This window comes from Streptomyces sp. B21-105 (assembly GCF_036898465.1).
Lineage (GTDB): Bacteria > Actinomycetota > Actinomycetes > Streptomycetales > Streptomycetaceae > Streptomyces.
In genome coordinates, this window is the sequence record NZ_JARUMJ010000001.1 from 2,071,868 (window position 1) to 2,186,306 (window position 114,439).

A 114,439-nucleotide genomic window follows, 5' to 3' on the forward strand; every position below is an offset into this window, starting at 1 on the left:
CGGCAGCCGTGTCGGCGGCGGCCCGCTCGTCGGTGGGCGGGGGCGCCGGCCTCGCGGGGCGCGGGGCGCGGCGGAAGTCATGGGGCGGGGCAGGACGCGGGACGGCGGGCGGGCGCTCGTCGGGCGGCGTGGGCCTCACGGTGTCGTCCTGCCGCGGGAGCTGCGCGGGGCCGCTCGGAGGGGGCGGGGTGTCGGGGAAGCGGGCCGACGCGGGCGGCGGGGGCGGGGTCATGGCGTCCGTGTACCGGGCCCGCAGCGTGGTGAAGCGGGGGGCGGTGCGAGGGCTGGGGGGAGCGGTGTCCGCGGCGGCGGGCATGCCGCCGTCCTCGGCCGTGCCGGTGTCCCGGGTGTGCGGCGCCGATGCCCCGGGGCCGGGTGTCGCGCGGGGCGCGGGCTGCCGTCCCGCCGGGTCGGACGCCCCACGAGGTGCGGGCCGGCGTCCCGCCGGGGTGGGTGTGGTGTGAGGGGCGGCTTCGCGTTCCGCACGGGCGGGTGCCGGGCGGTGCGGGGGCTCCTGCGGCAGCCGGCCGGGGCCGGTCGGGCGGGTGGTGCTCGCGCGGGCGGGCGCCCCGTCCGCCGCGTCGGTGGCGGGGGCGGGCGGCTGGGCCGGGCGGGGCGGGGTGCTCGGGCGCGGAGGTACGCCGGGGTGGGGAGGCACGTCCGGGTGCGGGGGAACCGAGGCGCGGCGTGCTTCCGTACTCATGCACCCCCCGTTTCCTCGTCCCCGGGCCCGTCGTTCTCGTACGCGGGCCGTCGGTCCGCGCCCGGGCGACCCGGCGCGACGACCCGGTCGTCCGCTGCGGGCAGGTATACCCGCGCGTGCGGACCGGCATCCCGACACGGCTGTCCGGCCGGAGCCGTTCCTCCGTACGTGCGCGTCACTCTACGGCTTGTCGCCGGTCGAACGGGAACCAGTCCGCGCCCCCCGGGGGCATTAGCCCGGAACGTCCCCCTACCCTGCGGTAATCCTGTCTGGCAGGCTTCCTTCATGACTGCGCGCGCCGCCGACCGGGCCCGTTACGACCGGGCCACCGCCCATCTCGACGCCCCGCTCGCCCTTGTGGACCTGGACGCCTTCGACGCGAACGCCGAGGATTTGGTCCGCCGGGCCGGCGGCAAGCCGATCCGGGTCGCGAGCAAGTCCGTGCGCTGCCGGACGCTGCTGGAACGCGTCCTGGCGAAGGACGGCTTCGCCGGGATCATGTCGTTCACCCTCGCCGAGTCGCTGTGGCTGGCCCGCTCCGGCTTCGAGGACATCCTCCTCGCCTACCCGTCGGCCGACCGCGGCGCCTACGCCGAGCTGGCCGCCGATCCCAAGCTCGCCGCCACCGTCACCGTCATGGTCGACGACGTCGCGCAGCTCGACCTCATCGACGCGGCGCGGGCCGGCGGCACCGAAGTCATCCGTGTCTGCCTGGAGTTGGACACCTCGCTGAAGCTGCTCGGCGGCCGGGTCCGGGTCGGCGCGCTGCGCTCGCCGCTGCACTCCCCCGGCCAGGTCGCCGACGTGGCACGGGCGGTGGCCCGGCGGCCCGGCTTCCGGCTGGTGGGGATCATGGCGTACGAGGGGCACATCGCCGGCGTCGGCGACGCCGTCGCCGGGCGGCCCCTGCGGTCCCGGGCGATCCGGCTGATGCAGGCCACCGCCCGCCGGGAGCTCGCCGAGCGGCGCGCGGCCGTGGTACGCGCGGTGCGGGCCGTCGTACCGGACCTGGAGTACGTCAACGGCGGCGGCACCGGCAGTGTGCAGCACACCGCCGCGGAGGACGCGGTGACGGAGATCGCGGCAGGGTCGGGGCTGTACGTGCCGCGGCTCTTCGACAACTACACGTCGTTCAGCGGGCGTCCGGCCGCGCTGTTCGCCCTGCCCGTCGTGCGCAGGCCCGGCGTCGGGGTGGTGACCGTCCTCGGCGGCGGCTACCCGGCATCCGGTGCGGCGGGGCCCGACCGGCTCCCGGTGCCCCACCTCCCCGAGGGTCTGCGTTACGACCCCCAGGAGGGTCCCGGCGAGGTGCAGACGCCGCTGCTCGGCTCCCCGGCCGACGATCTGCTGATCGGCGACAAGGTGTGGTTCCGGCACGCGAAGGCCGGCGAGCTGTGCGAGCGGTTCGAGGTGCTGCACCTCGTCGAGGGCGACGCCGTGACGGCGACCGTGCCGACGTACCGGGGCGAGGGTCACACCTTCCTCTGACCGCCGCCCCGGCCCGCCGTGTTCTACAGCGGGGTGACGTACGCCCCGGAGATCCCGCCGTCCACGAGGAAGTCGGTGGCGTTGACGAACGAGGAGTCGTCGCTGGCCAGGAAGGCGACGGCGGCGGCGATCTCCTCGGCCTCGGCGAACCGGCCGACGGGGATGTGGACGAGGCGGCGGGCGGCCCGCTCGGGGTCCTTGGCGAACAGCTCCTGCAGCAGCGGGGTGTTGACCGGCCCGGGGCACAGGGCGTTCACGCGGATGCCCTCGCGGGCGAACTGCACGCCGAGTTCGCGGGACATGGCGAGGACGCCGCCCTTGGACGCCGTGTACGAGATCTGGGAGGTCGCCGCGCCCATCCGGGCCACGAAGGACGCGGTGTTGATGATGGAACCGCGGCCCTGTCGGCGCATGTAGGGGATGGCGGCCTTGCAGCACAGGTAGACGGAGGTCAGGTTGACCTCCTGGACGCGCCTCCAGGCCTCCAGGCCGGTCTCCAGGATGGAGTCGTCGTCGGGCGGGGAGATGCCCGCGTTGTTGAAGGCGACGTCCACGCTGCCGTAGGTGTCGTAGGCGGCCTGGAACAGCGCCTCGACCTGCTCGGGGTCGGTGACGTCGACCTTCACGAAGATCCCGCCGACCTCCTCGGCGGCCGCCTTGCCGCGGGTCTCGTCGACGTCGCCGCAGACGACGTGCGCGCCCTCCAAGGCGAGCCGGCGTGCGGCGGCGAGGCCGATGCCGCTGCCGGCGCCGGTGACGACGGCCGTGCGGCCGACCAGGCGGCGGCAGATGTTCTCGTCGGGCAGGGGGGTGGATGACGTCACTGTGCGGGGCCCTCCGTGCTGATGAAGACGTTCTTGGTCTCGGTGAAGGCGGTCAGGGCGTCCGGACCCAGCTCACGGCCGACGCCGGACTGCTTGTAGCCCCCGAACGGGGTCCAGTAGCGGACGCTGGAGTGGGAGTTGACGGACAGGTTCCCGGCGCGCACGGCCCGTGAGACGCGCAGCGCGCGGCCGACGTCCCGGGTCCAGACGGAGCCGGAGAGGCCGTAGGGGGTGTCGTTGGCGAGCCGGACCGCGTCTGCCTCGTCGGTGAAGGGGAGCAGCACGGCGACGGGTCCGAAGATCTCCTCGCGGGCGGCCGCGGAGTCGGGCCGTTCGCCGGTGAGCACGGTCGGCGGGAACCAGAACCCGGGGCCTTCGGGGGCGCTGCCGCGCAGTGCCTGCGCGTCGTCCGGCACGAACGACCGTACGCGGTCCACCTGCTGACGGGAGATCAGCGGCCCCATCCGGGTCGCCTCGTCGGCCGGGTCCCCGACCACCACCGCGGCCAGCTCGCGTGCCAGGTGGTCGGCGACCTCGTCGTACACCGACTCCTGGACGAGGATCCGGGTGCGGGCGCAGCAGTCCTGGCCGGAGTTGTCGAGGAAGGAGTACGGATCGACGGCGGTCTTCAGGTCGGCGTCGGCGAACACGATGTTCGGGCTCTTGCCGCCGAGTTCCAGGGTGACCGGCTTGACTTGACGGGCGCAGCGCTCCATGACCTCGCGGCCGGTGCGGGTGGAGCCGGTGAACACGATCTTCGCGGCGTCCGGGTGGTCGACGAGGGCCCGGCCGGCGATCGCGCCGTACCCCGGCAGCACCTGGAAGAGATGCTCGGGCAGGCCTGCCTCCAGGGCGAGTTCGGCCAGCCGCAGGGCGGTGAGCGGGGTGGTCTCGGCGGGCTTGAGGACGACCGCGTTGCCCGCGGCGAGGGCGGGGAAGGCGCCCCAGGCGGCGATCGGCATGGGGAAGTTCCACGGGGCGATCACGCCGACCACGCCGAGCGGCTCGTGGAAGGTGACGTTCCAGCCGCCGGGCACGGGGATCTGGCTGCCCAGGAGGCGCTCGACGCCGCCGGCCGCGTAGAACAGCAGGTCGCGGGCGTTGCCGGCCTCCCAGCGGGCGTTGCCGAGGAGGTGGCCGGCCTCGCGGACCTCGAGCAGGGCCAGGTCCTCGACGTGCGCGTCGACCACGTCGGCGAAGCGGCGCAGCAGGCGTGCGCGGTCGGCGGGGGCGGCCGCGGCCCAGGCGGTCTGCGCGGCGTCCGCCCGGGCGACCGCACGGTCCACGTCAGCCGCGTCGGCGGCCGGGACGACGGCGACGACCTCCTCGGTGGCCGGGTTGAGTACGGTCAGCTCGTGCGGGGTCTGCTGGTGTGGAGACTGCTCGTGCGGAGACTGCTCGGGGGAACGGTCGTGCGGGGACCGCTCGTGCGGGTGGGACAAGGCGGGACCTTTCACAGACGTTCGAAGGAGCGGCGCAGCTCCCAGTCGGTGACCGCGGCGTCGAAGGCCTCGAGCTCGACGCGTGCCATGTTGCGGTAGTGGGCGACGACCTCCTCGCCGAAGGCGGCCAGTGCGATGGGGCTGGCCGACCAGAGCTCGGCGGCCTCGCGGAGCGTCGTGGGGACGTGCGCGTAGTCGCCGGCGTAGGCGTTGCCGGCGCAGACCTCTGGCAGCTCCAGCTTGTGCTCGATGCCGTACAGCCCGGCCGCGACCAGACCGGCGACGGCGAGGTGCGGGTTGACGTCGCCGCCGGGGAGGCGGTTCTCGAAGCGCGTCGAGCGGCCGTGGCCGACGACCCGCAGCGCGCAGGTGCGGTTGTCGTGCCCCCATGCGACGGCGGTCGGGGCGAAGGAGCCGGGCTGGAACCGCTTGTAGGAGTTGATGTTGGGGGCGTAGAGGAGAGAGAAGTCGCGCAGGGCGGCCAGCTGTCCGGCGAGGAAGTGCCGCATGACCTCGGACATGCCTTCCGGGTCGTCGGCCGTGCCGGCCATCACGTTCGCGCCGTCCGCGTCGGTGAGCGAGAGGTGGATGTGGCAGGAGTTGCCCTCGCGCTCGTTGTACTTGGCCATGAAGGTGAGGGAGACGCCCTCCTGGGCGGCGATCTCCTTGGCGCCGGTCTTGTAGACGGCGTGCTGGTCGCAGGTGATCAGGGCCTCGTCGTAGCGGAACGCGATCTCGTGCTGGCCGGGGTTGCACTCCCCCTTGGCGGACTCGACGGTGAGGCCGGCGCCGGCCATCTCGTTGCGGATGCGGCGCAGCAGCGGCTCGATGCGGCCGGTGCCGAGGACCGAGTAGTCGATGTTGTACTGGTTGGCCGGGGTGAGCCCGCGGTAGTTCGCGTCCCAGGCGGCCTCGTAGCTGTTCTTGAAGACGATGAACTCCAGCTCGGTGCCTACCTGGGCGGTGAAACCGTGCTCGGCGAGGCGCTCCAGCTGGCGGCGCAGGATCTGGCGCGGGGCGGCGACCACCGGCGAGCCGTCGTTCCAGGCGAGGTCGGCGATCAGCATCGCGGTGCCGGCGTTCCAGGGCACGCGGCGCAGGGTGGCCAGGTCGGGGTGCATCGCGAAGTCGCCGTAGCCGCGCTCCCAGGACGACATGGCGTACCCGTCGACGGTGTTCATCTCCGTGTCGACGGCGAGGAGGTAGTTGCAGCCCTCGGTGCCGTGCCGGAGCACCTCGTCGAGGAAGAATCCGGCGGCGAACCGTTTGCCCTGGAGCCGCCCCTGCATGTCGGGGAAGGCGAGGACGACGGTGTCGATCTCACCGCTCGCCACGAGGGCGCGCAGCTCCTCGACGCCGAGCGGGGGTGTGCGGTCTGCCACGGGAAGGGCCTCCTTCGGCTGCCCGGCTCCCTCGTCTTCTTCGGGCGGGCCGGGAGCCATAAGGTATTGCGGAGAACCATTGCTTGGGAAGGGGGCGCGGCACGATGTCGGTGGACGCTGACGGCGGACAGGACGACCGGCTGACAGCGGTGCTGCGGCCGGTGCGGGCCGGAAACGGCTTCGAGGAGGCGCTGGAGCAGATCCTCCAGGTCGTCCGGCTGGGTCTGGTGCCGGGCGGCGGACGGCTGCCGGCCGAGCGGGAGCTCGCGGAGCGGCTCGGGATCAGCCGGGTGACGCTGCGCGAGGTGCTGAAGGTGCTGCAGGACCAGGGGCTCGTCGAGTCCCGTCGGGGCCGGTACGGCGGAACGTTCGTGCTGCCGCGCACGGACGCCGGCGGCGAGGACGAGCTGCGCAGGCGGATCGCGGAGACCGACGTCGAGGACGTGCTGCGGTTCCGCGAGGTGCTGGAGTCGGGCGCGGCGGGCCTGTGCGCGTCGCACGGTCTGACGGAAGAGCAGGGGCGTCGGCTGCGCGAGGCCCTCGCCGCCACCGGGAACGCGCCGCCGGCCGACTATCGTCGACTCGACACGATGTTCCATCTGACCCTCGCCGAGCTGTGCGGCTCCCCCTCGCTGACGGCGCGGTACGCGGCCGTGCGGGCCACCGTGAACGACCTGCTCGACTGCATCCCGTTGCTGGTGCGCAACCTGGAACACTCGCAGCGGCAGCACACCGCGGTGGTGGAGGCGGTGCTGGACGGGGACGCGGACGGCGCGCGGGAGATCATGCGGGAGCACTGCGCGGGCACAGCGGCCCTGCTCAGGGGCTTCCTGACCTGAAGTGTGCCGGACAGCGAGCAAAGGTTCGAACGATGTCCATTGAAGGTCGACCGGGAGAACGTATGACGGTGACGGGTCACGGCGCGAAGCCCCCGAACAGGCCGGGCGGGCCGGTCGGGTCGGGCGGGTCCGTCGGGTCGGGCGGGTCGGTCGGCAGGCCGCTGATCGGCGTGAGCACGTATCTGGAGCCCGGTACGCGCTGGCGGGTGTGGGAGTTGGAGGCGGCGCTGCTGCCCGCGGCGTATCCGAGGCTCGTCCAGCGGGCCGGCGGGCTGGCCGTGATGCTCCCGCCGGACGCGCCCGACCACGCGGCGGCGGCCGTGGCCCGCCTCGACGGTCTGGTCGTCGCGGGCGGCCCGGACGTCGATCCGGCCCGTTACGGCGCCGAACGCGATCCGCGCACCGGCCCGCCGGCTCCCGAGCGGGACGCGTGGGAGCTGGCCCTGATCGAGGCGGCGCTGGCGGCGGACGTCCCGCTGCTGGGCGTCTGCCGAGGCATGCAACTGCTGAACGTCGCCCTCGGCGGCACCCTGATCCAGCACCTCGACGGGCACGTCGAGGCCGAGGGCGTCTTCGGCGGCCACCCGGTCAAGCCGGTGCCGGGCACCCTGTACGGCGGGATCGTCGACGCGGAGGACGTGGTGCCGACCTATCACCATCAGGCGGTGGACCGCCTCGGCGCGGGCCTCGTGCCGTCGGCGCACGCGGCGGACGGCACCGTGGAGGCCGTCGAACTGCCCTGTGCCGGGTGGGTCCTCGGGGTGCAGTGGCATCCGGAGATGGGCGACGACCTGCGGGTCGTGCGCGCCCTCGTGACGGCCGCGTCCCACCCCGCCGCCTGACGCCGCCCGCCACCTCAGCCCGCCGCCTGAGCCCGCAGCCCCGCGCCGCCTTGTCTTGTCTTGTCTCGCGTCCGGCGCACGCCCGCGCCTCGCGCCCCGGACGTTTCGCCGGCGGACGCCTCGCCGCGCCCGCCCGTCAGCCTCGTGTCAGGGACAGCAGTTCGCGGGCCGGGCCGGTGGGGCGGTGGCCCGTCGGCCAGACGGCCCTGAGGTCCCGGGCCAGGGAGACTCCCTCGACCGGGATGCCGACGAGCCTGCGCAGCGCCAGTTCCTCGCCGACCGCCAGTTCGGAGAGGACGGCCGGCCCCGCCCCGCTCACCACGGCCGCCTTCACCGCCGTCGTCGAGGAGAGCTCGATCAGCGGGCGGGCCAGGCCGCCGAGGGCCGTGTCGAGGACCTGCCGGGTCCCGGAGCCCTTCTCCCGCAGGATCAGCGGCGTCGACGCCAGTTCGGCGGCGGGCAGCGGGCGCCGGCGGCGGGCCCACGGGTGCGCGGGCGCCGCGACCACGATGAGGCGGTCGTGGGCTATCACCGCGGAGTCCAGACCGGGCGGGACCGTGAGGCCCTCCACGAAGCCCAGGTCCGCCTCCCCGGCCAGCAGCCGCTCGGCGACGGCCGCCGAGTTGCCCGCGTGCAGGGACACCGCGGTGTCCGGCCGGCCGGCGCGCAGGGCGAGCAGCCAGCCGGGCAGCAGATACTCGGCGATGGTCATGCTGGCCGCCACCCGCAGCCGGGAGTCGCGGCGGTCGCGCAGCGCCTGCGCGCCCGCGTCGAAGGCCTCCGCCGCATCGACGATCCGCCGCGCCCAGTCCGTCACCAGCGCGCCCGCGTCCGTCAGGCGGGAGCCGCGGGGCGACCGGTCCACCAGTGCCACGCCCAACTGGCGTTCCATGGACCGGATCCGGCTGCTCGCGGCCGGCTGGGTGATGCCGAGTTCGCGCGCGGCCGCGCCGAGGCTGCCCAGCCGGGCCACGGCCAGCAGCAGTTCCAACGCGCCCAGGTCCGGAACGCGGTGGGCGATCGAACCCCCGCCGCCGGGCCCTTGTTCCTGCGCGTCCCGCGCACCCACCGCACTCCCCATAAGCCTAGTTTATGTCCCCATAGAGTCATCGTCCCTGGTGGCGGCTGCCCGGCCCGGCGACCGTGAAGTCATGGTCACCGCCGCCCAGCCCCTGTTCGCCTGGGGCGTGGCCGCCGCGCACACCGTCCGCGGGCTGCTCAGCGGAGAACTGCTCGCAGCGCCCCGCCCAGCACCCGCGGCGCCTCGGCCAGTGACGGCCCGTACCACGTCAGGTGCCGTCCGCTGACCAGCGCGCAGGGCAGGCCGGGAAAGGCCTCCGGGCCGTCGTCGGCGGTGAAGCGATAGGGCTCGTCCGGCAGGACGACCAGGTCCGGGCGGGCGGCGAGCAGGTCCTCGACCGCGATCCGCGGGTAGCGCTCGCCGTGCCCGGAGTACACCTGGTGGACGCCCAGGCGGGCCAGCACGTCCCCGGCGAAGGTGTCGCGGCCCAGCACCGTCCAGGGCCGGCGCCAGACCGGGACGACGGCCGTCCGGCGGGCGAGCGGCCCGGGCGCCGCCCACGCCTCCTCCGCCTCGGCGAGCCATCGCGGTCGCGCGGGTCCGCCGCATGCCCGGAGCACCCGAGAGAGCTCCCGGAAGGCCTGCGCGACGCTGCGGACGTCCGTGACCAGCACGTCGAGACCGGCCGCGCGCAGTGCCGCGAGGTCCGGCCGGCGGTTCTCCTCCTCGTTGGCGATCACCAGGTCGGGGGCGAGCGCGACGACGCGGCGCACGTCGGGATTCTTGGTGCCGCCGATCCGGGTGACGTCCAGGTCGGCCGGGTGGGTGCACCAGTCGGTGGCGCCGACCAGGGCGCCGGGCACGGTCACGGCCACCGCCTCGGTGAGCGACGGCACCAGCGAGACGACCCGCACTACCGTTTGCGGCCGCGGTCGCGGTCGCGTACCGCCTCGATGTGCTCGGCCACGGCGACGACGATCACTCGGGTGTCCGGCTCGGTCGCCCGCCAGCGGTGCCGGACCCCGCCGGTGAGGTACAGGGTGTCGCCGCGGCCCAGCCGGTAGGCGCGCCCCTCCGCCTCGATCTCCACGGCGCCGTCGGCGACGTACATCAGCTGGTCGTTGCGGTACTGGAACTCGCGGCCCGCGTCATGGTCGCCGGTGAACTCGGAGGCGTGCATCTGGTGGTGCCCGCGGACCAGGGATCGCGAGCGCGGCTCCGGCTCCGGGACCAGACCGGCGCCGGTGCCCGGCTCGGTGACGTCGGCGCGGACGACGTCGACGCTGCACGCCGGGTCGGCGGCGGCGAGGAGTTCCACGGCGGTGGTGCGCAGCGCGTCGGCGACCTTCTCCAGGGAGCTGGTGCTGGGCCGCGCCCGGTCGTTCTCGATCTGGCTCAGGAACGGGACGGAGAGGCCGCTGCGCTCGGCCACGACGGCGAGGGTGAGCTCCAGGGAGCGGCGTCGGCGCCGCACGGCCGCGCCCACCCGCAGGGGCTGTTCTTTGTGGTCGCCCATCGCTCCGGCTCCCTCCTTCGCTCGTCGGCGCGGTTTGTCCTCGGACACGTTCTCCGATGGTGCCTTAAAGAGTTCTCTGGTGAGTTCTCTGCACCCTACGCATGTTCGGCAAACCGTTTCACGGGCCTGCCACATCGACGGCGCCCGGCGTGACGGCCGACCTCACAGTTCACGCCAGCCGACATGACCCCAGGGGCCCCGGCGGGGAGGCCCGCCCGGCGGTCTACCGGTTCAATGCGCGGGCGGCCGCCCGTGTTCCCGCCCGTCCCCGGTCCGGGGAGAGCCGGTCCTGGTCTGAGCGTAGCGCTCCGTGGTTGGCCGGATCCATGCCGTGGACGAACCCGGACCACGTGGTCGTGCCGGCACGACCACGCCTCCACCACGACACGACCACGGCACGACCGCGCCTGCACCACGACACGAGGGACGGGCCGGGCCGACGCGCTGCCGCATGCCTTCGCCTGCGGGAACGGGCCGGGCTTCCACGCACCATCGGCAGCGCATGCCCGCCGGTCGGCGGGGCCTTCGTGCGGCATGATGCGTGGCGTGACCGGACGACTGATGCTTCTCGACACCGCCTCGCTGTACTTCCGCGCCTACTTCGGCGTCCCGGACTCCGTGCGGGCGCCCGACGGCACCCCGGTGAACGCGGTGCGCGGGCTGCTGGAGTTCATCGACCGGCTGGTGAAGGACCACCGGCCGGACGAGCTGGTCGCCTGCATGGACGCCGACTGGCGCCCCCAGTGGCGGGTCGACCTCATCCCGTCCTACAAGGCGCACCGCGTCGCCGAGGAGCGCGAGAGCGGGCCGGACGAGGAGGAGGTGCCGGACACCCTCTCGCCCCAGGTGCCGATCATCGAGGCGGTCCTGGACGCGCTGGGCATCGCGCGCGTGGGCGTCGCCGGGTACGAGGCGGACGACGTGATCGGCACGTTCACCGGGCGGGCGAAGGGCCCGGTCGACATCGTCACCGGCGACCGCGACCTGTACCAACTCGTGGACGACGCACGCGGGGTGCGGGTCCTGTATCCACTGAAGGGCGTCGGCTCCCTGCAACTCACGGACGAGGCCTGGCTGCGCGAGAAGTATGGGGTCGACGGGCGCGGGTACGCGGACCTGGCCCTGCTGCGCGGCGACCCGAGCGACGGCCTGCCGGGCGTGCCGGGCATCGGGGAGAAGACCGCGGCCAAGCTGCTGGCGGAGTTCGGCGATCTGGCCGGGATCATGGCGGCGGTCGACGACCCGAAGACGAAGCTGACGCCGTCGCAGCGCAGGCGGCTGGACGAGTCGCGGCCGTACGTCGCCGTCGCGCCCAAGGTGGTCAGGGTCGCCGACGACGTGCCGCTCCCCGAGGTGACCACCGCCCTCCCCAGCGCGCCGCGGGACGGCGGGACACTGGAGGCGTTGGCGGCGCGCTGGGGTCTCGGCGGGTCGCTGCAGCGGCTGCTGACGACGCTCGCCGCACGGCGCGCGTAGGCGTCGCCTCGAGGGAAGGGCGTCGCCAGGGGAAGAGATGCTAACTTAGGCATACCTAACAAAGGATGACTGGGAGGCCGTCATGGCAGAACGTCCGGCACGGAAGCCGCGGAAGGCCCACTCCGCGCAGGTCGTCCGCACCGAACGGCTCACCCCGCACATGCAGCGCGTCGTGCTCGGCGGCGAGGGCCTCGCGGAGTTCGGCGCGGGCGCCTGCACCGACCACTACGTCAAACTCCTCTTCGGCCCCGACGGCGTCACGTACCCCGAGCCCTTCGACCTGGAGCGCGTCCGGGCCGAGTTCCCCCGCGAGCAGTGGCCCGTGACCCGGACGTACACCGTGCGCCACTGGGACGCCGAACACCGCGAGCTGACCCTCGACTTCGTCATCCACGGCGACGAGGGCCTCGCCGGGCCGTGGGCCACGCGCGTCCAGCCGGGCGAGACCGTCCGATTCCTGGGCCCCGGCGGCGCGTACGCCCCCGACACCTCGGCCGACTGGCATCTGCTGGCCGGCGACGAGAGCGCCCTGCCGGCCATCGCGGCCGCCCTGGAGTCGCTGCCCGCCGGCGCGGTCGCCCACGCCTTCATCGAGGTGGCCGGCCCCGAGGAGGAGCAGAAGATCGACTCCGACGTGGAGGTCGTCTGGCTGCACCGCGGTGAGCGGCCGGTCGGCGAGAAACTCGTCGAGGCCGTGCGGGCGTTGGAGTTCCCCGAGGGCCGCCCGCACGCCTTCGTGCACGGCGAGGCGGCCGGCGTGAAGGAGCTGCGCAGGCTCCTGCGCGTCGAGTTGCAGATCCCGCGTGAGGACCTGTCGATCTCCGGCTACTGGCGGCTCGGCCACAACGAGGACGGCTGGCAGGCCGCGAAGCGTGAGTGGAACGCGCGCGTGGAGGCGGAGCAGGAGGGCGCGGTCCCGGCCGCGTGAACCGCCGGCAGCGGCCCGGCCGCATGCAGCCGGCGGAAGACGGCCCGCCCTCGTGGAGCGGGTCGCCGGACACCTCGCCGGCCGCCGTCGGGCGCCTCCCGGCCGCGGCAGGCAGGCTCGCGCCGCCGCCCGACGGCCTGTGGCTGGTGCTGGTGCCGCTCGGACAGGCCTTCCGGGGTCTGCTCTTTCACGGTCTGAAGTCGGCCGGCTCCCCCGTTCCGTGGAACCGTCGCCACCCGTCGACGCCGGGCAGCGAGCCCTTTCTGAGCTCCTCGAGGAAGCCGCCGACCCATTCCGCCTGCGCCTGGACCATGTGCAGCTGGTACTCGACCTCCACGAGGAAGAGCCGCGGCACCGTCTCCGACGCCTTCGCCAGTGCGCCGCGCCCGCTCGCCAGCTGCACCTCGAGCGAGCTCAGCCGGGTCTCCAGCAACCTCTCCACCTCGTCCGGCGGCAGGGCCGCCATCAGCGACAGGGCTGTCTCGAAGACCGGGTACTCCTTGGCCGGGATGGCGAGCAGGTCGGACAGCCACTCGGCCATCTCCTCCCGCCCGGCCCCGGTGAGTCCGTAGACCGTGCGCTCGGGACGGTTGCCCTGGCGCTCGACGCCGGTCACCTCGACGAGGCCGTGCTTCTCGAGGTTCTGCACGACGGTGTAGAGCGAGCCGTAGTTGGTCTTGGTGCTGGTGTCCTTGCCCTGACTGCGCAGGGTCTGGGCGATCTCGTATGGGTGCATCGGCTTCTGCAGAAGCGTCGTCAGCACGGCGAGCGCCAACGGGTTGCCGGGCTTGCGGCGTTTGCCCGCCACGACGATCACCTCACTCTCCGCCGGTCGGCGGTCGGTCGACTCCGCGCCTTCACACCTTCGTCCACACCTGGTCACGGCTTCAGCCAGGCGCGTTCGACCACGAATATCCGTAGCCGAACATATCGCGACTGCCCGCCAATCCCCAGAGACGCGATGTAACGCGATCGGAGAAAACCGGAGGGACGTGAGGACTTGGGCCCGCTCCCGACACGCCCGCGTGACGCGGATGAAACAGCCGGTCCCTAATTTCTGTCGCCCGACAGGAATTCCGTTCCCTGGGCCCAAGGCAGGTTCCGCCGTGACGACGACCACGACTCCCACCGACGTACGTCCCGACCCGCCGCACCACTCCGACGTGGGCGACGGCTCTCTCGCCGAGTTCGGCTACCGCCAGGAACTGCATCGCAGCCTGGGCCGGTACGCCTCGTTCGCCGCCGGGTTCTCCTTCATCTCCGTCCTGACGACCGTCTTCCAGTTCTTCGCCTTCGGGTACTCCTTCGGCGGCCCGGTCTTCTTCTGGGCCTGGCCCCTCGTGCTGGCCGGACAGTTGCTGGTCGCCGCGTGCTTCGCGGAACTGGCGGCGCGCTACCCGATCTCCGGCGCGATCTACCAGTGGTCCTCGCGGCTGTCGACGCCGTCGTTCGGCTGGTTCGCGGGCTGGATCATGGTGATCGGCCAGATCGTGGTGGTCGCGGCGGCGGCCCTCGCACTGCAGATGGTGCTGCCGGCGATCTGGCCCGGCTTCCAGTTGATCGGCGACGACCCGGCGCCCACCTCACCCGACGGCGCGGCCAACGCGGCCCTGCTCGGCGTGGTCCTGCTGGTGCTGACCACCCTCGTCAACGTCCTGGACAACCGGGTGATGTCCTTGGTCAACCGGGTGGGCGTGACCGCCGAGATCATCGGCGCCGTCCTCATCGCCGTCCTGCTGCTGACCCACTCCGAGCGGACCCCCGGCATCACCTTCCACACCACGGGCGCGGCCCAGTCCGGGCTGTTCGGGGCGCTCGCGGTGGGCTCGTTCACTGCCGCCTACGTGATGATCGGCTTCGACAGCGCGGGCGAGATGAGCGAGGAGACCCACCACCCCCGCCGTACCGCGCCCCGCACGATCCTCACCGCGCTCGGCGCGGCCGGACTGCTCGGCGGGCTGATCGTGCTCGGCGGACTGCTGGCCGCGCCCAGCCTCAGCGACGGCCGCCTCGGCGTCGACGGTCTCAGCTACGTCCTCACCAGCAGCCTCGGCGACGGCGTCGGCAAACTGCTGCTGGCCGACGTGGTGGTGGCGATCACGGTGGCGACGCTCGCCATCCAGACCGCGGCCTGCCGGATGCTGTTCTCCATGGCCCGCGACGGCCAGCTGCCCTTCTCCGCCCGCCTCGCGCGCGTGAACCCCCGCACCGGCATGCCGAGCGCCCCCGCGCTGGTGGTCGGCGTCCTCGCGGCGGCCCTGCTGTTGCTCAACTTCGCGTCCCCGGACGCCTTCCTGGCCATCGGCACCACCTGCATCGTGATGCTGTACCTGGCATACGCGATGGTCACCGGCCCGCTGCTGGTGCGCAGGCTGCGCGGCGGATTCTCCTCGGCCGGCACGGACGAGACGGGCGCCCCGCTGTTCTCCCTGGGCCGCTGGGGCGTCCCGGTGAACGCCCTGGCGCTCCTCTACGGCCTGCTGATGACGGTCAACCTGGCCTGGCCGCGGGCCGCGGTGTACGACCCGGCGGGCGGCCACTGGTACTTCCAGTGGTTCACCCTCATATTCCTACTGTTCACAGTGGGAGCGGGTGCCCTGTACCGGGCTGTGAGGGCACAACGAGGGCACACTGCTTCGGAAGGGTCACCCGCGGCAGTGCCCGCAGAATCCGCCTGATCTCCCCCGCAGTCACGTCCTCCACGGGCGCCGCCGTCACTCCGAGTACGGATTCGATGGCGGCGGCCGTGGTGTCCTCAGCAGTCGGCCAGAGACCGGTGTACTTGTCGAGCGTGATCGACGGCTTCGAGTGGCCGAGGCGCACCTGCACGGTCTTCACGTTCTCCCGCTGCGTGATCAGGCACGAGGCGTAAAAGTCGCGCAACCCGTGCAGCGTCAGCTTGTCCGACACCCGCACGGCCGAACCCGCCTCGGTCAGAGCCTTGTTCGCGTCCTCCCGCATCCGCTTCCATACGCGCGTCCAAGTCGACCGGCGGATCGGTCGGCCGCTGTCGTCGGTGAACAGCAGCCGGACCGTTCGCACAACCGGCTTGAGCGGGTCGGTCCGGTCCTCCAGCTGCCGACCGACCGCAGGGAAGTCGCGTAGGTGGTCCCGCACGGCCGCCAGAGCCGACGGGGCCAACGGCACCTCCCGATACGACTCCGGCGTCTTCAGCGGGCCGATGTACTGCGCTCCGCTGTCGGGCGTCACCAGCTGCTGACTCGCCTCGACGACGGCGCGCTCGGCGTCGACGTGGGCCTCGAGGCCGAACAGCTCCCCCTGCCTCAGGCCGCTGGACGCGGCGAGCCGCACCAGGGCCCTGTACCGGGCCGGCGCCGCCTTGATGAGGGCGAGGACGGCGTCCGGGTGCGGGATGAGGACGCCCCGCCGCACCTCGGGGAGCTTCACGCCCTCGCACGGGTTGACCCGGATCGCCCCGTCGAGGACGGCCATGCGCAGCACGGTGTTCAGCACCTCGAAATGGCTTCCGACCGTGGATGCCTCGTACCGGTCGGCCTGCGACTTCACCCACGCCTGCACGTCGGCGCGCTTGATGCTGGCCACGCCGCGGTTCCCGAACGCCGGGTAGAGGTGCAGCCGTAGCGTCCGCTCGACGCGTCCCCCGGTGCGTTCACGGTGGATCGCCGACGTGCGCCAGGCCTCCCCCAGCGTGCGGAACGTCTCGCGGCCGGCGGCGCGGTCGATGAACTGGCCCTTGTTGAGGTCGGTCTCGACCTCGGCGGCCCGGGCCACGGCCGGCGGCTTGTTGGCGAAGTTCTCTTTGCGCTGCGCCCCGTCGGCGTCGCGATAGCGGACCTGCCAGCGCTTCCCCTTGCCGTGGTCGGCTCCCGGGTACACGGTCTTGGTCTTCGTGCTGCACGTGGCGCACGGCACGGCACCCGCGGGCGGACGGGACAGATGCCACCGGTCGTACACCTCAGCCATCGAACGTCTCCCCTCGCGGTCCTGGTCGTCATCGTCCCACCAGGCACCGACAGGGCGCGGCCCCCGCCCCGACACTCCGGGCGGGGGCGTTGGGCATAGCCGGCCCCTTACGCGGTCAGGTCGATCTCGACGATCGAAGACGGGCGCATGATCTCCAGACCGAAGCGGCCCTCAAACCTGAAGCGGAGCATGTTCCTTTCCCAGTCGGAGGCGCCCGTACCGACGCCCAGGGCGTTCGGGTCGTAGACGTTCTCCGACCAGTCCAGGACGCCGTCCTGACGCACCTGCAGCGTCATCTGACGCCAGTCCGCCAGGTACGCCGTGCCGGTCGTCGCCGCCTCCGTGACGACCACCGGAGCACCCCACAGGCGGCGCGCGGAGCGGTCCACGGTGGTCTGCGGGCCGCCGTAGTAGAAGCGGTTCTCGTTGTCCGCGAGGAGCTCGATGGTCTCCCAGTCGTCCGGCGTCATCACGAACGCGGCGCCGGCCATGTAGCCGTACCGCTCGAGCTTCGTCACCGCCTTGCGGGTGGTGACGAGGACGTCCGTGACGAACGCCTGCGCCTGCGAGCCGGACACGTGCCCGATGCCGTCGAAGTGCTCGCCCGTGCCGTCCCCGTTCAGGATCTCGTCCTCGAGGGCCAGGTCGAGGCCCAGGCGCATCTCCTGGTCGATGAACTGCCGCAGCGACCCGACATCGTCGAGATCCTGTTTCGCGATCGGCTCCGACAGGTGCGCGATCGTCCGCACCCTGTCGTCGACCCGCGCCAGCGTGTACACCGACGTCGGCTTCTTCGCGCCCTGGGCGACCACGGCCGCGTTGTTCGTGCGGACCGTCTGCCGCAGGTACGCGAACCGGCCCGTCGTGTTCTGCACGTTCGGCATCAGCTGGCGCAGCGTCAGCACCGGCACGTCGGAGCGGACCGGCTCCGGGTCCAGCGGGACCGACACGCCGATCGTGCCGTTGGCGAGGATGCCCTTGTAGCCCTGCGGGCCGACCTGCTTGAGGATCGTGTCGGCCCAGTCCGTGCCGCCGGACGCCTTCACCCGCGGGTGCAGGTGCGACTTGACGGCCCGGCCGCCGCCGGCGATGTCGTCGCCGAGGGCCTGCATCTGCCGCGAGATGTCCGCGTCGCTGACCCTCGCCTGCTCCTTGGCCTTGGCCACGAGGATGCGGTCCTTCAGGCCGGTGGCCTTGTCCTGAAGCGCCTTCACCTGCTGGAACTCGGCAGGGGTGAAGTCGCGGTTCGCGTCCTCGGCCGCCTTGCAGATGTCGCGGGCCTCGGTCAGAGCCTGGCGCATCTCGGCGCCGAGAAGTTCGATGTTGTCGCTCATGGATGTGTCCTTCGGGAAGTCGTGATGGCTTCCCGCACGTTCCGGAGGCTGGCCGCGCCACGAGGACGCTGGGCGGGCCTACGACGGAGGTCCGGGCGGTACCCGAACTGAGCGGACACAAGGGCTGGCGGCGACCACCGGAGGGGTCGGCCAGGGGCGGGCGACTTGGCGGACGGGTTACCCCGCTGACCGCCGCTCTGCCCCCAGCTTCCTCACTACCGGAATGAGTCGCTCGCGGTCCCAACTGCTGGCCGTCGAACTACCTGCGATCATTCTAGCCCGCGGCACCCACCACGCGGGAGACCTCCACGCCATCCCGGTACGTCGTCAGCTCCGCGCACGCACACCGGCACGGCATCATGTGCACGCGCTTCACGCACAGCCCGCCGTCCTCGACGAGCCACACGTCGCCCTGAGCGTCCATCAGCCGGCCCTGCGACGCCTCCGACGTCCAACCGCCCGGAGGCAGCGCAGAGAGCACCGCGTGCTGCACCACGACTGCGAGCAGCCGCACCCCGCCGGCCCGCTTCCCGTCGATCGCCTTCACCCTCACACTCGCCTCCACAGCCTGTAGTCCCAGTCCTGCACGTCGATCGGATCACCCGTCGCCGTCTCGTCCGGCAGCCCGTCGCACCGCGGCGGGAACACCGGCACCGTCGACTCGCGCGGACGCATCACGTCCTCGTCTTCCATCTCGTCCTCCTACGCGAACGGGTTGTCGTCGTCGTTCTTGTCGTCGCCCTGGTCGGCCAGACCGATGCGCACCCGGGCGTCCGTCGTCAGGCCCAACTCGCGGGCCCAGTAGCGCAGCTGCTGCGACGCCTCCCGCATCGCGACCGTCGCCGGGTTCTTCACCAGCCGGCCCCGGTCCATGTCCGAGCGGCCCTCGACCACCGGGCCGCGGTCCCGGACGTCCGCGGCGGCCGTAGCGAACGCCGACCACCACGAGCAGTACGCCGTGATCGCCGCGCGCTCACCCTCACGGAACCTGGTCGCGTCATGGGCGAACACCCCGGCCAGGCGCTCCCACTCCGCGAGGCCGACGTCGTCGAGCATCTCCGGCTGCTCCGACCAGTCAAGGCCGAGGCCGCCGATCTCCGCCTCCTTCGCCAGACGGACCGCCGGCTCCGGAGCCATGATCTTCAACCCGGCAGGGATCGCCGGGTCCTTACGCCGTGCAGGCATGCCGACACCCTCTCCAAAAGTGGTTCTGAAGCCCGTGAACGCCTTCCGCATTCACCGCGGCGGTCCCCCAGACGATCTGTCTGGTGATTTCAACCCCTCCCCCCGCCGGGCCAGCCGCCGCTGGTTGCCGCGGAGCGCTTCAGCCTTGGACTTCTCGGCATGGCAGGGGTCGGCGTGGATGAGTCCGAGGTTGTCGAGGTCGGCCGGCGAGCCGCCTTCGGCGACGGGCCTGATGTGGTCGAGCTGGAGGGCCTCGCCTTCGGCCGGCTCGCCGCCGCAGACGTAGCAGCAGCCGTTGTCACGGGCACTGACGCGCCTCTTGAGGCTGCGCCATGTGCCGGAGCTGATGCCGTAGCGCTGACGGATGCTGGGCCGGTTGGCCCACGCCTTCGGCTGGTGTCCGTCGCACCGTCCGCGGTTCGTGGCCAGCTCGTGGCACACAGGGTCGGTGCATCGGCTCGGTGGTGCTGTGGGCATGGCGTCTCCTCACGCCGCGTCGGGAGCTTGAGGCGAGCGAGTCGTGCTCGCGCGTGCCTGGCGTACAGCACAGTTGGGACCGTGCTGCTTGGCGCATCCGGTCCCCCTGCACACGGTGGCCCCACAGCCAAGGGGGCAGCGCAGGTATGCGCCGCGCCTCAGCCGGCGGGCGCAGGTGGAGCAGTAGCGGATGGCGTGGACCATGGGGCGTCCCTTCATGCTGCGGTCCTGCAGTCGGGGCAGCGCGGGTTCCCCTGCGCGCCGTAGCGGATGGTCGGCTTACGGCACTGGATACAGGGACCGACGTTCCGGCCGATGGGAACGGGGGTAGAGAGAGGCTGCATTTCAGCGTCCCCAGCGTCCCCAGCGTCCCCCTGCCGGTATCCGTGCAGGTCAGAGCCGGTGGGGTGGGGGGACGCTAGGAACAGGGCAGCGTCCCCCTCAGCGGTCCCCAGCGTCCCCCCGGCAGGGTGGGGGGACGCTAGCGTCCCCCCTTCAGCGTCCCCCCTGTTTTCGCTGGTCAGGGCAGGATTAGTGACGTCGGGGGACGCTGGGGACGCTGTTTCGTACCTTCTCTCTGCTGTTGCCGTCAGGGTGTACAGCCGCTGCTTCTTCGGCTTCGGCCCGCGCTTGCTGTCGTCCACCTCGAGGCCGATGGTCCGCAGGGCGGGGGCGAGGCGCTTGAGCTGCCCGCCGGCGCGGGTTGCGTCCTTGGGCCACTTCTTCGGCAGCTTGTCGGGGGTGGGCACCCGGTCGAGCAACTCGGAGGCCGTCAGGGTGACCCCGTCGGGTCCGGACTGGTCGACGAGCTGACAGACGGCCTGCGCGAACGGCTCGCCGTCGAGGACGTCGGCCACGGCGTCGCGGGCGCTGGTGCGGTAGCTGTCCATGGTGGTCCAGCCCTGCACCTTGTCGACGGCCGCCAGGATGCGGGCGAAGTCGGCCATGCGCGGGCGTTCGGTCAGCTGCACTTCGGGCAGGACCCGCAGCACCTCGGCGAGCAGGTCGAACAGGGAGGCCAGGATGGAGGGGTGCGCCTCGGCGTAGGCCGCATCCATCTCGTTCTCTTCGCGCCGCTTGTGGTCGGGGATGGTGTGCAGCTCAATGGTCATGAGCCGCTCGGCCAGGTCCCCGGCGAGCGCTCCGGCGTCAATGGTGGTCATGGCCAGCACGCGCCGGAACTCCAGGACGACGACGTCGTCGTCGGTGTACAGGGCCCGGTCGACGATGCCGTCCCCGGTGACCGCCCGGCACAGTGCGTCGGACAGCCAGTCGGGAATGATCGACACGTTGTCGAGGCACAGCGCCCACGAGTTGAACGCCTGCGTGGCCCATGACTTGATGTCCCGCGGAGCCGTGCGCTTCGGGGCGCCGGACGGGTCAATGATGCCAATGACCATCTTTGCTGAGTACGACTTGCCGGTGCCTTGTTCCCCTCGGAAGGTGAGGATGGGGTGCGGCAGGTCTGGGATGAACGTCGAAACGAGCCAGGCGACGAGCAGCCGGAATCCTTCCTCGTCGGTGTTGAGCAGGTCCTGCAGTCGGGCCAGGCCGTCACCGTCGCGTACCGGAGGCGGTAGCGGCTTCATCGCGCCGGACCTGCGGAACAGGACGGGTGAGCGGGCTGCACGCTCCCAGCCGTTCGGGGTGATGACGACGCAGCGGCCGTCGGCGTCGCCGAGGTCGACGACGACCCCGACGTCGTGCCGGGCGACCCGCATGTGCGGCACGCGCGGTTCGGCAGCTGCGGCAACGCCTTCGAGAACGGTCATGGCGTCCGCGAGAGCGGACTGAGAGGCAACTTGCCCGTTGTGCTCGTCGTTGTAGATACGGGACAGCTGGGAGCGCAGGCCGGCCTTGCCGCGCAGGGGGAGGGCGATGTTTGCCCCGTCTGTCTTCACGCCGTAGGGGCGACCGTCCTCGGACATGAACAAGTCGTAGCGCTTGCGGGCGATGGCGACGAGCTGCGCGGCCTGCGAGGGCCCGCGGCCCTTCTCCACCTCGACGCCCTCGTCCTCGACGATCTCGCGGGCGCGGTCCTTGCTGGTCTTCTCGTCGGTCACGGGGCGGCTCCGACAGTCGTGCCGCGTGCGGACGCGACGGTGCGGTGGGCTTCGGGTTCGGGCAGTCCTGCCTCGACTGCGGCGCGGATGAGGGCGCGCTCTGCGGCGCCGCCGTCGAGGCGGCCGGCCGCCGCGTGCTCGAACGCCTTGCAGGACGCCCAGTAGAGACGGCTGTTGCGCTGCCCCTGCGGGGCGTCGAGGACCAGGCGCACCAGGCCGACAAGGGCGCCCCCGCCGCTGGCCGAGGCGGCGGGCTGCCGGTAGCGGCTGGGCTTCGGCTGTTCCTTGCTGGCCGTCATGAGGTGCAGCAGCTGTTCGGGGATGGGGTGCACGGTGACGTCGTCCGGGTCGGAAGCGAGGGTGTACAGGCCGCGGGCGCCTCGGCTTCCGGGGCCAACGAGGTATCCACCGGCGCCGCGGACGTCGATACCGGGGGCGAGCTGTCCGGCCCGGTTGGGCACCTTGACGTCGGCCGGTCCCGTCCACCAGGCGTGGTAGCCGCCGCGCGGGGTGCGGATGATGACCGTGCGCGGTACGGCGATGCCCTTGCGGGCGCACAGCCTGCGCAGCTCCCACACGCCGTCGACGTCCTTCTCGGCGTCGCGGTCGAGGTCGAGACCGATCAGGAAGTGCGGCGGTCGGCCGCAGGCGATGCCGTAGCCGGTCGCGTGGCGCGCCGCCTCGAACATCATGCGGATGCGGTCCGGGTTGCTGGACGCGTCATGGATGCCGTGTCCCATCTGCCCGCACTCGCCCTTGCAGCCGTGCCCCTTGTCGTGGGGCGACTTGAGGGCGGGCAGCTTGGTCAAAGACAGGGGGATGACCCTGAACTCGTGCTGGTCTGCGGCCTGTAGCGCGTTGTCGAGGGCGTTCCGCCAGTCGCTCACGCTGCCCCCTTCGCTCGTCGGGTCTGCAGCTCGTACTCGGTGCCGCACGGCCCGGTGACGGTGCCGAGGTGGACGTGACGATGCCAGTCGCTGCACTTGGGGCAGTGCGCCAGGTACTCGACGCGTCCGCGGGTGATGAGCACCAGGGGGCGGGCCGACAGAGGGGCGGGGTCGATGGGGAACAGGCCGTCGCTCTGCGGCGGCGTCTGCGCTACGGTGGCAGCAGACCCACCGCCCGCAGCGAGGTCTTCCTGAGAACCGCCCGCCAGCCACGGGCGGTTCTCTGCGTTCTGGGTCATGCCGCGTTGCCTCCGGCTTCCAGCTGCTCGGCGTCCCACCGATCGAGCACATCGACCGGGTAGAGCGTCTGCCTGCCGCGCTTCATGGCGCCGGGGATGTAGCCGATGTGCTTCCAGTAGCGGACGGTGCTGGGCACCGTGCGGTACCGCTCTGCGACTTCCTTGGTGGTCAGGTAGCGAGTGGACATAGCTCACCTTCATTACGAGAAGCGTTGGCCGCTTCACCTGGCGATGGCTCGACGGTAGCAGCGTTGACGCTGTTCGTGAAGCTTCATATGCTTCGCCAGGTGAAGACTGATGAGATTGGGGCGACGTTCGGCGCCCAGGTGAAGCAAGCGCGGGAGTCTCTGCAGTGGTCTCAGGCCGAGCTTGCGAAGCAGCTCGGGCACGCCTTGGGCAAGGAAGTGAATGCCCTGGTCGTCACGCGGATTGAGGGCGGGAAACGACCCGTCTCCATCGTGGAACTGGTGGCGCTCGCCTCTGTGTTCAAGACGACGCCAGGCCAGCTCCTCGAAGGCGTGAAGGTTGACACGGACCACATCGAGGCGGACCGCGCCGTGACCCGGTGGGCGATGCGGGAGGCTGCCGCCCGGCGTGCCCTTGCTGATCTCGCCGGATTCCTCGCCAGCCATCCGCACACGCGGGAGACGGTCCGCGCTTCCTTGTTTCGGACGGTCGGCGAAGAGACTGACGAGATCATGCGGCGCCTCGATTCGGCTGAGATTGCGGAACTTCCGGAGGGGTGATGAGGGGGCTATGGGCACCTTCGTGAGACGGCGCCCGTAGCCCCTCTACGGGCACTACTTTGCAGGTGGGGGCCCTCTACCAAGGTCACTACCGGGGTAGCGGGCCCCCTCTACATCAGGCGCCCTCGGCGATGTCGCCGGAAGGGGTGTCCGTAGCGGGGGTCGTAGAGGGGGCGGCCTCTACCCTGCGCGCGGCGAGGAGCAGTTCCGCAGGCACTGCGGCCTCGAGGTCGGCCCGCCGGTAGCCGGCGAGGTTCTTGCCGTTGACCTTGACCTGCTTGGTGGTGCGGTCGACGCCCGCGGCGTCCAGCTCGGCGGCCAGGCGGTCGCCGTCGAAGTCGCCGTAGCGGTCCTCGTCGACGTTGACGAGCCGGTCGAGGAGGTCGACGGTGTGCATGCGGTCGGTGTGCCGCATCACGTCGAGGCAGTCGGACAGGACGGGGGCGATGGTGACGCCGGCCTGGTCGGCTGCCGCGGTGACGTCGCCGACGGCGTCCCCGGTGAGCTGGCCGGCCTTCTGCCGCAGGGCCCGGCCGCGCTGGCACAGGGCGGCGAACCCGGGGCCGTCGAGGAAGTCGGCCCGCACGGTCACGAACGACGCCGGGCCGGTGACCAGGACGCCCGTGCCCTTGTGGTCCTCGGACAGGACGGAGGCGTCGGCGCCCTGGGCGGCCTTGCCCTTGCCCAGGATCATGTCCGAGGACGTCTGGTCTACGACCTGCGTGCTGTACCGCAGGGTGATGATCTCGCGGAGCTTGGTGGGCACCGACTCGGCGTCGGGGCGCTGGGAGGCGAAGTTGGAGATGAACCCGGCGGCCGGGCCGCGGCGGGCGATGCGGCACAGGTCGTTGATGACCTGGTCGCGGTCGTCCTTCTCCATCGCGGTGAAGTACTCCTGCAGTTCGTCGATGGTCACGAAGATGACGGGCAGGTTGTAGCGCTCGACGATCGCCGGGGTCAGCTTGCCCTCCGGGCACACCGAGACGGGCAGGCCGCGCAGCAGCACGAACCGGCGCTCCATCTCCGCCAGCAGCTCCTTCAGCATGGCCTTCAGCGCCTCGACGGCGTCGTCCTCGGCGCCCATGACGAGCCGGTGAGCCACGGTCTTCATCGGCATCCAGTCGGCGCCGCCCTTGCCGTCGGCGACGTAGTGCCGCACGTAGGCGTCCAGCAGCCCGGCCGCGGTCATGAGGCGCTGCGTGAACGTCTTGCCCCGCCTGGGAAGGCCGCCGAAGAACAGCGACTGCCACATGATCGGGACGGTGATCCGGTTGCCGCGAGCGTCCTGCCCGAACGGGATCGGGTCCCACACGGAGAACGTCTCCAGCTTCGCCAGCGGCGACGGGTTCGGCTCCCCGAGGTAGGGGTCATCGTCGGCCACCCACATCGACACCCGTCCCGCGTTGCCGCCGGCCGCCGCGCGGACGCGGGAGGCGATGACCTGGATCTCGTCCACCCCGAGTTCCGCGGCGATGGCGGTCCGTTTGGCGAGGACGTCGGCGGCCGTCTTCCCGCCACCCTTGGGCAGGTCGAAGATGACGGCCCAGCCGCGGCCGTCCCGGACCGGGCCCATCACGCACGTCACCTTGGGGCCGTCGTCGTCGCCCTTGCCGGCCTTGAGCAGCCCGGCAGCACGGAGGGCGTCGTTGAGCTGCTGCGCGGACATGTCGACGCGCAGGGGCGGCGTCGGGTTGTCGAGCAGCTGCCCGCCCTCGCCGCGGCCGAGGTGGGCGAGGGGCAGCGCTATGGCGGTGGCCATGCCGGTCTGCAGAAGCGGGCCGGCCAGGTGGAAGCCGACCGCCGTGGAGACGACGGCGACGGCCGCCGAACCGAACCGCCAGCGGCGGCTGACGGTCCGCTGACGGTGCACCAGCGCGTACCGGGAGGCTGCCTCAACGTCCTCGGGCTTGGCCTGCACCAGGGCACGCAGGGCCTTCACGACGGCGGACTGGTCGTGCGCGGTCAGGGTCGGCCACAGGCCGCGCACACCGCGCCACGCCCCCTTGGTGGCCAGGTAGGCGAGGCGGAACGCGTACTTGGGGACGCGCAGCAGGTGGTAGCGGCTGTGCCACCAGGACAGCCGGCAGAACGCCCCGGTGTTGGCCTTGAGGGAGGCTGCGGAGCGGGCCCACGGGGGAAGGATCGGCGCGTCCGGCACGGTCAGCCAGTCGGCGAGCGGATTGTCCGCCCGGTCGACCGCCTCGACGACGTCGTCCTCGATGACGGCCGGCGGCTCCGGCTCGAACTTGATCAGGGAGATCTGCGGCTTGGCGTGCCCGTTGATTACGGGCCGCGGCAGGGTGTCCGTCATGCTGGGCTCCTGGTTTTCGTTACGGATTGCGTTTCGGGACCGGGCCCGGGGCGGCCGGACGACTTGGCGGAAGGACGGCCGCCCCGGGGCGTGGCTACTTCTGCTTGCGGCGCAGGGCGTCGCGCTCGATGCGCTCGATACGGCGCTTGAGGTCGGCGAGGTCGACGTTGGGGCCGGCCGCACCGCGCTTCGCCATGCGGGCGGTCAGGGCGACGATGCGCACCTTCTCGCCGGCGGTGAAGTCGGAGAACTCGATGTCGTCGGCCATGGTCACTTCCCCCTCTGGATGTCGGCCCACAGGCCGCGCAGGATGAGCAGGCAGGCGGTCGCGCACACGGCGCCGATGGCGATGGCCACCGCGAACAGCGAGGCGACCAGGCCGACCGACACCACCACCCCACCGACGACCAGCCACTTGGTGGCGTTGAACTGAGCCGTGGGCTGCTGCCCCACGGTTGCGGCCGGCTGCTGCTGGGCGTTGAGCAGCTGCTGCGCGGCGAGGATGGCGACGATCTGCCGGGTCAACTCCGCGTTGTCGGCGGCCTCGACCGCCTCGCGGGCGGCCTTCTCGATGGCGTCGCTCATGACCGGACCTCCACCACTTCGCGGCGCAGGTCGGTCGCCTCACGGCGCGACAGCCCGAGTTCGTCCTGAAGCGCCTTGATGGTCACCGGCCGGTTCGTCGAGGTGACCGCCTGCCGGTGCAGGCTGCGCGCCTTCCTACGCAGCTCAGACGGCGTGAGCGTGACGACCTCCGTGACCACCTGGCGGTCGGTCCTGGCGGGTACCGCGCTGGTCACCTTGCAGGACAGATCGGACGCCTTGGTGTCACTCCAGAACGTCCCCGACTCCAGCATGGGCACCGACGGGATGACCACCTCGAGCGGCTCCGGGGCGACCGTTTCAGAACGGATAACATCCGCTTTGATCGGCTCCTCGGTGGTCACCCCGGCGGTAAGGGCGTCCACAGTGTGGAGACCCTCGGCCCGGCCCGTGAGCGCCTGGTGGACCTGCCGCATCAGCGCGCCGAACGCCAGCAGCGCGGCAGTGGGCGGCACCGCGGCCACCACATAGTCGAGCGTCCCGGCGGACGTGCCGACGCCGGCCACGTTCAGGGCGATCGACGAGCCGGAGCCGACGACCGTCAGGCCGATCGCCCACGGGTCGACGGTGCCCGCGAGCGCGGCCCGCAGCATCAGCAGCTCCCCCGCCACGATGAACAGATCGAGGGTCGCCGGCCACGCCCAGGCACGGACTTCCTTGCCGCCCATGCCGTGGGCCAGGGCCACCTCGGCGAGGTGCGCGTAGGACAGCCAGAACGCGGCGGCCGTCAGCGCGATGATGACCAGCCCGGCTGCAATGGCCAGGGCGCGAGTCGGGTTCAGGTTCATTCGCCCACCTCCGGGGCGGCGGCGCGCACCACACGGTGCGCGGCGAGGCAGATGCCCTCTCGGTCGCTGCGGTCGACAGCGTCGACCAGGGCGGCCATCAGGGCAGGAACGGACGGGAGGGGCCGGGCCGACCGGCCCGCCGCACGGATGGCGGCGGACTCGGTCGGACGGCGCACAGGCCAGCGGGCGGTCACTGGTTGCCCCGCTCGGCGTCCACGGCGGCGAGCAGGGCGCGCAGCCGGTAGTCGAGCCCGGAGGCGGCCTTCACCATGTCGTTGTGGTCGTGGATGTCGGCGGCGGCGACCTGCTCGACGTACTCGCGGGCCAGCCGCAGCTCGATGGCGAGGGACGCCGGCGTCGGGTCGACGCCGGCCGGGTCGTGCAGCGGGCGGTAGGAGTTCACAGCACTTCACCCCGCAGGCGGATGGCCTCGGCGGCGACCTGCTCCAGCCGTTTGATGCAGTCGGCCAGGCCCTGCACGACGTGCGCCACGTCCTCGGCGGGGAAGTCGTGCTGCACGGACAGCTCCAGCGTCACGACGGGCACCAGCTCGAGGAACGGCGCCCACGAGATGCGGGCGTTCAGCATCGGCACCCAGCCGTGCGCCTCCGTCACCGCGCCGGCCTTCACCCGCACGCTGTTGTGGGTGAGGTCGTGGCGGTAGACAGGGCGGCCCATCTCCAGGCCGTGACCGACGCACCAGGCCGGCTCGTCGAGTTCGACGCGGCCGTGGTCGACCGTGTCCAGGGCGATCGTGCGCGGCTCGGCGAGGAACCGGGCCACCGCCGGGAAGTGACGGTCGACGAACTGGCGGGCGCGCTCATCCTCGTTGCTCATGCGGACCGCCCGCGGCGGGACTTGGCGGCCAGACGGCGGGCGTCCCGCTTCGACAGCGTCCCGGGCTCGATGAGGGCCTGGCGGCTGCGGTCGACGTTGCTGTTACGGCGCGGCATCAGACGCCACCACCCGTCGACGCGTTGGCCTGACGGGCACGCTGGGCGAGGTGCCGCAGCTGCGCGGCCATCGCGATGAGGTCGTCGGCCGTCTTGTCGGCCATCTCCGGGGTGAGGAACACCTGCGTGCTCTCGTCGTCCATCAGGACGTGCGCGGCCCGCAGCCGCGGGTCGGCGGCCACCGGGTCCGAGTGCAGGCGGGCGTCCAGGGCGAGCATGCGGTCGCCGGGCCGGGTGATGCAGTCGGTGTCCCAGTTGGCGTCCTCGGACCCCCAGTGGTCGATGTCCTCGGCGTGCTGCGACCAGTCCTTGACGTGGTCCTGCGTGCACCACAGCGGGCACTCGACGTAGACGATGACCTGACCGTCGGCCGGCTTGCCCAGCGCGGCCGGCACGAAGCGGGAGCCCGGCAGGGGCGAGGGCACCTGCGTGGCCAGCAGGCCGAAGCGGTTCCCGGGGGCCGTCGGCTGCTGCGGGATGGCGGGGAGGCTGGTCCTCGTGTTCGTCTTCACAGCGCCACCGCCAGTTCGCTGGCCGGGATGCCGCGGTCGGTGCAGTACTGCAGGAAGGCGGCGCGGGAGATGCGGATGGTGCCGCGGCCCTGGCCGACCCGGTAAGACGGCAGCCGGCCCGACTTGGTCTCGGCGTAGACCGTGCTCGGCTCGACGCGCAGCGCGGCGGCAATGTCCTTGACTCGGAGGGGTGCCGCAGCAGACGCCTGCGTCTGGGCAGGCGAGATAAGCTCAGCGTGCATCTGAGACCTCAACTCTTGGATGCGACGCCCTGGCGGGCCCGGTGCGGGAACACCGAGATCACCCGTCAGGGCCTTGTCATGTCTGGCTTGGCCCGATCTGTCGTACCGACCGGGCGCACGACTAGGATGTTCTAGAACACCTACAGAGTCAACAAGCCTTCCAGAACATTCTAGAAGTTAGGAGATTTCATGGCTCGTGATCTCTCGGCCCTGCCCCCCTACCAGCGCATTGCGGCGCAGATCATCGCCCGCATCGAGAGCGGCGAACTCCAGCCCGGCGACCACGTCCCGTCGGTGGCCCAAATCATGGAGACCGAGGGAGTCAGCCGGGCCACGGCCGCACGAGTCCCCGGCGTCCTCCGAGCAGAGGGCTACGCCACCGCCACTCCGGGCGTGGGGACAATCGTCAGCGCGCCGAAGAAGCTGACTGCGGGTGCAGACCGCCTCGCCAAGTTGCAGGCTGGCGGGCCAACCCTCGGCGATAACGAACGTGTGGAAATCCTCGACGCCGGGATCGAGCCAGCCACCCAAGACGTAGCCGACGCCCTCGGCCTGGATGTCGGCGCCGAGGTGATCCGGCGCCGCCGTCGGTACCTCGACAGCGCGGGCGTAGTCACGGTGTCCTCCACCTGGATCTCGGGCGCACTCAAGGACGCAGCTCCGGAACTGCTATCCGCTGAGCCTCTGCCGCTCATGACGTTCGGGCTCATCGAGGAGCGGACCGGCCGGCGAGTCGCCCGGCGCCGGGACACTGTGGCGGTCCGCCCAGTCCCCGAGGACGTCGCCGGATATCTCGAGGCAGAGGCAGGAACGATGACTCTCGCCGTGATCAATCATTACTGGGACCAGAACGGCGAGCCGACCGAGTACGCAGTCGACTACCTCGGCGCCAGCCGCGAACTGTCGTCGGAATACGACCTTGACTGACACCCAGCGTGACTGTGCCCCCGCAGTGCCGCAGGGCACAACGGGGGCACAACACTGTCTAACCCACTCAACGCGTGCCAACGCCGGCTAACGCTATTTTGGCTGGTCAGAGAGCACTTCTGGGCAATACCGCAGGTCGGGATGACCATGGCCCCACTGGTACTTCCAGTGGTTCACCGTGCTGTTCCTGACCGCGACGGTCGCGGCGGGCGTCGCCTTCCGCGCGTACCGCGGGCGCACCGCCGCTCGAGCAGCCGCCCTCGCGGGTACGGAGTCCGTCTAGGGCGACGCGTGCGTGCGGGGTGCGGCCGAGCGGTCAGTCGCCCTGTACGCGCGCGTGCAGGTGCATGTCGTGCCAGCCGTCCTGGTGGAGCGCCGCACTGCGCTTGGTGCCCTCCAGGGCGAAGCCCGCCTTGCCGGCGACCCGGCAGGAGGCCTCGTTGGCGGTGGCGTGCATCAGCTCCAGGCGGTGAAAGCCGACTTCGTCGAAGGCCCAGCGGGTCAGGGCGGTCGTGGCGCGCGGCGCGACCCCCCGGCCGCGGGCCACCGCGGTCGTCCAGTACGCGACCTCGGCCACGCCCTCGTCCAACTGAACGCCGCGCAGCGCCACCCGGCCCAGCAGACCGTCGGTGTGCGCGTCGACGACGGCCCACTGGGCGCTGCGCTCCTCCTGCCAGCACGTCCGCCACTCCTCGATCCAGCCCGCCACCTCCTCCTCGGAGTCGGCGGCCCGGATATGCCACTGGTGCATCGCCGGGTCCTGGAAGGCGGCGTGGACGGCCGGCGCGTCGGTGGCCCGCCACGGGCGCAGCAGCAGGCCGTCGCCGGTGCGGAGCACGGGCTGTGGGGCGCCCGAGAGGGTACCGGCGGGCAGAACGGGGTCGGCGGTGTAGGGCATGACCCGCATCCTTCCAAGGAGCCGCGGGCCGTCAACCGGATTTCCGCGTCGCCGCACGGGCTCGGGCTCTCGCCGGGTCCCCGCCCGGCACCCCTCGCCGTACGCTGGACCCCGATGAGACGCCGCACCCCTCCCCCGCCCTCCCCGCTGCCGCAGCGCGACGGCATCGACCCGGTGCGGGTGCGGCTGCCCGGCGAGGGCGACTGGGCCACCGTCCGGGAGCACCTGGTGGAGCGGCTCGGCGAGGCGCGCGCCCCGATCGTGGACGGGATGCTCGCGGCGGGCCTGGTCGTCGGCGCCGACGGGACGCCGGTCCGGCCCGACGCGCCGTACGTGCCGGGCATGTTCGTGTGGTTCCACCGCGAGCTGCCGGCCGAGACGCCCGTGCCGTTCCCGCTCGAGATCGTGTACCGCGACGAGCACATCGTCGTCGTCGACAAGCCGCACTTCCTGGCCACCACCCCGCGCGGCAGCCATGTCACGGAAACGGCGCTGGCCCGGCTGCGGCGGGAGCTGGGGCTTCCGGCGCTGGGCGCCGCGCACCGCCTGGACCGGCTCACGGCCGGGCTGGTGCTGTTCACGGTGCGGCCGGAGGAACGCGGCGCCTACCAGGGGCTGTTCCGTGAGCGCAGAGTGCGCAAGGTGTACGAGGCCGTCGCGCCGTACGACCCCGCGCTCGCCCTGCCCCGGACGGTGCGCAGCCGGATCGTCAAGGAGCGCGGGGTCCTGGCCGCCTACGAGGTGGCGGGCGAGCCGAACGCGGTGAGCCGCGTGGAACTGCTCGAGCACAGCGCGGCGCGGGGGCTCGGCCGCTACCGGCTGCTGCCCGCGACAGGGCAGACGCACCAGCTGCGCGTCCATCTGAACTCCCTCGGCGTGCCGATCCTCGGGGATCCGCTCTACCCCGAGGTGGCCGCCCCCGTGCCGGCCGGCGACTTCCGGCGCCCGCTGCAACTGCTCGCGCGGGAACTGGAGTTCACCGACCCGGTGACGGGGACGGAGCACCGGCTGCGCAGCGGACGCGCGCTGCAGGCCTGGGCGTCGTACGACCGCTGGGCCGCCGCACAGCCGGAAACCGCTCGGTAAGCGGTTACGGGAGACCGGCTCAGTAGCCGCGCCACCAGGCCAGGAAGCGGCGCCAGGCGTTCGGCCTGCGGGCCGGCGCGGCCGGCTGCGTGGCCGGCTGCACGGGCGATGCCGCCGGTGCGGGCCGTGGAGCGGCGGCCGGCTCGGCGACGGGAACCGGCGCGGGCGCCGGAGTCGGCTCCGGAGCCGGAGTCGGCGCCGGAGCGGCCTGCGGCGCGGTGCTCACCGGGCGCACGGTCCGCTGCGGCGGCACCGGGGCGTGGCTCGGCTTGTGTTTGACGTCCTGCTGGGGCTTCGGCTCGAACCGGACCGGCAGTTCCACCAGATGGCGCGAGGCGATGGACGTCGTCCAGCGCAACTCGTCCTCGTCGCAGTCGAGTTGGATGTCAGGCAGCCGCATCAGCAGGGCGTCGACGCCGACGTCGGCGATGGCGCGCCCGATGTCCTGGCCGGGGCACTCGTGCGGGCCGCTGCCGAAGGCGAGATGGGAGCGGTTGCCCTGCATGTGGGCGGACAGGTCGGGGCGGACCCGGGGGTCCACGTTGCCGGGTGCGGGCGCGAAGAAGAGGCCGTCGCCCCGGCGGATGTGCTGACCGCCCAACTCCGTGTCCTGCTTGGCGAAGTAGCCGAAGATCGTGCTGAAGGGGGGCTCGTCCCACAGGGACTGCTCGACCGCCTCCGCCACCGTCATCTGGCCGCCGTTGAGCTGGGCGAGGAAACGGGGGTCGGTGAGGACCATGCGCAGCACGTTGGCGAGCAGGTTGACGGTGGCCTCGTAGGCGGCGAAGAGAACCAGGCGCAGATGCTCCCTGATCTCGTCGTCGGTGAGTGCGGCCGGGTGGCCGATGAGGTGGCTGGTGAAGTCGTCCTCGGGCTCGGCGCGGCGGCGGGCGGTGAGCCGGGCGAGCGCCCCCACGACGTACTCGTGGCTCGCGACCGCCGTCTCCGTGCCCTTGAGGGCGTCGCGGGCGGCGTGCACCATCGTGTCGTTGTACTCGTCGGGCATGCCAAGGACATGGCACATCACGGCCATCGGGAGGTGTTCGGCGAAGTCGCCGACCAGGTCCGCGCCGCCCTTCTCGCAGAAGCGGTTGACCAGTCGCTGGCTCGAGCGGTTGATGTGGCGGCGCACGCTGCGGTCGTCGATGGTGGCCAGGGCCGCGGTGACCGCGCCGCGCAGCCGCTTGTGCTCGTCGCCCTCGGCGTGGGCGCAGATGGGCTGCCAGGCGATGTGCGGCATGAGCGGGTGATCGGGCCTGACCTTGCCGTCCACCAGTTGCGACCAGGTGCGGGTGTCCTTGGTGAACTGCGAGGGCGTGCGCACCATGCGCAGGTTCTCGGCGTGACCGAGGACCATCCACATCGGCAGGTCGTCGTGGATCAGGACCGGCGCCACGGGGCCGTGTTCCTCGCGGAGCCGCTCGTACAGTTCGTTGAGGTCCTCCGCGCCGGGGCCGTACAGGCGGGCCAGTCCGCCGGGGCCCCGCACGTGCGCGGGGCAGCCGGGCGGCGGGCTGAGGGCGAGGTCGTTCGGACCGGTGGGGGCGCCGGTGGGGGTGGGGTGTTCGGGAGTCACAGGGGGTCGCTCCGAAACTTTGCTGAATCCGGTGTCGGTGGGTGGGTGGGTGCCGTGCGGGTCAGGTGAGGCTGCGGCTGAGCGCCAGGGAGTGCAGGAAGCGCATGAGGGTCATCAGGACGTCGCGGCTGGAGGCGCGGCGTCGGACGTCGCACTCCACGATCGGGATCTCGGGCGGCAGGTCGAGCGCGGCCCGCAGGTCGTCGAGGGGGTAACGGGGCCCGTCGGGGAAGGTGTTGACGGCGACGACGAAGGGCACGCCGCCCTCCTCCAGCCGGCCCATGACCTCGAAGCTGACCTCGAGGCGGCGGGTGTCGACCAGGACGACCGCGCCCAGCGCCCCTTCGAAGAGGCCGTTCCACAAGAACCAGAAACGCTCCTGGCCGGGGGTGCCGAAGAGGTAGAGCACGACCTGGTCGGTGATGCGGATGCGGCCGAAGTCCATGGCCACGGTGGTGGCGGTCTTGGTCTCGGAGCCGTAGTTGTCGTCGATCCCGATGCCCGCCTGGGTCATGGTCTCCTCGGTGGTCAGCGGCCTGATCTCGCTGACGGAACCGACCATGGTGGTCTTGCCGACGCCGAAGCCGCCCACGATGACGATCTTCGCCGCGGCGGTCGTGGTGTGCGGCAGGTGGTCCTCGGCCCGTGGGCCGGGGAGCGTGTCAGAGCCGTTGAAGTCCATGCATCACCGCTTCGAGAAGGGAACGGTCGGGGAGCTGCTGCCGGACGATGGGGGCGCGTGCCTGGACGAGCTCGGCCGCCAGCATCTCGGTGAGCAGCACCGTCACCACGCTGAACGGCAGGCCCAGGTAGGCCGACACCTCGGCCACCGAGAGCGGGGCTCCGCACATCCGCAGCACCGCGGTCTGTTCCGGCGGGGCGGAAGAGGGCGTCTCGGCGCACGCCACGATCAGCGTGACGAGGTCGAGGGGCGCCCGCTCGCCGTCCGCTCCCGTGATGATGTACAGCCGTTCGGGGTTCTTGCCCTCCCCCTCCTCCGGGGACCCCTCGGGTTGCGAGGAACGCATGGTCTGCGTAGGGGGCGGCGGAGGTACGGGCGGGGGAGGTACCGGCAGGGGTTGTCGCCGTCGGCGTTGCGGAGGGGTCATACGTTCTGCCCGTTGCGGCGGGGAGGACTGGTCAGGTGGGCGCCGATGCGGACGACCAGGTCGCGCATCATGCCGCTCATCCGGCCCGCCTCGCAGCGCACGTCGGCGAGGACCGCGAGGTAGGCGTTGGCGCCGGCCGACATCATGTAGAAGTAGCCGCCGCTCAGGTCGATGACGACCATGTCCATCTCGCCGCTGCTGGAGTGGATCTCCTGTCCGACGGCGGCGGCCAGGCTCTGCAGGCCGGCGCAGGCCGCGGCGACCCGGTCGGCGGCGTCGGGGTCACCGGCGTAACGGGCGATGCGCAGTCCGTCGGCCGACAGCACGACGATCATCTCGATGCCCGGAACGCCGTCGTAGAGCTCCTTGAGCAGCCAGTCGAAGTTTTGGCGCTGCTGGATCACGTGGGGTCCCCTTCATCGTCGGCCTCGGTCTTGGCCTTGTCTTCGAGCAGGTGCAGGTACGCGGTGGGGTTGCGGGTGAAGTCGGTGGGGTGGACGCCGGGCGGAGCCGCCTTCTTCAGGCCCTCCCAGAAGGCCTCGAAGGCCAGTCCGGGCTCGCGCTTCGGCTCGGGATCGGGCTCCGGCTCGGGCCGCGCGAACAGGTCGGGCTTGCCCTCGCGGGCGGCCTCCTGGGCGGCGTACGCCTCGGCGTAGCGCTGGGTGATCGGGATGGTGGTCTTGCTGCGGCGCTGGGGCAGGCCCTGGTCGGTCCACTCGGTGACCTCGGGCACGTCGTCGGTCAGGGAGACTCCGGCAGGAATACGCGCGTTGGTGGGGCGGCGCTTCTTGGGCGGGCGCTTGGGGCCCTCGCCGATCGTGCTCAGGTCGATCTGCGGTACGGCGGTGGCGCCGATGCCGTGCGCGAAGCCGGGGGCCGGGTCGGAGGTCTGCATCTCGCTCGGCACGATGAGGACGGCCCGGACGCCGCCGTAGGCCGACGTGCGCAACGAGACCTGGAGGTTGAAGGAGGTGCACAGACGGCCGACGACCGCGAGGCCCAGCCGAGGGGTGCCGCCGACGTCCTGGATGTCGACGCCTGCCTTGGCCTGCTCCAGCATGCGTTCGGCCTTGGCGCGGGCCTCCTCGCTGAGGCTGACGCCGGCGTCCTCGATCTCGATGGCGATGCCGGTCTGCACCTCGACGGCGTTGACGTGCACCTTGCTGTTCGGCGGCGAGTAGCGGGTGGCGTTGTCGAGGAGCTCGGCGAGCGCGTGGATGAGCGGTTCGACGGACAGCCCGCGGATGTTGACCTTGGCGATGGAGTCCAGCTGGATGCGCCGGTACTCGAGGATGCGGGACATGGCGCCGCGCAGCACGCTGTACAGCGGGACGGGCTGGGGCCAGTTGCGGCCGGGCCGGCCGCCGCCGAGCACGCCGATGGAGTCGGCGAGGCGGCCGATCAGCGAGGTGCCGTGGTCGATGCGCAGCAGGTCGTCGAAGACCTCGGGGTTGCGGCCGTGGTCCTCCTCCATCTCCCGCAGTTCCGCGGACTGCTGGTGGACGATGGCCTGCACCCGGCGGGCGACGCTGACGAAGGAGCGCTGGGCGGAGTCGCGCAGGGACTCCTCGTGGTCGACGATGTCGAGGATCCTGCGGACCACGGCGCGCTGCGCGTCGTCGAGTTCGCGGAAGGAAGGATCACTCTCGCTGAGGTCGCGCATCACCTCCCTGGGGGAATTTCCGGCGCGCAGCCACGAAACGGCGCTCGGCACGTGTTCGTGGGCGAGGCGGCGGTTCTCCTCCGCGTGGTCGGCGACGCGTCGTTCCAGGTATGCGAGGCGCTGGTCCCGCTCCGCGCGCAGTTCCCGCAGTTGCCGACCGCGACGGGCCGACTCGGCTCCCGCCGCGATCACCAGAAGGGTGGCGACGGCTCCGCAGACGCCGACGGCGACCCGCGCCTGCGCCGCCACCAGGGCGACGGCGGCTCCGGTCGCCGCGGCCATCAGTATCGCGGGCAGCAACAACACGCGTGCAAGGGGAAGTTCTCGGCGACCGGGTGGGGACTGAACACTCACCATGTGGGCACCCTCTGTAGGGATCTGTCGGCATCTTCGGGATATGTGGGAACAAGCGCACGAATTCGCCTCAACTCGGTGCGCCGCGGGCGAGCTTAGTCCGACCGGATCATCGCCGTGTCATATTCGGCAACCGTCTGAAACCGTTCCCGTACGTGGAGTAACCTCAACCCATTTGAACGCCATGCAATCACGCGAACACAGGGTGTAGCGACGCAAGGGCGTGCGAAACAGTTCACCGGGACGGATGGCAGCACCGCCCTTCGAGCGGCACCGCGCGAGGCTCGCCGCCACGAGGTCAGCCGGGCGCCGTCGGGTCAGCGGCCACGGCCCGCGCCGGTGACCCACGGGTCTCGTCGATCAGCACGGCCTGCGCCACGGCCTACGCCACGGCCTACGCACGGCCTGCGCCGGGGCCTACGCACGGCCTGCGCCGGGGCCCAGGCACGGCCGACGCCAGCCGGGCACGACTTCCCTCAGTCGCGCACGATACGCAGGGCGGCGTCCGCGGTGGCGCGGGCGAACCGCGGGGCGGAGCCCGCCGGACCCGACCGGCGGACGAGGATGACGCCCTCGATGAGCCCGAAGACCAGGTCGGTGCGCACAGCGAGCTCGTCCGCGTCGAGCGCGTCGCCCGCCTTGGTCGCGGCGATCAGCCGGCGGTAGGCGTCCTTGAGTTCGGCGCGCACGGCGTGGAAGCCGGCGAACCGCTCGGCGCGCACCTCAGGAAGCAGATAGAGGCCGCCGAGATTGTGGGGGCCGCCGCACAGCAGCTCCACGTCGGTGCGGCACAGCTCCCACAGCCGTTCCTCGGCCGGCCGCGCGGCGTCGGCGAGCAGCTCACGGGCGCGGGTCAGCGACGGTGCGACCGTCGACTCCAGCAGGTCCGCGAGCAGCTCCTCCTTGCCGGAGACGTAGTGGTACATGGTGGCCTGGCGCATGCCCGCCCGTTCGGCGACGGCCCGGGTCGTGGTGGCGGCGTAGCCGCGCGTGGTGAACAACTCCGCGGCCGCCACGAGCAGTTCGGCGCGCGGCGCGAGCCCGCTGTCCGGGCGTTGCGCGGCCCGCGGCCGGCCCACTCGACGCCCGCTGTCCGTCCCCATGCGTTCGATCCTCGCACACGCCCCCGTCCGGCGATCTTCGCCCGGGCCCCCGGTGAGAAGTCGGTAACCGGCCCGCAACCGGAGGGCAACGACGGCGACCCGCCCCGGACCTAATTTCTGTCGGGCGACAGAAATCAGCGCGACAGCGCCGGAACCGAGCTGCGGAGGTCCGCCATGGCGGCGACAGCGACCACATACGGAGCACGCGCCCACGCCCGGGCCCAGGAGGGCGCACACGCCGAGGCCATGCCGGTCGTCCCGGCCCGGGACTGGCCGGCCCCGCCCTGCGAGGCGGGACTCCTGGTCTGGGCGGAGACGGTCGCGGGCGGCAACTACACCCACCGCGTCCTGGCCCGGGGAACCGAACTGCGCCTGACCGACCTGCACGGCGACGCCTGCGCCCACCTCCTCCTGTTCGCCGCCGACCGGCCCTGGGAGCGGCTGAACGTCGCCGACACGGTCAAGGTGCAGTGGAACGCCTACCTCGGCGAGGGCGTCCTGCTCCTGTCCGACCAGGGCCGCGTCCTCGCCTCGGTCGTCGCCGACACCGCCGGCCGGCACGACGCCCTGTGCGGCACCTCCACGCTCGTGCGCAACACCGAGCGCTACGGCGACGGCACCCCGCAGTCCGCCTCCCCCGCCGGCCGGGAACTGTTCAAGCTGGCCGCCGCCAAGAACGGCCTCGAGCCCCGCGACCTGCCGCCCTCCCTCTCCTTCTTCCAAGGCGTGCGGGTCGGCGAGGACGGCGCCCTCGACTTCACCGGGTCGGCGGGCCCGGGCGGCAGCGTCACCCTGCGCGCCGAACAGGACGTGACGGTCCTGATCGCCAACGTGCCGCACCCGTCCGACCCGCGCCCGCAGTACGTCAGCACCGCGCTGGAGGTCCTCGCCTGGCGGGCCGGCCCGACCCGGCCGGGCGACCCCCTCTGGGAGGCCACCCCCGAGGGCCGCCGCGCCTTCCTCAACTCCGCCGAACACCTCACCGCCCGGGGGCTCGCATGAAGACCGTCGTTCCCGCCCGCGCCGCGTGGTCGTCCGTCGTCCGCGCCGGCGCCTGCCTCACCATCACCGACCTGCACGGCAACCAGGCCGTCGACTTCCTCGTGTACGACGCCCACGACACGTCCGTGCGCTACAGCGCCCCCGACACCATCCACGCCCAGGGCGGCATCTTCCTCACCGCGGGCAGCGTGCTGATGTCCAACGAGCACACTCCGCTGATGACGGTGACCGCCGACGCCGTGGGCCGCCACGACACCGTCGGCGGCGCCTGCTCCAAGGAGTCCAACACCCTGCGCTACGGCCACCACACCTTCTCCCAGCACGCCTGCGTGGACAACTTCCTCGCCGAGGGCGCCCGGCACGGCCTCGGCAAGCGGGACCTGGTCTCCAACATCAACTGGTACATGAACGTGCCCGTCGAGAAGGACGGCACCCTCGGCATCGTCGACGGCCTCTCCGCGCCCGGTCTGTCCCTCTCGCTGCGCGCCGAACGGGACGTGCTGGTGCTGGTCTCCAACTGCCCGCAGATCAACAACCCGTGCAACGGCTTCGAGCCGACGGCGGTGGAAATGACGATCACCGAGCCGACGGCGGTGGAGACGACGATCACCGAGCCGACAGCGGTGGAGACGGCGATCACCGAGGCGGCCGGCGCATGACCTTCGACACGGTGCTGGTCGCCAACCGGGGCGAGATAGCCGTCCGCATCATCCGCACCGCCCGCGAACTCGGCCTGCGCACGGTCGCGGTGTACTCCGACCCCGACCGCTCGGCGCCGCACGTCCGGCTCGCCGACGAGGCCGTGCGGCTCGGGCCGGCCCCCGCGAAGGAGTCCTACCTCGACGCCGACCTGGTCCTGCGGGCCGCCAAGGACACCGGGGCCGGCGCGGTCCACCCGGGGTACGGCTTCCTCTCCGAGGACGCCTCCTTCGCCCGCCGCTGCGCCGACGCCGGCATCGTCTTCGTCGGTCCGACCCCCGAGCAGCTGGAGCTGTTCGGCGCCAAGCACACCGCCCGGGCGGCGGCGAAGGCCGCCGGGGTGCCACTGGCGCCGGGCACGGACCTGCTCGCCTCGCTGGCCGAGGCGCAGGAGAAGGCCCAGGTCATCGGCTATCCGGTGATGCTGAAGGCGACCGGGGGCGGCGGCGGGATCGGCATGTCGGCCTGCGCCGGTCCCGACGAGCTCGCCGACGCCTGGGAACGCGTCCAGCGCGTCGCCGCAGCCTCCTTCGCCACCGCCGGCGTCTTCCTGGAACGGCTCGTCGGCGACGCCCGCCACGTCGAGGTCCAGGTGTTCGGCGACGGCCGGGGCGACGTCGTCGTCCTCGGCGACCGCGACTGCTCGCTGCAGCGCCGCAACCAGAAGGTCCTGGAGGAGGCCCCCGCGCCCGGCATCCCGGACCACGTGCGCGCACGGCTCGCCGCCGGCGCCCGCGACCTGTGCGCCTCCGTCCGCTACCGCTCCGCCGGCACCGTCGAGTACGTCTATGACGCGGCCCGCGAGGAGGCGTACTTCCTCGAGGTCAACACCCGGCTCCAGGTGGAGCATCCGGTCACCGAGGAGATCTACGGCGTCGACCTCGTCGCCTGGATGCTGCGGCTGGCGCGCGGCGAGGAGGACGTCGTCCGCGACCCCGGCCCGCCGCGCGGCCACGCCGTGGAGGCCCGCCTCTACGCGGAGGACCCGAGCCGCGGACACCGGCCCAGCGCCGGCCTGCTGACCCGGGTGGAGTTCCCCGAGGGGGTGCGCGTCGACGGCTGGGTGGAGACCGGCACCGAGGTGACGACGTCGTACGACCCCATGCTCGCGAAGGTGATCGCGCACGGCCCGGACCGCACGGAGGCCCTGCGGCGCCTCGACGCCGCCCTGGCCCGCACCCGAATCGACGGCATCGAGACCAACCTGGGGCTGGTGCGGGCGGCGCTGACCGACGACCGCCTGGTCACGGCCACCCACTCGACGGCGACCCTCGCCGAGGTGCACGACCCCACCCCGCGCGTGGAGGTGGTCTCCGGCGGCACCCTCACCACCGTCCAGGACTGGCCCGGCCGCACCGGCCACTGGCAGGTGGGCGTCCCCCCGTCCGGCCCGATGGACGACCGATCCTTCCGCCTCGGCAACCGGGCGCTCGGCAACCCCGAGGGCGCCCCGGGCCTGGAGTGCACCCTGCGCGGTCCGGCCCTGCGGTTCAGCCACGCCACGACCGTCTGTGTGACGGGCGCGCCCGCGACCGTCACCGTGGACGGCGCCACGGTCGCCCAGTGGGAACCGCTGACCGTGCCCGCCGGCTCCCTGCTGGAGGTCGACGCGCCGAGCGGACACGGGCTGCGCACCTACGTCCTGTTCGCGGGCGGTCTGGACGTCCCCGCCTTCCTGGGCAGCGCGAGCACCTTCACACTGGGCCGGTTCGGCGGGCACGGCGGACGGGCGCTGCGGACGGGCGACGTCCTGCACGGCGGGACGACCGCCGAGGGCTCCCCGGTCACGGACCGGCCGTCCTTCGGATCCGTCTGGGACGTCGGCGCTGTCGAAGGACCCCACGCCGCACCGGAGTTCTTCACCGAGGACGACATCCGCGACTTCTACGCCGCCGACTGGAAGGTCCACTTCAACTCGGCGCGCACCGGGGTGCGTCTGATCGGACCCAAGCCGCGCTGGGCGCGCACCGACGGCGGCGAGGCGGGCCTGCACCCGTCCAACATCCACGACACGCCGTACTCCGTCGGCGCCGTCGACTACACGGGCGACATGCCGGTGCTGCTCGGACCGGACGGGCCCTCGCTCGGCGGGTTCGTGTGCCCGGCGACGGTCCTGAGCTCCGAGCGCTGGAAACTGGGCCAGCTGCGGCCCGGCGACACGGTCCGCTTCCGGCCGGTGGCCGTGGACGGCGCACCGCGCGCCGCGATCGAAGACGGCGGCGTGCTGGCCCGGGACGGCGACGTGACGTACCGGCGCAGCGGCGACGACAACCTGCTGGTCGAGTTCGGCCCGATGCAGCTGGACCTGACCCTGCGGATGCGGGTGCACGCCCTGATGGAGGCGGTCGCCGAGACCGGCCCCGACGGCGTCACCGACCTCACCCCGGGCATCCGCTCCCTGCAGATCCAGACCGACCCGGACCGTCTCCCCCTGCCCGAACTCCTCACGGCCGTACGGCGGACGGTGGCCGCGCTGCCGCCCACGGACCAGCTGGTCGTGCCCTCCCGCACCGTGCACCTGCCGCTCTCCTGGGACGACCCCGCGACCCGGGAGGCCATCGCGCGCTACATGGCGGGCGTCCGCGACGACGCCCCCTGGTGCCCGTGGAACATCGAGTTCATCCGCCGCGTCAACGGCCTCGGCACCCCGGCGGACGTCTACGACACGGTCTTCGCCGCGGAGTACCTGGTCCTGGGACTCGGCGACGTCTACCTGGGCGCGCCGGTGGCCACCCCGCTCGACCCCCGGCACCGGCTGGTGACGACGAAGTACAACCCGGCGCGCACCTGGACGGCCGAGAACTCGGTGGGCATCGGCGGGGCGTACCTGTGCATCTACGGCATGGAGGGACCCGGCGGCTACCAGTTCGTGGGCCGGACGACACAGGTGTGGTCGCCCTGGCAGCAGCGCGGCGCGTTCGCACCCGGCTCACCCTGGCTGCTGCGCTTCTTCGACCGGATCCGCTGGTACCCGGTCGACGCCGACGAACTGCTGGAACTGCGCGCCGACATCACCTCCGGCCGGTTCGTCCCGCGCATCGAGGAGGGCACCTTCTCGCTCGCCGCGTACCGGACCTTCCTCACCGAACACGCCGAGTCCATCGCCGCGTTCAGGACGGGCCAGCAGGCGGCGTTCGCGGCGGAGCGCGACGCGTGGGAGGCTGCGGGCGAGTTCGCGCGGGCGGAGGCGGCGACGGCGCCGCCCGCACCCCCCGCCGAGGTGAGCGTCCCCGCGGGCGGCCGGCTGGTCGAGGCGGAGTTCGCCGCGTCCGTGTGGCAGGTGAACGTCTCGCCCGGGGACGAGGTGAGCGCGGGTCAGCCGCTGCTCTCCCTGGAGGCGATGAAGATGGAGTCCAGGGTGCGGGCGCCGGTCGACGCCGTGGTGGCGCAGGTGCTGGCCCGGCCCGGCGACCAGGTGGAGGCGGGGACGGCGCTGGTCGTCCTGGCCCCGGCCGCGAACTGAGAGGAACCCCCATGTCGACGACGCTCCGCCGGATCCGCGCCGCCTACGACCGCGTCGAGGCCGTGGACCGCCCCGAGATCTGGATCGCCCTGCGCCCGCGGGAGGAGGCCGAGGCGGAGGCCCGCGCGATCGACGAACGCGTCGCCGCCGGGGCCCGCCTCCCCCTCGCCGGGCGGCTCTTCGCCGTCAAGGGCAACATCGACGCGGCCGGCCTGCCCACCACCGCGGGCTGCCCGGCGTACGCCTACGAACCCGCCGAGGACGCCCAGGCGGTGGCCGGTCTGCGCGCGGCCGGCGCGCTGCTGCTCGGCACGACGAACCTGGACCAGTTCGCGACGGGCCTGGTGGGGACCCGCTCCCCGTACGGCGCGGTCCGCAACGCGTGGGATCCGGCCCGTATCAGCGGCGGCTCCAGCTCCGGCTCTGCCGTCGCGGTCGCCCTCGGCATCGTCGACCTCGCGCTCGGCACGGACACCGCCGGCTCGGGCCGCGTGCCGGCCGCCTTCAACGGCATCGTCGGACTGAAGCCGACCCGGGGTCTGGTGCCGACCACGGGTGTCGTCCCGGCCTGCGCGTCCCTGGACTGTGTGACGGTGTTCGCCCGCACCCTCGCGGAGGCCGAGCAGGCCCTGGCGCACATGGCCGCCGGCCCCGTGCCGGCCCTCCCCGGGCGCGCTCCCGGCCCCTGGCGGATCGCCGTCCCGCCACGCGAGCAGCTCGGCGAGCTGGACGAGGGCTGGGGCGAGGCGTACGAGGCGGCGGCTCGACAGCTCACCGCCGCCGGCGCCGAACTCCGCCCCCTGGACCTGACCCCCTTCACCGAGGCCGCGGCCATGCTCTACGAGGGCGCCTTCGTGGCCGAGCGCTACACCGCCGTGGGCGCCTTCGTCGACAAGGCGACGGCCGAGAGCGGGGAGGGCCTCGACCCCACGGTCGCCGGCATCATCCGGGCCGCCCGCGACATCCCCGCCCACCGGCTCTTCGCCGACCAGGACCGGCTGGCCGCGCTGCGCACCCGCGCCCTGACCGAACTGGCCGACGCGGACGCCCTGCTGCTTCCCACCGCCCCCGGACATCCCACACTCGCGGAGGTCGCCGCCGACCCGCTGGGCGCCAACGCCCGGCTGGGCCGCTTCACCAACTCCACCAACCTCTTCGACCTGGCGGCGGTGGCCGCGCCGGCCGGCGAGGTGAACGGGCTCCCGTTCGGCGTGATGCTGGTCGGTCCGGCGCACACGGACGAGCGGCTCACCCGGATCGCCGCACTGCTCCAGCCGGAGACCCGACTGGCCGTGGTGGGCGCGCATCTGACGGGCCAGCCGCTGAACCCGCAACTGCTGGCGGTGGGCGCCCGGCTCGACGTCACGATCACGACGGCCCCGCTCTACCGCCTGCACGCCCTGCGCACCTCACCCCCGAAGCCGGGTCTGGAGCACGTGGGCGAGGGGGGTGCGGCCGTCGAGGCCGAGGTGTGGCGCCTGCCCGCGGAGGGCCTCGGCCGCCTGCTGTCCACACTCCCCCGCCCCATGGCGCTGGGCAGCGTGCGCCTGTCGGACGGCAGCAGCGTCCCCGGATTCCTGTGCGAGCCCGGCGCGCTGACAGACGCCGAGGACATCACCCCCCACGGCAGCTGGCGCGCCTATCTGAACCACCACCAGCGGTAATCCCCCACCGACCAACCGCGTCACACCGAGGCCAGCGCCGTGAAGAGCCCCGGAAAGGGCAGCACCCCCAGGGGCGCGGGGAGCTGCGCACCCAAAACCCCGGGCCCCCCACAATCAGGGGCGCGGGGATCACACCCCCAGGGGCGCGGGGAACTGCGCGACCAGCCACGAACTCCCCGCACCCGCCACCCCGCGCTCACCCCACCGACGAGTAGGCCACCACTCCCCGCAGCAGCTGATCGACAGCCTTGCGCGCAGCCTTCGCCACGGTCGAGCCCTCCGCAGGAGAAGCCGCCGAGATCTGCCCCAGCACGTCGATGACCTGCTTGCACCAGCGCACGAAGTCGCCGGCCGGCATCTCCGCCTCGCGCAGCACCTCGTCGAGGCTCTTGCCGGAGGCCCACATGTAGGCGGACCAGGCGAACCCCAGGTCGGGTTCGCGCTGTCCCACGCCCTCGGTCTGGCTGATCCGGAAGTCCTCTTCCAGCGCGTCCAGCCGACCCCAGATCCGGACCATCTCACTGAGCGCGGCCTTCGCCTTGCCGGAGGGCAGCTTCGGCGCCATCGCGTCATCGCCGACCCGCGCCTCGTAGACCAACGCCGAGACGCAGGCGGCGAGTTCGGCGGGGGCCAGCCCCTCCCACACGCCGGCGCGCAGGCATTCGCTGGCGAGCAGGTCGAGTTCGCCGTAGAGCCGGGCGAGCCGCTTGCCGTGCTCGGTGACCTCGTTGCCCCGCAGATAGTCCAGCTCGGTCAGCAGCGCCACGATCCGGTCGAAGGTGCGGGCGATCGTGTTGGTGCGTCCCTCGATGCGGCGCTCCAGCTGCGAGGTGTCCCGCAGCAGCCGGTGGTAGCGCTCGGCCCAGCGGGCGTGGTCCTCCCGGTCGGAGCAGCCGTGGCAGGGGTGCGCCCGGATCGCGGTGCGAAGCCGGGCGATCTCCCGGTCGTCGGCGGCCTGGGAGCGCTGCTTGCGGGCCCGCTCCGGCGGAATGTGCCCGGCCTTGGTCCGCAGCGCGGAGGCCAGGTCGCGGCGGGACTGCGGCGAGCGCGGGTTGAACGTCTTCGGGATCCGCATCCGCTCCAGCGCCTCGACCGGCACCGGGAAGTCCATCGACGCCAGCCGCTTGACCTGCCGCTCGGCGGTGAGGACCAGCGGGCGCGGCCCGTCGTGGTGGTCGAAGCCGCGGTGGCCGTTGGCCCGCCCGGCCGGAAGCCCCGGGTCCAGCACCAGCGCCAGGCCCGCGTACTTGCCGGTGGGCACGTGGATGACGTCCCCGGGCTTGAGCTTCTCCAGGGCCACGGCGGCCTCGGCGCGCCGCTGGGCCGCGCCCTGCTTGGCCAGCTCCGTCTCACGGTCCTTGAGGTCGCGGCGCAGCCGCGCGTACTCGTCGAAGTCGCCGAGGTGGCAGGTCATGGAGGACTTGTAGCCCTCGAGCCCCTCTTCGTTGCGCTGCACCTGCCGGGAGATCCCGACCACCGACCGGTCGGCCTGGAACTGCGCGAACGACGTCTCCAGCAGTTCGCGGGAGCGGTGCCGGCCGAACTGCTCGACGAGGTTGACCGCCATGTTGTAGGACGGCTTGAAGCTCGAGCGCAGCGGATAGGTGCGGGTGCCCGCGAGCCCGGCCAGGTGGTCGGGGTTCATGGCGCGCTGCCAGAGCACGACGGCATGCCCCTCGACGTCGATGCCCCGCCGGCCCGCGCGCCCGGTGAGCTGGGTGTACTCGCCGGGGGTGATGTCGGCGTGCTGCTCGCCGTTCCACTTGACGAGCTTTTCCAGGACGACCGAACGGGCCGGCATGTTGATGCCCAGGGCGAGCGTCTCGGTCGCGAAGACGGCCTTCACCAGGCCGCGCACGAACAGCTCCTCGACGACCTCCTTGAACGAGGGCAGCATGCCCGCGTGGTGGGCGGCGATGCCCCGCTCCAGGCCCTCCAGCCACTCGTAGTAGCCGAGGACGTGCAAATCCTCGTGAGGGATGGTGGCCGTGCGCTCCTCGACCAGGGCACGGACCTTGGCGCGGGACTCCTCGTCGTTCAGCCGCAGTCCGGCGTACAGGCACTGCTGGACGGCGGCCTCGCAGGCGGCGCGGCTGAAGATGAACGTGATGGCGGGCAGCAGCCCTTCGGCGTCGAGTCGCTCGATGACCTCCGGCCGCCCCGGCGTCCACACCCGCGAGCGCTGCCGGCGCTCCCGCTCACGATCGGCCTCGCGTGCGTTACGGCCGCGCCTGCGGTCCTGGTAGGAGGGCTTGGAGGCCTCCATGCGGGCCAGCCGGGCGAGGTCGGGATTGACGGCCCTGCGGTGCCCCTCACCCTCCTCGAACAGGTCGTACATCCGCCGGCCGGCGAGGACGTGCTGGAACAGCGGCACCGGCCGGTGCTCGGAGACGATCACCTCGGTGTCCCCGCGCACGGTGTCCAGCCAGTCGCCGAACTCCTCGGCGTTGGAGACGGTCGCCGACAGGGAGACCAGGGTGACCGACTCGGGGAGGTGGATGATCACCTCCTCCCACACGGCGCCCCGGAAGCGGTCGGAGAGGTAGTGCACCTCGTCCATCACCACGTATCCGAGGCCGAGGAGGGTCTGCGAGCCGGCGTACAGCATGTTCCGCAGCACCTCGGTGGTCATCACGACCACCGGGGCGTCGGAGTTGACGCTGTTGTCGCCGGTGAGCAGACCGACCTTGTCGCTGCCGTAGCGGCGGCACAGGTCGGAGTACTTCTGGTTGGACAGCGCCTTGATGGGCGTCGTGTAGAAGCACTTCTTGCCCTGTTGGAGAGCGAGGTGGACGGCGAACTCGCCCACGATCGTCTTGCCGGAGCCGGTGGGCGCGGCGACCAGGACGCCCTTGCCCGCCTCGAGCGCCCGGCAGGCCTCGATCTGGAAGGGGTCGAGACCGAAGTCGTACATCTCGCGGAAGGACGCGAGCGAGGTGGCCTGCTCGACAGCGCGCTTACGTGCTGCCTCGTACCGCTCGGCCGGTGAGAGATCCTCTGTCATCGTGCTTTCGAGCGTACCGGGCCACACCGACAACAGGACGATCATTATCCGGATCGGCTGCCGTCGACCCTCGGTACGCCCAGGTCACCGGACCGCAGCCGCCCGTCCGCGACCCGCCGCGATGGCCGTGATCAGAGGGATCCCTCTGATCACGGCCATCGCCCCGAAAAGCCCTCCGACGTCTGTCAGGTCACGTCGTCATACCCGTTGACGCGGTCCGTGGTCGACTGCTCCGGCAGCGACCGGCTCGCGGTGACCGTCTCGACCTCGCCGAGGGCCTCGGGGGTGAGGTCCAGGTCGGAGGCCTCGTCGTCGGCCGGTCCCAGGGCGTCGCGACGGCTCTTCCGGCGGTCGTTGAGCAGGGAGAAGGCGGTCGCACAGAAGTAGAGAACCCAGATGGGACCGGCGAGCGCCAGCATGGTCAGCGGGTCGGTGCTGGGCGTGGCGACCGCGGCGAACACGGTGATGCCCATGATCATCCCGCGCCACCAGCCGAACATGCGCCTGCCGGTGAGCACCCCGGTCAGGTTGAGCATCACCAGCAGCAGCGGCAGCTCGAACGAGAGGCCGAAGACCAGCACCATGCGCACGATCAGGTCGAGCAGGTCGTCCAGCGGCAGCTGGTTGTCCAGGTCCGCGGGCGAGAACTGGAGCAGCACCTTGGCCATGGTCGGCAGCGTCTTGTACGCGAAGAACGCTCCGCCGAGGAACAGCGGAACACCCGTGCCGACGAACACGTAGGCGTACTTGCGCTCGTGCTTGTGCAGGCCGGGCGCGACGAAGGCCCACAGCTGGTAGAGCCAGACCGGCGACGCGAAGATCACGCCGGCCATCAGGGACACCTTCAGGGCGAGCGTGAACGGCGTGAGCAGGCCGTTCAGCACGATACGGGCGCAGGTGCCGCTGCGCTTCTGCGCCAGCTCCGAGAAACTGGAGTCACACCCCACGGCATGCAGGATCGGGTTCGTGAAGAACTCGATGATGTTCTTGTAGAAGAAGGCGGCCACGATCGTCACGACGACGATGGCCAGCATCGCCTTCGCGAGCCGGTTGCGGAGCTCACGAAGGTGATCCGCGAGGGGCATCCGCCCCTCGGGGTCCATCTCCTCTTTGCGGGCAGACTTCAGCAACCCACGTTCCCATCTCGTTCGGCGGGCCGGAGGTCACCGGCCCTGCGTCAGCGCTTGGTCGTGTCCGTCGGTTCGGTGACCGGACGGGAGCTGGTCACGTCACCGGGAGAGGCCTGGATGGTGCGCTGAGCCGGGGGCTGCTCCTCGTTGTGGGGCGGCCCGGCCGGGGTGGCCGTGCTGCTGCCGTCTTCCTTCATCGCCTTGGCCTCGCTCTTGAGGATGCGAGCGGACTTGCCGAGCGACCGCGCCATGTCGGGAAGCTTCTTGGCGCCGAACAGCAGGATGACGACGACGAGGATGAGAATGATCTCGGGGGCGCCGAGCCTTCCGAACATAAGTCTTTACCTTCTCACCGAGGCTGCGGGGGTGGGTGCCGTCCGACCGGTCGGACAACTGTCCGAACGATCGTGTTGACAGCGATCGTAACGCTCAGGGGTAAACGTGAGGCAATCCCTGTGCCTACTCCCGGTGCGCGGTCCGGGCCTCGTTATCCGAGCCGCGACCAGCAGCGTACCTGCCTCCCCCACCGGCGCGGGAGGGCGAAGTGGCCCAAAACGCATTCCCCGCGGGACTCCCGGAACAGCGACAGCTCGTCGCCAGGCCCCTCGACCACCGCGGTCACAGGGCGTCCACCGCGCGAGCCGCGCTCGCCGCCGCCCGCTCCAGGTCCTGAGCGGCCCGGTCGATACGGCGTGCGGACTCCGCGACCTGCCGCCCCAGACGCCGCGCCTCCACGAAGACCCGCACGGCGAACACCGCGAGAACGGCGAGACCCGCAAAACCCAACACAACCGCGCACATCGCCCAGAACATGAGGCCGAGCCTAGACCCCGCTACGGGGTCTGCAGACGCAGGGTCCTGACCCCGCCGCCGGTGAGCAGCTCCACGATCCGCTCACCGGCCGGCTTGCGCACCGCCGCCCCGCAGTCGGGGCAGGTGAACGAGTAGAACGTGGTGCGGCTGGAGGCGCCGATCGCCAGCCGCAGCGCGCTCGCGGTCAGCTCGAAACACCCCCGGCAGTCCGGACAGCCGGCCCGGAACCGGACCGGCGCCACACTGCGCATCCCCGCGAACGCGGACGCCACCGACAGACCCCGCACCCCGGACGTCACCGGCTCGCTCAACTCTTCTGCTCCCGCCCGTCGCCCTGCTGCCGCGGCCGCTCCCCCGGCAGCGCCGCCGCACCGGCGGCCGCCCCCGCCTCGAACCCGTCGTACGCCGCCAGCGCCTCGCGGGCGGCCCGGCGGGCGCTGTCGGCGAGGTCCGGCGGCGAGACGATCCGCCCGTCACGCCCGAGCCGCAGCGCCAGCCTCCGCAGCGAGGCCGGGTCGGGCGTACGAAGAGTGATACGCAGCCCGCCGTCGGCAAGTTCATCGGCGCTGTCGTGCGGGTAGTACTCGGCGACCCAGCGGCCCCCCGGGCCCACCTCCACGACGACCTCCGGGTCCTCCGCGGACGGCTGCACCAGCGCCTCCGACAGGTCCCGCAGTTCGATCTCCGGCGGCGCCGACGGCTCGTCGAGGATCCTGATCTCCGCCACCCGGTCCAGCCGGAACGTGCGGCGCGCCTCCGAGCGGCGGCACCAGGCCTCCACATACGTGTGACCCACACTGACCAGGCGGATCGGGTCGATCTCGCGCTCGGTGACCTCGTCACGGGCGGGCGAGTAGTAGCGGATCCACAGCCGGCGCCGCTCGGAGATCGCCCGGTCGACGTCGGCGAACACCCCGCCCTCGGACTCGAACGTCACCGACAAGCGGGAGCTCGCACCGGCCGCCTCGCCCGCCGCGGTCTCCACCTTCGCCGTGGCGCGCAACAGCGCCTGCCGGTCGCTCTCGCGCAGTCCGGGCAGCGTCGCCACCGCCCGCGCCGCCACCAGCAGCGCGGTCGCCTCGTCGGCGGCCAGCCGCAACGGCTCGGCGGCGTCCGCGCCGAGCGCGGCCGGGTTGTGCCACCAGATGCGCTCACCGTCGGTGTCGATGTCGAGGAGGTCACCCCCGCGGAAACTGGTGCCGCACATGGGCAGTACGTCGAGGTCGGAGACCAACTCGTCCTCGGTGATGCCGAAGGCGCGTGCCACGTCCTCGACGCGCGCGCCGGGACGCTCCCTGAGGTACGTCACCAGGGAGAGCATCCGCCGGGTCTGGTCGATCGCGTTCGTGGGCCTGACCGGTTTGCCTGCCACTGTGTTGCTCGCTCCCCCTCAGCCCTTGGCCACGGCCCGTAGCCGGTCCACGACATCCGCCCGCAGCTCGGCCGGCTCCAGCACCACCACGTCCGGCCCGAACTCCACCAGCCAGGCGTCCAGGCCGTGCCCGTACGGAATCTCCAACTCGTCCCAGCCGTCCCCGAGTTCCCGCACCGCCGTGGCCTTGGCCCGCAACGGGTACCCCGCGTCCGTCCGCAGCCGGATCAGCGCGCTGCGGTCGGCGCTCTCCCCCGCCCAACTGGCGACGGTCTCGCGCACCGTGACGACATCGGGAACCGGCGCGGTGAAGCGCGCCCCCCTCGAACGCACCTTGCCCGTGATCCGCGACAGCCGGAACACCCGCTCGGCACCCCGGTCACGGTCGAAACCGGCCAGATACCAGTGCCCGCGCCAGCACTCCAACGCCCACGGCTCGACATGCCGCGGCTCCGGATGCGCGGCGGTCGCCTTGCGATAGTCGAACACCACCGGCCGGCGGTCGCGGCAGGCCAGCATCAGCGGCTCGAACGCGGCTTCGTGCACGGGAATCCGGGGCTCCAGCGCACCGTGGGCCTCGTAGGGGTCGACGTCCTCGGGCAGTCCCGCCGCCCGCAGCTTCTGCAGAGCGCCACTGGCCGCCCCCGCCAGCCGGGCCTGCTGCCACACCTTGGCGGCCAGACCCAGAGCCGCGGCCTCCTCGGCGTCCAAAGTGATCGGCGGCAGACGGTTGCTGTCCCTGCGGGCCAGATAACCGATCTCGCCGTCCAGGCTCTCCACGGTCTCGATGACCAGGCCCAGCTCACGGAGATCGTCCTTGTCCCGCTCGAACATCCGGTTGAAGGAGTCCTCCGACGCCGCCGCGCCGTGCCCGGACCGCAAGGTCTCGACGTACGCCTCGATGGAATCGCGCAGCTCACGCTTGCTGAGCGGCCTGCGCGTCCCGAGCAGACACAGCGCGAGGTTCATCAGCCGCTCGGCCTTGGCAATGGCCATCGACGCCCTTCGCCTCCCCTATGGTGCTTACGATCGACGACCGTACCGCCCCGCGGTGCCCGGACAAAAGCCGAGGGCCCATGCCCAGGCAGGCATGGGCCCCGGATGATCGACACCGGTCACGCCATGATCGGCGCCGACCGGACACGCCGGGGTCAGACCCCGAGCAGGTCCACCACGAAGATCAGCGTCTCGCCCGGCTTGATCGCCGGCGTCGGGCTCTGGTTGCCGTAGGCGAGGTGGGCCGGAATGGTCAGCTGACGACGCCCGCCGACCTTCATGCCCTGCACACCCTGGTCCCAGCCCTTGATGACCCGGCCGCCGCCGAGCGGGAAACGGAACGGCGTCCCGCGGTTCCAGCTGGCGTCGAACTCCTCACCGGTACTGAAGGCGACACCCACGTAGTGGACGCTGACGTTGTGGCCCGCCTGCGCGACCTCGCCGTCGCCCTCCCAGATGTCCTTGATCTCGAGGTCCGCCGGGGGCTCGCCACCGGGGAAGTCGATCTCGGGCTTGTCAATGCTCACGTCACTGGCTCCTGCACGTCTCACGGAAAAGCAACAACACCGACAGTCTTACACCTTGGACGACCTCACGCCTTGGCGATGACGTCCACCGAGAACACCATCGTGGAGTCCTTCTCGATGCCGCTGCCACTCGGCGGGTTGTCCCCGTAACCCAGCGACGGCGGAATCACGATGACGACCCGGCTGCCCACCTTCTTGCCCGTCAGACCCTGCGCCCAGCCCGGGACCACCTGCTGCAGCGAGAACGACGTCAGCGCCTTGCTGCTGTACGTCGAGTCGAACTCCTTGCCCGTGTCCCAGACGACGCCCTTGTACTGCACCAGCACGGTGTCGTCCGCCGCGAGCACGGCGCCGTCCCCCTCGATCACGTACTTCGACACCAGCTTCGTCGGCGCCTTCGACTTGGGGATCTCGATCGAGGGCGCCTTGCCGTCGGTGTTCGTGCCGACCTTGGGCCCCCCGGCATCGTTCTGCGGCACGTCCTTGCCCTTGGCCGAAGCCGTCGAGTTGAACGTGTTCTCGATGTCGAACACGAACACCAGGGTGTCGGTGCCCGTGATCCCCGCCTGCGTGTTGCCCTCCTTGCCGAAACCCCAGGCCGGCGGCACCGAGAACAGCACCCGGCTGCCGGTCTTCTTCCCCGCCAGCGCATAGGTCCAGCCCTCCAGGTTGCCGCCCTTGGCAAGCCGGGTGAACTGCGTCTTCTTGGAGTCGTAGGAGTTGAGGAGAACCTTCCCGCTGGCCCAGATCTGACCGAGACAGTGGGCCTGGACGTAGTCGTTCTCCGCGACGGTCTTACCGCTGCCCGCGATCACCGTCTTCACCGCCAACTGATCCGACGGCGCACCGCTGCCCTTGGCCACCGTCGGCTTCTCACCGAACTTCACCCCCGCCGTGATGGCCGGCAACGGACCGTCCACGATCTTCGGCGGAGGAGCCGCGGACGAAGCCCCCGCAGAGGGCGACGCACTGTCGCTCGCCTTGCTCGTGTCGGACTTGTCGTCGCCGCACCCGGCGAGCGTGACCAGTCCCGCGGGTACAGCGGCAAGGATGAGGGAGCGTCGGCGCACGATGAAAGCCTCGTAATCGATCGATCTTCTGATGGCGTGCGCGCAACTCTACGACGCGACACGGGCACCGTACGGGAAACGTACGGTGCCCGTGTTGCGTTCCGTTCCGTGCGCGGAGCACGCGCGGAACACATCCCTCACATGCCGGCGATCAGCTTCTCCACCCGGTCGTCCACCGAACGGAACGGGTCCTTGCACAACACCGTGCGCTGCGCCTGGTCGTTCAGCTTCAGATGCACCCAGTCCACCGTGAAGTCCCGACGCTGCTCCTGCGCACGACGGATGAAGTCACCGCGCAACCGCGCCCGAGTCGTCTGCGGCGGCACCGACTTGCCCTCGAAGATCTTCAAGTCGTTGCAGATCCGCGCCGCCTGACCCTTGCGCTCCAACAGGTAGTACAGGCCACGACGCCGATGGATGTCGTGGTAGGCGAGGTCTATCTGCGCCACACGCGGATGCGACATCGTCATGTTGTGCTTCGCCCGGTACCGCTCGATGAGCTTGTACTTCATCACCCAGTCGATCTCGGTACCGATCCGGTCCAGGTCCTCCGCCTCGATCGCGTCCAGCGTGCGACCCCACAGCTCCAGAACCTGCTCCACCGTGCCCGTACGGACGCCGCGGCGCTCGACGAAGTCCACGGCCTTCTCGTAGTACTCCCGCTGCACCTCCAGCGCCGAGGCCTCACGACCGCTGGCCAGCCGGACCTTGCGCCGGCCCGTGATGTCATGACTGACCTCACGGATCGCCCGGATCGGGTTCTCCAGCGTCAGATCCCGCATCACCGTGCCCGCCTCGATCATGCGCAGCACCAGATCGGTCGCCCCGACCTTCAGCAGCATGGTCGTCTCGGACATGTTCGAGTCGCCCACGATGACATGCAGCCGCCGATACCGCTCAGCGTCCGCATGCGGCTCGTCGCGGGTGTTGATGATGGGCCGCGAGCGGGTCGTCGCCGACGACACACCCTCCCAGATGTGCTCGGCCCGCTGACTGACGCAGTAGACCGCCCCACGGGGCGTCTGCAGCACCTTGCCCGCGCCGCACAGCAGCTGCCGGGTCACCAGGAACGGAATCAGGATGTCCGCCAACCGGGAGAACTCCCCGTGCCGCGCCACCAGATAGTTCTCGTGACAACCATAAGAGTTGCCCGCCGAGTCCGTGTTGTTCTTGAAGAGGTAGACGTCGCCCGCGATTCCTTCCTCGTGCAGGCGTCGCTCCGCGTCCACCAGGAGTCCCTCGAGAATGCGCTCGCCGGCCTTGTCGTGGGTGACCAACTCGGTCACGTTGTCACATTCCGGTGTCGCGTATTCCGGATGCGAACCCACGTCGAGATAGAGACGGGCGCCGTTCCGCAGAAAGACATTGCTGCTTCGGCCCCATGACACGACACGGCGGAAGAGGTACCGCGCCACCTCGTCGGGAGACAGCCGACGCTGTCCCCTGAACGTACATGTGACGCCGTACTCGTTCTCCAGCCCGAAAATGCGGCGGTCCATGACTGAACATTACGCCCGATCCCCTGAACTGAAACGGGGTTCGGCAGCACGGTTTGGATCATTTTCCGATGAAGCCGCAACAACCCCACCACCGGCCGGAACTGCCAGTACCCGCCCCGTCGCCAGCAAAACCACCAACGACACCACCCCCGCCACAGCCGGCGCCGCGAAACCCCACAACGCCCCACCCTCCTGCACCACCGGACCCGCCAGCCCCGTACCCACCGACGCACCCACCGTGAACGTCGTCACCAACCACGAGAACGCCTCCGTCACCGTCCCCGCCGGCGCATGCCGATCCACGATCACGAACGCACACGCGATCACCGGCGCCAGGAACAACCCCGCCACCGCCGTCAACGCCACCATCGCCACCGCCCCCGGCATCAGCGGCAACGGCAGATAACACACCGCCAAAAGAGCCACCAACACCCGCAACCGCCGCTCCGGCGCCCCCACCCACCGCCGCGCCCCGTACACCAGGCCCCCGACCAGCGCACCAAGACCCAACGCCGCCATCAACCAGCCGTACACCACATCCCCGCCGTGCCCGTCCGCATACGCCACCGACGCCACCGTGATCGAACCCAACGCCATCCCGATGAACAAGAACGCCCCCAGCAACGCCAGCAGACCCCTCGAGCGCAACGCACCCAGCCAGTGCGCCTCACGCGGAGCCGAACGCCACGCACGCGACGGCGGCGACACCACCACCCACAACGCCCCCGCCACCCCCACCGCGCTCAGCACCGCCACAGCCGCCCGAGCCGACCACAACGACACACACAACGTCACCAGCAACGGCCCCACCGTGAACATCACCTCCTGCGCCACCGCGTCCATCGCATACGCCGTGTGCACCTGCTCCTCACGCCGCAGCACCGACGGCCACAACGCCCGCAGACCACCCTCCAGCGGCGGCGTGAACAGCCCGGAAGCCGCCACCGCCGCATACGCCACCGACAGCGGATCCGTGCCCGCGAACGCGAAAACCGTCATCGCCCCGGCCGAGACCAGCGCCGCCGGCAACTGCACCCGCGGCTGCCCGTGCAGATCCACCAGCCGCCCCAGCAGCGGCTGACCCATGGCGTTCGCAACCCCGTACACCGCCGCCAGCCCGCCCGCGAGACTGTACGAACCACCCTGCGCCCGCACGAACAACACGATCGCGACAGCCGCCGTCGCATTGGGCAACCGACCCACCAGCGTGCCCACGAGCAGCCTGGCAGCATGCTTCGCCCTGAGGATCTCCAGGTATCCCGCGGCCAATGTCCCGCCTCCGGTCAGCTCGCCCCGGACGGCGACCCCCCGAGGTTTTACGTATAACTGGTCCCGCCATACGTACCATGTGCGCTGTTCACCAGTCCAGACGAAGGAGCGACCCCAACGTGCCACGAGGCAGCACGCGCCCGACGAGCCGCGACGTCGCCCAGGCCGCCGGAGTCTCCCAGGCCGCCGTCTCCCTCGTCCTCGGCGACAAATGGCGCGGCCGCGTCTCCGCACCCACCGCCGAACGCGTACGCCAAGCCGCACACGAACTCGGCTACCGCCCCAACCTCGCCGCCCGCAACCTCCGCCTCGGCCACACCCGCACCGTCCTCCTCGTCGTCCCCGTCCTCACCACCGAATTCTTCGCCGGCGTCTACACCGGCGCCGCACGCATCGCCGCCGAACACGGCTTCGGCGTGGTCCTCTACCCCTCCCCCGAAGGCATCGGACCCGCCCGCTCCCCCTTCGCCTCCGCTCAAGCCGCCCTCGACGGCATCATCGCCTCCTCCATGGCCGCCGACGCCCTCACCACCCTCCGCGGCGACCAGCTCCCCCTCGTCATGCTCGACAGCGACCCCACCGCCAACCTCGGCGCCGCCACCGTCAACCTCGACATCACCGACGGCATACGCCAAATCGCCGACCACCTCCTCGGCCTCGGCCACCGCCACTTCCTCCACCTCGCCGCCGACGTACCCTCCTGGACCTTCCACATCCGCGCACGCGAACTCGCCACCCGCATCACCGCACAACCCGGCGCCACCCTGCGCACCACCACCACACCCGTCACCATCGACGGCGCCCTCGCCGCCACCGAAAGAGCCCTCCGCACCACCACCACGGACCCCCGCCCCACCGCCATCGTCTGCGACGACGACAAACTCGCCGCCGGCGCCTACAAAGCCCTACGCCGCCTCGGCCTGCACATCCCCCACGACATCTCCGTCACCGGCATCGACGACCTCGCCCTCGCCACCGCCCTCGACCCCGAACTCACCACCGTACGACTCGACGCCGAACTCTTCGGCGAACACGGCATGCACGCCCTCCTCGCCGTCCTGGAAGGCCGCACACCGAACGCCGGAGACATCCCCGTCCACCTCGTCGCCCGCGCCTCCACAGCCCCGCCCAGACCCTCCTGACACACCTCACGCCCCGACCGGGACACCGGCCGAGGCGTGAAAGAGGCGAACCACCCGAACAACGAGCGGCCACCCCACAAGAGCGCGGACCTACTCCTTGCCCACATCCTCGGAATCGTCCGAACTCTCCGCCTCCGTCGAAGCGCCGCCCGCCTCCAGCAGCCGCGCCAGCTGACGACCCACGATCCGCTTGAACTTACGCTGCTGCGGCCGCGTACGATCCAGCACCGCAACCTCCAGCCGCTCGGCCGGAATCTCCCGCTGCGTCCCGTTCGTGTCACGCGACAACGCCTGAACAGCCAGCTTCAGAGCCTCCGCCAGACTCATACCGTCCTGATGACGCTGATCCAGATAGCTGCCGATCTGCTCCGCGTTGCCACCCACCGCCACCGAACCGTGCTCGTCCACGATCGACCCGTCGTGCGGCAACCGGTAGATCTGGTCACCGTCCGGCGTGTCACCCACCTCGGCCACCACCAACTCCACCTCGTACGGCTTCTCACCCGCCGAAGAGAAGATCGTGCCCAACGTCTGGGCGTACACGTTCGCCAGACCACGCGCCGTCACATCATCACGGTCATAGGTGTAACCCCGCAGATCGGCATACCGCACACCACCGATCCGCAGATTCTCGTACTCGTTGTACTTGCCGGCGGCCGCGAAGCCGATCCGGTCATAGATCTCACTGAACTTGTGCAACGCACGCGACGGATTCTCACCGACGAACACGATGCCGTCGGCATACTGCAGCACCACCAGGCTGCGACCACGAGCGATGCCCTTACGCGCGTACTCCGCGCGGTCCGCCATCGCCTGCTGGGGTGAGACATAGAACGGAGTCGACACCGGTTATCCGTCCCTTTCTGTCGAAGTCACTGGATCACGCCGGACAAACACGCACCACGCCTACAAAAGCGAGGCACGCGGGCCGTCCGGCTGCTCCAGACGGCGCTCGAGGATCGAACGAGCGATACCCGACGACTCCTCATCGGTGAGCCTGCGGAACCCGTCCTCGGTGATCACCGTGACGATCGGATAGATCCGACGCGCCACATCGGGACCGCCCGTCGCCGAATCGTCGTCAGCCGCGTCGTACAGAGCCTGAACCACCAGCGTCGTCGCCTGCTCCTCCGACAGATCCTCCCGGTACAACTTCTTCATCGCCCCACGCGCGAAGATCGAACCCGAACCCGTCGCCGCGAAGTGATGCTCCTCCGAACGACCACCCGTCACGTCGTACGAGAAGATCCGACCCCGGTCCCGGTCCACATCGAACCCCGCGAACAACGGCACCACCGCCAGACCCTGCATCGCCATGCCCAGATTCGACCGGATCATCGTCGACAACCGGTTCGCCTTGCCCTCCAACGAGAGCTGCGCCCCCTCGACCTTCTCGAAGTGCTCCAGCTCCAGCTGGAACAGCTTCACCATCTCGACGGCCAGACCCGCGGTGCCGGCGATGCCGACGGCCGAGTACTCGTCCGCCGGGAACACCTTCTCGATGTCCCGCTGTGCGATGACGTTGCCCATCGTGGCCCGGCGGTCACCGGCGAGCACGACGCCCCCGGGGAAGGTCACGGCCACGATCGTCGTGCCGTGCGGGGCCTCGATCACACCCTGCGTCGGAGGCAGCTGCCGCTTGCCGGGCAGCATCTCCGGCTGGTGCTCGGACAGGAAGTCCATGAAGGACGAGGACCCAGGCGTCAGGAAGGCAGCTGGTAGACGCCCGGTGCTACGAGTGTTGGCTTCCACGCGATTCCTTCCACGTAAGCAGCAGCCCGCCTTATGGCATCGGGCCGATCCTTGAACTGCCCCAGCGCGGCGTTGCAGCTGAAGCACAGTACGCCTCGGACCCTACCCGTGTTGTGGCAGTGATCCACATGCTCGGCGGGAGCAGCAAGACAGATACAGCAGATGCCCTGCTGCTCCGCGACCATCGCGTCCAACTCGGCCGGACTCAGGCCGTACTTGCGCTGGAAGTAGCTGACTCTGTTCCGCTCGGCACGGCACGGCCGACAGTAGCTCGACCAGCCGTCCGAAGACGACTTGTTGCGCTCCCACTCGGCGTGCGGTTTGACCTGTTCGCACTGCGGGCACCGCTTGTGCCCGCGAGGAACAGGAACCTTCACACGGACCGTCATACCTTGGGCTTCCCGCCGCCGCCGGTAGTACTCCGCGGCGCATTCGCGGCAATTGGCCTGAAGGCTGTCAGGCCTGGAGCTGTTGCTCGCGAATGCGCCGACCGGACGGGACCGCTGACAGGCCGAGCATTTCTTCAGTTCCCGATCGTTCACGGATGTGACTACTGTCCACCTTTTTGGACAAATGACCTCACGAAATCCTCTGCGTTCTCCTCGAGGACATCGTCAATCTCGTCAAGAACCGAGTCGACGTCGTCGCTCAGCTTCTCCTGGCGTTCCTTGAGGTCCTCGGAGGCCTGCGTCTCCGCCGCCTGCTCCTCGACCTCTTCCGTGGAGCGCGTCGCCTTCTGCTGGCCGCCGCCGGTGTCCTTGGTCGCCATAACCCTCACCCCGCTCTTTCGCCCGATGTGGTCGACAGGTCGGCATTCCTGCCGATCGGTGATGATCAGACCCTACAAGCCGGGTCCGACATCGGCCCCGCAGTTGCGTCAACGCGTGGGGACCATCTCGATGATTCCCGGCCGGGGCGGTTTCCACCCCGCCGGGCGGATACCGTCCGGATAACCGTTCAGCCGCCCGAGAGGACCTTGACCAGGTCTTCTGCCGTGCGGCAGCGGTCCAGGAGCTCCTTGACGTGATTTCGCGTTCCGCGAAGGGGTTCGAGGGTTGGGACGCGCTGGAGCGAGTCCCGGCCCGGCAGATCGAAGATCACGGAGTCCCAGGAGGCCGCGGCGACGTCGTCGGCGTACTGCTCCAGACAGCGGCCGCGGAAGTAGGCGCGCGTGTCCTCCGGGGGCTTGCCGACGGCCCTCTCGACCTCGGACTCGTCCAGGAGCCGCTTCATGCGTCCGCGGGCCGCCAGGCGGTTGTAGAGGCCCTTCTCGGCCCGTACGTCGGCGTACTGGAGGTCGACGAGGTGGAGGCGGGCGGCGTCCCAGTCGAGGTCGTCGCGGCGCCGGTAGCCTTCCATGACCTCGCGTTTCGCGACCCAGTCCAGTTCGCCGGCGAGGCTCATGGGGTCGTTCTCGAGGCGGGTGAGGGTGTCCTCCCAGCGGGCGAGGACGTCCTTGGTCTGGTCGTCGGCGTCCGCGCCGAAGCGCTCCTCCACGTATTTGCGCGACAGCTCGAAGTACTCCATCTGCAGTTGGACGGCGGTGAGCGTGCGGCCGCTGCGGAGGGTGACGAGGCGCTTGAGGCTGGGGTCGTGCGAGACCTGGTGGAGGGTGCGCACGGGCTGGTCGACGGCGAGGTCGACGGCGATGAAGCCGTCCTCGATCATGGACAGGACGAGGGCGGTGGTGCCGAGTTTCAGGTAGGTCGAGATCTCGGAGAGGTTGGCGTCGCCGATGATCACGTGGAGGCGGCGGTATTTCTCGGCGTCGGCGTGCGGTTCGTCGCGGGTGTTGATGATGGGGCGTTTGAGTGTCGTCTCCAGGCCGACCTCGACCTCGAAGTAGTCGGCGCGCTGGCTGAGCTGGAAGCCGTGTTCGTGGCCGTCCTGGCCGATGCCGACGCGGCCGGCGCCGGCGAAGACCTGGCGGGAGACGAAGAAGGGCGTGAGGTGGCGCACGATGTCCGAGAAGGCGGTCTCGCGCTTCATCAGGTAGTTCTCGTGTGTGCCGTAGGAGGCGCCCTTGTTGTCGGTGTTGTTCTTGTAGAGGTGGATCGGCTGGGCGCCGGGAGTGCGGCGGCGCGTTCGGCGGCCTCGGCCATGATGCGTTCGCCGGCTTTGTCCCAGAGGACGGCGTCGCGGGGGTTGGTGACTTCCGGGGCGCTGTATTCGGGGTGTGCGTGGTCGACGTAGAGGCGTGCGCCGTTGGTGAGGATGACGTTGGCGAGGCCGATGTCCTCGTCGGTGAGCTGGCTGGAGTCGGCGACTTCGCGGGCGAGGTCGAAGCCTCGTGCGTCGCGCAGCGGGTTCTCCTCCTCGAAGTCCCATCGGGCTCGGCGGGCCCGGTGCATCGCCGCGGCGTAGGCGTTGACGATCTGGGACGAGGTGAGCATGGCATTGGCATTGGGGTGGCCGGGGACGGAGATGCCGTACTCCGTCTCGATGCCCATTACTCGCCGTACGGTCATGCGGCCCTCCTTGCCCGGCGGCACCCTCGGTCGTGGGCGCCGCTCAGATACCGGTGGTGCTCCGGTGCGTGTGCGGTGCCCGTCCCCGCAACTAGCGACCCGGCGGTACGGAAGAGCCTAGAACGCCTCTGCGCTGGTGGGGAGATCATTTGCGTCATTGCCTTGCTCCAGCCGTGGCCCGGAAAACAGTCGGCTGCGGGTGCCCGTGGTGGGCACCCGCAGCCGCCCTGTTTTTACAGGTACTGTCCGGTGTTTGCCACCGTGTCGATGGAGCGTCCGGTGTCTGCGCCTTGCTTTCCGGTGATGAGGGTGCGGATGTAGACGATCCGTTCGCCCTTCTTGCCGGAGATGCGGGCCCAGTCGTCGGGGTTGGTGGTGTTGGGGAGGTCTTCGTTCTCCTTGAACTCGTCCACGCATGCCTGGAGGAGGTGGGAGACGCGCAGGCCCTTCTGGTTCTTGTCGAGGAAGTCCTTGATGGCCATTTTCTTGGCGCGGCCGACGATGTTCTCGATCATGGCGCCGGAGTTGAAGTCCTTGAAGTAGAGGACTTCCTTGTCGCCGTTGGCGTAGGTGACTTCCAGGAAGCGGTTTTCCTCGGATTCGGCGTACATGTGTTCCACTGCCGTCTGGATCATGCTCTGGACGGTGGTGGTCTTGTCGCCGCCGTGTTCGCCGACGTCCTCGGAGTGCAGGGGGAGGCGTTCGGTGAGGTACTTCTGGAAGATGTCCTTGGCGGCTTCGGCGTCCGGGCGCTCGATCTTGATCTTCACGTCGAGGCGGCCGGGGCGCAGGATGGCGGGGTCGATCATGTCCTCGCGGTTGGAGGCGCCGATGACGACCACGTTCTGCAGGCCTTCGACGCCGTCGATCTCGGCCAGGAGCTGCGGGACGATGGTGTTCTCCACGTCGGAGCTGACGCCGGAGCCGCGGGTGCGGAAGAGGGATTCCATCTCGTCGAAGAAGACGATGACGGGGGTACCCTCGGAGGCCTTCTCCCTGGCGCGCTGGAAGACGAGGCGGATCTGCCGCTCGGTCTCGCCGACGTACTTGTTGAGGAGCTCGGGGCCTTTGATGTTGAGGAAGAAGCTCTTGCCGGTGGCCTGGCCGGTGACTTCGGCGACCTTCTTGGCCAGCGAGTTGGCGACGGCCTTGGCGATGAGCGTCTTGCCGCATCCTGGCGGTCCGTAGAGCAGGACGCCCTTGGGCGGGCGCAGCTCGTGCTCTTTGAAGAGGTCGGGGTAGAGGTAGGGGAGCTCGACGGCGTCGCGGATCATCTCGATCTGGCCGCCGAGGCCGCCGATCTGCTCGTAGCCGATGTCGGGGACCTCTTCGAGGACGAGTTCCTCGACCTCGCTCTTGGGGACGACTTCGTAGACGTATCCGGAGCGGGGTTCGAGCAGGAGGGCGTCGCCGGGGCGGATGACGACGTCGAGGAGTGGTTCGGCGAGCCTGACCACTCGTTCTTCGTCGGTGTGTCCCTGGACGAGGGCCCGTACGCCGTCCTCGAGGACCTCTTTGAGGGTGACGATGTCGCCGACGCTCTCGTACTCCATGGCCTCGACCACGTTGAGCGCTTCGTTGAGCATCACTTCCTGGCCGCGTCGGAGCTCTTCGAGCTCGACGCCGGGGCTGACGTTCACGCGGAGTTTGCGGCCTCCGGTGAAGATGTCGGCCGTGCCGTCCTCGTTCGCCGTGAGGAAGACGCCGAAGCCGGCCGGTGGCTGTGCGAGCCGGTCGACTTCTTCTTTGAGGGCCACGATCTGGTCGCGGGCCTCGCGGAGTGTGCCTGCGAGTCGCTCGTTCTGGGCGGACACGCCGGCCAGGTTGGTCTGCAGTTCGACGATCCGCTCTTCGAGAATCCTCGTGTGTCGCGGAGAGTCGGCGAGCTTGCGTCGCAGGACGGCGATCTCCTGCTCAAGGTAGGCAATCTGCCCGGACGGGTCGTCGGACCCTCGTCCCGGGCGGATGCCGCGGTTCATGTCGTCGTCGTGGGCTGCCACGGTCCTCACCTCCTCCAAGGGGAGCTGGACGCTTCCAGACCCTACCTGGGTGGGTGTCGATTGAAACCCCTAGATCACAAAGACTGTAGGGGTGTGTCCGATCTTCACCCTTGCGCTCTCCCTCACGCCAGGGGAATACCCACCGAACATGATTGGAAAGCGGCCGGGGGTAGGGTCGAAGTGTTCAACACCCGTCGGAGCCTGCATGGTTCCCCGGCGGTTCGACGATAAACGGCGGGAGTCATGGGCGTGCAGCAGGAGGCCGGTGTCGGCGGTGAGGCGCTGGAGGTCTGGATCGATCAGGATCTCTGTACCGGTGACGGGATCTGTGCGCAGTACGCGCCTGAGGTGTTCGAGCTGGACATCGACGGCCTGGCGTATGTGAAGGGCGCGGATGAGGAGCTGTTGCAGGCGGTGGGGGCTGCGGCGCCGGTTCCGCTGCCGTTGTTGACGGATGTGGTCGATTCGGCGCGGGAGTGTCCGGGTGACTGTATTCATGTGCGTCGGGTTTCGGACCGGGTGGAGGTGTTCGGTCCGGACGCGGAGTGAGGTGTCGGCTGCGGGCTGTGAGTGTTGTCTGATTTCTCACAGGGCGAACGGCGTGGTTCAGATGCTGCGGGCGCCTGCGGGGGCGGAGCGGATGAACTTGTCGTCCTTCCACTGCCAGCTGGCGCTGTCTTTCACGTCGGGGCAGCAACTGGGCACGTCGGGGGTGGAGTAGCCGAGGAGTGTGGCGAGGACGGTTCCGTCGGTGACGGTGAGGCCGGTGACGGTGTTGCGTGCTGTGGGGTCGATGAGGGTGGCGACTATGCGCGCGTGGGTGTGGCCGGGGTTGTGGGTGAGGACGTAGACGCCGTCGGGTGGGGTGCCCATGGGGGCGTCGCAGTGGACGACGGCGACGGTTTCGGGGGTGCCGTCGCCGTCGAGGTCGCCGCTGGCTTTTTTCACCACGAGGGCTTGTTGGGGGCCGCAGTCGAGGGGGAAGTCGACGTCTGCGGTGGAGGGGGCCGCGGTGGGGGCCGGTTTGGCGTCGGGGGTGGTGGCCTGGGCGGCGGTGGCGGGTTTGGGTTGCAGGAGCGAGAAAAGGGCGACGACGCCGGCGATGGCGGTGGCGGTCGCGACCCAGTGGATGGGCCGGGTGTGGGTGTGTGCCAGTTCCGGGACGTCGGGGTGCTGCACTAGGAGTTTCTCCTGCGGTGGCGGTGCCGGTGGGGGTGGGGGTTGGCCAGCATCGTGCCACACGACACAGGGTGGGGGAACGGCGGGGTGCGGGATTTCGGACGTGCGGAGGGGGTGGGGAGCGGGGTGGGGAACGTGCGTCGTGCACGCTCCGGCTCGGGGGGCAACGGGAAGGCGCCGTGGTCGAGTTCCGGTGGTGCTGGGGGAACTCGGGCACGGCGCCTTGTCGTTGGGCTGGGGTGGGGTGGCGCGGGCCGCCGGTCAGCGGCCGCTGCCTCCGTCGGCGTTGGGGCCGGTGTAGTCCTCGCCGTAGGCGCCCTTGGCGGGGCGGCGGCGGCGCATGGGCGGCTCGACGCCGTCGGCGAGGCGGCGGGCGGTGAGCAGGAAGCCGGTGTGGCCGATCATCCGGTGGTCCGGGCGGACGGCGAGGCCTTCCACGTGCCAGTTGCGGATCATCGATTCCCAGGAGGTGGGCTCGTTGAAGGAGCCGATCTCACGGATGGACTCGACGGTGCGGGCGAGCTGGGTGGTGGTGGCGACGTAGCAGCACAGGATGCCGCCGGGCACGAGTGCCTTCGAGACGGCTTCGAGGCATTCCCACGGGGCGAGCATGTCGAGGATGACGCGGTCGACGTCGGTGTCGGACAGGTTGTCCTGGAGGTCGCCGACGGTGAGCTGCCAGGCGGGGTGGGGGCCGCCGAAGTAGCGTTCCACGTTCTGCTGGGCGATCTCGGCGAAGTCCTCGCGGCGCTCGTAGGAGTGCAGCATGCCCTGGTCGCCGATGGCGCGCAGCAGGAAGCTGCTGAGCGAGCCGGAGCCGACGCCGGCCTCGACGACGCGGGCGCCGGGGAAGATGTCGGCGAAGGCGAGGATCTGTCCCGCGTCCTTGGGGTAGACGACGGCTGCCCCGCGGGGCATGGAGAGGACGTAGTCGGGGAGCAGGGGGCGCAGCGCGAGGTAGGCGACGTTCCCGGTGGTGCGGACCACGCTGCCCTCGGGTGCGCCGATCAGTTCGTCGTGCGGGAAGGAACCCTTGTGGGTGTGGAAGTTCTTCCCGGCTTCGAGCGTGAACGTGTAGTGACGGCCCTTGGGGTCGGTCAGCTGAACCTGGTCCCCGACCTTGAAGGGCCCGCGCCTGCGGGCGGCACCGGTCGGTTCGGACATGTGACCAGCCTACCGGCGTTTGGTGGGGTCGCCGACCATCGGGGGTGTGTGCGGCGGCTGGGGAGGTGGTCAGTTGGGGCGGGCCATGGCTTTGACGAAGGCGCGTTCGACGTCGGCGGCGGAGAGTACGCCGAAGATCTCTCCGGTTTCCTCGACGACGAGGTATTCGGTGGCGGGGGTGGCGCGCAGGACGTCGAGGAGGTCTTCGCCGGCGAGTTCGGCGGAGACGCGCATGCCGTCGCTGAGGTCCTGGGCGAGGCCGCTGACGGCGACCCAGGGGCGGCGGTGTTCGGGGACGCCGACGATGGCGGCTTCCCGGACGAGGGAGAGCGGTTCGCCGTTGGCGTCGACGACGACGAGGGCGCGGGCGCCGGCGTCGTTGGCGCGGCGGAGGGCTTCGGAGAGGGGGGTGTGGGATTCGACGGGGACGGCGCGTCGGGTGAGGGTGCGGGCGCGGAGTTCGGGGAGGTGTTCGCGCAGGCGGGCCATGCGCAGGCTGTTGCCGGCGCCGGTCCAGATGATCGCGGCGAGGATGGCGGCGAGCAGGGCGTCGGTGACGGTGTCCATGCCGACGCTGTCTTCGGCGCCTGAGCCGAGGGCGCCCGACTGGGTGAGGAGGGGCAGGCCGATGAGGACGGAGACGGCGAGCGCGCGGCCGACCCAGGCGGCGGCGACGGTGCCGCTCATGGGCTTGCCGGTGATCTTCCAGACGACGGCGCGGAGCATGCGGCCGCCGTCGAGGGGGAGGCCGGGCAGGAGGTTGAAGATCGCCACGATGAGGTTGGAGATCATCAGGCCGGCGACGAGGACGCCGGGGACCGTGCCGGGTTCGACGGTTTTCATGGCGAGGTAGAACACGCCGGCCAGGGCGAGGGAGAGGAGGGGGCCGACGAAGGCGAGCCAGAACTCGCGGCCGGGCGTCTCGGCTTCCTTCTCGATCTCGGAGACGCCGCCGAAGAACTGGAGCTGGATGCGGCGGACGGGGAGTTTGAAGCGGAGGGCGGCGATGGTGTGGGCGAGTTCGTGGATGAGGACGGAGGCGTAGAAGGCGACTGCGAAGAAGAGGGAGACGAGGTAGCGGGCGGCGCCGAGTTCGGGGAGGACGCGGTCGAGCTGGCCGCCGAAGACCCAGGTGATGAGGGCGGCGACGAGGAACCAGCTGGGGGCGACGTAGACGGGGACGCCGAAGGGCCTGCCCATGAGGATGCCGCCGCGGGGCTGCTCCTGCGGGCGCTGGGGCGGGGGGCCCTTGGGGAGGGCGGAGGGTGCGGGGGGTGTGGCGTCGGCTTCGGGCCTGGCTTGGGCTGCGGTTTCGCTCCCGGCTCCGGCTTCGGGCCTGGCGCCGGCTTCTGCGGCGTGGTGGCCGTTGGGGGCGTCGGCCTCGTCACCGGCGGCCTTGTCCACCGAGGCCTTGTCCACCGCGGGCTCGTCCACCGCGGGCTCGTCCACCGCGGGCTCGTCCACCGCGGGCTCGTCCACTGCGGGCTCGTCGGCGTCGGCTGTGTTGTCGTCGGTGGCCCTGTCCGCTCCGGGCCGGCCGGTTCCGGTGTCGGGCTTGCCGCCGGTGGCGGTGACCGGGGTGAGGGTGGGGTCCGTTTCGGGGGTGTGGCTGTCGTCGTGGGGGGCCGGTTGCGGCTGGTGGGCGTCCGTGGGGTCGGCGGCCCGGGGCTCGCTCGGCTGGACGTCGTCGGCCGCGGACGCAGGTGTCGCGGGGTGCTCGGCCGACTGTTCGCTGTCCGGCCGCGGCCGCCCGCTCGCGCCGCTTTCCACCACGGTGTCCCCTCGATCGAAGCATCTCCGGCCCGTGACGGGCGGGAGGGTCTGTGACCGATGGTATGCGGCGGTCGTGCGGTGTTCCGCCCGGCACCCCCTTGTGTTTTCGGGCTTGTGGGTGACTGTCAGTGCTGGGCCGTAAGGTCTTGGGTCATGGAGAGCAGCAGCGAGGGCGTCGTCCGGGCGGGCGACGGCGGTGTGGTGGAGGAGCCGTCGGGCACGGGCGCGGCCGGGCCGAAGGGGGCGGCGGCGGGGGTTGTCGCGGCGGCTCCTGCGTCGCTGTCGCCGTCGCGGGCGGGGGATTTCATGCAGTGTCCGCTGCTGTACCGGTTCCGGGTGATCGACCGGCTGCCGGAGAAGCCGAGTCCGGCGGCGACGAAGGGGACGCTGGTGCACGCCGTCCTGGAGCGGTTGTTCGACGCGCCGGCGGCGGAGCGGACGGCGGCGGGGGCGAAGTCGTTGATCCCGGGGCAGTGGGACCGGCTGCGCGAGACGCGGCCGGAGGTGGCGGAGCTGTTCGCCGACGATCCGGAGGGCGAGCGGTTCGCCGGCTGGCTGGCGGAGGCGGAGCGGCTGGTCGAGCGCTGGTTCACGCTGGAGGATCCGACGCGGCTCGAGCCGGCCGAGCGGGAGCTGTTCGTGGAGGCGGAGCTGGAGTCGGGGCTGCGGCTTCGCGGGATCATCGACCGGGTCGACGTGGCGCCGACGGGTGAGGTGCGGATCGTCGACTACAAGACGGGCAAGGCTCCGCGCCCGGAGTACGCCGAGGGCGCGCTGTTCCAGATGAAGTTCTACGCGCTGGTCGTGTGGCGGTTGAAGAACGTCGTGCCCCGGCGGCTGCAGCTGGTGTACCTGGGCAGCGGGGACGTGCTGACGTACGACCCGGTCCTGGCGGATCTGGAGGGTGTGGAGCGCAAGCTGCTCGCGTTGTGGGAGGCGATCCGGGAGGCGACGCGGACCGGCGAGTGGCGGCCCCGGCCGACGAAGCTGTGCGGTTGGTGCGATCACCGGGCGCACTGTCCGGAGTTCGGCGGTACTCCCCCGCCGTATCCGCTGCCGGTGACGCTCGAGGTGCCGGCGCCGGTGAGGGCGGCCGCGTCGGAGGATGGGGCGCAGGGCAGAATGGGGCCGGGCTAGAGAAGGAGATCCACGTGGCCATCCGCGTCCTACTGGTCGACGACCAGCCGCTGTTGCGCACGGGCTTCCGGATGATTCTGGAGGCCGAGCAGGACATCGCGGTCGTCGGCGAGGCCGGAGACGGCCTGCAGGCCATCGACCAGGTGCGGGCGTTGCAGCCCGATGTGGTGCTGATGGACATCCGCATGCCGCGGATGGACGGGGTGGAGGCGACCCGGCAGATCACCGGTCCGGGGCGGGACGGTCCGGCGAAGGTGCTGGTGCTGACCACGTTCGATCTGGACGAGTACGTGGTGGAGGCGCTGCGGGCGGGGGCCAGCGGGTTCCTGTTGAAGGACGCCCCGGCCAATGAGCTGGTGCAGGCGATCCGGGTGGTGGCTTCCGGTGAGGCCATGCTGGCGCCGAGCATCACGCGTCGGCTGCTCGACAAGTACGCCACGCATCTGCCGTCGGGCGAGGAGCCGGTGCCGGACACGCTGCACACGCTGACCGACCGGGAGGTGGAGGTGCTGAAGCTGGTGGCGCGCGGGTTGTCGAACGCCGAGATCGCCGCCGATCTGTTCGTGAGCGAGACGACGGTGAAGACGCATGTCGGGCATGTGCTGACGAAGCTGGGGCTGCGGGACCGGGTGCAGGCCGCGGTGTACGCGTATGAGAGCGGTCTGGTGCGTCCGGGCGCCCAGTAGGCGCGCGGGAGCCGGCCGGAGCCCGCGGTGTACGGGTCCGGCGGCGTTGCACGGGTACAACGGCGAAGGGCGTCCCACCTCCGGGGCGCCCTTCGCTGTCGTGCGCGGACTCGTCGTGCGCGGGGCTCGGTGCGCGGGGGCTCAGCTCTTGCTGAGTTCCCAGAAGCGGAACACGGTGGAGGCGTCCAGGCAGTTCTGCAGGCCGTAGACGTTCTCTCCGACGACGGCGTACTGCTTGCCCTGCCAGACGGGCAGGAGGGGGACCTGTGCGGCGACGATGTTCTGCAGTCGGCCGTAGTCGGTGTCGGTGGCGCCGCGGTCGCTCTGTGCGGCGGTGCGCGGGATGAGCGTCCCGGTGATCGTCTCGTCGGTGTAGTGGTTGCTCAGCACGTTGTCCTCGCCGAAGAAGGGCGAGGTGAAGTTGTCGGCGTCCGGGTAGTCGGGCACCCAGCCCTTGACGTAGACGCCGTACTTGCCGGCGGCGATGTCCTTCTCGTACTGGCCGAAGGCCACGGACTCGACGTCGGCGTCGAACAGGCCGCTGGCGTTGAGCTGGGCCGCGACGGCCTTGAGTTCCTGGTCGGTGGACGGGCCGTAGCGGGACGGGGTCGACCAGAGGGTGAGCCGCACCTTGTCGGTGATGCCGTCCGCGGCGAGTGCGGCGGCGGCGTCGGTGCGGGAGGGCCGGGCGCCGTAGCGGTCGAAGAAGGCGGTGTTGTGGCCCGCGATGCCTGCCGGGATGATCGAGTAGAGCGGGTCGGCGGTGCCCTGGTAGACGTTCTTGATGAGTGCTTCGCGGTCGATGAGGTGGGCGATGGCCCGCCGGACGCCGAGCTTTCCGGCGACGGGGTCGTCCATGTTGAAGACGAGGTGCTGGACTTCCGCGCTGCTGCCCTCGACGACCTCGGCGCGGGCGTCGGTGCTCTGCTGGATGTCGGCGATGTCGGCGGCGGTCAGGCCCCGGTAGGCGATGTCGACGTCGCCGTCGAGCAGGGCCTTCTTGAGGGCCTTCTGGTCACCGCTGAAGAACTTGAGGGTGACGCCGGTGTTCCGGGCGTCGCCGGCGGTGCCCCGGTAGTGGTCGTTGACGGAGAAGACGGCTTCGTCGTCGCTGAAGGAGTCGAGCGTGTAGGGGCCGGAGCCGACGGCTTCGCCGTCCTCGCGCAGGCCGTCGGTGTCGTACTGCCGGTGGTCGACGATGGAGCCGGCGCCCGAGGCGATCTTGCTGGGGAAGGTGGCGTCGGGGGTCTTGAGCTTGAAGACGACGGTTTTGGCGTCGGGTGTCTCGATCGCGTCGAGCGTGGAGAACATGATCGCCGGTCCGGCGGCGTCGTTGATCTTCAGCATGCGGTCGAAGGAGAACTTGACGTCCTTCGAGGTGAGCGGGTCGCCGTTGCTGAACTTCAGGTCGTCCTTCAGGGTGCAGCTGTAGACCTGGGTCCGGGTGTCGGTGAAACGGCACTCGCGGGCGGCGTCGGGTTCGGGTTCGGTGGCGCCCTTGGGGAAGCTCAGCAGTGACTGGAAGACGTTGTTGAACAGCAGCCAGGAGCCGGGGTCGTAGCCGGAGGCGGGGTCCGTGGCCAGGACCTCGTCGGACATGCCGAGGACCACCGCGGAGGCGTCGCCCCCCGCGCCCCCGCCCTGGGTGCCGCAGCCGGTCAGCAGGCCTAAGGCCAGCCCCGTCATGATCGGCAGGACTGGCCTTTGGTTGCGCAGGTTCACGTAGTGCCTTGTCGTCGTGTTCTCGTCGCGCCGGAGCCCCGGTCCGGGCCCCGGGCAGGGGGCATGGGACAGGGGGCTCGTCAGCTGCTCGCGCCGCGGCCGAGCTCCCACAGCTGCAGGGTCGCGGAGGAGTTCAGCGCGTACGCCGTGCCCGTGACGTCGTTGTCGGCGGCGACGTACTGCTTGCCCTGCCACAGCGGCAGGATCGGGACGTCCTTGGCGACGACGTCCTGGATCTCCGTCAGGCTCTTGGTGGCGTTCTGGCGGTCGGCCTCGCGGCGGGAGGACGGGATCAGGGTGTCGATGATGTCGCTGTTGCTGTACGGCGACTTGAGGAAGTTGTCCTTGTCGAGGAACGGGGCGACGAAGTTGTCGGCGTCGGGGAAGTCGGGGAACCAGCCCATGCCCCAGACGGCGTACTCGCCCTTGCGTTCGGCCGGGACGAAGGCGTCCCAGGCGGTGCCCTTGATGGTGACGTCGAACAGGCCGCTGTCGTTGAGCTGCTTCTGCAGCACCTCGAACTCCTGCTTGGTGGCCGGACCGTAGTGGTCGGTCGTGTAGTTCAGCGTCACCTTCACCGGCTTGGTGATGTCCGCGTCGGCCAGCAGGGCCTTGGCCTTGCCGACGTTGGGATCGCCGTAGGTGTTGACGAACGAGTTGGAGTGACCGGTGAGGCCGGCCGGGACGAGCGAGTAGAGGGGTTCGGCCTGGGAGCCGTACACCTTGGACACCAACTCGCCGCGGTTGATGATCTGGGCCATGGCCTGGCGGACGGCCTTGGACTTGACGGCCGGGTCCGTGGTGTTGAACGCGAGGTAGCGGATCTCGAGGCCGTTCAGTTCGACCAGGTCGATGTCTCCGCCGGCGGGTGCCTCGGAGAGCTTCTTGATCTGCTCCGGCGACATGGTGCGGGTCATGAGGTCGATGTCGCCCTTTTCGAGGGCGGTGCCCATGGCGTCGGCGTCCTTGTAGGACACCATGTCGACCTCGTCGTTGTTCACCTTCAGCGTCCCCTTGTAGTGGGGGTTCTTGGTGAACACGGCCTTGGTCATCTCGTCGCCGTCGGTGTCGGCCTTGAGGACGTAGGGGCCGGATCCGTCGACCGCGAAGCCGTCGCGCAGCTTGCCCTTGTCGTAGTCGTCGGGGTTGACGATGCCGGCGACCGGGGTCGACAGCTTGAAGGGGAAGGTGGCGTCGGCGGTCTTGAGGTGGAAGATGACTTCGTTGTCGCCCTGCGTTTCGATGGTGTCGATGGTGGACAGCAGGGCGAACACGCCGGAGTCGGCCTTGATGGCACGGGCGCGCTCGATGGAGAACTTGACGTCGTCGGCCGTGACGTCGTCGCCGTCGGCGAACTTCAGGCCGCTGCGCAGCTTGCAGGCGTAGCGTTCGTTGCCGGTGTCGGTGAAGCCGCAGCTCTCGGCGGCCTCGGGGACGGGGTCGCCGTCACCCTTGGGCTGGATCATCAGGGTCTGCACGGTCTGGCGCAGGATGTTCCAGGTGCCGACGTCGTAGGAGTAGGCCGGGTCGAGCGGGGCCGGGGCTTCCTTGGTGACGGTGAACCGGTCGGTGGTGCCCACGACGATGGCGTCGCCGCTGCCGCTGCCGCTGCCGGACCCTCCGCAGGCGGCGAGCACGGGCGCGAGCAGACTGACCACGGCCGGCAGCACCAAAGTCTTGCGGTTCATGCTCGAGTTTCTCCAGAGCTGTCGGTCCGTGTATCCGGCATGCAGGGGTGGCGCTGCGGATCACGGGGGAAGGCGATGTTCTCGCGACGAGATTAGTCGGCGTCGGCAGGAGGGTTCGCAGCCACCGGAGTTGAAAGCCCATCACGCAGCGAAACCGGCTGTGGACGCACTGAGCAGCCGTCTACGGAAGGATTCGTACAGCCGCTTACCAATCGGGACACAAGGACGCCCGAGGGCCCCTCAGGCGCGGCCGTGATGCATACGGAGAGTCATCTGTCGAGCCCCGTTCGGGTGGGGAACGTCACAGCCTGGCGGGGTTCGGGGCAGGTGGAATTCAGCCGTCGCGGAGCTTCCGGTGAAGATCCGAATTGCGTGTGGCGCACATCCGCCGAATTCTTGGTTATCGGCGGTGCACGCTGGGTGAAGGCCGCTGCATTTCCGTCATCGGCCGATCACGAATGGTCGTCGCAGTGATCAGTTGAGCGGCATCAGGCCGCGCAGAAAAGACAGGTCGACCTGTTCGAGCGAGGAGACGACGGTGCGTCGTGCCGCGGGGGCGATGGGCGCCACGGACGGCACCGCGACCACGTGGCAGCCCGCCGCCTCGGCCGAGGCGACACCCGTCGCGGTGTCCTCGACGACCGCGCATCGCGTGGGGTCCACGCCGAGTCCGGCGGCGGCGAGCAGGTAGGGGTCGGGGTGCGGCTTGGTGTGGGCGACCTCGTCGCCGGCGACGCTGAGGCGGAAGTGCTCGACGCCGAGCGAGGCGATGACGCGGTCGATGATGCGCCGGTGGGAGGCGGAGACGAGGGCGGTGGGCACCTCGTGCTCGGTCAGCTCGGCGAGCAGCCGGGCCGCTCCCGGCATCAGCGGCAGGGCGCGGGTGATGCGGTCCTCGAACCCCTGGTTGAGCAGGCCGGTGAGTTCGCCGACGGTGACGTCGGCTCCGGTGGCCTCGATCAGGAACCCGGTGCTCCGGCTCATCGGGCCGCCGACCACGACATGGCGCCAGGAGTCGTCGAGGGTGTGTCCGAGTGCGGCGAAGACCTCGACCTCGACGTCCCACCAGAAGCCCTCGGTGTCCACCAGGGTGCCGTCCATGTCGAGGAGCACGGCCTGCAGGGCGGAGCCCTCGGCCGTGCGGGTCACTGGCGCGGGAACCGTACTGGTCATCCGCGTACCTCCTTGAGGGACGAGCAGGCCGGTTCCCGCTGTGGGGAACCGGCCTGCAGTGGACCGACCAGTGTACGACTTATCGGATCAGTGCGCCGGGCGGCACGCTCACGTCACCGGGCGTTGAAGTACTTCGCCTCGGGGTGGTGGATCACGATGGCGTCCGTGGACTGCTCGGGGTGGAGCTGGAACTCCTCGGACAGGTGGACGCCGATCCGCTCGGGCTGGAGCAGCTCGGCGATCTTGGCGCGGTCCTCCAGGTCGGGGCAGGCGCCGTAGCCGAGGGAGAAGCGGGCGCCGCGGTACTTCAGGGCGAACATGTCCTCGACGTCGGCGGGGTCCTCGCCGGCGAAGCCGAGTTCGGAGCGCACGCGCGCGTGCCAGTACTCGGCGAGGGCCTCGGCCAGTTGCACGGACAGGCCGTGCAGTTCGAGGTAGTCGCGGTAGGAGTTCGACGCGAACAGCTTGGCCGTCTCCTCGCCGATGCGCGAGCCGACGGTGACGACCTGGAGGCCGACCACGTCGGTCTCCCCCGACTCCTCCGGGCGGAAGAAGTCGGCCAGGCAGAGGCGGCGGCCGCGGCGCTGGCGGGGGAAGGTGAAGCGGGTGCGTTCGTTGCCCTGTTCGTCCAGGATGATCAGGTCGTCGTCCTTGGAGACGCAGGGGAAGTAGCCGTAGACGACGGCGGCCTCGAGGAGGTTGTCGGTCTGCAGCTTGTCGAGCAGGCCGCGCAGCCGGGGCCGGCCCTCGGTCTCGACGAGTTCCTCGTAGGTCGGCCCGTCGCCGGTGCGGGCCTGCTTGAGGCCCCACTGGCCCTTGAAGAGGGCGCCTTCGTCCAGCCAGGAGGCGTACTCCTTGAGCTGGATGCCCTTGATGACGCGGGTGCCCTCGAAGGGCGGCTTGGGCACGGGGTTGTCGGTGGCGACGTCGGAGCGGACGTGGCCTTCCTCGGGGTGCTCCTCGACCTCGACGGGGGCGGCGCTCGCGCGTACCCGGCGTTGCCTGAGTTCGGGCAGTTTCGCGCCGGGCACGCCCCGCTTGACGCCGATCAGGGCGTCCATGAGGCGCAGGCCCTCGAAGGCGTCGCGGGCGTAGCGGACCTCGCCCCCGTAGATCTCGTGCAGGTCCTGCTCGACGTAGGCCCGGGTGAGGGCGGCGCCGCCGAGGATGACGGGGTAGTCCGCCGCGAGTCCGCGTTGGTTGAGCTCCTCGAGGTTCTCCTTCATGATCACCGTGGATTTGACCAGCAGGCCGGACATGCCGATGACGTCGGCGCGGTGTTCGGCGGCGGCGTCGAGGATCGCGGAGACCGGCTGTTTGATGCCGAGGTTGACGACGTTGTAGCCGTTGTTGGACAGGATGATGTCGACGAGGTTCTTGCCGATGTCGTGGACGTCGCCGCGGACGGTGGCGAGGACGATGGTGCCCTTGCCGTCGTCGTCGGACTTCTCCATGTGCGGCTCGAGGTGGGCCACGGCCGCCTTCATGACCTCGGCGGACTGCAGGACGAACGGCAGCTGCATCTGGCCGGAGCCGAACAGCTCGCCGACGACCTTCATGCCGTCCAGCAGGGTGTCGTTGACGATCTCCAGGGCCGGCCGGGTGAGCAGTGCCTCGTCGAGGTCCGTCTCGAGGCCGTTGCGCTCGCCGTCGATGATGCGCCGCTTGAGGCGTTCTTCCAGGGGGAGCGCGGCGAGTTCCTCGGCCCGGCCGGCCTTGAGGGACTTGGCGGTGGCGCCCTCGAAGAGCTGCATGAGCTTTTGGAGGGGGTCGTAGCCCTCGGCGCGCCGGTCGTGGATCAGGTCGAGGGCGGTCTGCACCTCCTCCTCGCTGAAGCGGGCGATGGGCAGGATCTTGGAGGCGTGGACGATCGCGGAGTCCAGGCCCGCCTTGACGCACTCGTCGAGGAAGACGGAGTTCAGAAGGATACGGGCGGCCGGGTTGAGGCCGAAGGAGATGTTCGACAGGCCGAGGGTGGTCTGCACGTCGGGGTGACGGCGCTTGAGTTCACGGATCGCCTCGATGGTGGCGACGCCGTCGCCCCGGGACTCCTCCTGGCCGGTGCAGATGGTGAAGGTCAGGGTGTCGATGAGGATGTCCGACTCGAGGATGCCCCAGTTGCCGGTGAGGTCTGCGATGAGCCGTTCGGCGATCTCGACCTTCTTCTCGGGGGTGCGGGCCTGGCCCACCTCGTCGATGGTCAGCGCGATCAGCGCCGCGCCGTGCTCCTGGGCCAGCTTGGTGACCTTGGCGAAGCGGGACTCGGGGCCGTCGCCGTCCTCGTAGTTGACAGAGTTGATCACCGCGCGGCCGCCGAGCTTCTCCAGGCCGGCCCGGATCACGTCGACCTCGGTGGAGTCCAGGACGATCGGCAGGGTGGAGGCGGTGGCGAAGCGGCCGGCGAGTTCCTCCATGTCGGCGACGCCGTCACGGCCGACGTAGTCCACGCACAGGTCGAGCAGGTGTGCACCCTCACGGATCTGCTCGCGGGCCATCTCCACGCAGTCGTCCCAGCGGCCGGCCAGCATGGCCTCGCGGAACTTCTTGGATCCGTTGGCGTTGGTGCGCTCGCCGATCGCCAGGTAGGAGGTGTCCTGGCGGAAGGGGACGGTCTGGTAGAGGGAGGCGGCGCCGGGCTCGGGGCGGGGGCTGCGTTCGGCGGGCTCGAGGCCGTGGACGCGTTCGACGACCTGGCGCAGGTGCTCGGGGGTGGTGCCGCAGCAGCCGCCGATGAGGTTCAGCCCGTAGTCGCGGACGAAGTTCTCCTGGGCGTCGGCCAGGCCTTCGGCGTCGAGCGGGAAGTGGGCGCCGTCCTTGGTGAGGATCGGCAGTCCGGCGTTCGGCATGCACAGCAGCGGGGTGCGGGAGTGCCGGGCGAGGTAGCGCAGGTGTTCGCTCATCTCGGCGGGGCCGGTGGAGCAGTTCAGGCCGATCATGTCGATGCCGAGCGGTTCCAGCGCGGTGAGCGCGGCGCCGATCTCGGAGCCGAGCAGCATGGTGCCGGTCGTCTCGAACGCCATGGAGACCAGCAGGGGCACGTCGGCGCCGGTCGCCTCCATCGCGCGCTTGGCGCCGAGGATCGACGACTTCGTCTGGAGGAGGTCCTGGGTGGTCTCGACGATCAGGGCGTCGGCGCCGCCGGCGAGCAGGCCTTCGGCGTTGGCCTGGAAGCCGTCGCGAAGGGTGCCATAGCCGATGTGGCCGAGAGTGGGCAGTTTGGTGCCGGGGCCGATCGAGCCGAGAACCCAGCGGGTGCGTCCGTCGCGGGCGGCGAAGGCGTCGGCGGTCTCGCGGGCGATGCGGGCGCCGGCTTCGGACAGTTCGTGCACCCGCTCGGCGATGTCGTACTCGGCCATGGCGGAGTGGTTCGCGCCGAAGGTGTTGGTCTCGACGCAGTCCACGCCGACGGCGAAGTACTCCTCGTGCACGGAGCGGACGATGTCGGGGCGGGTGATGTTGAGGACCTCGTTGCAGCCCTCGAGGTCCTCGAAGTCCGCGAGGGTGGGCTCCTGGGCCTGGAGCATGGTGCCCATGGCTCCGTCGGCCACCACGACACGGGTGGCCAGGGCCTCTCGGAGCGCGGACACACGGGTCCGGCTGTCGGCGGAAGGGGTCGGCGGCACAGAGGCCATGAAAGGGCTCCCTCAGATGCGACGGCTGTCGGCTTTGCGCCATCCCGGGATGCGTGGAGCTGGGACTTCCCGAGGAGCGCGCACGCCGTCAGGGTAGCCGGGACGGAGGCCTTATGGTCAGGGGCGTCCACGGGGCGGACGGGTGAGGCGGCGGGGCGGGGGCCCTGCCACGGGGGGTTCGGCGGGGGTCACGGCCGTGCGACGGCCTTGCTGCTTCCGGGGGACGGACGGCGGAACACGTGTCGACCGACCATTGGCGGGAGGTCGGCATGGACCGGTAGTGTTCGACATTGCCGAACGGTGGCAGTGGATGCCGCCTACAGGCGGTCCGATGGGGACGGAGGCAGGAGGGCGATGGCGCGGAACATCCAGTCGGTCGAACGTGCGGCCGCGATGCTGCGGCTGCTCGCGGGCGGCGAGCGGCGGCTCGGCCTGTCGGACATCGCCTCGTCCACGGGTTTGGCCAAGGGCACCGCCCACGGCATCCTGCGCACCCTCCAGCAGGAGGGCTTCGTCGAGCAGGACGACGCGTCCGGTCGCTATCAGCTGGGCGCGGAGCTGCTGCGTCTGGGCACCACCTATCTGGACGTGCACGAGCTACGCGCGCGTGCCCTGGTCTGGACGGACGACCTCGCCCGCTCCAGCGGCGAGAGCGTGCACCTGGGGGTGCTGCATCAGCAGGGCGTGCTGATCGTGCACCACGTCTTCCGGCCGGACGACAGCCGGCAGGTGCTGGAGATCGGGGCGATGCAGCCGTTGCACTCCACGGCTCTGGGCAAGGTGCTGTCGGCCTACGACCCGGTCGCGCACAGCGAGGCCCTGGAAGCCGAGCGCAAGCCCTACACGGACCGCACGGTGTGCGACGCGGAGATGTTCGAGCACATCCTCGACATGACCCGCGCGCGCGGGTACGCGGCGGACGTGGAGGAGACCTGGGAGGGCGTCGCGTCGATCGCCGCGCCCATCCACGACCGGCGGCGCATGCCCGTCGGCGCGGTCGGCGTGACCGGCGCCGTAGAGCGGCTGGCCCGGGACGGCGAGCTGCGTCCGGAGCTGATCGCCGCGGTGCGCGACTGTGCCCGCGCGGTGTCGCGGGACCTTGGCGGCGGGCGTTTCTGAGCCGTTTCGCGGCCGCCGCTCCTCAACGGACACCGGCAAGACCCGGCCGGGACGTCGGACGGCGTTCCGGCCCGTGCCGTGCCCCAGCCCCGGTGCCCGCCCCTCCCCCTGCACAGCCCCTGCCCTGTCCTACGCGAAAGCCGTCCCGAGCGCCTGAAGCGGACATCGGGGGCGAGTGTGTGCGCACCCACGCGAAGATCGACGACTCATCGACGACTCGTCGGCGACTCGCATCGATCAATAACGATCGCGTTTTCAATAACAGCACCCTTGACGCACACCTGACCGCCGGGCAAGACTCCCGTCCATCGGTCGACATTGTCGAACACCTGACGGCAATACGCGCTAAGGTGTGACAACGCCAAAGGCCGGCATCGCTCTCACCCCCGAGGGCGCTCGAACCCCCGGCGGGACCCGGGGTTCGGCTTCCCTGGACGAAGGACAAAGGAGTCGCGGGTGTCCAGCTCCGACATCTTCATCGGCGAGACCATCGGTACCGCCATACTCATCCTGCTCGGCGGCGGCGTCTGCGCCGCCGTGACGCTGAAGGCCTCCAAGGCCCGCAACGCCGGCTGGCTCGCCATCACCTTCGGGTGGGGTTTCGCCGTTCTGACGGCCGTCTACACCTCGGCGCCCCTCTCCGGCGCCCACCTCAACCCGGCGGTCACCCTCGCACTCGCGATCAAGGACGACGACTGGAGCAACGTTCCGGTCTACTGGGCCGGACAGCTGCTCGGCGCCGCGATCGGCGCCACCCTGGTCTGGATCGCCTACTACGGCCAGTTCCACGCGCACCTCACCGACAGGGACATAGTCGGCGGTCCGGACGCGCAGTCGACCGAGGGCAAGGCCGTAGAGGCGCAGGAGCCGGGCGCGGGCCCCGTCCTGGGCGTCTTCTCCACCGGCCCGGAGGTCCGCGTCGTCTGGCAGAACCTGGCCACGGAGATCATCGGCACGATCGTGCTTGTCCTCGCCGTCCTCACGCAGGGCCTGAACGACAAGGGCAACGGCCTCGGGAACCTCGGCGCGCTGATCACCGCGCTCGTCGTGGTGTCGATCGGCCTCTCTCTCGGCGGCCCCACCGGCTACGCGATCAACCCGGCCCGCGACCTCGGTCCGCGCATCGTGCATGCCCTCCTGCCCCTGCCCAACAAGGGCGGCTCCGACTGGAGCTACGCCTGGATCCCGGTGGCCGGTCCGCTGATCGGCGGTGCGATCGCCGCAGGCATCTACAACGTCGCCTTTGCTTAAGAGCACCAGCTGCACCAGCTGCACCGCGTACTCGGCAGCGCCGTACAGACAGCCTCTTGTCCACGCAAACCCCAGGAGCACTCAGTGACCGACGCGCACACCGCCGGCCCCTTCATCGCCGCCATCGACCAGGGGACCACCTCCTCGCGCTGCATCGTCTTCGACCGGGACGGCCGGATCGTCTCCGTCGACCAGAAGGAACACGAGCAGATCTTCCCGAAGCCGGGCTGGGTCGAGCACGACGCCGACGAGATCTGGACCAACGTCCAGGAAGTCGTCGCCGGAGCCATCGACAAGGCCGGCATCACCCGTGACGACATCAAGGCCATCGGCATCACCAACCAGCGTGAGACCACGCTGCTGTGGGACAAGAACACCGGCCGGCCCGTCCACAACGCCATCGTCTGGCAGGACACCCGCACCGACGCCCTCTGCCGTGAGCTCGGCCGCAACGTCGGCCAGGACCGCTTCCGCCGGGAGACGGGCCTGCCGCTGGCCTCCTACTTCGCCGGCCCCAAGGCCCGCTGGCTGCTCGACAACGTCGAGGGCCTGCGCGAGCGCGCCGAGGCGGGCGACATCCTCTTCGGCACCATGGACAGCTGGGTCATCTGGAACCTGACCGGTGGCGTGGACGGCGGCAAGCACTACACCGACGTCACCAACGCCTCCCGCACCATGCTGATGAACCTCCACACCCTGGAGTGGGACGCCAAGATCGCCGAGTCCATCGGCGTCCCGCTGGCGATGCTGCCCGAGATCCGCTCCTCCGCCGAGGTCTACGGCGAGGTCAGCGGCGGCAGGCTCGGCGACCTGCTCGGCGGCATCCCGGTCGCCTCCGCGCTCGGCGACCAGCAGGCGGCCCTGTTCGGCCAGACCTGCTTCGCCGAGGGCGAGGCCAAGTCGACGTACGGCACCGGCACGTTCATGCTGCTGAACACCGGCGAGAAGATCATCAACTCGTACTCCGGCCTGCTGACCACCGTCGGCTACCGCATCGGCGACCAGAAGCCGGTCTACGCCCTCGAGGGCTCGATCGCCGTCACCGGTTCGCTGGTGCAGTGGATGCGCGACCAGATGGGCCTGATCTCCACCGCCGCCGAGATCGAGACGCTCGCGCTCTCCGTCGAGGACAACGGCGGCGCCTACTTCGTGCCGGCCTTCTCCGGACTGTTCGCCCCCTACTGGCGCTCCGACGCCCGCGGTGTGATCGCCGGCCTCACCCGGTACGTCACCAAGGCGCACCTCGCGCGCGCCGTCCTGGAGGCCACGGCCTGGCAGACCCGCGAGATCACCGACGCCATGACGAAGGACTCCGGCGTCGAGCTCGCGGCCCTCAAGGTCGACGGCGGCATGACCTCCAACAACCTGCTGATGCAGACCCTCTCGGACTTCCTGGACGCGCCCGTGGTGCGCCCGATGGTCGCCGAGACGACCTGCCTCGGCGCCGCCTACGCCGCCGGCCTCGCCGTCGGCTTCTGGACCAACACCGACGACCTGCGCGCCAACTGGCGACGGGCCGCCGAGTGGACCCCCCGCATGGACGCGGAGACCCGCGACCGTGAGTACAAGAGCTGGCTCAAGGCCGTCGAGCGGACCATGGGCTGGCTCGAGGACGAGGAGTAAGAACCCCACATGACCAGTCAGTCCACCCTGCAGTCCGTGCCTGCCCTGGGGACGCGCCCGGCGTCCGGCTCCAACCCGAGCCGCGCCGAGACCCGGGAGCAGCTCTCCAAGGCGTCGTACGACCTCCTCGTCATCGGCGGCGGCATCCTGGGCATCTCCACCGCCTGGCACGCCGCGCAGTCCGGCCTCAGGGTGGCCCTGGTCGACGCCGGCGACTTCGCCGGCGCCACCTCCTCCGCCTCCTCCAAGCTGCTCCACGGCGGTCTGCGCTACCTGCAGACCGGCGCGGTGAAGCTGGTGGCGGAGAACCACTTCGAGCGCCGTGCGGTCTCCCGGCAGGTGGCCCCCCACCTGGCGAACCCGCTCACGTTCTACCTCCCCGTGTACAAGGGCGGGCCGCACGGCGCGGCGAAGCTCGGGGCGGGCGTGTTCGCCTACTCCGCGCTGTCGGCGTTCGGCGACGGCGTCGGTCATCTCCTGTCCCCGGCCAAGGCCGCGCGGGACGTGCCCGAGCTGCGCACCGACAACCTCAAGGCCGTGGCCGTGTACGGCGACGACCAGATGAACGACGCGCGCATGGCGCTGATGACGGTCCGCGCGGCCGTCGAGGCGGGCGCGGTGGTCCTGAACCACGCCGAGGTGTCGGGCCTGCGTTTCACCAGGGGCCGGGTCACCGGCGCGGACCTGCGCGACCGGCTCTGCGGCGACGAGTTCGGCGTCAACGCCCGGCTGGTGCTGAACGCGACCGGCCCGTGGGTGGACCACCTGCGCCGGATGGAGGACCCGGACGCGGCGCCGTCCATCCGCCTGTCGAAGGGCGCGCACCTCGTCCTGAAGCGCACCGCGCCCTGGCGGGCCGCGCTCGCCACCCCCATCGACAAGTACCGCATCACCTTCGCCCTCCCCTGGGAGGACATGCTGCTGCTCGGCACCACCGACGAGGAGTTCGAGGGCGACCCGGCGGAGGTGGCGGTCACCGAGAAGGACACCGCGCAGATACTCGACGAGGCCGCGTTCTCCATCCGCGACCAGCAGCTCGACCGTGACCTGATCACGTACGCCTTCGCCGGTCTGCGGGTGCTGCCGGGCGGCCCCGGCGACACCGCGAAGGCCAAGCGCGAGACCGTCGTCACCGAGGGCCGGGGCGGCATGCTGTCCGTCGCGGGCGGCAAGTGGACCACGTTCCGGCACATCGGCCGGACGGTCATGCAGAAGCTGGAGGCGCTGCCGGGCCACCCGCTGGGCGACGACTTCGAACCGATCTCCTCGCTGCCGAAGAAGCTGCCGCTGCCCGGCGTCGCCAACCCGCGCGCGGTCGCCCACCGGCTGCTGGTCGACAACCCGGCGCCCGGCCCGCGCATGGCCGCCGACACGGCGAAGCACCTGGCGACCCACTACGGCTCGCTGGCCTTCGACATCGCTCGGCTGGCCAACGACAACCCCGAGCTGGCCGCGCGCGTCCACCCGGACGCCCCGGAGATCTGGGCGCAGGTCGTCTACGCGCGCGACAACGAGTGGGCCGAGACGGCGGACGACGTGCTGCGCCGCCGTACGACGCTGACCATCCGCGGTCTCGCCACGGACGACGTGCGCGCCAGGGTGCAGGACCTGCTCGACAAGAAGTGACCTGTCCGCGGCCCCGACCGGGGTCGGCGTCTCGGGGACGGCCCTTTCGGTACCGGGGCCGGAGCCGGGAAGGGGCGGCTCGTGGAGCCGCCCCTTTCGCAGGGGTGGAGGCAGTCCCCCGCTCAGGCCGCATAATGACCGACGAGACATCCGATGTCTGGACCGCGGACGAGAAGGAGGCCGGTCATGGCAGTCACCGACGAGGCGATCGAGAAGATCAAGGGCATGATCGTCTCGGGTGCGCTGCGCCCCGGCGACCGGCTGCCCAAGGAGAGCGAGCTGGCCGCCGACCTCGGGCTGTCCCGCAACTCCCTGCGGGAGGCGGTGCGCGCGCTGTCGCTGATCCGGATCCTGGACGTGCGCCAGGGCGACGGCACCTATGTCACCAGCCTCGACCCGCAACTGCTGCTGGAGGCGCTGAGTTTCGTCGTCGACTTCCACCGCGACGACACGGTCCTGGAGTTCCTGGCGGTGCGCCGCATACTGGAGCCGGCCGCCACGGCGATGGCGGCCCTGCGCATCAGCGAGCAGCAGCTGGACGCCCTGGACGCCCAGTTGGACAAGCTCGGCGCCGAGCCCTCGGTGGAGGAACTCGTCGCGGGCGACCTGGAGTTCCACCGGGGCATCGTGCAGAGCGCCGGCAACTCGGTGCTGTGCTCGTTGCTCGACGGACTGTCCGGACCCACCACACGGGCCCGGATCTGGCGCGGGCTGACCCAGGAGGACGCCGTCTCCGGCACCCTGCGGGAGCACCGGGCGATCCTGGCGGCCCTGCGCGACCGGGACGCGGAGGCGGCCAGGTCGTGGGCGACGGTCCACATCGCGAGCGTGGAGCAGTGGCTGCGGTCCACTCTGTGAAGCTCGCGTTCCGGGGTGTTCGGGGGTGGCGAACGGGGCAGTGATCCGTTCACTCCCCGTGCAAGGGGGCTGCGGGCGCCCCCGCAGAACGCCGTAAGGTTGGGTGGTCAAGCGAGGGCACGTCGGAAGGAGGCGCTGGGTGATCGAGCTCGAGGGGGTTCCCGAGCTGATCGACCCGGTCATGGTGGCCGCGTTCGAGGGCTGGAACGACGCCGGCGACGCAGCCTCCACCGCGGTCGCGCATCTGGAGCGGGAGTGGAAGGGCGAGGTGTTCGCGGCGCTGGACGCCGAGGACTACTACGACTTCCAGGTGAACCGTCCCACGGTGTGGCTGGACGCAGGCGTGCGCAAGATCACCTGGCCGACGACGAGACTGTCCGTGGTCCGGGTCGGCGGTGACAAGCCCCGCGACCTGGTGCTGGTACGTGGTATCGAACCGTCGATGCGCTGGCGCTCGTTCTGCAACGAGCTGCTCGGCTTCGCCCACGAGTTGGGCGTGGAGCTGGTGGTCGTCCTGGGCGCGCTGCTCGGCGACACCCCGCACACCCGTCCGGTGCCGATCAGCGGGACGACGTCGGACGCGGACCTGGCGCAGCGGATGGGCCTGGAGGAGACCAAGTACGAGGGCCCCACGGGCATCGTCGGCGTCCTCCAGGAGGCGTGCACGCACGCCGGGGTGCCCGCGGTGAGTCTGTGGGCGGCCGTGCCGCACTACGTCTCGCAGCCGCCGAACCCGAAGGCGACGCTGGCCCTCCTGAACCGTCTGGAGGACCTGATCGACGTCCGCATCCCACTGGGCGAGCTGCCCGAGGACGCGCGTGCCTGGCAGGTGGGCGTGGACCAGCTGGCGGCCGAGGACACCGAGGTCGCCGAGTACGTGCAGACGCTGGAGGAGGCCCGGGACACCGCGGAGCTGCCGGAGGCGTCGGGCGAGGCGATCGCCCGCGAGTTCGAGCGGTATCTGCGGCGGCGGGACGGCGGCGGCCCGCCCGACCCCGGGGAGCGGACCCGTCCCCCTCGGCCGCCGAAGCCGAGCGAGGAGCCCACCGACGACGGCGATTCGTCGGAGGAGTGAAACCGGCCGAAAAGCCGAAAAAGCCCAACAGCCGGAACGGCGGAAGATCGGTTCGGCCGGCTGAGGCGGCCCGTGCAGCGGGGGCAGGGGCGGTGCGCCGATGCGTACCGCCCCTGCCCCTTCGCCGTCTCCGTCGCCGTTCCGGTCGCGGTCGCCGTCCCCGGGGGTGACGACGTCCTGGGTGCGGTTACAGGGCCACACCCAGCAGGGCGTCCACCGCACGCGACACGACTCCGGGGGCGCCGATGTCGGTGCCGCCCCGCTCCTGCTGGAGCGCGGCCCAGCGGTCGACGGCGGCCAGCGCGGCGGGTGCGTCGAGGTCGTTCGCGAGGGCTGACCGGATCTCGTCGACGAGAGCCTCGGCGGGCGGCCCGTCGGGCCGGGAGACCGCGGCGCGCCAGCGGCCGAGGCGGGCCTCGGCGTCGGCGAGGACCTGGTCGGTCCACTCCCAGTCGGCGCGGTAGTGGTGGGCGAGGAGCGTGAGCCGGATCGCCGCGGGGTCGACGCCGTCCTGACGCAGCCGGGAGACGAAGACGAGGTTGCCCCGTGACTTCGACATCTTCTCGCCGTCGAGGGCGACCATGCCGGCGTGGACGTACGCCTTGGCCATGGGGAACTCGCCGGTGAGCGCCTGGGCGTGGGAGGCGCCCATCTCGTGGTGCGGGAAGGCGAGGTCGGAGCCGCCGCCCTGCACGTCGAAGCCCATCCCGAGGTGGTCCAGCGCGATGGCCACGCACTCGATGTGCCAGCCGGGGCGGCCCCGGCCGAGCGAGCCGCCGTCCCAGCTGGGCTCGCCCTCGCGGGCCGCCATCCACAGCATCGGGTCGAGCGGGTTCTTCTTGCCCGGGCGGTCCGGGTCGCCGCCGCGCTCGGCGGACAGCAGCCGCATGGCCGCCGCGTCCAGGTTCGAGACCTCGCCGAAGTGCGGGTCGGACTCGACGGAGAAGTAGACGTCGCCCTCGAGTTCGTAGGCGGCGCCCGCGTCCCTCAGGCGCTCGACGAGCGGGACGATGCCGGGTATCGCCTCGACGGCGCCTATGTAGTCCTGCGGCGGGAGCATCCGCAGGGCGGTCATGTCCTCGCGGAAGAGGGCCGTCTCCTTCTCGGCCAGGGCGACCCAGTCGACGCCGTCGCGCTCGGCTCGCTCCAGCAGCGGATCGTCGACGTCGGTCACGTTCTGGACGTAGTGAACCTGCCGCTTGGTGTCGAGCCACACGCGCTGAACGAGGTCGAACGCGTTGTAGGTCGCCGCGTGACCCATGTGGGTCGCGTCGTACGGAGTGATGCCGCAGACGTAGATACGGGCGACGGGACCGGGGGCGAGGGAGACCAAGCCGCCGGTCGCGGTGTCGTGGATCCTCAGGTCGCGGCCCTGACCAGGCAGGGCGGGGACCTCGGAAGCGGGCCAGGCATGCATGTCATGAGCGTAACCGGACGGAAGTTGCGGGTACGAACCGGAGCGGGCCGGATGGCCGGGAAGGCGTTCTTGTGCAATCCCGGCCGTCGTGCCTGCGACAGCGCTCCGGGAGGACTCCCACGAGGGCCGGGCGCAGCTTCAGGGCGCAGCTTCCGGGCTCGGCTACACGGGAGGCCAGGGGATCGCCGGCCAGTCGCCCGTCGGCTCGGGGTGTGTGCCCGCCTCCAGCAGCGCCTCGGTACGCGCGCGCGTGGCGTCGAGTTCGGCGGGGGTGATCAGTGCGCTCAGGGCGGCCGTCAGTCGCCCGTCCGGTTCCAGGGCGCCCTTGAGGCCCTTGAGCACGTCCACGGCCTCGCCGGTCAACGGCTCCCCCGCCCAGCCCCACAGCAGGGTGCGCAGCTTGTTCTCGGCGTTGAAGGTGACGCCGTGGTCGATGCCGTAGAGCCGGCCGTCGGCGGTGGGCAGCAGATGGCCGCCCTTGCGGTCGGCGTTGTTGATCACCGCGTCGAGGACGGCGAGCCGTCTGAGCCGTTCGTCGTCCGCGTGCACCAGGAGCGCGGTGCGGCCCTCGCCGACGTCGGCGAACCCGACGGCCTTCCAGCCCGGCCCGGGCTCCTGCGCGTCGACGAGGGCGAGCAGCTCGGCCTCGGGGGCCGTCTCGATCCACAGCTGGCACATGCCCTCGCCGTACGGTCCCTCCCGCAGCACGGTCGGCGGCACGAGGCCCCAGCCGGTGACCTCGGAGACCTCGTACGCGGCCACCTCGCGCCCGGCGAGGGTGCCGTCGGGGAAGTCCCACAACGGCCGCTCGCCGGCGACGGGTTTGTAGACGCAGGCGGCCTCCCTGCCCTCGTCGGCGACGGTGCAGTACAGCGCCGCGTTCGAGGCCTCCCGGATGCGTCCGCGGACGGTGAGCTCACCGTGCGCGAGGAGTGCGGCGGTGGCGGGGTCGGTGGTCGTCACGCGCCCCGGCGGTATCCGTTCTGGCGCGGACATACATGTCCTTCCGGGTCGAGCGGCAGGCTGCACAGCGGGCACGGCGGGCGGCCGGCGTTGACGACGTCGAGGGCGCGCTTGGCGAAGGCCCTCGCCTGGGAGCCGCTGAGCCGGACCCGCAGCATCGGCGGTCCGTTCTCCTCGTCCTGGAGGAGTTTCTCCTCGGCCTCCGCGAGATCCTCCTCGGAGTCCGCCTCGAGTTCCACCAGGGCCTGCGCCTCGACGATCATGCGCTGTTCCTCGCCGTCCCAGGCGAGGGCCATGGTGCCGACCCGGAACTCCTCCTCGATCGGGGTGTCGAGGGGCGCCGTGTCGGTGTTCTCGGCGGGCGACACGGCGGGTACCGCGGCGCTGCCGCCGCTGCGCCGGACGACCTCGTCGAGCAGTTCGTCCATCCGCTCGGCGAGTGCGGCGACCTGGGTCTTCTCCAGGGCCACGCTGGTCACCCGGGTACCGGCGGTGGCCTGGAGGAAGAAGGTACGGCGCCCGGGCAGTCCGACCGTACCGGCCACGAAGCGGTCCGGGGGGTCGTAGAGGAACACCTGACGGGACACGTCCTGTCTCCATGGGAATCGAGGGTCGTCGTGGGTCGGTGGGTCGGTGGGACGGATGGGGACCGTCCGTGCGGGTAGGCGCGCCTACGCGAACCGCTTCACCCTACTGCGGCCGACGATCACGGTGCGCCCGCACCGCCCCCGACCGTGGCGTCCCCGGTCGGCGGCGCCTCGCGCGGTGCGAGGGAGGCGAGGTCGCCGGTGTCGCCGAGGCGTACGAGAAAGGGGCGCAGCCGGGTGTAACGGATCGCGGTGACGGAACAGGGTTCGACGGAGATCCGCTGGAAGAGGTCGAGATGCAGTCCGAGGGCGTCCGCGACGAGCGACTTGATGATGTCGCCGTGCGAGCACATCAGATAGACGGCGTCGGCGCCGTGGTCGCGTTCCACGCGCGCGTTCCACTCGCGGACCGCCTCCGCGGCACGGGTCTGCATGGCCCGCATGGACTCCCCGCCGGGGAAGGCGGCGGCGGAGGGGTGCGACTGCACGACCTCCATCAGCGGTTCGTCCATCAGCTCGGCGAGCTTGCGGCCGGACCAGTCGCCGTAGTGGCACTCCCCGATCCGCTCTTCGGTGTGCGCGCGCAGGCCGGGGCGGGCGTCGAGGAGGGGGCGGATCGTCTCCTGGCAGCGCTGCAGGGGGCTCGCGACGACCTCCGCGAGGGGCAGCGCCTCGAGCCTCGCGGGCAGCGCGGCGGCCTGCGCGGCGCCCCGCTCGTCGAGGGCGACTCCGGGCGTCCAGCCGGCGAGCACGGCGGAGGTGTTGGCGGTGGACCGGCCGTGCCGGACGAGGATCAGCGTGGGCATGCGGCCCAGGGTAGGCGCACGCGCGTGTGTGCCGGTGAGGGTGTGAGGGGAGAATCCGACGCGTGATCGTCGACTGTGCCATCTACCGTGACGGGCGCCGCACGCAGGGCCCGCAGGACTTCTCCGACGCCGTGGACGAGGCGCGTTCCGCGGGCGGGTTCGTGTGGATCGGGCTGCACGAACCCACCGAGAAGGAGTTCGAGCACGTCACCCGGGAGTTCGGGCTGCACCCGCTCGCCGTCGAGGACGCCCTCAAGGCCCACCAGCGGCCCAAGCTGGAGGTCTACGACGACTCGCTGTTCCTGGTGTTCAAGCCGGTCGTCTACGAGCCCGAGAGCGACACCGTCTCCTCCGGCGAGGTGATGGTGTTCCTCGGCGACTCGTTCCTGGTGACCGTCCGGCACGGCGACGGCGCGCCGCTGGCCGCAGTGCGCCGCCGGCTGGAGGACGAGCCGGAGCTGCTCGCCAAAGGGCCGACGGCGGTGGTGTACGCGATCGCCGACGCCACCGTGGACCACTACCTGGACGTGGCGACCGAGCTGCAGACCGACCTGGAGGAGCTGGAGACGGAGGTGTTCTCGCCGGACGGCGGCGGTTCGCGCAACACCGCGTCGCGGATCTACACCTTCAAGCGGCAGATCCTGGAGTTCCGCAGGGCGACCGGTCCGCTGGGGCCGCCGCTGAGCCGGCTGGCCGGCACCGGCGCGTTCGGTTCGGGCGTGCCGTTCGTGAACGACAAGGCGCGGCCCTTCTTCCGTGACGTCCACGATCACCTCACGCGCGTGAACGAGTCCGTGGAGGGGCTGGACCGGCTGGTGACGGACATCCTGTCGGCGCATCTGGCGCAGATGAGCGTCCGGCAGAACGACGACATGCGGAAGATCTCCGCGTGGGCGGCGATGGCCGCCGTCCCCACGATGATCGCTGGGATCTACGGCATGAACTTCGAGCACATGCCGGAACTTCGCTGGGTGTGGTCGTATCCGGCGGTCATCGCGCTGATGGGCGTGCTCGAGGTGTTGCTGTTCCGGCTGTTCAAGCAGCGCGGCTGGCTGTAGCGGCGCGGCCGACTGAAGCGGCCGGGATCAGGCGAACTCGGGGGCGGTGGTCGCCGGGCCGCCGAGCGCGTCACGGCGTTCGGGCATCTCCAGGGACACCATCCGCCGCCAGCCCGCGACCCGCTCCCACGCGTACACGGCGTGGATGCCGGCCGCGAGGACGGCCGACTTCGCCTTGGGCCAGCCGAGGATGCGGCCCATGTGGTCCATGACGGCGAGGCTGACGTCCCGGTAGACGCGGATCTCGGCGAGCGCGCAGGCGCGCAGGGTGCGCTGGATGACCCGGCCGTGGCCCGCGCGGGCGAAACGCAGCAGCTCCTCGTGGCAGTAGGCGAGGTGGTTGTCCTCGTCGTTCGAGATCATCTTCACCGCGCGGCCGATGTCGGGGTGGTCGGTGAAGTGCCTGCGCAGCAGCTCCATCTGTTCGGCGGCGCGCTGTTCGGTGACGCGGCTGTGGGAGAGGTAGGTCACGATGTCCGGCACGCTCAGCGGCTTCTTCGCGATGAGCCGGTCGTGGGCGAGACCGATGCCACGCCGCTCCAGGAGCATCGTGTAGTCGGTCTCCGGCGGGACGGGGACCGGGTCCAGGCCGCGTTTGCGCATCAGGGCGTTGAAGATCCGCCCGTGCTTGTCCTCGTCGGCGCCGTGACGGGCGATCCTCGGGGCGAGGTCGCGTTCGCTCTGCGGGACGAGCTCGGCGATCCGGGCGTTCTCCCAGCCGCCCTGCGACTCGCCGCCGGCGGCGATGGAACAGAACAGCGCGAAGGACGCGTCGTGGTCGATGATCTCCTGGAACAGACTCTTGGCCGAAAGCATTCGTCGATCACCTCTCCGCATGACACGTGATTCCGCGGCGTTGTGCGGAACGAGTCAAATGCGGTGGCGACGACGGCGCAACAGCTGTGCCGGACGGCTCCGCCGAACGGGGGATCCGGGGAGTCCGGTCCGGGGGCGTAACCGCGTGGCGCGTGGCGCGTTGTTCCCAGTGACGGCCGTGGCGGGGAAGACCCCCGAGCCCCCACCACGGCCGCAGACTTCCCCCGGCTATGCCAGACCGGCGAGTTCCAGTGCCTGGGTGCCCGCGCGCAGCGCGGCGAGGCGCTCCTCGAGGGTGAAGCCGGCGGGGGCCAGGGTGAGGGTGGTGACGCCGACCGCCGCGTAGGCCTTCATGCGGTCGGCGATCCGTTCCACCGAGCCGAGCAGGGTGGTCTGGTCGATCAGCTGGTGCGGGACGGCGGCTGCCGCGCCCTGCTTGTCGCCGGCCAGGTACTTGTCCTGGATCTCGGCCGCCGCCTGCTCGTAGCCCATGCGCTGGGCGAGCTGGTTGTAGAAGTTCTGCTTGCGGCTGCCCATGCCGCCGACGTACAGCGCGGTGTAGGGGCGGAAGGTGTCGGCGAGGCGCTCGACGTCCTTGTCCTCGCCGAGTGCGAGCGGCAGCGTCGGACAGATGTCGAAGCCGTCGAGGGTCTTGCCGGCCTTCTCGCGGCCGGCCCTCAGGTGGGTGATCGCGGTGTCCTCGAGGTGATCGGCGGACGGGAAGATCAACAGCGCGCCGTCGGCGATCTCGCCGGTCTGCTCCAGGTTCTTCGGGCCGATCGCGGCGATGTACAGCGGGATGTGCTCGCGTTCCGGGTGCACGGTCAGCTTGATCGGCTTGCCCGGTCCGCCGGGCAGCGGCAGCGTCCAGTGCGCGCCCTCGTACGACAGACGCTCGCGCGTCATGGCCTTGCGGACGATCTCGACGTACTCGCGCGTGCGGGACAGCGGCTTGTCGAACTTGACGCCGTACCAGCCCTCGGAGACCTGCGGGCCGGAGACGCCGAGACCCAGGCGGAAGCGGCCGCCGGACAGGGAGTCGAGGGTGGCGGCGGTCATCGCGGTCATCGCGGGCTGGCGGGCCGGGATCTGGAAGATGGCCGAGCCGACGTCGATCCGCTCGGTCTGCGCTGCGACCCAGGTGAGCACGGTGGCCGCGTCCGATCCGTAGGCCTCGGCGGCCCAGCAGACGGCGTACCCGAGGCGGTCGGCCTCCTGGGCGACGGCGAGGTTGTCGCCGTCCATTCCGGCACCCCAGTAGCCGAGGTTGATCCCGAGCTGCATGGCCGATCCCCTTACTCATCAGTAACGACGCTGTTCCGCAGACCTTAGCGCGGCGGTGGACGGACCGGGTCGTGCGGAGCGGGGCGAGGGCCGTCGCCTGCGGGGAACCCGGCGGCCCGGCCCGGAGATCCGGTTGTCCACAGGCAACCCACTGCCCAGTTCTGGCCAGTAATCTCGGCGTCCATGGAGCAGAGGCATCTCGGCCGCACCGGCCTGCGCGTGTCCCGTATCGGGCTCGGCACCCTGACCTGGGGCCGCGACACCGACGAGCACGACGCCGCGGACGTCATCAAGACGTTCTGGGAGGCGGGCGGGACCCTCGTCGACACGGCCGACGTGTACGGCGACGGGGACGCCGAGTACCTGCTCGGTCGGCTCATGGACGGCCTGGTGCCGCGGCGGGACCTGATCATCTCGACCAAGGCGGGCAGCGTGCCCGACCCGGACCGCCACTTCGACGGTTCGCGCGGTCACCTCCTCGCCGCCCTCGACGCCTCGCTGGCCCGGCTCGGCACGGACTACGTCGACCTGTGGCAGGTGCACGCCTTCGACCCGGACACTCCGCTGGAGGAGACGCTGCAGGCGCTCGACATCGCCGTCGCCAGCGGTCGCGCCCGGTACGCCGGAGTCTCCAACTTCTGCGGCTGGCAACTCGCCAAGGCAGCCACCTGGCAGCTCTCCGCGCCGGGCACGCGGACGCGGCTCGCGGCGACACAGATGGAGTACTCGCTGCTGCAGCGCGGCATCGAGCGCGAGGTGCTGCCGGCCGCGCTGGACCTCGGCATCGGCCTGCTGCCCTCCTCCCCGCTGGGCCGCGGCGTGCTCACCGGCAAGTATCGCGGCGACGCCCTGCCGCCGGACTCGCGCGCCGCCTCGGACCACTTCGGGCTCTTCGTCGAGCCGTATCTCGACGACACCGCCAGCAGCATCGTGGACGCCGTGTCGACCGCCGCGGACGGGTTGGCGGTGACCCCACTGCAGGTGGCACTCGCCTGGGTCCGCGACCGGCCCGGCGTGGCCGCCCCGATCGTCGGCGCGCGCAACGCGCAGCAGCTCACGGCGGCATTGTCAGTGGAGGCGCTTAGTCTTCCTGACGAGATCTGCCGGGCGCTCGACGATGTGTCGGCACCCGTGCACCGCTATCCCGATCACGACTGGAGCACGCTGTGAGCACGGAGCCGGAGCCCCGGGACACGACGGAGAACACCGGACCGGTGACGCCGCGGAACACCGGGCGCCCCGCGACCCCGGCCGACGCCGGGACAGCGGATCCGGCCGCACCCGACGACGCCCCCGCAACCGCCGGACAGGCGCTCGGCGAGAAGCCGTCGGACGCGGGGGCCGCGGGTGCGGGGGCCGCGGGCGCTGAGCGTGGGGGCGCAGAGGCGACGGGCACAGAGGCGACGGGCACAGCGGCAGCAGCCGCGGAGCCTGGGGATGCGGAAGCCGCAGGCGCGGCGGCAACAGGCACCGAAGCGGCGGGCGCGGAAGCAGCCGGCGCAGAGCGGGCGGGCGCGGGGGCAGGCGCAGAGCGCGGGGGTGTGGAGGCGGGGGGCGACGGGAATGCCGGGGAGATCGTGGGCGACGGTGCGGTCACCGAGGCCGCGGCCTCGGTGACCGGGGACTCCGGCGAGGGGGAAGCGGCCGGGCAGGTCTCCGAGGCTCAGGCCGAGCTGGCCGCGCAGAAGCTCGAGCGGGAGCGGATCGAGCGGCGGAAGGCCGAGAAGGCCGCGCCCATCACGGCGGGGGCCAAACTCAGTGGGAAGGCCGCCGACCTGCTGGCCGCCGTACGTGCCGTGGAGGGCGGGGCGAAGCCCCCGGCGGCCGTCTTCGACGACCTGGGAGCGGCCCCGCGCCGTACCGCCCCCGAGCCGGCGCGCCGCCCGCAGCAGGTTCCCGCCCTGGCCGCGGAACCGGCGGCGCCGGCCGCCGTCGAGGGCGTGCGACGGGCGCTGGCCGACGGCGGGGCGCCCGAGGCGCTCGCGCCGCAGACCGCCGCCGCACTCGGCGAGGGCGCCGAGCAGCTGCTGCGCGAGGACCCGTGGCAGCTGCTGCGCGTCCAGGGCGTGCGTCCCGAGCAGGCCGACGGGTTCGCGCGGACGCTGCTCGGCGCGGACTGCGCCCCCGACGACGAGCGGCGCGGTCGCGCAATCACGGTGTGGCTGCTGGAGCAGGCCGCCCTGGCCGGTCACACCGCCCTGGAGCTTCCGGCGCTCACCGCGGCCCTCGGCCGCCAGTCCGTGCCGGACGCGGAGACGGCCGTCCAGAACACGCTGGCCGAGGGCGAGGCGCTCGCCTTCCAGGACGCCCTGGACGCGCCGGGCGCCGAGCGGCCGACGGCGGCACCGGGACCGGCGTCGGGGCCGGCGCCGGGGCCGGCGCCGGGAGCGGACGCCGACGAGGGCGGGGCCGGCGATGCGGACGACGACAGCCGGCCGGTTCGTGTCCTGGTCGGACTGGAGCGTTACGCCCTCGCGGAGGAGAGCCTCGCCGACGCGCTGGCCCGGGTGGTCAACTCCCCGGCGAAGGACTCCTCGTCGGCGTGGGAGTCCGCGGCGGCCGCCGCGACCGGCAGCACGGCCGAGCTGATCCGCGCCGTCGCCGGAAACGGTCTGGTGCTGCACACCGGCGGCGATGCCGCCCGCGCCGAACCGGCCGCCCTGCTCACCGCGGCCCGGGCGCTGGGCCTGCGCGCGGTCGCGGCCTGTCACACGCCCGACGGACAGCGCCGGTTCGCGGCGCTCCTAGACGCGCGGGGCGGCGCGGGAGCCGGTGCGGGCGACGGCACGGACAGCAGCGCGGACAACGGTGCGGTCGTGACCGTCCCCGGTCTGCTCTCCGGCGCCGAGGGGCCCGGACGGGACGCCGAGGGGGCCTTCGCACTCGACCTGCTGGTCCTGCTCGACGCGCCGCAACTCGACGTGGAGAGCGCCGCGATGCTGGCGGAGTCGCTGCCGGACGGGGCGCGGCTGGTGCTCAGCGGGGATCCGGGCGTGCTCTGGTCCGCGGGCCCGGGACGGGTCTTCGCCGACCTGCTCGCGGCACGCGTGAGTCCGCAGGTCGCCTCGCGCACCCCCGATCCGGGTCCGATCGGCGAGCTCGTGTCGGGCGTCGGCATCGGTGAGCTGAACCAGGTCGCCGCGCCCGGCAAGGAGATCGTCATCGTGCCGGTGCGGGACGCCGGAGAGGCCGTGCACCGGACCGTGCAGCTCCTGGCGGAGTCGGTGCCGCGGGCCTTCGGGGTCGCGCCCGAGGAGGCAGTGGTGATCACTCCGGGCCACGGCGGCGCGGCCGGCACCCGCGCGCTCAACGCCGCTCTGAAAGAACGGCTCAATCCGGGCCCCGGCCGCTTCGGCGGGTTCGACCCCGGCGACCGGGTCGCCTACTCCCCCGTGCCGGGCCGCACGCTGCCGGGCCGGGTGGTGACGGCCGACGCCCAGGGGCTGCACCTTTCCTGCGCCGCCGGCTCCGTGGTCGTCCCGAGAGAGCGGGTGGAGCAGGCCGTGCGTCACGGGTGGGCGCTGACCGCGCACCAGGCGGTGGGCAGCCGCTGGCCCGCGGCGGTCGTGGTGCTGCCCGGGGACGCCGCGCAGGCCCTCTCCCGCCCCTGGGTGTACACGGCCTTCGGCCGGGCGGAGCGTCATCTCTCCGTGGTGCACGGCGTCGAACAGGCCCTGCCGCGGGCCGTCGCCGAGGTCCCGGCGAAGCCGCGTACCACCCGGCTGCCGGTGCTGCTGCGCAGTCAGGTTCCGGCGACCGGCGAGCAGGCCCCCGTCTGACACGGACGGCGGCGGTCGCCCGGGGTCTCCCCAGGGCGACCGCCGCCGTCTCCACGCACAGAAGCAGCCTGCTGCCGGTCAGCGATCCGCGTCGAGCCTCTCCAGCTCTTCCTCGTCGTCGGTCTCGTCCGCTTCGTCCGCTTCGTCCGCGTCGTCGGCGTCGTCGTCGAGGTCGTCGAAGACCGAGCTGACGTCGAAGCGGCAGATCACGCTCCCCGGGTCGGGCTGGTCGAACGGCGTCTCCAGCCACTCGCCCGGGTCGGCCGGGTCGTCGGCGGCCAGCACCCACAGCGTCGAGTCGGCCTCCTCGAGGCCGAACTCCTTGTGCCGGGAGGCGATCTCGTCCGGTTCGAACTCGCCGAACAGGATGCCCAGTGCCCCGTGCACGGTGGCCGAGACCTCGGCGCCCGTCCCCTCGTCCTCCGCCGCCTCCACCCGCTGCGCCTGCGCCATCAGCCGCTGCGGCTCCGCGACGGCGTAGTCGCGGCGGATCAGCACGCTCAGGGCGTTCGGCTCCTCGGGGCCCGCGTACGGCGGCAGGGAGTCCTCCGCACCGGGGATCTCGAAGGGCGTGACCTCGTCGTAGCGGTCGTAGAGCAGTTCGTCGTAGACCTCGGCGGCCGCGGCCAGCTCGTTGAACGCCTCGTAGACGGCCGGGTCGTCCTCCCCCGTCCTGCGTTCGACCGCGGCCAGGTGGCGGTCGAGCGCGGTCTTGACCGCCTCGGCGGCGGCGCGTACCTCGGCAGCGGTGGGCTGCGCAGCATCAGACATAGTGCAGACGCTATCCGTACCGGGCCCCACCCCGCACAATAGATGCGATGCCGGAATACGAATTTGTCGACGTGTACGTTCCGCGCGGGGTTTCCCGCAACGAGGCGACACGGCTGCTGACCGACCATGCCGAGTACGGACACTGGGAGTTGGACCGCCTGAGCCTGCTGCGCGACGGCAGTCGCCGGGTGCGGTTGCGCCGACGGATCATTCGTCAGGTGCGGGCCACGTGGTGAGGTGAGACGACACGACGGAGCGGGCCCCGCCCAGGCGGGGCCCGCTCCGTCGTCAGCGCTCCGACGGCTCACGCCGAGGGGCGCGCCTTGCGGTAGAGCACCGCGCCCGCGAGCAGTGCGCCCGCGCCGACCGGCACCGCGAGGCCCATCGGCAGCTCGCTTCCGGTGTGCGCGAGCTGCGGAACCTGGGCGGCGGGCCCGTGCACGGAGGAGTCGCCGACCGGCGTCACCTGACCCGGGGTGGACGGCGCCTCGGGTGCGGACGGGGTGGACTCGCCCGGCTCGGACGGCTTGCCGGGGCTGTGGTGCCCGGGCTTGCCCGGCGTCTCGTGGCCGTGGGACGGGGGCCGCTTCGGGCCGCGGTCGTTGGCGCAGTCGTTGCCCATCGACGGGTTGAGGATGCCGACGACGTCCACGCTGTTGCCGCACACGTTCACCGGCACGTCGACGGGCACCTGGACGTGGTTGCCCGAGCCGACGCCGGGCGACCCGCCCGTGTGGCCGCCCGCGTGCGCACCCCCGGAGCCACCGTGCGCCCCGGAGCCGCCGTAGTGACCACCGTGACCGCCGCTGTGGCTGCCGCCGTGACCGCCGCCGTGGTGGCCAGCCTGGCTGCCGCCGCGGCCCTGGTGGTCGCCGTATCCGCCGGACATCCCGCCGCCGCCCTTGTTGGCGCACGAGTTGCCGAAGGTCGGGTTGAGCAACCCGATGACGTCCACGGTGTTGCCGCAGATGTTGACGGGCACGTTGATCGGCGCCTGTACCGAGTTGCCCGACAGGACGCCGGGCGAGTCGGTGGCGGTGCCGTACGCGCCGGAGTCGGCGTGGGCGTAGCCGCCGGCGGCAGCGATCACCCCCGTCGCCGCCGCCACGGTCATGAGGCTTTTGCGGGTGACCTGTCGCATTGCTGAATCCCTGCTTTCGATCTCGCCTGTGTCCCGAATCGCTCGAGTCGCTCGCATTATGGCGGCTGTTCGATGTCATCGGGCTCTACGACTTCTCGGCTTTTCCTTCGAGAAAAGACCGGTCGGCCCCGGAGCACATGGCGTGCGCTCCGGGGCCGACGGTGTGGACGACCCCTCAGCGGGTCGACGTCAGTTGTTGATGCAGGTGTTGCCGAAGGCGGGGTTCAGCAGCCCGATCACCGAGATCGTGTTGCCGCAGACGTTCACCGGGACGTGCACGGGAACCTGAACGACGTTGCCGGACAGGACGCCCGGGGAGTGCACCGCGGCACCCTGAGCGCCCGCGTCGGCGACGGCCATGCCCGCGCCCGCGAGAACCAGCCCACCAGTGGCAGCCGCAGCAGCGACGACCTTCTTGATCATTATTCCTCCTTGTAGGCAAAGCGACCCCAAGCAGCGGATCGCATCACCAGTAACGAGGCGGAATTAGTGGGGCTACGCGCTTATCGGCGCATTCACTCTTCCCAGTCACCTCCGCACAGGCGGCCGATTTCCCGCGCCGGGTGAAATCTCGTTTCACCCGGACATTCAGGACGCGTCGATGAAGCGGTCGAGCACCCGCACCCCGAAGCGCAGTCCGTCCACCGGGACCCGCTCGTCCACACCGTGGAACATGCCGGCGAAGTCGAGCTCCGGGGGCAGCTTGAGCGGGGCGAAGCCGAACCCGCGGATGCCGAGGTCGTCGAAGGACTTGGCGTCGGTGCCGCCGGACAGCATGTAGGGGACGGCCCTGGCGGTCGGGTCCTCGGCGAGCAGCGCGGACTGCATGGCCTCGACCAGCGCCCCGTCGAAGGACGTCTCCAGGGCCTTGTCGGAGTGCACGTCCTCGCGGCGCACCTTCGGGCCGAGGATCCGGTCCAGGTCGGCGAGGAACTCGTCCTCGTACCCCGGCAGGAACCGGCCGTCGACGTGCGCGGTGGCCTCCCCCGGGATGACGTTGACCTTGTAGCCGGCGCCTAGCTGGGTGGGGTTGGCGGTGTTGCTGAGCGTCGCGCCGATCAGTTTGGCGATGCCGCCGAGCCGGGCCAGGGTGGCCTGCATGTCCTCGGGGTCCAGCGGGGTGCCCAGCGCGTCGCCGAGTTCGTCGAGGAAGGCCCGGGTCGTCTTGGTGACCCGTACCGGGAAGGTGTGCCGGCCGAGCCGGGCGACGGCCTCGGACAGCTCGGTGATGGCGTTGTCCCGGTGGATCATCGAGCCGTGTCCGGCGGTGCCGGCCACGGTCAGCTTCATCCAGTGCATGCCCTTCTCGGCCGTCTGGACGAGGTAGAGCCGCCGTTCCTCGCTCACGGTGAACGAGAACCCGCCCACCTCGCTGATCCCCTCGGTGACGCCCTCGAACAGGTCGGGGTGGCGGTCGACGAGGTGCCGGGCGCCGTACGTGCCGCCGGCCTCCTCGTCGGCGAGGAACGCGAGCACGATGTCGCGGGGCGGCCGCCGCCCGGAGCGCAGCCGGTCGCGGACGACCGCCAGCGTCATGGCGTCCATGTCCTTCATGTCGACCGCGCCCCGGCCCCACACGCATCCGTCGGCGACCTCGCCGGAGAAGGGGTGGTGGGTCCAGTCGGCGGCGTTGGCCGGGACGACGTCCAGGTGGCCGTGGATGAGCAGTGCGGGCCTGGAGGGGTCCTCGCCCTCGATCCGGGCCACGGTGGAGGCGCGGCCGGGGTGCGACTCGAAGATCTTGGGCTCGAGGCCCACCTCGGCGAGCTTCTCCGCGACCCACTCGGCCGCCTTGCGCTCACCGGGGCCCGAGTGGTCGCCGTAGTTGCTGGTGTCGATCCGGATCAGGTCGCGGCAGAGGTCCACGACCTCGTCCTCACCGGTGACGTTCCTGGCTTGGTCGTCCGTCGCGCTCACGCTGCTTCCTCCCGCTGTCACTGCTGGGTCCTGCTCATCCTCCCCCGCCTGCGGGTCCGTGCCCAAGACCGGTCCCGGCCCGTCACGCGCCGTTCACGCGGGCACGTCCGCGGCCGTCCGCGGCCGTCCGCCGGCGGTGATCGGGGCACCCCGGAAAGCCTGGTAATGTTTACGACGTCGCCGCGAGGGAAACCGCGCACGACAGACACCTTGTCCGGGTGGCGGAATGGCAGACGCGCTAGCTTGAGGTGCTAGTGCCCTTTATCGGGCGTGGGGGTTCAAGTCCCCCCTCGGACACAGCAGGGACGTTCACGAGATCGCCCCGAAGCGTTCACGAATTACCGGTCGAGTCATGTGACTCACCGGTAATTCGTCGTTTCTGGGGCCTCGAGCCTCGTGATCGGCTCGATGAGGAGGTGAGGCGGTGGCGGTCCAGGTACTGCACCTCTCACCTGCGGAAACAGGACATGCCTGCGCCACGGCTGGTAGCCGTGGCGCAGGCATGTGGGGTTTTCAGGGGGCGGAGCGCGGCGGAGGTGTATCACTCGCGTGGCGGAGGCTCGACTGCTCGGTCGGAAGCGTCGCGCCAATGGCGGGTCGGAGGGCTCACCGGGTGGGGTTGCGGCGCTCTGCGTGCTGGCTTTGCGGGGCTGGATCCGGACGCAGTGACTGATCGCTGTCGGACCCCAGGTCCTCCGTGCGGGGCGGGTGGCGGACGCCGGTAGGCGGGGGGCCGGTAGGCGGGGGGCCGGTACGGAAGGGGGACGCCGGGAAGAGGGAGCGTCCCCGGCTGCCCACCTCGACCACACTCGCCCTGTCGTCATACGCGTATTACGATGCCTTCGTGGCAAAGACGCGCATCACCATCAGCTTGGAGCAGGACCAGGCCGAACGCATCAGGCAGCACGCGGAGCGGGCGGGCATGGACGTCTCGGCCTACCTGGTGCATGCCGCAACGCGCCAGATGGCCGAGAGTGATGCCATAGAGGAACAGTTCGCCGAGGTGGACGCACTCATCGCCCGCGCGGAGCGGGCAGCGGACGGACTGCCCGCCGAACCCGCCCCGGAACCGGCCGCGGAACTGACTGAGCAGGAACGCCGCGAGGTCGAGGAGGCCCTGGGCCTCGTCCACGGCCGGGACCAGCAGGGCCGCCGTCCGGGACACGCCGCGTGAGCGCACGGGTGCCGGTCTACGACACGGGCATGCTCATCGCACTCGCCGACCGCAAGGCGAAGGCGGTGGCTCTCCACGAGGGACTGCGCGCGGTCCCGCACCGGGCGCTGGTGCTCGGACCGGTCCTCGCCCAGGTGTGGCGCCCCCAGCCGGCGCTGGTGCACGCGCTGTCCGGCGTCCTGAAGGACTGCGTGGTCCCTCAGGCCCGTACGTCCGAGCCGTCCATGCGTGAGACGAAGGCGGGCCGGCCGGAGTGTCTGGCCTGCGCGACGGGTCCGGACCTCACGGACTGGCGGCGCATCGGCACCGCTCTGGGGCAGGCGCCCCTGCCGGCGAAGAAGCGGCCGGACGCGGTGGACGCCTGGGTGGCGCTGGCAGCGGCCCGACACGGCAGCGCGGTCATCTTCACCACCGACCCGGGGGACATCCACGCCTACCTGACGGTCCTCGCGCCGACGGACGTGCACGTGGTCGCTGTCTGATGGCCGAGAGTTACGCCCCGTCCCGTCCAGATGGCCGCACAGGGCGGTGCACGGGCTCCGGCGGCAGGAGCGGGGCGCGGCCCTGCGCAGGCTTACTCCGCGAGCGGGTGCCGAGGCGATCAGCCGGCAACGGCAACGGCCGTCCAGTGCCACGGCCTCCCCCCGCGCCGACCGCTGAACTCGCCGAGGGTCCTCCACCCGCTTCGCCATTTACCACGGCCGTGGTACTTGGCACGGCAGGAGCAGGTACACAGAAAGCCCTGGGCATTCCGGCAGGACGAGTTGCACCTTTCGCGCGGGTTGTACTCACGGCCGATGAGGACGCTCGGGTACCTGCGGAGCAGCTCCCGGCTTATGTGGGGGAAGTGAGAGCTGGCAACCGTCCAACACTCCTCGTGGCCGTCCCACCGGAATGATCGATCGCTTCCGACCCAGCCGGAGAGTTTCCGTTCGTGCTCCCACATCGTGTGAGCCGGGAACCAGACACTGAACCACCCGTTGGCGGGCAAGCCGATTGTCGGCAGGTGCTCACCCCGATAATTCGGCAGCCACTCAGGGGGCTTGAGGTACTCGGTTGTCTTCCGTCGGTCACGCCTGCGTCCTTCGCCCCCACCCGCAATCCGCCGGCTACGCCGAGGCCCGGGCCCCCACTCGACCGACACGAGTGCGGCGAGCTGACCGGAGGCGTGGCAGGGGAAACGACTTACCGGCCTTTCATGGGCGACCACGCGGCCGTCCTGGTCGACCTCGATGGAGTTGCGGCACTTCACACACGTGCGATTGAACTCTCCGCCGCCCACAAGCACCCCCTTGGTTGCGCCGAGGGTCAGCCAGGCGAGTTCTCGGACTTCGGCGGTGCGCTGTGCGTCAGCCATGGCCACGACGTCGGGGGCGGGCCAAAGGCGCGACGACCGGCCCTCACAGCCAGAGTGGCGAGGGCAGCGTTGGCGCCACCACCGATCACAGCGCCGATACCGAACGGTGCCACTCGACCGAGAACGATGATTCCCTGCTTGGTCCCGTACTTCGTGATGAAGTTCTTCCCCAATATCTTGTTGATCTGACGCAACGTCTCGACGGGCACCTTGGCGACAACCTGACGTCCCCAGTGTTGCCCCGTACGCTCGGCGACCTTGGTGATGGTGGCGGAACCGGAACCGCCGAGCATGATTCCCATCACGATCGTCCGGCGGCGCTCGACCTCGTCGATGGGGACTCCGTGGACTTCGGCGAGCGAGAGCGCGAAGAGGGCGCTCAGCTCAAGAGACGAGAGAGCCTCGCCTGCCGACAGTGCCAGTGCGACTCCCGTGCCGACGCCGGGCGCGGCTGCAACTCCTCCCACTGCGGCACCCGTCCCGGTCAAGGCGCTGACGTACATCCGCTCCAGGTTGCGGATCACCTGTGCCGGTGTCGCCTCCGGGTTCCGCTGGCGGGCCCGGGCGATGTTCTTGCGCACCAGTACGCTCTGGCTGTCGATGGCCTTGTCCAGGAGGTCGAGGACTCGCTGCCCACGTCCGTCTTCTGCCGGAACCGGTCCATCGTGGGCGCCTGTTGTCATACCTTGAACTCCTTAGGTCGTTAGGCCCCAAGTCTCCCACTCAGGCTGCCAGTTCTGGAGCGTTTCCCCGACAGCTCCTACCTGTCCAGGCTCGGAGCCGTTGCGGTCCGCCCCATCGACTGCGAGATCACCGTCGGCACCTCCCAGGGGCGCCGCACCGGCGTGCACACCGTCTCGTCACGACCCTGACCGCCTCCCCCCACGCCCCAGCCATCGCGGTTGGAGCCGCCCGGTGTGGGTGTCCGGGTCGGGGGTCTCGAGGGTGCATTCGGCCCAGACCGTCTTGCCGCCGGGCGGGTACGGCTCGACGCCCCAGCGGTCGGCGAGGGCGGTGACCAGGAGCAGGCCGCGGCCGGACTCGGCGTTCAGGGGCGTTCCGCGATCCGCAGGCGGCGACGGGATGCGCTCGCCCCGGGCGTCGGTGACGGCGATGCGGAGCAAGCCGGCCGCCGTGTCGAGGGTGAGGGTGAGCCGGAAGTCGCGGCTGCCAACACGACCGTGCAGGGCGGCGTTGGAGGCGAGTTCGGCCACGATCTGCTCGGCGCGCTCGGTGACGCTGGGTGACACCGGCCACGTGCGGAGCTGCTCGCAGGCGAGGAGACGGGCGAGCCGGGCTCCGCGGCGGGTGGACGACAGGAGCTGGGCGAACGTGTGTACGGTGGAGGAGAGTTGGGGTGTGGTTGCGCTCATGAGGCCACGGTGACGGGTGCGCGGGGCGCGTTCCAGAGGTGAGGTCCGTACGTTACGTCAGCGTACGGACACATTCCGTGGACGGTACGAAGGTTCATGCGTCACGCTGAGTGTCGTCGACTGTGGGACGGCGAACAGCGCGGGTACGGAACCGGAGGTGGCCGCGGATGATCGACGGCGGTGTGGTGGACGACGAACACGTGTCGTGCGGCGAGGCGGACCGGGAGCCCGATCCCTCGGACAGCCTGCGGACGTTCGGGGCGGTCATGCAGGCACTGCGCGAGCACGCGGGGTACAGCAGAACCGAGTTCGCGAACCTGGTCAGCTTCTCCAAGCACACGGTGGAGTCCGTGGAGTTGGGGCGTCGGATGCCCGACGTGGCGTTGGTGGAGCGGTCAGAGGATGCACTGGGAAACACGGGGGCACTGCGGAAGGCGTCGAAGTACGTGACACGGGGACGCGGGGATGTGGGGCTCGCGGCGTGGTTCCGGCAGTGGGCTCGGCTGGAGCGGGTGGCGGTGAGTCTGTGCACGTACGAGTGTCGGCTGGTGCCGGGGTTGTTGCAGTCGGAGGGGTATGCGCGGGCGGTGTTCGAGGGGACCGTTCCGGTGGCTCCGGACAGCCTGCTGGAGGACTTCATGGCCCGACGGATGGAGCGTCAGCGGATGCTGTTCGAGCGGCCGACGACGCCGTTCAGCTTCATTGTCGAAGAACACGTCTTCCGGCGCAGGTTCGGGGATCCGGACCAGATGCGGGAGATGTTCGACCATGTGCTGGAGCTGAGCGCACCGCGGAACGTGACGCTCCAAGTCGTGCCGTTGGAGGCTGGGTTGCATGCCTGTCTGGATGGGCCGGTGCGGCTTTTGGAGACTCCCAGAGGGCAACGACTTGCGTACTCCGAGGGGCAGCAGAACGGCCGTCTGATCTCCGACGTGAAAGAGGTGAGCCTGCTCTGCCAGCGCTATGACACACTGCGCTCGCAGGCCCTGAACGCCAAGGATTCGCGGGGTCTGCTGGAGCGACTCCGAGGAGAGCTATGAGCGCGAGGCCGGAACTGGCGTGGTTCAAGTCCAGCTACAGCGGCAGTCAGGGTGACGACTGCCTGGAGGTCGCCGTTACCATACAGGCCGTGTGCGTCCGGGACTCCAAGGACGTGACGCGCCCTCATTTCGCCGTCGGCCGCGAGGAGTGGTCACGGTTCGTGGGGTTCGCGACAGAGGTGTGAGGGGCACAGGCGCCAACGACCGGTGACCGGTGTGGTGGTATTGCCCCCGGTCCCGCATCGCTCAGTGCTGGTGGGGGAGACCTTTGGGTCTCCCCCACCGCAGTATGTAGCGTCAGCCGCACCCAGGTTCATCGATGACGTCACGGCCTCCCGGGCTGACCGGCATGGACTCCTCCGAGTAGATCGATGTGCGCGCGGCTTGTCGGACCAACTCAGTTCTCTTCGAAACCCGTGTCCTCGAACTTCAACTGGGCGGCGTTCTCTCGGACGGTACGTATCTGCTGTTCCGTGAATCCGTCGGGAGTGCTTGCGGCGATCTCGATACGGACCTCGAGCGTGACGCCGTCGGCGGCTTCGAGGTGCGCCAGGACCTCCTGCTGGATATTGGCGAAGTCGGCAGCGGGACGGTTGGGTTGAGGGCCTTGACACCCCAGAACCTGCGCATGACCTTCTTCGCCGGCGGAGTCGAGGGCTGAGAGCCGGGGCCCGGCGTAGGCATGACAGCACCGGGACTGGGAGACGGGCTGCTGCCTTCACCGCTATTGCTGCCGTCCGCAGGGGTGACCGGTTCGATCGGCGGGGTAGCCACAACCCGTGCGCGCTGGGCGACGGCTCGGGCCGGCTGGACGAGGAGCGTTTCGTCGGTGACGAAGCTGGGATCGGGCTTGTCGCCGTGGATCCAGAGGTTCTGGTACTCGTCGGTGGCTTCGTCGTAGCCGTCGGCGAGGGCGAAGGCGTCCTGCTGCCAGAGGAGGACGTCGGCAGCACCGAGTACGGCCTGCTCGAGCACCTGCCTATGAGGAAGGCGCTTGAGGTAGGGACCCGTCCCGTCAACGACTTGAGGAGTTCGGGGTACGGCACCCATTCGTGCACCTCGCGCGACTCGCGGACGATTACGCTCTGCCTCACGAGATCGAGGAGGCTTTGGACCCGACGGAGCCCCAGGCTGCGGCCGCGCCGGACGACGCTCTGTCGGGCCAGCTGGCCTTCGACTTCGACCTCGATGACGGGGATGACGACGAATGAAGCTTCCCGCTGAGGAGCCGAGGGAGTCTCACCCCTCGTCTCCTCAGCGGGTAAGGCCCCTACTACCTCAGGGGCGTATGTGCGGGTTCAATAAATGCATACGCATGCTCTCGGGGAGTGATCTTGGGGCCCGCGGGAACCTCAACATCAATTAGTCCTGTTGTGCTGGTCAAGGGATCTCGTGAACGACCCACAGCAGCGGAGAGGGCGGTTCCGGCCAGTGGCCGGGCCGCCCTCTCCGCATTCCCGCCCCCGCAAGCCCCCGTAGGCCGCTGTACGCCCCTTTGCACCCCCGCCCTGACCACTCCGTGGGCCCTTTCCGGTCGATGTGGGGCAGATCTCGCCGCGGCGTGGGCCGTGCAGGTCAGAGCCCTGCGAACGATCTTTCCTCGCGCCCCGGACAGCCTCCCCGAGTGGCCGGCGCAAGCCGGCGCGCCTAGCTTCGTACTAAAATTTCCGGCTTGTCATGGAGCTGGACCGGACAACCCCAGGCAGACCTGCGGGCCCGCCGGCGCCCCGGAGGCTTCCGGGTTCGAGACGCGAGGACCGATGGCAGCCATTCACGAGAGCAGCGCTCTCGGCCTGCTCGACGACGAGATCCACGCCCGACTCGGTGACACCGCCCGTTTCTCCGGCGGTCCTGCCGCCTCGCCGCGCACCCTCGTCGACGTCTTCGACGCCTCCGTGCGGTCGTTCCCCGACGAGCTCGCCCTGGACGACGGCAGCACGCCCCTCACCTACCGCGCCCTCGCCGTCGAGGTGGACGGCCTCCGGCGCCGGCTCGCCGCCGCCGGGGTCGGCCTCGGCGACCGGGTGGGCGTGCGCGTGCCGTCCGGCACCAACGACCTGTACGTGGCCGTCCTGGCCGTCCTCGCCGTCGGCGCGGCCTATGTGCCGGTGGACGCCGAGGACCCCGACGAGCGGGCAGAGCTGGTGTTCGGGGAGGCGGACGTGCGGGCCGTGGTCGGCGCCGGGCAGGAGATCACCGTCCACGGCGTGTCCGGGGCGGCGGCGGCCCGCCCCGATACCGGGCACGACGCCTGGATCATCTTCACCTCCGGCTCGACCGGGAAGCCCAAGGGCGTCGCCGTCAGTCACCGCAGCGCCGCCGCGTTCGTGGACGCCGAGGCCGCGCTGTTCCTCACCGAGGAGCCGATCGGACCCGGCGACCGCGTCATGGCCGGGCTGTCGGTGGCCTTCGACGCCTCCTGCGAGGAGATGTGGCTGGCCTGGCGGTACGGGGCCTGTCTGGTGCCGGTGCCGCGCTCCCAGGTCCGCAGCGGCGCCGACCTCGGGCCCTGGCTGGTCGAGCAGGAGATCACGGTCGTCTCCACCGTGCCGACGCTGGCCGCGCTGTGGGAGCCCGAGACCCTCAACGACGTCCGGCTGCTGATCTTCGGCGGCGAGGCCTGTCCGCCGGAGCTGGTGCAGCGGCTGGTGACGGAGGGCCGGGAGGTGTGGAACACCTACGGGCCGACCGAGGCGACCGTGGTGGCCTGCGCGTCGCTGATGTCCGGCGAGGAGCCGGTCCGCATCGGACTGCCGCTGCGGGGCTGGGAGCTGGCCGTCGTGGACGAGGCCGGCGAGCCGGTGCCGATGGGCGGCAGCGGACAGCTGGTGATCGGCGGGGTCGGGCTGGCCCGGTATCTCGACGCGGAGAAGGACGCGGAGAAGTACGCGCCGCTGACGTCGCTGGGCTGGGAGCGGGCGTACCGCAGCGGCGACCTGGTGCGCGCCGACGCCGACGGGCTCGTCTTCCTCGGCCGGGCCGACGAGCAGATCAAGCTCGGCGGGCGGCGCATCGAACTGGGCGAGGTGGACGCGGCGCTGCAAGCGCTGCCGGGCGTCGCGGGGGCCGCGGCGGCCGTGCGCAGCGCCCGCAGCGGCAACCAGCTTCTCGTGGGGTACGTCGTCGTCCAGGAGGGCTGGGACCAGGCGGCGGCCGTGCGGCGGCTGCGCGCCGAGCTGCCCGCGGCCCTGGTGCCGCTGCTCGCCCCGGTCGACGACCTGCCGACCCGGACGTCCGGGAAGGTGGACCGCAACGCGCTGCCCTGGCCCCTGGAGGGGCTGGAGCCCGGCGGCAGGACCGAGCAGCTGTACGGCACCGAGGCCTGGCTCGCCGAGCAGTGGACGGAGGTGCTCGGCATCCCGGTCTCCGGGGCCCGCGACGACTTCTTCGCGATCGGCGGCAGCAGCCTGGCCGCCGCTCAGCTCACCACGAGGCTGCGCACCCGGTATCCGAGCGCGGCTGTCCTGGACGTCTACCAGCAGCCGACGCTGCGCAAGCTGGCCCGTTATCTGGAGGAGTCCGCGCAGGACGACGGGGCCGCCCGCGTCGTCGCGCCGGTGCCCGTGCGCGCGAAGGTGATCCAGCTGCTGCTTCTTGTCCCGCTGTTCACGCTGCTGGGGCTGCGCTGGACGGTGCCGCTGGCCCTGGTGGGCAACCTGCTGCCGATGTACTCCTGGCTGCCGACCGCGCCCTGGTGGCTGGTGGTCAGCGGCGCGCTGCTGCTGTTCAGCCCGCCCGGGCGGCTCGCCATCGCGGCCGGCGGTGCGCGGCTGCTGCTGCGCGGGGTGCGGCCCGGGCGGTACGCGCGCGGCGGCGGCGTCCATCTGCGGCTGTGGACCGCGGAGCGGCTGGCCGAGTTCAGCGGGGCGACCTCGCTGACCGGGTCCTGGCTGGAGCGGTACGCGCGGGCGCTGGGCGCCAAGGTCGGGCCCGACGTGGACCTGCACTCGCTGCCGCCGGTCACCGGCATGCTCAGGCTGGGCCGGGGCGCGGCCGTCGAGTCCGAGGTGGACCTGTCGGGTTACTGGCTGGACGGCGACCGGCTGGAGATCGGCCCGGTCAAGGTGGGTGCGCACGCGGTGGTCGGCACGCGCAGCATGCTGTTCCCGGGCGCCCGGGTCGGCAAGCGGGCCGAGGTGGCGCCGGGTTCCGCGGTGACCGGTCAGGTCCCCACGGGTCAGCGGTGGGCGGGCGCGCCCGCGGCCAAGCTCGGCAAGGCCAAGCGCAACTGGCCCAAGGAGCGGCCGGCTCGGGGCACGTACTGGCGCTTCATGTACGGGCTGACCGGCTTCGCGCTGACCGCGCTGCCGGTGCTGGCCGGCGGGGCGGCGCTGCTGGTGGCGGCCCTGTTCGTGCCGCCCGGCGGTGGTCTCGGCGTGGCACTGTCGGGGGCCGCGCTCGCCCTGGTCCCGGCGACGCTCGCCTTCGGGCTGGCGTACGCGGTGCTGCTGCTGGCGGCCGTGCGGCTGCTGAGCCTGCGGCTGCGGGAGGGCACGCACCCCACGCACAGCCGGACGGGCTGGCAGGCCTGGACGGTCACGCAGCTCATGGACCGCTCGCGGGAGACCCTGTTCCCGCTGTACGCGGGGCTGGTCACGCCGGTGTGGCTGCGACTGCTGGGGATGCGGATCGGCAAGGGCGCCGAGGTCTCCACCGTGCTCGCCCTGCCCAGTCTGACCACGGTCGGGGAGGGCGCGTTCCTCGCCGACGACACGCTGACCGCGCCGTACGAGCTGGGCGGCGGCTGGATGCGGATCGGGCGCGCGGAGATCGGGCGGCGGGCGTTCCTCGGCAACTCGGGGATGACCGCGCCGGGGCGGAGCGTGCCGGACGGCGGTCTGGTGGGCGTGCTGTCGGCGACGCCCAAGAAGGCGAAGAAGGGCAGCTCGTATCTGGGGCTGCCGCCGGTGAAGCTGCCGCGGAACACGATGGACGCCGACCGGAGCCGGACGTACGAGCCGACGGCAAGGCTGCTGTGGGCGCGTGCGCTGGTGGAGCTGTGCCGGATCGTGCCGGTGTTCTGTTCGGCGGGGCTGGCGGTGCTGACGGTGGCGGCGTTGTGCGCGCTCGGCGCCTGGGCGCCGCTGCTGTCGGGGCTGGTGCTGCTCGGGGCGGGGGCCGCGGCGGCCGTCGTCTCGGTGGTCGCCAAGTGGCTGCTGGTCGGCCGACACCGCAGCGGGGAGCATCCGCTGTGGAGCGGGTTCGTGTGGCGCAACGAGCTGGCGGACACGTTCGTCGAGGTGGTGGCCGTGCCGTGGCTGGCCGGGGCGGTGCCGGGGACGCCCGTGATGACGGCGTGGCTGCGTGGGCTCGGGGCGCGGATCGGCCGGGGCACGTGGGTGGAGAGCTACTGGCTCCCGGAGTCGGACCTGGTCACGCTGGAGGACGGCGTGACGGTCAACCGCGGGTGCGTCCTGCAGACTCACCTCTTCCACGACCGGATCTTGCGGACGGATACTGTGGTCCTCCGTGAGGGCGCCACGCTGGGTCCTGGCGGGATCGTGCTGCCCGGCAGCACGGTCGGGGCCCGGACGACCCTGGGTCCCGCGTCGCTCGTCATGGCCGCGGAGTCCGTCCCGGACGACACCCGCTGGCTCGGCAACCCGATCGAGGCATGGCGTCCCTGAGGACGGGCTACTCGGACCCGGAGCGCGGCGACGCACCGGCGGCGGGCGGTTCGAGCACAGGGCAGGGAGCGGACGCGGAAGTGGCAGTTCAGCAGTCGGTAGGGCCGGACCCGTACTTCCCGGCCAACGGTGACTCCCGGTACCGGGTGCACCGCTACGAGCTCACGCTGGACTACCGGCCGGGCCCGAACCGGCTGTCGGGCGCCGCGCGGATCAACGCGATCGCGGGGCGGTCGGCGCTGGCCGAGTTCCAGCTGAACCTGGCCGACTTCAAGCTCGGCCGGGTGCGGGTGGACGGTCGTCCGGCGCACTACACGCACCGGGGCGGCCGGCTGCGGGTCCGGCCGGCCAAGCCGGTCCGCGCCGGGGCCGCCTTCACGGTGGAGGTGCAGTGGTCGGGCAACCCGAAGCCGGTGAACAGCCCCTGGGGCGGGCTCGGCTGGGAGGAGCTGGACGACGGGGCACTGGTGGCGAGCCAGCCGGTCGGGGCGCCGTCCTGGTACCCGTGCAACGACCGTCCGGCGGACAAGGCGTCGTACCTGATGTCGGTCACGACGCCGTCGGCGTACTCGGTGGTGGCGGGCGGCCGGCTGCTGACGCGGACCACGAAGGCGTCGACGACCACCTGGGTGTACGAGCAGTCGGCGCCGACGTCGAGCTATCTGATAGGGCTGTCGATCGGCAAGTACCAGACGGTGCTGCTGGGCGACCCGGGGCTCGGCGGCGTCCCGCAGCACGGGCACATCCCGGCACGGCTGCTGCCGGAGTTCTCGCGGGACTTCGCGCGCCAGCCCGGCATGATGCAGGTCTTCCAGCAGCTCTTCGGTCCCTACCCGTTCGACGAGTACGCGGTGGTCGTGACGGAGGAGGAGCTCGACGTCCCCGTCGAGGCGCAGGGGTTGTCGCTGTTCGGCGCCAACCACGTGGACGGGGCGCGGGGTTCGGAGCGGCTGGTCGCGCACGAACTGGCGCACCAGTGGTTCGGCAACAGCGTGTCGATCGCCGACTGGCGGCACATCTGGCTGAACGAGGGGTTCGCGAAGTACGCGGAGTGGCTGTGGTCGGAGCGGTCCGGCGGCCGCAGCGCACAGCAACTCGCCGCCGTCGCCCACCGGTTGCTGGCGACACAGCCGCAGGATCTGCTGCTCGCCGACCCCGGGCGCAAGTCGATGTTCGACGACCGGCTCTACGAGCGCGGCGGTCTCGCCGTGCACGCCGTGCGCTGCGCGCTGGGCGATGACGCGTTCTTCCACATGGTGCGCGCCTGGCTCGGGGTGCACCGGGGCGGGTCGGTGACCACGGCGACGTTCGCCGCGCACGCCGCCCGGTTCACGTCCGAGCCGCTGGACGAGCTGTTCGCGGCGTGGGTCTACGGGAGGTCGCTCCCGCCGCTGCCGACGCCTTCGGCGCAACGCGGCGCGGCATCGGCCTGAGCGCCGGCACGGGGGCGGCACGGCGACGCGAGCGAGGGCCGGGCTGGGCATCGGCCCTCGGCCGCGGTCCGGGAGCGACGCGGCGACGCGGGCGGGGCGCGGCCCGGCCACGGCCTGGGTTGCGGATGCCAGCGGCACAGTGACACGGGCGAGGACTGGGCGGGCGGCGCGCGGCGCGCGGGCCCCGGCCCCCAGGGGTGTCGGGCGGGTGGTCCCGGAAGGCCGAGTGGATTCCGGGCGGCCGGGTGGTCCCGGGGGCCAAGTGGATTCCGGACGGCCTAGTGATCCTGGACGGCGGATGGTCCCGGGGGGGGCCGGGCGGGCGGGGGTTCCGGGCGGGCGGGCACAATGGGTGTATGGCACGACGTTCCGCCCGCCCGCGGCAGCCCGCCTTTGCCGCTGCGCCCGCCGTTCCCGCTGTTCCCGGCGACTGCCCGTGTGGGCTCTCCGCGACGTACGAGGCGTGCTGCGGCCGCTGCCACGCGGGCGCCGGGGTCGCGGCGACCGCCGAGGCGCTGATGCGGTCGCGCTACAGCGCGTTCGTCACCGGCGAGGCGGGCTATCTGCTGCGGACCTGGCATCCGCGGACGCGTCCGGAGCGGCTGGAGCTCGATCCCGGGATGCGCTGGACCGGCCTGGAGATCCTCTCCGTGGCCGGCGGGAGCGCGTTCCACTCGACGGGGTCGGTGGAGTTCCGCGCGTCGTACCGGGGCGGCTCGCTGCACGAGCGCAGCCGCTTCGAGCGGGTGGACGGGGCCTGGGCGTACGTGGACGGTGACTTCCCGGAGTGACGCCGTACGCCGGCCGGGTCAGGGGGCCAGGATGTCCAGTTCGTGGAGGGCGCCGACGGTGATCTCACGGGTGAGGCGTTCCGCACGGGCCGCGTCGCCGGCCCGGACCGCCTCGGCGACCTGGACGTGCAGGGTGACGGCGGCCGGGTCGGGGTCCTCGAACATGACCTCGTGATGCGTGCGGCCGGCCAGCACCTCCGCGACGACGTCGCCGAGGCGGGCGAACATCTCGTTGCCCGAGGCGGCGAGGATCACCCTGTGGAACGCCATGTCGTGGACGAGATACCCCTCGAGCCGGTGGCCGCGTGAGTGAGCCACCATGCCGAGCGCGCACTCGGTGAGTTCGGCACACTGTTCCGCCGTGGCGTGTCGCGCCGCGAGGCCCGCCGCGACCGGCTCGATCGCCGAGCGCAGGACGGTGAGCGAGCGCAGTTGGTGCGGGCGGTCGGCGCCGGCCAGCCGCCAGCGGATGACCTGCGGGTCGTAGACGTTCCACGCGGACCTGGGGCGGACCGTCACGCCGACGCGGCGGCGCGACTCGACCAGGTCCATGGACTCCAGCACGCGGACCGCCTCGCGCATCACGGACCGGGAGACGTCGAAGCGCTGGGCCAGCTCGTCGGTGCGCAGGACGCTGCCGGGCGGATACTCGCCCGCCGTGATCGCGGGCCCCAGGGCGTCCAGTACGCGGCCGTGCAGCCCCCGGTCCGGAGTGGTCATGCACTCAGCGTACGGGGTAGATCACGGAGCCAAAAAGTCAGACTTATTTGGCGCTTGGTCTTGCAATAGTCCTACCTAATCGGTTTCATCGTCGGCGGCGGCGTCCACCGGCGCCCGATGTCGAGGAAGACAGCGAGGCAGAGATGCGTACCCCGCACGTCGTCGTGGTGATGGGCGTCTCCGGCACGGGCAAGACCACGATCGGTCCTCTGCTCGCCGCCCGGCTGGGCGTCCCCTACACCGAGGGCGACGACTTCCACCCGCAGGCCAACATCGCCAAGATGTCGGCCGGCACCCCCCTCGAGGACGGCGACCGGTGGCCGTGGCTCGACGCGATCGGCGTCTGGGCGCACGGGCGGGCCGGGCTCGGCGGCGTGGTCAGCTGCTCGGCGCTGAAGCGGTCGTACCGCGACCGGCTCAGGGCGGCCGCCCCCGCCGTCGTCTTCGTCCACCTGGCGGGCGACCGGTCGCTGATCGAGGACCGCATGGCGCACCGGCAGGGTCACTTCATGCCGACGGCGCTGCTGGACTCCCAGTTCGCCACGCTCCAGCCGCTCGAGGCGGACGAGGCCGGAGTCGTCGTCGACGTCGTCGGCAGCCCGGAGGCCATCGCCGGGCGGGCGGTGGCGGCGCTGAACGCCCTCGCCGATCCCGCCGATCCCGGCGCCCCCGGCAATCCCTCTGGCCCCGGCAACCCCGGCGGCTGAGCCCTCGTCCGGCTGACTCCCCCGTCGGCTGCCCCTGCCGGTCGGCCCCCCGTGCCCCCCCCGGTGGACCGGTCGTCATCACCCTCCTCCGTCGCCGGCCCCACCTCCGCACGTCCCGTATCCCGCACCTCCCCGTATCCCTCCCCCTCCCCTACCTGACAAGGGAATCCCCCGTGACCAGACTCAGCGTCGAGATGCTGGCAGCGGACGCCGTCGAGCCCATCACCTCGGCCGGCCACGCACAGCTGGGCATCGCCGTCCTGGCGGGCATCGCCGTGATCGTCCTGCTCATCACTCGGTTCAGACTCCACGCCTTCCTGGCGCTGACCATCGGCTCGCTCGCGCTGGGCGCGTTCGCCGGGGCGCCGCTCGACAAGGCCATCGCCTCCTTCACCACCGGGCTGGGCGCCACCGTCGCCGGGGTGGGCGTGCTGATCGCGCTGGGCGCGATCCTCGGCAAGATGCTCGCGGACTCCGGGGGCGCCGACCAGATCGTGGACACGATCCTCGCCAAGGCGGGCGGCCGCTCCATGCCCTGGGCGATGGTGCTGATCGCCTCGGTGATCGGTCTGCCGCTGTT

At 71.2% G+C, this 114,439-nt stretch carries 106 protein-coding genes, 1 tRNA gene and 1 pseudogene (1 of these 108 only partly in view); 38 read left to right on the forward strand and 70 right to left on the reverse strand.

Annotation, left to right across the window (positions count from 1 at the left end):
- Positions 1–988 precede the first annotated feature (988 nt).
- Positions 989–2,191 (forward strand): amino acid deaminase/aldolase, encoded by a 1,203-nt coding sequence (locus QA802_RS09295; RefSeq protein WP_334519853.1) that lies wholly within the window; start codon positions 989–991, stop codon positions 2,189–2,191.
- Positions 2,192–2,214: 23 nt separating this feature from the next.
- On the opposite strand, the gene QA802_RS09300 is transcribed toward QA802_RS09295, so the two are convergent.
- The 3 genes from QA802_RS09300 to QA802_RS09310 form a co-directional block, all read right to left on the reverse strand.
- Positions 2,215–2,997 carry a 3-oxoacyl-ACP reductase gene (locus QA802_RS09300; RefSeq protein ID WP_334534440.1) on the reverse strand — a complete coding sequence of 261 codons (783 nt, stop codon included), beginning with the start codon at positions 2,995–2,997 and terminating at the stop codon, positions 2,215–2,217.
- Between the two features lie 14 nt (positions 2,998–3,011).
- Positions 3,012–4,367: an aldehyde dehydrogenase family protein gene (locus QA802_RS09305; RefSeq protein ID WP_334534443.1), complete on the reverse strand. Its 1,356-nt coding sequence runs from the start codon at positions 4,365–4,367 to the stop codon at positions 3,012–3,014.
- 101 nt (positions 4,368–4,468) lie between these two features.
- The gene (locus QA802_RS09310) at positions 4,469–5,839 is read right to left on the reverse strand and encodes a glutamine synthetase family protein (protein WP_334519856.1); all 1,371 of its coding nucleotides are present in this window, start codon (positions 5,837–5,839) and stop codon (positions 4,469–4,471) included.
- A 104-nt stretch (positions 5,840–5,943) separates the two neighbouring features.
- Here QA802_RS09310 and QA802_RS09315 point away from each other — a divergent pair, with 104 nt between their 5' ends.
- Both QA802_RS09315 and QA802_RS09320 read left to right on the forward strand, forming a co-directional pair.
- Entirely contained in the window at positions 5,944–6,678 is a 735-nt protein-coding gene (locus QA802_RS09315; RefSeq protein ID WP_334519859.1) for a FadR/GntR family transcriptional regulator, read from the forward strand.
- Positions 6,679–6,839: 161 nt separating this feature from the next.
- Complete coding sequence (locus QA802_RS09320; RefSeq protein ID WP_334534445.1) at positions 6,840–7,520, forward strand: gamma-glutamyl-gamma-aminobutyrate hydrolase family protein; 681 nt, start codon at positions 6,840–6,842, stop codon at positions 7,518–7,520.
- Between the two features lie 136 nt (positions 7,521–7,656).
- On the opposite strand, the gene QA802_RS09325 is transcribed toward QA802_RS09320, so the two are convergent.
- From QA802_RS09325 to QA802_RS09335, 3 genes are all read right to left on the reverse strand, one after another.
- Entirely contained in the window at positions 7,657–8,601 is a 945-nt protein-coding gene (locus QA802_RS09325; RefSeq protein WP_334519862.1) for a LysR family transcriptional regulator, read from the reverse strand.
- Positions 8,602–8,738: 137 nt separating this feature from the next.
- Positions 8,739–9,455 (reverse strand): helical backbone metal receptor, encoded by a 717-nt coding sequence (locus QA802_RS09330; protein ID WP_334519865.1) that lies wholly within the window; start codon positions 9,453–9,455, stop codon positions 8,739–8,741.
- Positions 9,455–10,057 carry a helix-turn-helix domain-containing protein gene (locus QA802_RS09335; protein ID WP_319166153.1) on the reverse strand — a complete coding sequence of 201 codons (603 nt, stop codon included), beginning with the start codon at positions 10,055–10,057 and terminating at the stop codon, positions 9,455–9,457. The genes QA802_RS09330 and QA802_RS09335 overlap by 1 nt, the downstream gene beginning before the upstream one ends.
- A gap of 537 nt (positions 10,058–10,594) precedes the next feature.
- On the opposite strand from QA802_RS09335, the gene QA802_RS09340 reads away from it, so the two are divergent.
- Both QA802_RS09340 and QA802_RS09345 read left to right on the forward strand, forming a co-directional pair.
- Complete coding sequence (locus QA802_RS09340; protein WP_443042267.1) at positions 10,595–11,533, forward strand: 5'-3' exonuclease; 939 nt, start codon at positions 10,595–10,597, stop codon at positions 11,531–11,533.
- Positions 11,534–11,615: 82 nt separating this feature from the next.
- Positions 11,616–12,461: a siderophore-interacting protein gene (locus tag QA802_RS09345; protein WP_334519873.1), complete on the forward strand. Its 846-nt coding sequence runs from the start codon at positions 11,616–11,618 to the stop codon at positions 12,459–12,461.
- A 187-nt stretch (positions 12,462–12,648) separates the two neighbouring features.
- Here the strand turns inward: QA802_RS09345 and QA802_RS09350 are convergent, their stop codons facing one another.
- Positions 12,649–13,269, reverse strand: coding sequence for a PadR family transcriptional regulator (locus tag QA802_RS09350; protein ID WP_334519875.1), 621 nt, complete (start codon positions 13,267–13,269; stop codon positions 12,649–12,651).
- A gap of 298 nt (positions 13,270–13,567) precedes the next feature.
- Here QA802_RS09350 and QA802_RS09355 point away from each other — a divergent pair, with 298 nt between their 5' ends.
- On the forward strand, positions 13,568–15,139 hold the full coding sequence (locus QA802_RS09355; protein WP_334519878.1) for an amino acid permease: 1,572 nt from the start codon (positions 13,568–13,570) through the stop codon (positions 15,137–15,139).
- Here the strand turns inward: QA802_RS09355 and QA802_RS09360 are convergent.
- The 10 genes from QA802_RS09360 to QA802_RS09405 all read right to left on the reverse strand — a co-directional run bounded on the left by QA802_RS09360 (position 15,039) and on the right by QA802_RS09405 (position 22,839).
- Positions 15,039–16,406: a tyrosine-type recombinase/integrase gene (locus QA802_RS09360; RefSeq protein ID WP_334519881.1), complete on the reverse strand. Its 1,368-nt coding sequence runs from the start codon at positions 16,404–16,406 to the stop codon at positions 15,039–15,041. The two genes, QA802_RS09355 and QA802_RS09360, sit on opposite strands and share 101 nt — an antisense overlap.
- A gap of 107 nt (positions 16,407–16,513) precedes the next feature.
- Positions 16,514–17,740 carry a phage major capsid protein gene (locus QA802_RS09365; protein ID WP_334519884.1) on the reverse strand — a complete coding sequence of 409 codons (1,227 nt, stop codon included), beginning with the start codon at positions 17,738–17,740 and terminating at the stop codon, positions 16,514–16,516.
- A 274-nt stretch (positions 17,741–18,014) separates the two neighbouring features.
- A complete protein-coding gene (locus tag QA802_RS09370; RefSeq protein WP_334519887.1) occupies positions 18,015–18,293 on the reverse strand; it encodes a hypothetical protein in 279 nt (92 codons plus the stop codon).
- Positions 18,290–18,433, reverse strand: a complete 144-nt coding sequence (locus tag QA802_RS09375; RefSeq protein ID WP_334519890.1) for a hypothetical protein — start codon at positions 18,431–18,433, stop codon at positions 18,290–18,292. The genes QA802_RS09370 and QA802_RS09375 overlap by 4 nt, the downstream gene beginning before the upstream one ends.
- Before the next feature lie 9 nt (positions 18,434–18,442).
- Positions 18,443–18,925: a phage terminase small subunit P27 family gene (locus QA802_RS09380; RefSeq protein ID WP_334519893.1), complete on the reverse strand. Its 483-nt coding sequence runs from the start codon at positions 18,923–18,925 to the stop codon at positions 18,443–18,445.
- A 51-nt stretch (positions 18,926–18,976) separates the two neighbouring features.
- A complete protein-coding gene (locus tag QA802_RS09385) occupies positions 18,977–19,402 on the reverse strand; it encodes an HNH endonuclease (protein WP_334519896.1) in 426 nt (141 codons plus the stop codon).
- Positions 19,403–19,617: 215 nt separating this feature from the next.
- Positions 19,618–21,465: an AICE element replication initiation protein gene (locus tag QA802_RS09390; protein WP_334519900.1), complete on the reverse strand. Its 1,848-nt coding sequence runs from the start codon at positions 21,463–21,465 to the stop codon at positions 19,618–19,620.
- On the reverse strand, positions 21,462–22,352 hold the full coding sequence (locus QA802_RS09395; protein WP_334519903.1) for a bifunctional DNA primase/polymerase: 891 nt from the start codon (positions 22,350–22,352) through the stop codon (positions 21,462–21,464). The genes QA802_RS09390 and QA802_RS09395 overlap by 4 nt, the downstream gene beginning before the upstream one ends.
- Positions 22,349–22,651: a hypothetical protein gene (locus QA802_RS09400; protein ID WP_334519906.1), complete on the reverse strand. Its 303-nt coding sequence runs from the start codon at positions 22,649–22,651 to the stop codon at positions 22,349–22,351. The genes QA802_RS09395 and QA802_RS09400 overlap by 4 nt, the downstream gene beginning before the upstream one ends.
- A complete protein-coding gene (locus QA802_RS09405) occupies positions 22,648–22,839 on the reverse strand; it encodes a helix-turn-helix domain-containing protein (protein WP_184895025.1) in 192 nt (63 codons plus the stop codon). Before QA802_RS09405 ends, QA802_RS09400 begins: the two co-directional genes overlap by 4 nt.
- A 63-nt stretch (positions 22,840–22,902) precedes the next feature.
- Between QA802_RS09405 and QA802_RS09410 the strand changes: the two genes are divergently transcribed.
- The gene (locus tag QA802_RS09410; RefSeq protein ID WP_334519914.1) at positions 22,903–23,397 is read left to right on the forward strand and encodes a helix-turn-helix domain-containing protein; all 495 of its coding nucleotides are present in this window, start codon (positions 22,903–22,905) and stop codon (positions 23,395–23,397) included.
- Positions 23,398–23,512: 115 nt separating this feature from the next.
- Here QA802_RS09410 and QA802_RS09415 read toward each other — a convergent pair whose 3' ends face one another.
- The 9 genes from QA802_RS09415 to QA802_RS09455 all read right to left on the reverse strand — a co-directional run bounded on the left by QA802_RS09415 (position 23,513) and on the right by QA802_RS09455 (position 28,806).
- Complete coding sequence (locus QA802_RS09415) at positions 23,513–25,708, reverse strand: FtsK/SpoIIIE domain-containing protein (RefSeq protein WP_334519917.1); 2,196 nt, start codon at positions 25,706–25,708, stop codon at positions 23,513–23,515.
- 94 nt (positions 25,709–25,802) lie between these two features.
- Entirely contained in the window at positions 25,803–25,976 is a 174-nt protein-coding gene (locus QA802_RS09420; protein ID WP_334519920.1) for a DUF6257 family protein, read from the reverse strand.
- Positions 25,977–25,978: 2 nt separating this feature from the next.
- Positions 25,979–26,293 carry a hypothetical protein gene (locus QA802_RS09425; protein ID WP_334519923.1) on the reverse strand — a complete coding sequence of 105 codons (315 nt, stop codon included), beginning with the start codon at positions 26,291–26,293 and terminating at the stop codon, positions 25,979–25,981.
- Complete coding sequence (locus tag QA802_RS09430; RefSeq protein ID WP_334519925.1) at positions 26,290–27,099, reverse strand: DUF2637 domain-containing protein; 810 nt, start codon at positions 27,097–27,099, stop codon at positions 26,290–26,292. The genes QA802_RS09425 and QA802_RS09430 overlap by 4 nt, the downstream gene beginning before the upstream one ends.
- On the reverse strand, positions 27,096–27,293 hold the full coding sequence (locus QA802_RS09435) for a hypothetical protein (protein WP_334519928.1): 198 nt from the start codon (positions 27,291–27,293) through the stop codon (positions 27,096–27,098). The genes QA802_RS09430 and QA802_RS09435 overlap by 4 nt, the downstream gene beginning before the upstream one ends.
- Complete coding sequence (locus QA802_RS09440; protein WP_334519931.1) at positions 27,290–27,502, reverse strand: hypothetical protein; 213 nt, start codon at positions 27,500–27,502, stop codon at positions 27,290–27,292. The genes QA802_RS09435 and QA802_RS09440 overlap by 4 nt, the downstream gene beginning before the upstream one ends.
- Positions 27,499–27,936, reverse strand: a complete 438-nt coding sequence (locus QA802_RS09445; RefSeq protein WP_334519933.1) for a DUF6907 domain-containing protein — start codon at positions 27,934–27,936, stop codon at positions 27,499–27,501. Before QA802_RS09445 ends, QA802_RS09440 begins: the two co-directional genes overlap by 4 nt.
- A 115-nt stretch (positions 27,937–28,051) precedes the next feature.
- Positions 28,052–28,564, reverse strand: coding sequence for a DUF6907 domain-containing protein (locus QA802_RS09450; RefSeq protein WP_334519936.1), 513 nt, complete (start codon positions 28,562–28,564; stop codon positions 28,052–28,054).
- Entirely contained in the window at positions 28,561–28,806 is a 246-nt protein-coding gene (locus tag QA802_RS09455) for a helix-turn-helix domain-containing protein (RefSeq protein WP_334519939.1), read from the reverse strand. Before QA802_RS09455 ends, QA802_RS09450 begins: the two co-directional genes overlap by 4 nt.
- Before the next feature lie 189 nt (positions 28,807–28,995).
- Here QA802_RS09455 and QA802_RS09460 point away from each other — a divergent pair, with 189 nt between their 5' ends.
- Positions 28,996–29,733 carry a GntR family transcriptional regulator gene (locus tag QA802_RS09460; protein ID WP_334519942.1) on the forward strand — a complete coding sequence of 246 codons (738 nt, stop codon included), beginning with the start codon at positions 28,996–28,998 and terminating at the stop codon, positions 29,731–29,733.
- Positions 29,734–30,049: 316 nt separating this feature from the next.
- Here QA802_RS09460 and QA802_RS09465 read toward each other — a convergent pair whose 3' ends face one another.
- Positions 30,050–30,631, reverse strand: a complete 582-nt coding sequence (locus QA802_RS09465; protein WP_334519944.1) for a GNAT family N-acetyltransferase — start codon at positions 30,629–30,631, stop codon at positions 30,050–30,052.
- Between the two features lie 114 nt (positions 30,632–30,745).
- On the opposite strand from QA802_RS09465, the gene QA802_RS09470 reads away from it, so the two are divergent.
- On the forward strand, positions 30,746–31,717 hold the full coding sequence (locus QA802_RS09470; RefSeq protein ID WP_334519947.1) for an RluA family pseudouridine synthase: 972 nt from the start codon (positions 30,746–30,748) through the stop codon (positions 31,715–31,717).
- Between the two features lie 19 nt (positions 31,718–31,736).
- Here the strand turns inward: QA802_RS09470 and QA802_RS09475 are convergent, their stop codons facing one another.
- The 6 genes from QA802_RS09475 to QA802_RS09500 all read right to left on the reverse strand — a co-directional run bounded on the left by QA802_RS09475 (position 31,737) and on the right by QA802_RS09500 (position 37,522).
- Positions 31,737–33,293: a cytochrome P450 gene (locus tag QA802_RS09475; RefSeq protein ID WP_334519949.1), complete on the reverse strand. Its 1,557-nt coding sequence runs from the start codon at positions 33,291–33,293 to the stop codon at positions 31,737–31,739.
- A gap of 61 nt (positions 33,294–33,354) precedes the next feature.
- Positions 33,355–33,975, reverse strand: coding sequence for a GTP-binding protein (locus tag QA802_RS09480; RefSeq protein ID WP_319166164.1), 621 nt, complete (start codon positions 33,973–33,975; stop codon positions 33,355–33,357).
- A complete protein-coding gene (locus QA802_RS09485; protein ID WP_334519953.1) occupies positions 33,956–34,402 on the reverse strand; it encodes a DUF742 domain-containing protein in 447 nt (148 codons plus the stop codon). Before QA802_RS09485 ends, QA802_RS09480 begins: the two co-directional genes overlap by 20 nt.
- Entirely contained in the window at positions 34,399–34,806 is a 408-nt protein-coding gene (locus tag QA802_RS09490) for a roadblock/LC7 domain-containing protein (RefSeq protein ID WP_306953797.1), read from the reverse strand. Before QA802_RS09490 ends, QA802_RS09485 begins: the two co-directional genes overlap by 4 nt.
- Positions 34,803–36,422, reverse strand: coding sequence for a sensor histidine kinase (locus QA802_RS09495; protein WP_334519958.1), 1,620 nt, complete (start codon positions 36,420–36,422; stop codon positions 34,803–34,805). Before QA802_RS09495 ends, QA802_RS09490 begins: the two co-directional genes overlap by 4 nt.
- Positions 36,423–36,895: 473 nt before the next feature.
- Entirely contained in the window at positions 36,896–37,522 is a 627-nt protein-coding gene (locus QA802_RS09500; protein ID WP_334519960.1) for a TetR/AcrR family transcriptional regulator, read from the reverse strand.
- A gap of 174 nt (positions 37,523–37,696) precedes the next feature.
- Between QA802_RS09500 and QA802_RS09505 the strand changes: the two genes are divergently transcribed.
- The 4 genes from QA802_RS09505 to atzF are packed head-to-tail and all read left to right on the forward strand — an operon-like array spanning position 37,697 to position 44,350.
- On the forward strand, positions 37,697–38,524 hold the full coding sequence (locus QA802_RS09505) for an urea amidolyase associated protein UAAP1 (protein WP_334519962.1): 828 nt from the start codon (positions 37,697–37,699) through the stop codon (positions 38,522–38,524).
- A complete protein-coding gene (locus tag QA802_RS09510; protein ID WP_334519964.1) occupies positions 38,521–39,183 on the forward strand; it encodes an urea amidolyase associated protein UAAP2 in 663 nt (220 codons plus the stop codon). The genes QA802_RS09505 and QA802_RS09510 overlap by 4 nt, the downstream gene beginning before the upstream one ends.
- Positions 39,180–42,686, forward strand: coding sequence for a 5-oxoprolinase/urea amidolyase family protein (locus tag QA802_RS09515; RefSeq protein ID WP_334519967.1), 3,507 nt, complete (start codon positions 39,180–39,182; stop codon positions 42,684–42,686). Before QA802_RS09510 ends, QA802_RS09515 begins: the two co-directional genes overlap by 4 nt.
- 11 nt (positions 42,687–42,697) lie before the next feature.
- Positions 42,698–44,350, forward strand: a complete 1,653-nt coding sequence (gene atzF / locus QA802_RS09520) for an allophanate hydrolase (RefSeq protein ID WP_334519970.1) — start codon at positions 42,698–42,700, stop codon at positions 44,348–44,350.
- 196 nt (positions 44,351–44,546) lie between these two features.
- Here atzF and QA802_RS09525 read toward each other — a convergent pair whose 3' ends face one another.
- The 11 genes from QA802_RS09525 to QA802_RS09575 form a co-directional block, all read right to left on the reverse strand.
- Positions 44,547–47,399, reverse strand: coding sequence for a DEAD/DEAH box helicase (locus QA802_RS09525; RefSeq protein WP_334519973.1), 2,853 nt, complete (start codon positions 47,397–47,399; stop codon positions 44,547–44,549).
- 140 nt (positions 47,400–47,539) lie between these two features.
- Positions 47,540–48,484 (reverse strand): twin-arginine translocase subunit TatC, encoded by a 945-nt coding sequence (tatC, locus tag QA802_RS09530; RefSeq protein ID WP_334519976.1) that lies wholly within the window; start codon positions 48,482–48,484, stop codon positions 47,540–47,542.
- Between the two features lie 47 nt (positions 48,485–48,531).
- Positions 48,532–48,819 carry a Sec-independent protein translocase subunit TatA gene (gene tatA / locus QA802_RS09535; RefSeq protein ID WP_319166174.1) on the reverse strand — a complete coding sequence of 96 codons (288 nt, stop codon included), beginning with the start codon at positions 48,817–48,819 and terminating at the stop codon, positions 48,532–48,534.
- A 283-nt stretch (positions 48,820–49,102) separates the two neighbouring features.
- Positions 49,103–49,297: a hypothetical protein gene (locus QA802_RS09540; RefSeq protein ID WP_319166175.1), complete on the reverse strand. Its 195-nt coding sequence runs from the start codon at positions 49,295–49,297 to the stop codon at positions 49,103–49,105.
- A 20-nt stretch (positions 49,298–49,317) separates the two neighbouring features.
- The gene (locus QA802_RS09545) at positions 49,318–49,608 is read right to left on the reverse strand and encodes a hypothetical protein (RefSeq protein WP_334519981.1); all 291 of its coding nucleotides are present in this window, start codon (positions 49,606–49,608) and stop codon (positions 49,318–49,320) included.
- Positions 49,605–50,669 (reverse strand): helix-turn-helix transcriptional regulator, encoded by a 1,065-nt coding sequence (locus QA802_RS09550; RefSeq protein WP_334519984.1) that lies wholly within the window; start codon positions 50,667–50,669, stop codon positions 49,605–49,607. Before QA802_RS09550 ends, QA802_RS09545 begins: the two co-directional genes overlap by 4 nt.
- Before the next feature lie 18 nt (positions 50,670–50,687).
- Complete coding sequence (locus QA802_RS09555) at positions 50,688–51,665, reverse strand: helix-turn-helix transcriptional regulator (protein ID WP_334519986.1); 978 nt, start codon at positions 51,663–51,665, stop codon at positions 50,688–50,690.
- A 155-nt stretch (positions 51,666–51,820) separates the two neighbouring features.
- Positions 51,821–52,192 carry an FKBP-type peptidyl-prolyl cis-trans isomerase gene (locus tag QA802_RS09560; RefSeq protein ID WP_020128331.1) on the reverse strand — a complete coding sequence of 124 codons (372 nt, stop codon included), beginning with the start codon at positions 52,190–52,192 and terminating at the stop codon, positions 51,821–51,823.
- A gap of 65 nt (positions 52,193–52,257) precedes the next feature.
- The gene (locus QA802_RS09565) at positions 52,258–53,262 is read right to left on the reverse strand and encodes an FKBP-type peptidyl-prolyl cis-trans isomerase (protein ID WP_334519988.1); all 1,005 of its coding nucleotides are present in this window, start codon (positions 53,260–53,262) and stop codon (positions 52,258–52,260) included.
- Positions 53,263–53,399: 137 nt separating this feature from the next.
- On the reverse strand, positions 53,400–54,761 hold the full coding sequence (gene pafA / locus QA802_RS09570) for a Pup--protein ligase (RefSeq protein ID WP_057579606.1): 1,362 nt from the start codon (positions 54,759–54,761) through the stop codon (positions 53,400–53,402).
- 9 nt (positions 54,762–54,770) lie between these two features.
- Positions 54,771–56,030: an MFS transporter gene (locus tag QA802_RS09575; protein WP_334519991.1), complete on the reverse strand. Its 1,260-nt coding sequence runs from the start codon at positions 56,028–56,030 to the stop codon at positions 54,771–54,773.
- A 119-nt stretch (positions 56,031–56,149) separates the two neighbouring features.
- Between QA802_RS09575 and QA802_RS09580 the strand changes: the two genes are divergently transcribed.
- Positions 56,150–57,172, forward strand: coding sequence for a LacI family DNA-binding transcriptional regulator (locus tag QA802_RS09580; RefSeq protein WP_334519994.1), 1,023 nt, complete (start codon positions 56,150–56,152; stop codon positions 57,170–57,172).
- Positions 57,173–57,262: 90 nt separating this feature from the next.
- Here QA802_RS09580 and prcA read toward each other — a convergent pair whose 3' ends face one another.
- The 6 genes and pseudogenes from prcA to arc form a co-directional block, all read right to left on the reverse strand.
- On the reverse strand, positions 57,263–58,018 hold the full coding sequence (gene prcA, locus QA802_RS09585; protein ID WP_334519997.1) for a proteasome subunit alpha: 756 nt from the start codon (positions 58,016–58,018) through the stop codon (positions 57,263–57,265).
- Between the two features lie 60 nt (positions 58,019–58,078).
- Positions 58,079–58,924, reverse strand: coding sequence for a proteasome subunit beta (gene prcB / locus QA802_RS09590; RefSeq protein WP_334520000.1), 846 nt, complete (start codon positions 58,922–58,924; stop codon positions 58,079–58,081).
- Positions 58,876–59,466, reverse strand: a complete 591-nt coding sequence (locus tag QA802_RS09595) for an endonuclease VII domain-containing protein (RefSeq protein WP_334520003.1) — start codon at positions 59,464–59,466, stop codon at positions 58,876–58,878. The genes prcB and QA802_RS09595 overlap by 49 nt, the downstream gene beginning before the upstream one ends.
- A gap of 8 nt (positions 59,467–59,474) precedes the next feature.
- Positions 59,475–59,693: a ubiquitin-like protein Pup gene (locus QA802_RS09600; RefSeq protein ID WP_019757212.1), complete on the reverse strand. Its 219-nt coding sequence runs from the start codon at positions 59,691–59,693 to the stop codon at positions 59,475–59,477.
- A 188-nt stretch (positions 59,694–59,881) separates the two neighbouring features.
- A pseudogene (gene dop, locus QA802_RS09605) lies at positions 59,882–61,392 on the reverse strand (depupylase/deamidase Dop).
- Positions 61,393–61,625: 233 nt separating this feature from the next.
- Positions 61,626–63,392 carry a proteasome ATPase gene (arc, locus tag QA802_RS09610; protein ID WP_057579618.1) on the reverse strand — a complete coding sequence of 589 codons (1,767 nt, stop codon included), beginning with the start codon at positions 63,390–63,392 and terminating at the stop codon, positions 61,626–61,628.
- Positions 63,393–63,635: 243 nt separating this feature from the next.
- Between arc and QA802_RS09615 the strand changes: the two genes are divergently transcribed.
- Complete coding sequence (locus tag QA802_RS09615) at positions 63,636–63,941, forward strand: ferredoxin (protein ID WP_319166183.1); 306 nt, start codon at positions 63,636–63,638, stop codon at positions 63,939–63,941.
- 57 nt (positions 63,942–63,998) lie between these two features.
- Here the strand turns inward: QA802_RS09615 and QA802_RS09620 are convergent, their stop codons facing one another.
- The 3 genes from QA802_RS09620 to QA802_RS09630 all read right to left on the reverse strand — a co-directional run bounded on the left by QA802_RS09620 (position 63,999) and on the right by QA802_RS09630 (position 67,508).
- Positions 63,999–64,571, reverse strand: coding sequence for a hypothetical protein (locus QA802_RS09620; RefSeq protein ID WP_334520021.1), 573 nt, complete (start codon positions 64,569–64,571; stop codon positions 63,999–64,001).
- Positions 64,572–64,832: 261 nt separating this feature from the next.
- Positions 64,833–65,735 (reverse strand): tRNA (adenine-N1)-methyltransferase, encoded by a 903-nt coding sequence (locus QA802_RS09625; protein WP_046261810.1) that lies wholly within the window; start codon positions 65,733–65,735, stop codon positions 64,833–64,835.
- 69 nt (positions 65,736–65,804) lie between these two features.
- On the reverse strand, positions 65,805–67,508 hold the full coding sequence (locus QA802_RS09630) for a site-2 protease family protein (protein WP_334520024.1): 1,704 nt from the start codon (positions 67,506–67,508) through the stop codon (positions 65,805–65,807).
- A gap of 153 nt (positions 67,509–67,661) precedes the next feature.
- Here QA802_RS09630 and QA802_RS09635 point away from each other — a divergent pair, with 153 nt between their 5' ends.
- Both QA802_RS09635 and QA802_RS09640 read left to right on the forward strand, forming a co-directional pair.
- On the forward strand, positions 67,662–68,645 hold the full coding sequence (locus tag QA802_RS09635) for a RecB family exonuclease (protein WP_334520027.1): 984 nt from the start codon (positions 67,662–67,664) through the stop codon (positions 68,643–68,645).
- A gap of 14 nt (positions 68,646–68,659) precedes the next feature.
- Positions 68,660–69,331, forward strand: a complete 672-nt coding sequence (locus QA802_RS09640) for a response regulator (RefSeq protein ID WP_107444863.1) — start codon at positions 68,660–68,662, stop codon at positions 69,329–69,331.
- A 141-nt stretch (positions 69,332–69,472) separates the two neighbouring features.
- Here the strand turns inward: QA802_RS09640 and QA802_RS09645 are convergent, their stop codons facing one another.
- The 4 genes from QA802_RS09645 to metH form a co-directional block, all read right to left on the reverse strand.
- Entirely contained in the window at positions 69,473–71,053 is a 1,581-nt protein-coding gene (locus QA802_RS09645; RefSeq protein WP_334520031.1) for an ABC transporter substrate-binding protein, read from the reverse strand.
- Between the two features lie 80 nt (positions 71,054–71,133).
- Entirely contained in the window at positions 71,134–72,741 is a 1,608-nt protein-coding gene (locus QA802_RS09650) for an ABC transporter substrate-binding protein (protein WP_334520034.1), read from the reverse strand.
- Between the two features lie 474 nt (positions 72,742–73,215).
- Complete coding sequence (locus QA802_RS09655) at positions 73,216–73,914, reverse strand: HAD family hydrolase (RefSeq protein ID WP_334520036.1); 699 nt, start codon at positions 73,912–73,914, stop codon at positions 73,216–73,218.
- 113 nt (positions 73,915–74,027) lie between these two features.
- Positions 74,028–77,546 carry a methionine synthase gene (gene metH, locus QA802_RS09660; protein ID WP_334520038.1) on the reverse strand — a complete coding sequence of 1,173 codons (3,519 nt, stop codon included), beginning with the start codon at positions 77,544–77,546 and terminating at the stop codon, positions 74,028–74,030.
- Positions 77,547–77,900: 354 nt separating this feature from the next.
- Between metH and QA802_RS09665 the strand changes: the two genes are divergently transcribed.
- The 6 genes from QA802_RS09665 (at position 77,901) to QA802_RS09690 (ending at position 85,098) form a co-directional block, all read left to right on the forward strand.
- Positions 77,901–78,665 carry an IclR family transcriptional regulator gene (locus QA802_RS09665; RefSeq protein ID WP_334520040.1) on the forward strand — a complete coding sequence of 255 codons (765 nt, stop codon included), beginning with the start codon at positions 77,901–77,903 and terminating at the stop codon, positions 78,663–78,665.
- A 456-nt stretch (positions 78,666–79,121) separates the two neighbouring features.
- Entirely contained in the window at positions 79,122–79,916 is a 795-nt protein-coding gene (locus QA802_RS09670) for an MIP/aquaporin family protein (RefSeq protein WP_334520042.1), read from the forward strand.
- Positions 79,917–80,000: 84 nt separating this feature from the next.
- The gene (glpK, locus tag QA802_RS09675; protein ID WP_334520044.1) at positions 80,001–81,539 is read left to right on the forward strand and encodes a glycerol kinase GlpK; all 1,539 of its coding nucleotides are present in this window, start codon (positions 80,001–80,003) and stop codon (positions 81,537–81,539) included.
- A gap of 9 nt (positions 81,540–81,548) precedes the next feature.
- A complete protein-coding gene (locus tag QA802_RS09680) occupies positions 81,549–83,165 on the forward strand; it encodes a glycerol-3-phosphate dehydrogenase/oxidase (RefSeq protein WP_334520046.1) in 1,617 nt (538 codons plus the stop codon).
- 186 nt (positions 83,166–83,351) lie between these two features.
- On the forward strand, positions 83,352–84,023 hold the full coding sequence (locus QA802_RS09685) for a FadR/GntR family transcriptional regulator (protein WP_319166199.1): 672 nt from the start codon (positions 83,352–83,354) through the stop codon (positions 84,021–84,023).
- Positions 84,024–84,162: 139 nt separating this feature from the next.
- A complete protein-coding gene (locus QA802_RS09690; protein WP_334520048.1) occupies positions 84,163–85,098 on the forward strand; it encodes a PAC2 family protein in 936 nt (311 codons plus the stop codon).
- Positions 85,099–85,285: 187 nt separating this feature from the next.
- Here the strand turns inward: QA802_RS09690 and mshC are convergent, their stop codons facing one another.
- From mshC to QA802_RS09710, 4 genes are all read right to left on the reverse strand, one after another.
- Positions 85,286–86,515: a cysteine--1-D-myo-inosityl 2-amino-2-deoxy-alpha-D-glucopyranoside ligase gene (gene mshC, locus QA802_RS09695; protein ID WP_334520051.1), complete on the reverse strand. Its 1,230-nt coding sequence runs from the start codon at positions 86,513–86,515 to the stop codon at positions 85,286–85,288.
- Positions 86,516–86,677: 162 nt separating this feature from the next.
- Positions 86,678–87,511 (reverse strand): SCO1664 family protein, encoded by an 834-nt coding sequence (locus QA802_RS09700; RefSeq protein WP_443042083.1) that lies wholly within the window; start codon positions 87,509–87,511, stop codon positions 86,678–86,680.
- A complete protein-coding gene (locus QA802_RS09705) occupies positions 87,475–88,065 on the reverse strand; it encodes a DUF3090 domain-containing protein (protein WP_057579653.1) in 591 nt (196 codons plus the stop codon). Before QA802_RS09705 ends, QA802_RS09700 begins: the two co-directional genes overlap by 37 nt.
- Before the next feature lie 119 nt (positions 88,066–88,184).
- Positions 88,185–88,871, reverse strand: a complete 687-nt coding sequence (locus QA802_RS09710; RefSeq protein WP_334520057.1) for a histidine phosphatase family protein — start codon at positions 88,869–88,871, stop codon at positions 88,185–88,187.
- Between the two features lie 62 nt (positions 88,872–88,933).
- Here QA802_RS09710 and corA point away from each other — a divergent pair, with 62 nt between their 5' ends.
- Positions 88,934–89,929, forward strand: coding sequence for a magnesium/cobalt transporter CorA (gene corA / locus QA802_RS09715; protein WP_334520060.1), 996 nt, complete (start codon positions 88,934–88,936; stop codon positions 89,927–89,929).
- Between the two features lie 27 nt (positions 89,930–89,956).
- Here the strand turns inward: corA and QA802_RS09720 are convergent, their stop codons facing one another.
- A complete protein-coding gene (locus QA802_RS09720; RefSeq protein WP_334520064.1) occupies positions 89,957–90,745 on the reverse strand; it encodes a ferritin-like domain-containing protein in 789 nt (262 codons plus the stop codon).
- A gap of 228 nt (positions 90,746–90,973) precedes the next feature.
- Complete coding sequence (locus QA802_RS09725; protein WP_334520066.1) at positions 90,974–92,029, reverse strand: LLM class F420-dependent oxidoreductase; 1,056 nt, start codon at positions 92,027–92,029, stop codon at positions 90,974–90,976.
- Positions 92,030–92,212: 183 nt separating this feature from the next.
- On the opposite strand from QA802_RS09725, the gene QA802_RS09730 reads away from it, so the two are divergent.
- Together QA802_RS09730 and QA802_RS09735 are read left to right on the forward strand one after the other, a co-directional pair.
- Complete coding sequence (locus tag QA802_RS09730; RefSeq protein ID WP_334520068.1) at positions 92,213–93,199, forward strand: aldo/keto reductase; 987 nt, start codon at positions 92,213–92,215, stop codon at positions 93,197–93,199.
- A complete protein-coding gene (locus tag QA802_RS09735) occupies positions 93,196–95,808 on the forward strand; it encodes a helix-hairpin-helix domain-containing protein (protein WP_334520070.1) in 2,613 nt (870 codons plus the stop codon). Before QA802_RS09730 ends, QA802_RS09735 begins: the two co-directional genes overlap by 4 nt.
- 78 nt (positions 95,809–95,886) lie before the next feature.
- On the opposite strand, the gene QA802_RS09740 is transcribed toward QA802_RS09735, so the two are convergent.
- Positions 95,887–96,579, reverse strand: coding sequence for a hypothetical protein (locus QA802_RS09740; protein ID WP_334520073.1), 693 nt, complete (start codon positions 96,577–96,579; stop codon positions 95,887–95,889).
- Positions 96,580–96,626: 47 nt separating this feature from the next.
- On the opposite strand from QA802_RS09740, the gene QA802_RS09745 reads away from it, so the two are divergent.
- A complete protein-coding gene (locus QA802_RS09745; RefSeq protein ID WP_319166212.1) occupies positions 96,627–96,815 on the forward strand; it encodes a DUF5703 family protein in 189 nt (62 codons plus the stop codon).
- 68 nt (positions 96,816–96,883) lie between these two features.
- Here the strand turns inward: QA802_RS09745 and QA802_RS09750 are convergent, their stop codons facing one another.
- The 3 genes from QA802_RS09750 to QA802_RS09760 all read right to left on the reverse strand — a co-directional run bounded on the left by QA802_RS09750 (position 96,884) and on the right by QA802_RS09760 (position 99,637).
- Entirely contained in the window at positions 96,884–97,720 is an 837-nt protein-coding gene (locus QA802_RS09750; protein ID WP_334520078.1) for a chaplin, read from the reverse strand.
- Between the two features lie 189 nt (positions 97,721–97,909).
- Positions 97,910–98,143 (reverse strand): chaplin ChpH, encoded by a 234-nt coding sequence (chpH, locus tag QA802_RS09755; protein WP_319166214.1) that lies wholly within the window; start codon positions 98,141–98,143, stop codon positions 97,910–97,912.
- A 165-nt stretch (positions 98,144–98,308) separates the two neighbouring features.
- A complete protein-coding gene (locus tag QA802_RS09760; protein ID WP_319166215.1) occupies positions 98,309–99,637 on the reverse strand; it encodes a M20/M25/M40 family metallo-hydrolase in 1,329 nt (442 codons plus the stop codon).
- Between the two features lie 212 nt (positions 99,638–99,849).
- Here QA802_RS09760 and QA802_RS09765 point away from each other — a divergent pair.
- The 3 genes from QA802_RS09765 to QA802_RS09775 all read left to right on the forward strand — a co-directional run bounded on the left by QA802_RS09765 (position 99,850) and on the right by QA802_RS09775 (position 101,293).
- Positions 99,850–99,934 (forward strand) — tRNA-Leu (locus QA802_RS09765).
- 547 nt (positions 99,935–100,481) lie between these two features.
- Positions 100,482–100,811: a plasmid mobilization protein gene (locus tag QA802_RS09770; RefSeq protein WP_286257222.1), complete on the forward strand. Its 330-nt coding sequence runs from the start codon at positions 100,482–100,484 to the stop codon at positions 100,809–100,811.
- Entirely contained in the window at positions 100,808–101,293 is a 486-nt protein-coding gene (locus QA802_RS09775; RefSeq protein WP_319166216.1) for a hypothetical protein, read from the forward strand. Before QA802_RS09770 ends, QA802_RS09775 begins: the two co-directional genes overlap by 4 nt.
- 826 nt (positions 101,294–102,119) lie before the next feature.
- Here QA802_RS09775 and QA802_RS09780 read toward each other — a convergent pair.
- Positions 102,120–102,851, reverse strand: coding sequence for a hypothetical protein (locus QA802_RS09780; protein ID WP_319166218.1), 732 nt, complete (start codon positions 102,849–102,851; stop codon positions 102,120–102,122).
- A gap of 177 nt (positions 102,852–103,028) precedes the next feature.
- Entirely contained in the window at positions 103,029–103,541 is a 513-nt protein-coding gene (locus QA802_RS09785) for an ATP-binding protein (protein ID WP_334520086.1), read from the reverse strand.
- A 167-nt stretch (positions 103,542–103,708) separates the two neighbouring features.
- On the opposite strand from QA802_RS09785, the gene QA802_RS09790 reads away from it, so the two are divergent.
- The 6 genes from QA802_RS09790 (at position 103,709) to QA802_RS09815 (ending at position 112,432) form a co-directional block, all read left to right on the forward strand.
- Complete coding sequence (locus tag QA802_RS09790) at positions 103,709–104,581, forward strand: helix-turn-helix domain-containing protein (protein WP_319166220.1); 873 nt, start codon at positions 103,709–103,711, stop codon at positions 104,579–104,581.
- The gene (locus tag QA802_RS09795; RefSeq protein ID WP_334520089.1) at positions 104,578–104,766 is read left to right on the forward strand and encodes a DUF397 domain-containing protein; all 189 of its coding nucleotides are present in this window, start codon (positions 104,578–104,580) and stop codon (positions 104,764–104,766) included. The genes QA802_RS09790 and QA802_RS09795 overlap by 4 nt, the downstream gene beginning before the upstream one ends.
- A gap of 188 nt (positions 104,767–104,954) precedes the next feature.
- The gene (locus tag QA802_RS09800; protein WP_319166222.1) at positions 104,955–105,242 is read left to right on the forward strand and encodes a hypothetical protein; all 288 of its coding nucleotides are present in this window, start codon (positions 104,955–104,957) and stop codon (positions 105,240–105,242) included.
- A 1,099-nt stretch (positions 105,243–106,341) separates the two neighbouring features.
- Positions 106,342–110,208, forward strand: a complete 3,867-nt coding sequence (locus QA802_RS09805; RefSeq protein WP_334520092.1) for a Pls/PosA family non-ribosomal peptide synthetase — start codon at positions 106,342–106,344, stop codon at positions 110,206–110,208.
- Positions 110,209–110,288: 80 nt separating this feature from the next.
- Positions 110,289–111,641: a M1 family metallopeptidase gene (locus QA802_RS09810; protein WP_334534447.1), complete on the forward strand. Its 1,353-nt coding sequence runs from the start codon at positions 110,289–110,291 to the stop codon at positions 111,639–111,641.
- Between the two features lie 356 nt (positions 111,642–111,997).
- The gene (locus QA802_RS09815; RefSeq protein ID WP_334520095.1) at positions 111,998–112,432 is read left to right on the forward strand and encodes a YchJ family protein; all 435 of its coding nucleotides are present in this window, start codon (positions 111,998–112,000) and stop codon (positions 112,430–112,432) included.
- Positions 112,433–112,450: 18 nt separating this feature from the next.
- On the opposite strand, the gene QA802_RS09820 is transcribed toward QA802_RS09815, so the two are convergent.
- The gene (locus QA802_RS09820) at positions 112,451–113,152 is read right to left on the reverse strand and encodes a FadR/GntR family transcriptional regulator (RefSeq protein WP_307041373.1); all 702 of its coding nucleotides are present in this window, start codon (positions 113,150–113,152) and stop codon (positions 112,451–112,453) included.
- Between the two features lie 143 nt (positions 113,153–113,295).
- Between QA802_RS09820 and QA802_RS09825 the strand changes: the two genes are divergently transcribed.
- Positions 113,296–113,859 (forward strand): gluconokinase, encoded by a 564-nt coding sequence (locus tag QA802_RS09825; RefSeq protein WP_334520100.1) that lies wholly within the window; start codon positions 113,296–113,298, stop codon positions 113,857–113,859.
- A gap of 173 nt (positions 113,860–114,032) precedes the next feature.
- Positions 114,033–114,439, forward strand: the 5' end (the start) of a protein-coding gene (locus QA802_RS09830) for a GntT/GntP/DsdX family permease (protein ID WP_334520102.1). It continues 991 nt past the right edge of the window; only the first 407 of its 1,398 coding nucleotides appear in the window; it begins with the start codon at positions 114,033–114,035; its stop codon lies off the right edge, out of view.

Coding starts and splice junctions, on each gene's coding strand:
- QA802_RS09515 (WP_334519967.1), top strand. CDS start 39,180: ATGACCTTCGACACGGTGCTGGTCGCCAACCGGGGCGAGATAGCCGTC.
- QA802_RS09420 (WP_334519920.1), bottom strand. CDS start 25,976: ATGGCCGACGACATCGAGTTCTCCGACTTCACCGCCGGCGAGAAGGTG.
- QA802_RS09600 (WP_019757212.1), bottom strand. CDS start 59,693: ATGGCGACCAAGGACACCGGCGGCGGCCAGCAGAAGGCGACGCGCTCC.
- QA802_RS09445 (WP_334519933.1), bottom strand. CDS start 27,936: ATGAGCAACGAGGATGAGCGCGCCCGCCAGTTCGTCGACCGTCACTTC.
- QA802_RS09815 (WP_334520095.1), top strand. CDS start 111,998: ATGGCACGACGTTCCGCCCGCCCGCGGCAGCCCGCCTTTGCCGCTGCG.
- chpH (WP_319166214.1), bottom strand. CDS start 98,143: ATGATCAAGAAGGTCGTCGCTGCTGCGGCTGCCACTGGTGGGCTGGTT.
- QA802_RS09385 (WP_334519896.1), bottom strand. CDS start 19,402: ATGCCCACAGCACCACCGAGCCGATGCACCGACCCTGTGTGCCACGAG.
- QA802_RS09540 (WP_319166175.1), bottom strand. CDS start 49,297: ATGTTCTGGGCGATGTGCGCGGTTGTGTTGGGTTTTGCGGGTCTCGCC.
- QA802_RS09665 (WP_334520040.1), top strand. CDS start 77,901: ATGGCGCGGAACATCCAGTCGGTCGAACGTGCGGCCGCGATGCTGCGG.
- QA802_RS09500 (WP_334519960.1), bottom strand. CDS start 37,522: ATGGGGACGGACAGCGGGCGTCGAGTGGGCCGGCCGCGGGCCGCGCAA.
- QA802_RS09785 (WP_334520086.1), bottom strand. CDS start 103,541: ATGAGCGCAACCACACCCCAACTCTCCTCCACCGTACACACGTTCGCC.
- QA802_RS09750 (WP_334520078.1), bottom strand. CDS start 97,720: ATGCGACAGGTCACCCGCAAAAGCCTCATGACCGTGGCGGCGGCGACG.
- QA802_RS09700 (WP_443042083.1), bottom strand. CDS start 87,511: ATGTCCGCGCCAGAACGGATACCGCCGGGGCGCGTGACGACCACCGAC.
- QA802_RS09805 (WP_334520092.1), top strand. CDS start 106,342: ATGGCAGCCATTCACGAGAGCAGCGCTCTCGGCCTGCTCGACGACGAG.
- QA802_RS09720 (WP_334520064.1), bottom strand. CDS start 90,745: ATGCTTTCGGCCAAGAGTCTGTTCCAGGAGATCATCGACCACGACGCG.
- QA802_RS09730 (WP_334520068.1), top strand. CDS start 92,213: ATGGAGCAGAGGCATCTCGGCCGCACCGGCCTGCGCGTGTCCCGTATC.
- QA802_RS09825 (WP_334520100.1), top strand. CDS start 113,296: ATGCGTACCCCGCACGTCGTCGTGGTGATGGGCGTCTCCGGCACGGGC.
- QA802_RS09495 (WP_334519958.1), bottom strand. CDS start 36,422: ATGGTGAGTGTTCAGTCCCCACCCGGTCGCCGAGAACTTCCCCTTGCA.
- QA802_RS09510 (WP_334519964.1), top strand. CDS start 38,521: ATGAAGACCGTCGTTCCCGCCCGCGCCGCGTGGTCGTCCGTCGTCCGC.
- QA802_RS09820 (WP_307041373.1), bottom strand. CDS start 113,152: ATGACCACTCCGGACCGGGGGCTGCACGGCCGCGTACTGGACGCCCTG.
- QA802_RS09295 (WP_334519853.1), top strand. CDS start 989: ATGACTGCGCGCGCCGCCGACCGGGCCCGTTACGACCGGGCCACCGCC.
- QA802_RS09415 (WP_334519917.1), bottom strand. CDS start 25,708: ATGACGGACACCCTGCCGCGGCCCGTAATCAACGGGCACGCCAAGCCG.
- QA802_RS09525 (WP_334519973.1), bottom strand. CDS start 47,399: ATGATCGTCCTGTTGTCGGTGTGGCCCGGTACGCTCGAAAGCACGATG.
- QA802_RS09455 (WP_334519939.1), bottom strand. CDS start 28,806: ATGCACGCTGAGCTTATCTCGCCTGCCCAGACGCAGGCGTCTGCTGCG.
- QA802_RS09790 (WP_319166220.1), top strand. CDS start 103,709: ATGATCGACGGCGGTGTGGTGGACGACGAACACGTGTCGTGCGGCGAG.
- QA802_RS09555 (WP_334519986.1), bottom strand. CDS start 51,665: ATGGCCATTGCCAAGGCCGAGCGGCTGATGAACCTCGCGCTGTGTCTG.
- QA802_RS09430 (WP_334519925.1), bottom strand. CDS start 27,099: ATGAACCTGAACCCGACTCGCGCCCTGGCCATTGCAGCCGGGCTGGTC.
- QA802_RS09480 (WP_319166164.1), bottom strand. CDS start 33,975: ATGGACTTCAACGGCTCTGACACGCTCCCCGGCCCACGGGCCGAGGAC.
- QA802_RS09710 (WP_334520057.1), bottom strand. CDS start 88,871: ATGCCCACGCTGATCCTCGTCCGGCACGGCCGGTCCACCGCCAACACC.
- QA802_RS09335 (WP_319166153.1), bottom strand. CDS start 10,057: ATGGGCGACCACAAAGAACAGCCCCTGCGGGTGGGCGCGGCCGTGCGG.
- QA802_RS09655 (WP_334520036.1), bottom strand. CDS start 73,914: ATGACCAGTACGGTTCCCGCGCCAGTGACCCGCACGGCCGAGGGCTCC.
- atzF (WP_334519970.1), top strand. CDS start 42,698: ATGTCGACGACGCTCCGCCGGATCCGCGCCGCCTACGACCGCGTCGAG.
- QA802_RS09745 (WP_319166212.1), top strand. CDS start 96,627: ATGCCGGAATACGAATTTGTCGACGTGTACGTTCCGCGCGGGGTTTCC.
- QA802_RS09325 (WP_334519862.1), bottom strand. CDS start 8,601: ATGGGGAGTGCGGTGGGTGCGCGGGACGCGCAGGAACAAGGGCCCGGC.
- QA802_RS09340 (WP_443042267.1), top strand. CDS start 10,595: ATGCGTGGCGTGACCGGACGACTGATGCTTCTCGACACCGCCTCGCTG.
- QA802_RS09345 (WP_334519873.1), top strand. CDS start 11,616: ATGGCAGAACGTCCGGCACGGAAGCCGCGGAAGGCCCACTCCGCGCAG.
- QA802_RS09615 (WP_319166183.1), top strand. CDS start 63,636: ATGGGCGTGCAGCAGGAGGCCGGTGTCGGCGGTGAGGCGCTGGAGGTC.
- QA802_RS09680 (WP_334520046.1), top strand. CDS start 81,549: ATGACCAGTCAGTCCACCCTGCAGTCCGTGCCTGCCCTGGGGACGCGC.
- QA802_RS09375 (WP_334519890.1), bottom strand. CDS start 18,433: ATGGAAGACGAGGACGTGATGCGTCCGCGCGAGTCGACGGTGCCGGTG.
- QA802_RS09470 (WP_334519947.1), top strand. CDS start 30,746: ATGAGACGCCGCACCCCTCCCCCGCCCTCCCCGCTGCCGCAGCGCGAC.
- QA802_RS09725 (WP_334520066.1), bottom strand. CDS start 92,029: ATGCAGCTCGGGATCAACCTCGGCTACTGGGGTGCCGGAATGGACGGC.
- QA802_RS09425 (WP_334519923.1), bottom strand. CDS start 26,293: ATGAGCGACGCCATCGAGAAGGCCGCCCGCGAGGCGGTCGAGGCCGCC.
- QA802_RS09360 (WP_334519881.1), bottom strand. CDS start 16,406: ATGGCTGAGGTGTACGACCGGTGGCATCTGTCCCGTCCGCCCGCGGGT.
- QA802_RS09740 (WP_334520073.1), bottom strand. CDS start 96,579: ATGTCTGATGCTGCGCAGCCCACCGCTGCCGAGGTACGCGCCGCCGCC.
- metH (WP_334520038.1), bottom strand. CDS start 77,546: ATGGCCTCTGTGCCGCCGACCCCTTCCGCCGACAGCCGGACCCGTGTG.
- pafA (WP_057579606.1), bottom strand. CDS start 54,761: ATGGACCGCCGCATTTTCGGGCTGGAGAACGAGTACGGCGTCACATGT.
- QA802_RS09795 (WP_334520089.1), top strand. CDS start 104,578: ATGAGCGCGAGGCCGGAACTGGCGTGGTTCAAGTCCAGCTACAGCGGC.
- QA802_RS09465 (WP_334519944.1), bottom strand. CDS start 30,631: ATGCCCTACACCGCCGACCCCGTTCTGCCCGCCGGTACCCTCTCGGGC.
- QA802_RS09635 (WP_334520027.1), top strand. CDS start 67,662: ATGGAGAGCAGCAGCGAGGGCGTCGTCCGGGCGGGCGACGGCGGTGTG.
- QA802_RS09485 (WP_334519953.1), bottom strand. CDS start 34,402: ATGACCCCTCCGCAACGCCGACGGCGACAACCCCTGCCGGTACCTCCC.
- QA802_RS09365 (WP_334519884.1), bottom strand. CDS start 17,740: ATGAGCGACAACATCGAACTTCTCGGCGCCGAGATGCGCCAGGCTCTG.
- QA802_RS09400 (WP_334519906.1), bottom strand. CDS start 22,651: ATGACCCAGAACGCAGAGAACCGCCCGTGGCTGGCGGGCGGTTCTCAG.
- QA802_RS09650 (WP_334520034.1), bottom strand. CDS start 72,741: ATGAACCGCAAGACTTTGGTGCTGCCGGCCGTGGTCAGTCTGCTCGCG.
- QA802_RS09380 (WP_334519893.1), bottom strand. CDS start 18,925: ATGCCTGCACGGCGTAAGGACCCGGCGATCCCTGCCGGGTTGAAGATC.
- tatA (WP_319166174.1), bottom strand. CDS start 48,819: ATGTTCGGAAGGCTCGGCGCCCCCGAGATCATTCTCATCCTCGTCGTC.
- QA802_RS09315 (WP_334519859.1), top strand. CDS start 5,944: ATGTCGGTGGACGCTGACGGCGGACAGGACGACCGGCTGACAGCGGTG.
- QA802_RS09625 (WP_046261810.1), bottom strand. CDS start 65,735: ATGTCCGAACCGACCGGTGCCGCCCGCAGGCGCGGGCCCTTCAAGGTC.
- QA802_RS09460 (WP_334519942.1), top strand. CDS start 28,996: ATGGCTCGTGATCTCTCGGCCCTGCCCCCCTACCAGCGCATTGCGGCG.
- QA802_RS09505 (WP_334519962.1), top strand. CDS start 37,697: ATGGCGGCGACAGCGACCACATACGGAGCACGCGCCCACGCCCGGGCC.
- QA802_RS09685 (WP_319166199.1), top strand. CDS start 83,352: ATGGCAGTCACCGACGAGGCGATCGAGAAGATCAAGGGCATGATCGTC.
- mshC (WP_334520051.1), bottom strand. CDS start 86,515: ATGCATGCCTGGCCCGCTTCCGAGGTCCCCGCCCTGCCTGGTCAGGGC.
- QA802_RS09405 (WP_184895025.1), bottom strand. CDS start 22,839: ATGTCCACTCGCTACCTGACCACCAAGGAAGTCGCAGAGCGGTACCGC.
- QA802_RS09780 (WP_319166218.1), bottom strand. CDS start 102,851: ATGACAACAGGCGCCCACGATGGACCGGTTCCGGCAGAAGACGGACGT.